We start from the raw sequence: 115,343 nt of genomic DNA, 5'->3' as shown, positions 1-115,343 counted from the left end.
GTTTTACTTTTGAAGGTAAATATTTGTCAATTAGCCATACAATTGCAAAGGTTAAAAGAATGGCACCAATAATAATTAATATTAAATTTAGCATAGTGTTTTTATTAAAATATAATTAAGGTCAGTGACAAATCTACAATTTTTTTTTATTCGTAAAAACCATTTGTTGGTAAAAATGATTTATATATTTGAGAAAAAGTTTTTAAACCTTGTGCCTTAATGACTAGTTCAGAATTTTATTCCCTTATAAAACAGCAATTTCCATTTAAACCAACCGCAAAACAAGACATTTTACTTTTACAACTTTCAGAATTTATTTTTAAAGATACTACAGATAGCGTTTTTTTATTAAAAGGTTACGCCGGTACAGGAAAAACAACAATTATAGGTACTATTGTAACTAATTTATGGAAAGCAAAAAAAAGTGCAGTCTTAATGGCTCCAACAGGTAGAGCAGCAAAAGTGATATCTAATTACTCAAAAAAAGAAGCCTTTACAATTCATAAAAAAATATATTTTCCTAAAAAAAATAAAGGTGGTGGCGTTAATTTTGTTTTACAACCAAACAAACATAAAAACACCATATTTATTGTAGACGAAGCGTCTATGATACCAGACACACCAAACGACTCAAAATTATATGCTAACGGGTCTTTGTTAGACGATTTAATGCAGTATGTATACCAAGGACATAAATGTAAGTTACTTTTAATTGGTGATACAGCACAGTTGCCTCCAGTAAAGTTAGATTTAAGTCCAGCTTTAAATGAAAACACACTAAATCTAAACTATAACAAATCTGTTACAAAAATGGAGTTAGATGAAGTTACACGTCAAGGTTTAGATTCTGGGATCTTAGAAAATGCAACTTTATTAAGAGAAGCGCTAGCAGACGAGTTTTTTGAAAGTTTTAAATTTAATTTAAAACCTTTTAAAGATATAGTTAGGTTAGTTGATGGTTATGAGATAATGGATGCCATAAACGATGCTTACAGCACTTTAGGGTATGAAGAAACTAGCATTATTGTTAGAAGTAATAAACGTGCTAATTTATATAATCAACAAATTAGAAGCCGAATTCTATTTAGTGAAAACGAACTTGCTGCAGGAGATTATCTAATGGTAGTTAAAAACAATTATTTTTGGATAAAGCCAAATACCGAAGCAGGTTTTATAGCTAACGGAGATATTATTGAAGTCTTAGAAATCTTCAGTTTTAAAGAATTATATGGTTTTAAATTTGCAGAAGTAAAAGTAAAAATGGTAGATTACCCAAAAATGAAACCTTTTGAAACCGTTTTACTTTTAGATACGATAACTGCCGAAACACCATCTTTATCTTATGAAGAATCAAATAAACTTTATGAAGAAGTACAAAAAGATTATGAAGATGAAACGAGTAACTATAAAAAGTTCCTAAAAATCAAGAATAACCCACATTTTAATGCTCTTCAAGTTAAGTTTTCTTACGCCATTACTTGCCATAAATCGCAAGGAGGACAATGGAACACTGTTTTTGTAGAACAACCTTATCTACCAAATGGGATTGATCGCGATTACCTACGTTGGCTATACACAGCAGTAACCAGAGCTAAAGAAAAACTGTATTTAATAGGTTTTAAAGACGAATTTTTCGAAGAAAATTAAAGCAATACCTACCAATAATTAACATTAATAGACTATTTTTGAATAGTAATTTTTCAAAATAAAATATGAAAATCATTGCCATGATACCAGCACGTTACAGTGCTTCTCGTTTTCCCGGTAAACTTATGCAAGACCTTAACGGAAAACCAGTAATTACACGTACCTATGAAGCTACAGTTAACACCAATTTGTTTGACGATGTGTTAGTTGTAACAGATAGTCAAATTATTTATGACGAAATAAAACATATTGATGGTAATGTTATGATGAGTAAAAAAGAACATCAATGTGGAAGTGATAGGATAGCAGAAGCGGTAGAAAATTTAGATGTAGATATAGTAGTTAACGTACAAGGAGACGAGCCTTTTACAGAAGTTGATTCCTTGAAAAAATTAATAAATGTTTTTAAAAACGATCCAAATAAAGAAATAGATTTAGCGTCTTTAATGGTACATATTAAAGATAAAGAAGAAATTAAAAATCCTAATACTGTAAAAGTAGTTTTAGACAAAAATAACCTAGCGCTTTATTTTTCAAGAAGTCCAATTCCTTATCCTAGAGATGAAAATGTTAACGTAAAATACTACAAACACAAAGGTGTTTATGCATTTAGAAAACAAGCGTTATTAGATTTTTATCATTTTCCTATGTTAACACTAGAAGCATCAGAAAAACTAGAACAACTAAGATATTTAGAATACGGAAAAAAAATTAAAATGGTCGAAACTAATGTACAAGGAGTAGAAATTGATACACCAGAAGACCTTGAACGTGCAAAAAAGCTATGGAAATAAATTACAACAACATAAAAGTAATTGGTTTTGACGCAGATGATACGCTTTGGGTTAACGAAACCTATTTTAGAGATGCAGAACAAGAGTTTGCAAAGCTTTTAAGCCAGTTTGAAACACCTAATAAAATAGACCAAGAACTATTTAAAATGGAAATGAAAAATCTTCCTGTTTATGGTTATGGTGTAAAAGGTTTTGTATTATCTATGGTCGAAATGGCTATAGAATTATCAAATGGAACAGTCTCTAATAAAGTCATGTCAAAAATATTAGAGATAGGAAAAGATATGATTAATAAAGATGTAGAGCTTTTAGATGGCGTAGAAGAAGTTTTGCAAAAACTTTCATCTAAATACAAATTAATTGTTGCTACAAAAGGCGATTTATTAGATCAAGAACGTAAACTTGAAAAATCTGGATTGTTAGATTATTTTCATCATATCGAAGTATTAAGTGATAAAAAAGAAGCAAATTATTCTAAATTATTAAATCACTTAGATATTAATCCAACCGAATTTTTAATGGTAGGAAACTCTTTAAAATCAGATATATTACCGTTAATTAATATAAAATCAAAAGCTATTCATGTCCCATTTCATACCACTTGGGCTCATGAAGAAGTTAATGTAAATAAAAATCAATCAGAGCAATATCATACCGTTAATAGTTTGTTAGAATTGCCTGAGTTGTTAAATTAGTTTATAAAAAAACTATATTTTTGAAACAGAAATAAGTCAATGAGTTATAAAAATTTTCCAATGGTGTCCAAAATTGTATTTGGACGTGGTAGTTTCAGTCAGCTAGGCGAAATCTTAGAGCCTAAACGTTTAAATAGAAACGCACCATTTATATATTTTGTAGACGATGTCTTTAAAGGTAATGCATGGTTAACATCTCGCATTCCATTAGCTTATGATGATAAAATCATTTACGTCTCAGCAGATGAAGAGCCAAAGACAACCCAAATAGACCAGTTGGTAGAGCAAATCATTTTAGATTATAAAGAACGTCCATCTGGTATTATTGGTATTGGTGGCGGTTGTATAATGGATGTTGCCAAAGCTGTTGCAATTATGCTTAATAATGATGGCGAATCTAAAGATTATCAAGGTTGGGATTTAGTTAAAAATCCTGCTGTATATCATGTTGGTGTACCAACAATTTCTGGTACAGGAGCAGAAGTATCAAGAACTACAATTTTAACAGGACCAGAACGAAAATTAGGAATTAATAGCGATTTTACGCCATTTGATCAAGTCGTATTAGATCCAGAATTGACTAAAGATGTCCCTAAAGATCAATGGTTTTATACAGGAATGGATTGTTACGTTCATTGTATAGAATCTTTAAACGGAACGTATTTAAATGCCTTTAGTAAAACCTATGGTGAAAAAGCATTTGAATTGTGTAAAGAAATTTTCTTAGAAGATAACTTATCAGAAGAAGAGTCTCAAGATAAACTAATGATGGCAAGCTGGCATGGCGGTATGAGTATAGCATATTCTCAAGTTGGAGTAGCGCATGCAATGAGTTATGGTTTAGGATATCTTTTAGGGGTTAAACATGGTATTGGTAACTGCATAGTTTTTGACCACTTAGAAGAATATTACCCAGAAGGTGTTAAGCTTTTTAAACAAATGAAAGAAAAGCACGACATACAATTACCTCAAGGCATTTGTGCTAACTTAACGGATAAAGAATTTGATACCATGATTAATGTAGCTTTAAGTTTAGAACCATTGTGGGAAAATGCAATTGGTAAAAACTGGAAAAAGAAAATTACTCCAGAAGTTTTAAAGGCATTATATCAAAAAATGTAAAATGCGTTGGTTAGCCAAGTTTATTTATTTTAAAATCTTAGGTTGGAAAGTTGTTGGTAATACCAATTTCTCAAAAGATACCGTAAAAAAAGCAGTTCTTATTTCTGCGCCACATACAAGTAATTTTGATTTTATAATTGGTCTACTTTTAAGAAAAGTAGTAGATATAAAATCTAATTATTTAGGTAAAAAAGAACTATTTGTTTGGCCATTAGGCTACTACTTTAAAGCTGTAGGCGGCGTTCCTGTTGATAGAAAAAACAAAGAAAACAAAGTAGATACAATTGCTAAACTTTTTGAAGATAAAGAGGAGTTTAGGTTAACTCTAGCACCAGAAGGAACAAGAAGTAAAGTAGAGCAGTGGCGAACAGGTTTTTACTACATTGCTAAAAAAGCTAATGTACCTATTATTATGTTTACATTAGATTTTGGAAACAAACAAAATAAAATTTCAGAACCATTTTATCCAACAGATAATATAGAAGAAGATTTTAAATATATGAAGTCTTTTTTTAAAGGAGTTAAAGGGAAAATTAGTAAAAACTCCTAATCTAATTCGTTAACAATGAAAAGTTTGGCATTGCATTTGCATTAGTTTAAATGTAGTTGCTAATGAAACATAAAGTAAACTTCCTAAGTCCCTAAAAAGAAACATTAAATAACTACAATCTACCATAATCAAGCGCTTTCAATTAAATAGTTGAAGGCGCTTTTTTTGTTAAAAAATGTTAATGTGTGATTTTTTTAAAACCGGGTTGATTAATACTTCGTAGGTATAATCGTATTAACAAAAACAACAAATAATTATGAAAACTCAAAAAACAATTAAATTTTTAAGCCTTTTAGCAATTACTTCATTTGCATTAACTTCTTGTAGTGATGACGATGACAACGGAATGGATATGCCTATGGCAGAAGTTTCAACTAAAATTTATACATCAAATAATGCCAATGGTAATATTGATGAAATTGATGTGTCAGATATGTCAAATGTAGAATCTAAAACTTTAATTACAGTAAGTACAGCTGCAGATGGTGTGTACTACGATTCAGATTCTGATGCAGTTTTTCAAGCATCAAGATCAAATCTTTCTTTAGAAGGTTTTTCTAACGTAAGTATGATTACTTCAGGTACAACGGTTTCTGTAGATTTTTCTGGACCATCAGATATGACAAGTCCAAGAGAAGTTGCTGTTAATGGTAATTTTTATGTTGTGGCAGATAATAGTGATGTAGATGGTGATACAAATACACCTGATGGTAGACTGTTTATTTATCAAAAGTCAGGTAGTAATTTCACTTTAAGAAATACAATTACTACTAATTTTAAATTATGGGGAATAACATTTGCTGGTTCAGATTTATATGCAATTGTAGATGTTACAGACCAATTAGCTGTGTTTAATAACTTTTTGTCAAATACTACAGATGCTACAGTTATGGCTACAAAAACAATTTCAGTAGAAGGAATTGTAAGAACGCATGGTTTAGCTTATGATATGGATAGTGATGTTATGGTATTAACTGATATTGGTGTTGCTAGTGGTACACCAACTAGTGCATCAGATGGTGGATTTCATGTAATTTCAAACTTCTCTAATAAATTTAATAGTACAAGTAACGGTGGTACGTTAGCAATGTCTAGTCAAGTAAGAGTAGCAGGATCTAACACAATGTTAGGTAACCCAGTAGATGTTGCATACGATAGTATGACCGAAACAGTATATATTGCAGAAGCTGCAAATGGTAAGATTTTAGCCTTCAATAATATTTCTTCTGGAGGTAACCTTACACCGGTTTTAGATTATAATTTAGCGTCAGCTTCTGCGGTTTATCTTTCTAAGCAATAATTAATGGTTGATAATTGATTTGATTTGAAAGAAAAAAGGCTATTCAATTTTGAATAGCCTTTTTGTTTTTATAATTAAGGAAGATTATTAATCTGTTGTTTCTTCCATGGTATGATATACGTTTTGTACATCATCATCTTCTTCTATTTTTTCTAAAAGTTTTTCTACATCTGCAGCTTCTTCTTCAGTTAACTTTTTAGTGACTTGTGGTATACGTTCAAAACCTGAAGATAAAATTTCAATTTCACGACGTTCAAGTTCTGCTTGTATTGCTCCAAAACTTTCAAAAGGTGCGTAGATTAATATACCATCATCATCTACAAAGACTTCTTCTGCACCAAAATCTATTAACTCTAATTCTAATTCTTCTGGATCTAATCCTTCAGCATTAATTCTGAAATTACATGTATGATCAAACATAAACACAACCGATCCTGATGTACCTAAACTTCCGTCACATTTATTAAAATAACTACGGATATTTGCTACAGTACGTGTATTGTTATCTGTTGCTGTTTCTACTAAAACTGCAATTCCGTGTGGTGCATAACCTTCAAAAACAACTTCTTTATAATCGCCTTGATTTTTATCACTAGCACGTTTTATAGCACGTTCTATATTGTCTTTTGGCATGTTTACAGACTTAGCGTTTTGTATAACCGCTCTAAGTCTTGAGTTACTATCGGGATCTGGTCCACCTTCTTTAACAGCCATTACGATATCTTTTCCTATACGTGTAAAGGCTTTACTCATTGCGGCCCAACGTTTCATTTTTCGTGCTTTTCTAAATTCAAAAGCTCTTCCCATAGATTTATGTTATTTAGGTCTTCTTAAAAAGAAGGTTGTTAGTAATTTTTTTAACGATTGCAAATTTATAAAAAAGTAAAGATAATTAGTCCTTCGGAATGTGTCTCTCTAAAAATTTTTCTTTAGCCGAATCTAATTTTCCTAAAACGTTTTGTCTTTCTGTATTTAAAGACGCGTTTACTTTGTTATATTCTTTAGCTGCTTTATTGATTTCTTTTACTTTATCGTTGTAAGCATCTATTTGTTTTTTTGTACGTTTTCTCTCAGGTGTTTTTTCTAAAGTTTCTTTAATGTTATTCATGTTGTCTTCTAAAATTAAAAAGTCAACAATAACAGGAATTTGGTTTTCGGCTTCATCAATTAAATAATTAAAAGTTGTTTTAGTAGCCAAAATAAGTGCTTTATCATTTTTGTAACCTTCCGCAGTTTTTAAAATTTCTATACCTTCTTTAGCCGAAGATGCTAACGCATTTGCGTTTTGTTGTATGCCGTTTACATCATTATTTTCTACAGCGTCCCAAAGATAAATTTCGTTTATAAACACTTTAAAAAACACTAAGTACATATCGTTGTAGTGTTTAAAAACTTGGTTAGATATTTCCATTTTTTTACCTAAGTCGCTTTCACTTTCTTGTATTTCGATATTATGTTTTGCTGCAAAAGCATAAAGATTTGTTTCATATTCTGCTTGCGATTCAGCCATTTTTTTGTTTGCTAATCTTTGTGCTAAAATATAAGCTTCCATCATGTCATAAGATTGTTCTGCAACTGCTTTCATGTCTATGATTTCGGCATATTCATGCTTTAAAAGTTTTTCATTTAATCTTAGGTGTTTTAATACTTGATTTTTGTAGTCATCACCATCAAAACCATCGGCTTTTTCAATTTTACTAATGGTTCTTTCAACAGATTTTATTAGGTTTTCTCTTTTAGCATTAATGCTTCGGTCACTTTTACTGTGTGCAAGTGCTTTGGTGTATTTCCACATATTTTTGGTTACCACTTCTTGTTCTTTTCCTAAAAAATCTAGGTAATCTACTGCGTGATCAAAACTTTGAGCAATGGTAAAAAAGGGTAATGTTAAAGCGATTAAAAGGGTTAGTTGTTTTAGGTGTTTCATTTTAAAAATTATTAATTAAGTCTTTAATTATGTAATAAGATTCGTTAATGTAAATATCGTTGGTTAACTCTTCTAAATAGTCTTCGTTTTCACTTTTATCTTCTGGATTAAAAGTTAAAACTTCTTCGGTAGCTTCTGTATTTGTAATAAGTAGAGGAAAGGGTACTTTGTTAGTTTTAAAAATAGAGTCTATTAAATTTATCTTTTGTTTTCGGCTATTATCTATAGCTTTTAGGGACAACTTGTAAGGTTCTCCTTTTTCAAAAATACTTTGTTTTAGCTTACTATTTTTATCTAAAATTGAATTAAAAACTAACTGGTTTTCTGTTCTAGATTTACTTTTTTCAACAAGTGTTTTTACATCTATTGCAGCAAACGGTTTGTGAGGTAATTTAACTGTTGCTGTTTGATTTTTTATAGCGAATTGGTAGTTTGATTCGTAACTTTTTAAATCGTCATAAATTGAAGGTAATTTAACATCTGGAATCACACCTTGCGCTTGAAGACTTTTACCCGTCACTCTAAAAAAGGTTTCAACGGTAATTTTGCAAAACCCTAAGTCTTCTTTTATGCTTACAGGCATAATAGTTTGTGCTGTAGATTTACCATGCGTTTTAGAACCAACAATTACAGCACGATTGTAATCTTGCATTGTACTTGCAAAAAACTCTGAAGCAGAAGCGCTATAACTGTTTACTAAAATTAGTAAAGGTTTACTATATAGTGTACCACGTTTTGTGTCTTTTAACGTGTAACTTTGACCATTTTTATATTTTATAATCGAAACTGGTCCGCGATCTATAAACATGCCGCAAAGCTCTATTGCTTCTTGCATTGATCCGCCACCGTTAAATCTTAAATCTATAACTAAACCTTCAATATTTTCTTTTTGAAGTTTGTATAATTCTTTAGCAAAATCTAAGGAAACACCTCTTCCGTTTGGCGACTCTTCATTGGTATAAAAGCTTGGTATTTGTATGTATCCAACGTTAGTTTCTTCTTGAGAAAGCACGTAGCCAATTATAGCATTGTCTTCAACTTTTATCTTACTTTTCTTTAGTTTTATATCAAAAGTACCACCGTTAGATTTTTTTATTTTGAAAGTCATTTCGTCATAACTTTCATTAGTCATATAAGCTTGAACATCTTTATTAGAGACACAAAAGGTTTCTAGCGTATTGTTGTTTGCTGTAAGTGATAAAATAACATCATCTGCTTCAATATTTCCGTTTATAAATGCTGAGCTACCTGGTATGACGTGTGCAACGGTAATTTGTCCGTCGTCATTTTTATCTGTAATTAAACCAAAAGACAGTTGATTGCTTGATAAACCGTCTTCAAAAATGGTTTTGTCTGTATTACTTAAGAAGATAGAATGCGGATCTTGATAATTTAAATAAGCGTTTAAAAACTGATTATTTACGTAGTTATCAAACCCATTGGTTTTATTTAAAAACTCTGTTAAGACACAGATTTCGTTATCAATAATTTTTGGTTTTAATTCTTTTTCTAGAGTATCAAATTTTGAAGTAATCTCTTCTAAATCTTCATTTTGATCTAACAATCGGCTAATAACTTTATAGGCTATTTTTTTCTCTAAAGCATTATTTAATTCGGCTTCATCTTTAAAATAGGTGTAATATTCTTCAGGTGTATATCTTAGTGAATAGTGGCTATTGTAATTTAAATCTTTACTTTTTAAGGTTTCTAAATAAGCAATACTTTGGTTTATTCTTTTTTGAAGGATATCACTGTATTTAGTTACAAAAGCACAATTTTGATTTAGTAGATAATCGTCTATTTCTAATTCATCTTTGTTTAAAGTGCTTAAATCTTCTTCTAAAAAATACTCTTTATCTTCGTCTAGCAAGTCTAAAAACAAATGATAAACACCTTTAGATAAAGAATCGTTTAAAATTTTAGGCTCGTAATGATTTTCAAATACTTGTTTTTGTAATGCTACAAGTTTATCACAAAACGCATCATTTTGTTGAGAAAATGCTGAGAAAGAGATAATAAAAAGCAGTACAGCAAAGGTCTGTTTTGCCATAGGTTAAATTGTAATTATTGATTTGTGTGAGCTGTTATTCTTCGTCTTCTTCGACAATAGATTCTATAGCTTGTGCTAATTTAAAATCTTTTTCGGTAACACCACCAGCATCATGTGTTGATAACGAAATACTTAAGTTATTATAAACATTTGTCCAATCTGGATGATGGTTTAATGCTTCGCACTCAAAAGCTATGCGGCTCATGGCACTAAAGCAATCTTTAAAGTTTTCAAATTCAAATTCGGCATGTATTGCGTTATCGTAATATTCCCATTCTGGTAGTCTTAATAGGCGAGTTTCGATATCGCTTTCAGATAATTTTTCCATAATTAAGTTTTATGTCTTAAAAGTAAGAAATTTAAACTTCTAATTCGGATAAAATATCTTGACTTAAAATTTGAAGGTGTTTTGGTAGTTTATTTTCTTTTGGTAATACTGCTAGATAACGGTCTTCATTTGTAGTGTAAACGCGTTTAAATAACGGATTATGATAGCCAAGTGAAGCAATTATTTCTTTAAAAAAGTCGTCATGATGTACTAAATCTTGACTTCCAAGATGAAAAATCCCTGATTTATTTCGATTAATGATATAATGAATTTGCTGAGTCACCTTGCTATCATTGGTCACATTCATTATCAAGTTAGGAAACACTTCAATTGGTAGTTTTTCTCTTAAATGAAGCTTTGTTTCTTTAATTCTAGGAGATTGCACACCAAACACCATAGGTAGTCTTAAAATACCTACTTTGCTTTTAGGAATCCTAAGTAGCATGTTTTCAATTTTAATTTTGAAATGTCCGTACATGCTGTGACTTAAGGTTTTGTCAAACTCGTAACTTGGAAATTGACTGTAAGCATCAAATACATTTGCAGAAGATAAAAACAACAATTTACAAGGTTTATGGACAACGTAATCTACCAAATGTTGATGCGCTATAACCTGAGCAGAAAAGTTTCCGCGAAGCGCAGAGATAATTATTGTTGGTTTTACAATATCTAAGATTTCAAAAACATCGTCTTCTTCTATATTATACTGAAAAAAGTGATGGTTTTTTTCGTAAGCATATTTATCGGTACAATACGTACCAAAAGTATTGTAATATGCATATAACTCTTTGTAAATGGCTTGTCCTAAAAAACCACTTGCGCCAAGTATTAATATACGATGTTTGTTATCTTGTTGAGGCTTCATTAATCTACTTCATTTCAAATAAAATGCCAGAAAAAGCATGTCAAAATAAACAAACTATTTATTACGACAGACTTAAACTGACATTAATGTTTTGTTATCTAAAAATTATCCTTTGTAAAAAGGTAATTTTACTACTGTTGCAGGTACAGCATTTTTACGAATTTGGATATTAATTTTACTTCCAAAATCACTAAAAATAGGAGAGACGTAACCTAGTCCAATTCCCTTTTTTAAAGAAGGAGACATCGTACCAGATGTTACTTTACCTATTGCATTACCTTGACCATCTACAATATCATAACCACTTCTTGGAATACCTTTTTCATCTAATTCAAAAGCAACAAGTTTTCTTTTTAAAACGCGTTTTTTCTCTTCAGCAAGATTTTCTGAATTAGTAAACGTTTTTGTAAACTTTGTAATCCAGCCTAATCCAGCTTCAAAAGGCGATGTTGTATCATCAATGTCATTTCCGTAAAGGCAATAACCCATTTCTAGTCTTAAAGTGTCTCTTGCAGCTAATCCAATTGGTTTTGCGCCAGCTTCTGTAACTTTATCCCAGATTTGTTTTACTTCGTTGTTTTTACAGTAAATTTCAAATCCGCCACTTCCGGTATAACCAGTTGCAGAGATGATTACGTGATCAATACCAGCAAAGTCACCAACTACAAAGTTGTAAAATTTAATATCTGCTAAATCGTGACTTGATAAAGCTTGCATTTTTTCGACAGCATTTGGACCTTGAATAGCTAATAAAGAATAATCTTCAGATAGATCGCGCATAGTAGCACCAAAGGTGTTTTTAGAGCTAATCCAATTCCAATCTTTTTCAATATTACTTGCATTAACAACTAATAAGTAAGTGTCTTCTTTTACACGATAAACAATTAAATCGTCAACAATTCCGCCATCATCATTTGGTAAGCAAGAATATTGTGCTTTACCAATAGTTAATTTTGAAGCATCGTTAGTCGTGACACTTTGTATAAGGTCTAACGCGTGTTCTCCTTCAATTAAAAACTCACCCATATGGCTAACATCAAACACGCCACAATCTGTTCTTACAGCTTCGTGTTCTATGTTTACACCTTCGTATTGAACAGGCATATTATAGCCTGCAAAAGGTACCATTTTTGCACCAAGTGCGATGTGAGTTTCGGTTAATGCAGTATTTTTCATTTTTGTAATATTTTTTGTTTCCGTCAAGCGGAATGCTTTAGTTTTTAGTGTCACAAAAGTATTGAAAATTATTGAGTACGCATTGATGATTTATAGAAGAAATAGGAGAACTATTTTTCGTTTTTACGCAAAATTTTAAGGATGCGACTGTACATGATTTCAGAAAGATTCCAGTTGTAGCCTCTAAAATTGGTTGTATTTGTAAACTGAATAACAACAGTATCGATATCTTGATGATATTTAGAAATACTTTGATAACCAGGGACTAAGCCTGTATGTTCATATTTATAAATTGAGGAATAAATATCTTGTTCTTCTTTATTTTTAAATACCGATCCATCATTTAACGCTCTTAAAAATTCACCCAAATCTTCTGCTGTTGCAAGCATACCAACATCTTCGGTTTTTAAATCTAAACTGTAACCCACATGATAACCGCTCATAACATTATTTAAATCAACATCGCGTACAGAAGCAAAGGTGTTATTAAGGTTTAATGGTTTTAATATATGCTGGTTTATGTAATCAAACTTAGGTTTTTCGGTAACTTTTTCAATAAGTTCTGTTAGTAGTAGGTAGTTGGTGTTACTGTATTCGTAATCTGTATTTGGTTTAAAACTAGCAGGTAAATCTAAAACAATTTTAAGGTTTTCTTCATTTGTATATTTTGGATTTGCCCAATAATTATTAAAATTTGTGTAGTTAGGTATTCCGCTTCTATGCTGTACCATCATTTTTATAGTTATGGTATTAGCGTATTCAATTCTACCAACTAACTCAGGAAAATAATCGGCTAACGTTTTATTTAAATCAATCTTTTTGTCATAAACTAATTTAGCAATACAAACCGATGTGTACAATTTATCATTACTAGCAATTTTAAATAGAGCATCAGGTTTTGCAGTAATTTTATTTTCTGTATTGTGATAACCAGAAGTAAAAAATTGAGGTGATTTTCCTGCTTGATCTACATAAACAATTATACCATCAAAACCGTAATCTGAAGCTTGATTTACTTGTTCTTGAATAGTATTTGGCAAAGGTTTTATCCAAGCAGTTACAATTGGCCAAGGGACAAAGTAGAGTGAAATTACAGTGCTTAAAAGCAGAACAATCCTTAGGATTAATTTTGGTTTATTTTTCATTGGTTGAAATTAAAAGTTGAAGCAAACTTATTTCTAATTTGAAAAATACTAAATATTATATCACCGAATTGTAGAAGTTAAATGATGAATTGTTATTTCAATAAATTTTAAAATTATAACTTTTCCCAAAAGTGAGTACCTTTAAAAATGCCAAATTTGCCATCAATTTGTAAAGTCTTACTATCTAATAATGTTAGCGTAGCTTTAACAGTTACTTTCTTTTTTGGTAAATAAATTGTACCACAGCAATAATTTTTGTTGGTTTTTTTTACAAAGTTTTTCATGATAACAACATCTTTTTCTTTATTTTTGATAGCCTTATCATCTTTAGGGTTTTCTGCACTAATTAACTCGCCAAAAAATTCACCTTTGTTTTTATAAATCAATATTACTACTTTATTTTCTTCATCTTTCCATTTGCCTTCTATAGAGTTATCAGATTTAAAGGATAACATTAAAAAGCACAAAATAGCAGTTAAAACAGAGAGTGAAATGTATTTCCATCGCATAGAAATAGGTTTGTAAGTTCCAAATCGTTTTTCTTGAATTTTGTCATATTCTTTAACATAATCTGGATGTTCTGTTTTCATTAATCTATCCCAAATTCTAAAATACAATCCGTAATTTCCTTTAAATTTTGAATGATGAATGTTATGATGAGTTGATGTGTTTAAAATTTCAAATAAAAATGAATGCCTAAACCATTTTGGAGTAATTTCATAGCCTAAATGTCCGTAAACATTAATAGTAAATCCTAAAAAAACGAATGTAAATATCGCAATAGGATGTAACGGTAGTAAGATAAAAATTATTGGAGCGATTAATGCTTCTATAATACTTTCAAATAAATGAAAAGAATATGATGCCCAAGGTGATGGGTTAATAGATTTATGATGTATTAAATGTATTTTTTTGTAGAGTTTGGGTTTGTGCATTAATCTATGCATCCAATAAAAATAGGTGTCATGTAAAATTAATGCGATTATAATACTTAATGGAATCCACCAAATGCTAAAATCGTTAACATTTGTGTACAGATTTGTAAATTTTACTAAAGGTGTTTTAAGCATTAACAAACCTATTAAAGTAATAATAATGGTAGATTGTGTAGAGTATAGTATTTCTCTAATAACATCTTTTTTCTTCATAATTCTAGATTGAATTTTATTGTTTACAAATTGCTTATTAAATAACTTGTAAAACACAATATAAGCTAATCCAGCTATTGAAAAATATCTTACAAAAGCGATTAAAAAATAAATTAAATACTCTTTCATTTTTAAAAAAATTAAGCTCTGATTTTAAATAAAAACCAGAGCATACAAATATTTTTTAGTTTAAATCAATAGTGTAAGTCAAGCCATTAATAATTATTGTTATGCTTCCGTTACCATTAAACACCATATTACCAGTGTAAGAATAGGTGTTGTTTAAATTAGTATAACTAAAAGTGAAATTTCCAGTTCCAGATGTAATTTGATAGCTTGTACTATCAATTAAAACATTAGTAAGATCTAAATTTAAAGTTGATGTTAGATTTCTTGTATTTAAAACTGTTGTTAGTTGTTGACTTCCGTCTCTTGTAAAATTTCCGTTTAAAGTCAAATAACTATCTAAAGGAGATAAACCAGCTATGGTAACATTTAAATCTGAATTATCATTAGAATCGATACGTACAGAATCATAATTTCCTGTTGAAATAGCATTAAAGCTTACAGATTCAGGAATGTTGTATGTATCACAAAATAATTCGTAATTCCAAGCTACATCATAATCTGCAGTCACTAAATCACCAGAATAATCAAAAGGATACGACGATTGGTATAAAGTACCACAAACGTCATTGTTAACAATATCTGTAAGTAATTCTTCTACAAAAGATTGAATAAGTTCATTTAATCCTCCTGTTTCTTCATCTAAAGTATCGTCAATAATGTCTACAGCTTCTTCTTCAGAAATTGTAGTGTCTTCAACTGATTCATTGTCATCAGAACAAGATGATAAAAAAAGTGTTATTAATGCTATGAATAACAACGCTGTAATAGATTTTAAATTTTTCATATCAATTATTTTATGGTTAATAATGATACAAATCTATATAGCTAATTAGCGTTTTGACGTTAACAAAAGATAATTAATAAAAATTATTTGTTTTTTGTGACAATACGCTTTCTTATTCTGCTTAATGAAACAGGAGTTATTCCTAATAGGTTAGCAATGTGCTTGTTAGGGATTCTATTTATTATATCTGGATGGGTTTTTATAAACTCTAAATACCTTTCTTCTGGAGATAATAGGACAAATGAGTCTACACGTTTTAATAAATCTTTTAAAATATTATGTAGAAAAAATTTTCTGTTGGCTTCTAACTTTGGATTACTATCAATAAGTTTTTGGAGTACATCATAATCCATATATATTACTTCGGTAGGTTCAAAAGCTTCAAAATAAAACTCAGATGGTTTATTGAAAAATATGATATCTGGACTTGCGATTACTTGGTTTTCATATCTAATTAAAGTAGTAATTTCATCACCTTTATCATTGACTTTGTAAGTTCTAACTAATCCTTTTTTAATTAAGAAAATTTCTTTTTTTATTTCTCCTTCTTTAATTAAAAATTCACCTGGTAAAAATGACTTGGTTTTAGCAGATTTGATTAAAATTTGTATATCAGATAACGTTAGGTTTTTACCTAATTTGTAAAGTGCTTTTATTTTTTCGAAATCTGTGAGTTTCATTTTTATGTTGAATATATTATTTCAATAAAAAGCTTTTTAATTCCTCATAAGAGCTAATTTTCGTAGCCTTTTTCTTTTTATCCATGACGCTTAAAATTTGTGGAGGTAATTCTATATTTTCTTTAATTACATCTTCCACAACATCTAAAAACTTGGTTGGATGTGCTGTTTCTAAAAAGACACAATGCGCGTTTGGATTACTCTTTAAATACTCTTTACAACCTAAATAACCAACAGCACCATGTGGATCTGCAATATAGTTACAGTCGTTATACATTTCTTTTAAGGCTTCACGAGTTTCTTCATCTGTATAGCTGTAAGAAGTTAGGTTGTTTTTTAATTCGTTAAAATCTTGATTATAAATTTCTTGAATACGAATAAAATTACTCGGATTACCAACATCCATTGCGTTACTGATGGTTTGAACAGACGGTTTTGGTTGATATTTTTTAGTTTGTAAATACTCAGTCACGACATTATTAGCATTATTAGAAGCTATAAAATGCTTGATTGGTAAGCCTAATTGTTGCGCCATCATACCAGCACAGATATTACCAAAATTGCCACTTGGTACAGAAAACACAATGTCTTTATGTGTGTTGTGTAATTGTTTGTAAGCAAAAAAGAAATAAAACATTTGCGGTAACCAACGCGCAACATTTATTGAATTTGCTGAAGTTAATTGCATTTTAGAGGTTAGTTTTTCATCTAAAAATGCACGTTTTACCATGTCTTGACAATCATCAAAAACACCATTTACTTCTAAAGCTCTAATATTTTTACCAAGTGTAGTTAATTGTTTTTCTTGGATATCGCTTACTTTTCCGCTAGGATAGAGGATAACTACATTTACGCCTTTTACACCTAAAAACCCATTAGCAACAGCGCCACCAGTATCTCCAGAAGTAGCAACTAAAACTGTAACTTCGTTTGTGTTTTCTTTATTGAAATAACCTAAGCAACGTGCCATAAAACGAGCGCCAACATCTTTAAACGCCATAGTTGGACCATGAAATAATTCTAATGTTGAAATATTCTCATTTAGTTTTTCAATAGGAAAATCGAAAGACAATGTTTCTTTAACAATTCGTTTAAGTTCAGCTTCAGGAATTTCTGGACTTACAAATTGTTTAATGGCTTCAAAAGCAATTTCAGAATGTGAAAGGTTGTCAATATTATCAAAAAAGGATTGTGGTAGAGGTATTATTTTTTCAGGAAAATAAAGTCCTTTGTCTGGTGCTAATCCTTTTAAAACTGCATTTTCAAAGGTAGTAATTGGAGCTTTTTTATTTAAAGAGTAGTATTTCATATTGATGTCTTTCCTTAAAGGAATTAATTTATTTAACAATTTTGGATTCCGCATCAAGTGCGGAATGACAAGGATTTTTGTTTTGATTGTCATTCTGCGCTACGACGCAGAATCTACTAATACTTCCAATCTACAGATAAATCTTTCCATTCTTTATTTTCTTTTTCTATTAAATCTATTTTCCATTGTCTATTCCAGTTTTTCAATTGTTTTTCTCTTTTTAATGCATCATTTACATACTGAAAATCTTCAAAATACATTAATTTGTTTACGTTGTATTTTGCAGTAAATCCAGAAACTAATTTATTTTTATGTTCAAACATTCTTCTTTCTAAATCATTAGTTACACCAATATACAGTGTTCCATTTTTCTTACTTGAAAGTAAATAAACATAATATTGATAGTAGTTTCCTTTCAATGATTTTATAAAATTTTTATGCCTTCAGTATTAATTTTACACATGTAAGTATTAAAACTGATATCTGTTTCTGAATAGACGTTTTGTATAGCTTTTTCAACGTTTTTAGCAATTTGCTCACCTTTACTTAAAGTAAAAATTGAAGGTCCTGAACCAGAAATACCTGTACCTAAACCGCCAGCTTTTGTTGCAGCATTTTTTACATCGTCAAAACAAGGAATAAGCTTGCTTCTGTATGGTTCTACAATTTCATCTTTTAAAGATTGACTTAACAAATCATAATCGTTAGTATGTAAAGCGTGTACCAAACTACCTACATTTGCCCATTGATGTATTGCATGTTGTAAATCTACTTTTTTAGGTAAAATGGCTCTAGCTTCAGCAGTTTTTACTTCGATTTGCGGATGAATAATTGTTGCATATAAATCAGATGGCGTTGGTAACGACAGTACTTGTAAAGGTTGTGTGCTTTTTACCAAAGTAAAGCCACCAAAAATTGCAGGAGCAATGTTATCTGCATGCTCACAACCACTTGCAACAGCTTCACCTTTCATAGCAAATTGGGTTAATTGTGTTGCATTGTATGGTTTGCCTAATAATTGATTAATTGCAAAAACAACACCTGATGCGCTTGCAGAACTGCTACCAATACCACTTCCAGGTTTTATTTTTTTATAGATTTCTATCTCAAAACCACAATCTGGTTTTGCGTGATTATAAATAGCCAAAGCAGCAACTCCGGCAACATTTTTTTCAACGTCAAAAGGAAGATTTGCACCTTCTATTTTTGTGATTTTAATGCCTTTTTCTTCAGATTTTCTGATAATCATTTCATCACCAATGTAATCCAAACAAAACCCGAGGACATCAAATCCGCAAGAGACATTAGCAACTGTAGCAGGAGAGAATATTTTAATTTGATTATTCATACTTTTTTAGTTAAGTCATGCAGAGCTTGTCGAAGCATCATCATTTAGATTCTTCACTTCGTTCTGAATGACAAAAAATTATTTACTTCCAATTTTGATAATATCTGCAAATAATCCAGATGCAGTTACATCTGCACCAGCACCAGCACCTTTTACAATTAAAGGTTGTTCTGGGTAACGCTGTGTATGGAACATAACAATATTATCTTTACCTTCTAAATTATAAAATGGGTGACCTTCTGGGATTTCTTGTAAGCCAACAGATGCTTTACCATTTTTATATTCAGCAACATATTTGAGTTGGCAATTATTCGCTTTCGCGGAAGCGTATAACTTTTGAAAATGAGCTTCGTCTTCAATTAATGTTTCATAAAAATCATCTACAGAGCCGCTTTCTAGATTCTTTTGGGTTAAAAATGATTTGTTTTTAATGTCTTCAATTTCCATTTCAACACCATTTTCACGTGCAAGAATTAGTATTTTTCTAGCCACATCAATGCCACTTAAATCAATACGCGGATCTGGTTCTGTATAACCTTCAAATTGCGCTTGTTTTACAGTATCATGGAAGTTTTTCTTATCACTAAAATTGTTGAACACAAAATTTAAACTACCAGATAAAACGGCTTTAATACTTATCACTTTATCACCAGAAGCAACTAAATTACTTAAGGTGTTTATGATTGGTAATCCTGCGCCAACGTTAGTTTCGTATAAAAATGGAGCATTATATTTTAAAGATAAATCTTGTAGTTTTTTGTAGTTAGCAAATGCACTAGAGCACGCTATTTTACTACACGCAACAACTGCAACGCTTTGTTTTAGGTATTTTTCATAGATATTTGCGACATCTTCATTTGCGGTAACGTCTACAAAAATACTGTTTCGTAAATTAAGCTCGACAACCTTTTGGTAAAACCCTTCTATACTAGATTTTTCTGCATAATGAAACAGTGAAGCCCAATCATTTAAATCAATTCCTTCAGGTTTAAATACCATTTTACGTGAGTTGGATAAACCAACAATCTTAACATCAAGTTTAAGGTTTTTCTTTAGGTAACTGCGTTGTTGTTTGATTTGCTCAATCAGTTTTTCGCCAACATTTCCAACGCCAGTAATAAATACATTAAGCTGTTTAGTGTTGCTTTCAAAAAAACGTTCATGTAAAGCGTTTAATGCTTTTTTTACATCTTTTTCTGAAACAACAGCAGATATATTTTTTTCTGAAGCACCTTGTGCAATTGCACGAATATTAATATTGTTTTTACCTAAAGTACTAAACATTTTTCCGCTAATTCCTTGATGACTTTTCATGTTATCACCAACTAAAGCGATTATAGATAGGTCTTTTTCAATCTCTATTTGATTTATTTTATGAAGCGAAATTTCATAATCAAAAGCAGTATCAATAGCTTTTTTGGCACGTTCAGCATCCGATTTATCAATTCCGAAGCAAATAGAATGCTCTGAAGAGGCTTGTGTTATAAAAATCACATTGATTTTTTCATTAGCAAGGACTTCAAATAAACGTTTTGAAAATCCAGGAATACCAATCATTCCGCTACCTTCAAGTGTAAGTAACGCAACGTCGTTAATATTACTTATACCTTTGACTGTTAAGTTTTTTTCGTTGTCTTGTCTTGAAATTACTGTACCAAAAGCTTCAGGATCAAATGTGTTTTTGATGTGAATTGGGATGTCTAAATCTAAAACGGGTTGTACTGTTGGCGGATATAAGACTTTAGCTCCAAAATGCGATAATTCCATAGCTTCCTGATAGGATAAATTATCAATCGGGAATGCTTGTTTTACCATTTTTGGATTGGTGGTGTACATACCACTTACATCTGTCCAAATCTCTAATTGATCCACTTTTAACGCAGCAGCGATAATAGCAGCAGTAAAATCTGATCCACCACGACCTAAAGTTGTTGGTTCGCCAGAAGTAGATTTTGCAACAAAACCAGGTAAAATGGTAATTTGTTTTGGTGTTTTGAAATAGGACTTGATGTTTTTGTTAGTCGCTTCAAAATTAACTTGAGCACGTGTAAAATTATCATCGGTTACAATTAACTCTTGGCTATTTTTTAGTTCAGCATCAAAACCTTGATTTTTAATGGTTTCAGCAATGATAGTAGAGGATAAGCGCTCACCAAAACTAACTAGTTTATCAGAGGTTTTTGACGATAATTCGTTTATCAAATAAATACCATTCAATAATTCTTTTAACTGATTAAGTTTATCTTCTACAACAGTTTTTATAGATTTACTTGTTTTTGGTAGTAATTCGTTTAAAACATTAAAGTGAATATCTTTAATAGTTTCAAATTCCTTTAAATATTTTTCATCTTTATTTTTAGCTAACAGTCCTGCGTTTAGCAATTTATCTGTAATGCCACCAATTGCAGAAACCACGCAAATAACGGTGTCTTCTTGCGATTTAGCTTTTAAAATGGCTATAACTTTATTTATGTTTTGACTAGAACCGACTGAGGTTCCTCCAAATTTTAAAACTTTCATTTAGTTTGTATGTAATTGATTGAAAATTGTAGTTTTTATAAACTACCTTAAACGGAAGATATATAGAAGCATAACCCTAACGGGTCATTGTCATTAAAAAGGTAATAATAAAAGAAGTTGTTTTCATCTTATAGCTTCTATACTTACCAAATGTATTACATTTACCTTAATAAACAAACCTAAGTTTGATTTTTGATGAATTAATAATTTTATGCTTTAATTTTATTAATAATGAAACTTAAAATGAATGTTATAATAAACTTTTATAGATGAAAATATTTTCGAAAGAGCAGATTTATGAAGGAGATGCTTTAACCGCTAAAAAACAAAATATAAGTTCTACCGATTTAATGGAACGAGCAGGGACGCAAATTTTTAATTGGTTACACATGCGTATGCATGGTGCACAAGTACCAATACATGTATTTTGTGGTATTGGTAATAACGGTGGTGATGGATTGGTTTTAGCAAGGCATTTAATCACGCATGGTTATAATGTAAAAACGTATATAGTTAATTACAGTACGTCACGATCTAAAGATTTTTTAATTAATTATGATCGCATAAAAAATACTACAAAAGATTGGCCAACTTTATTAAATGAAGATAGCGAATTACCAGAAATTGAAGAAAGAGATATCATTGTAGATGCTATTTTTGGTATTGGTTTAAACAGACCTGTTGCTAGTTGGGTTGTAACTATTTTTAATCATTTTAGAGTAACAAAAGCTTTTGTGTTGTCAGTAGACATTCCGTCAGGATTACAAACAAATGCAGTGCCAACAACACCAACCGAAGTTGTTAATGCAGGATATACATTAAGTTTTCAGTCTCCTAAATTAGTTTTTTTCTTACCAGAAACTGCTAAATATACAGTACAATGGGAAGTGTTAGATATAGGAATAGATCCAGAATTTTTATATACGACACCAACAGAAGCAGACTTAATTGGTAAGAATGAAGTCTTAACAATATACAAGCCAAGAGAAAAATATAGTCATAAAGGTACTTTTGGTCACGCTTTAATTATTGGAGGTAGTTATGGTAAAATAGGAGCAATTAACTTGGCAGGCAGAGGCGCGTTGAGTGCAGGCGCAGGTAAAGTAACAGCATTTACACCAAAATGTGGATATATTCCTTTACAAGGTGCATTTCCTGAGTTGATGTTAATTACAGATAAAGATGAAGAAAAGCTTACCGAGATTAATTTTGATATAAACGCAAATGTTATAGCTTTTGGAGTAGGAGCAGGAACAAACGAAGCGTCTATAGATGCTTTTGAAGCTTTCTTAAAATCAAATAAAAAACCTTTAGTCATTGATGCAGATGGTATAAATATGTTAGCAAAAAGAACGTCTTTATTAAAATTATTACCAGAAAGACAAACTATATTAACACCACATCCAAAAGAATTAGAACGATTAGTTGGAACTTGGAAAGATGATTTTGATAAATTAGAAAAAACTAAAGCTTTTAGTAAAAAACATAAGTGTATAGTTGTAATAAAAGGAGCAAACACAATAACCGTAGCCGAAGATAAATTATATGTTAATGTTACGGGTAATCCAGGATTAGCAACAGCAGGAACAGGAGATGTTTTAACAGGTATAATTGCTGGTATGATTGCCCAAGGTTATGATTTGTTATCAGCAACTGTATTTGCAGTTTATTTACATGGTAAAGCTGCAGATTTATTAGTAGACGAGTTAGGTTACCAAAGTTTTATTGCTACACATGTAGTAGAAGGAATACCGTTAGCATATCTGGATTTATTTAAAAAGCCAGAACAATCTCAAGTAGAAGAAGAGGATGATGATGAACAAGATTAAATGAAAAAAGCGAGCTAAACAGCTCGCTTTTATATTTTCTAAATATGTGTAAACTACATATTTTCTAATCCATTAAGATATTCTTTTAACTTAGGGCTAGAAGGTCTTTTAGCATCTGCATCTACAACATTACCTTCAGGATCTAATAATAAAAATCTTGGTATAGAATTAATTTTAAAACCTTGAATAAAATCTGCTTTCCATCCTGCGTCAGATAATAATTGTATTCCACCTAACTCTTTATCAGCAACCATTTTTATCCATCCTTCTCTTGCTGCTTCAGCATCATTTTTATAACCTCTTCCATCATCTACAGATATACTAACAAATTGGATGTTTTTATCATGCATATCTTTTTCTAATTCTTTTAAATAAGGAATTTCTCTAATACATGGTCCACACCAAGTAGCCCAAACATCTATATAAGTGTATTTTCCTTTTAAGTCTGCTAAAGTTGTTTTTCCTCCTTTAACATTTTCAAAATTAAAATCAGGTGATGGCTTTCCTATTAAATCAGCAAACTGCTTAGCTCTAGCTTCTGCTTGCATTTTTTGTTGTTTGTAAGCTCTAGTAATACCAGGTGTAAATTGCTCTATAGCAGATTTTTCGTTAGCTAATAATAATGAGTCTAATCCAGTTTCTCTTTCTGCTATAAAATCATTTAATTTTTGTTGAATTTTTTCAACCTCTTCATTAAATGCGTCTTCTTCATAGTCAAACATTCCTGGTTTAATAAGGTTTTCTTGCATTAATGCTTTTTCTGCTAAATAGTTTGAGTCTTCAGAACCATTACCTGAAAATTTAATACTTTCGTCAAACTCTTTAGTATTCAAAGTCATGTTTATATCTGCACCATTTTTTAAGTATAATGTAGATTGTTCATTACCGTCAAAAAACATGTAAACACCAGTTTCTACTTTTAAAGTGTCTTTAAAAGTACCATCTTCATTAACTTTAATGGTTTTGTTATAGTTTCTTCCCTGAACGACTAAAGAATCACTATTTGGATTTTCTATTTTCCCAGAAAAAGTTACATAATCTTTCGGTTCTTGTTTGCAGGCTATTATGGCTAATCCTGCTAAGCACATTAAAACTTTCTTCATTATTGATAATTTAATTTTACATCAAAAATAAGAGATTATTTTGAGGATTTGTTATTTTGATGAATTATTAACAAAAACTTGCAGAATTTATCTCAAATTCTGACTTTTGGGACGCAATAAAAAAAGACCATGAGTTCAATTCATTATATATCATCTCAGCCATTAGATTTGGCAACCATTCAATCTATAATTTTAGAAGAAAAGCAATTACAATTATCAAACGAAGCTATTGATAAAATTGAAAATTGTCGTGCTTATTTAGATGAAAAATTAAAAGCAGAAACCAAACCAATTTACGGTATAAATACTGGTTTTGGCTCGTTATATAATGTTAAAATTGACAAAGAAAACTTAACTAAATTACAAGAAAACTTAGTGATGTCTCACGCTTGCGGAACAGGAGATATTGTACCTAATGAAGTCGTCAAGTTAATGCTATTACTAAAAATACAATCTTTAAGTTATGGGCATTCAGGCGTGCAATTACAAACTGTACAACGTTTAATAGCATTTTTTAATAATGATATTTTACCAGTAATTTATACTCAAGGATCTTTAGGAGCTTCGGGTGATTTAGCGCCTTTAGCACACTTAGCTTTACCTTTAATAGGAAAAGGAAAAGTATGGTATAAAGATGCTGTTTTAGAAGCTGAAGATTTAAATACTTACTTTAAATGGGATGCTATTAAATTAATGTCTAAAGAAGGTTTGGCACTATTAAATGGAACACAATTTATGAGTGCTTACGGTGTCTTCTTGTTATTGAAATCTTACAAACTATCTTATTTAGCAGATTTAATAGGAAGTGTATCTTTAGAAGCTTTTGATGGAAGAATAGAGCCTTTTAATGAACTAATACATTTAGTGAGACCACATAACGGACAATTAAAAACAGCCGAAAGAGTAAGAGAGTTTTTAGAAGGAAGCGAAATTATAAGTCAAGAAAAACAACACGTACAAGATCCGTATAGCTTTAGATGCATACCTCAAGTACACGGCGCAACAAAAGATACTTTAGCATTTGTAGAAAAGACTTTTGTAACCGAGATAAATTCGGTGACCGATAATCCAAATATTTTTGCAAGTGAAGATGAAATCATTTCAGGCGGAAACTTTCATGGTCAACCTTTAGCTTTAGCATTAGATTATTTAAAAATTGCAATGTCAGAATTAGGAAATATTTCTGAAAGACGTGTATTTCAATTAGTGTCAGGATTGCGTGGTTTACCAGCATTTTTAGTAGATAATCCAGGTTTAAATAGTGGGTTTATGATTCCGCAATACACAGCAGCAAGTATAGTTAGTGCTAATAAACAATTGGCAAGTCCAGCAAGTATTGATAGTATTGTGTCAAGTAACGGACAAGAAGATCATGTAAGTATGGGTGCAAATGCTGCAACACAAGCATATAGATTAATAGATAATGTAGAGCGTGTTTTGGCAATAGAATTGTTTAACGCATCACAAGCTATTCACTTTAGAGAACCATTAAAATCATCAGAATTTATAGAGCTGTTTTTACAAAGTTATAGGGTAGAAGTGCCATTTGTAAAAGAAGATGAAATTTTACATGATGATATTGAAATGTCAATTCAGTTTATTAAGAATTTAGGTGTAGATAGTTCGGAATTATTTAACTAAGTTACTTTTTGTGATTTCTACATAATGTTTTGCCCAATTTACAGCAACTTCTAAAGAATCAAAAACTTCAAACTTTTTTTGATAAAACATCTTTTCAAGTTCTGTATTTCGCTTTTTAATTTCTTCGGTAGTTACAACGCCAAATCCTAAAAGTGATTCAAATTGAGAGCATATTACATATATGCTTGGGTCTACAGCGTAAGAATAAATTCTGTTAGAGATGTAGACGTAAGGATTGTTTTTATAATACTTTAATATAATGTCTAAAAGTATATTGTTCTTTTCTTGATCTACAGTAACACCTTCATAAATTGTACTAATTAGATAGGTGTCATAAAACTCTAACTTACAGAAGTCAAGTTCTAATATCATTTTGGGAGCTATTAATCAGTTTGATTACAATAATAGAAAAAATATTTGTCTATTAAGCTGATTTAAAAAAATAAAATTAACATTTTATTAAGAAAATTAAAAATGAACTTTAGCTGTTTATTTGGTCATTTTGTAGAACAGTATTTGCCCATTTAATACCATGTTCTAAAGTGTCAAAAATTTCAAAAGGAATGTTAATAAAAAGACTTTCTATTTCAGCATTTCTAGCTGAAAGTGATGTGGATATAACACCAAAACCCTTAAGATTTTCCATGTCATTTATGTAAGTATATTTAGTAACATCTACGGAGTAAGAATTTTTTCTATGTGTTAAGTATACAAATGGTGTCTCTTTAAAATAATCTAAACATGTTTGCGTAATCATTTGACTAACATCGTGGTCAATATGCACACCTTCATTTATGACAGCTATTGCTATTTGTCCTTTAAATTCAAGAGTGCAAAAATCTAATGTGATTATTTTTGACATGTTGGTTGCTATTAAACTCTTATTAAATATATAAAAAAAACCTGTTAATCTTACAATTAACAGGCATTTTTAGTATTAAAGTTTAATTTTTTACTTAGCTTCTTCTGAAGATTGTATAGAAATAACAATTTCATTAGAGTCTTTATCTAAGTCCATAACTATTTTGTCTCCTTCTTTTAGCTTTGAAGTAATTATTTCTTCAGCTAAAGCATCTTCTATATATTTTTGAATAGCTCTTTTTAACGGTCTAGCGCCATATTGCTTATCAAAACCTTTCTCTGCAATAAATGTTTTTGCAGCCTTAGTAAGTTTTAATTTGTAACCTAAACCGTCAATGCGCATTAATAATTTTTCTAATTCAATATCAATAATTTTATTGATATCTTCTTGTTCTAAAGCGTTAAATACTATAACGTCATCAATTCTATTTAAGAACTCAGGAGCAAACGATTTCTTTAGTGCATTTTCAATAACACTTCTTGCATTTGCATCTTCTTGAGCTTTTTGAGAAGATGTACCAAAACCTATACCTGTACCAAAATCTTTTAATTTTCTGGCACCAATATTAGATGTCATGATAATGATAGTGTTTCTAAAGTCAATTTTTCTGCCTAAACTATCCGTTAAATAACCATCATCTAATACTTGAAGTAACATATTAAATACATCTGGATGTGCTTTTTCAATTTCATCTAAAAGAACTACAGAATAAGGTTTACGTCTAACTTTTTCGGTAAGTTGTCCACCTTCTTCATATCCAACGTATCCTGGAGGTGCACCAATCAATCTAGAAATAGCGAATTTTTCCATGTATTCACTCATATCTATTCTAATTAATGACTCTTCACTATCAAATAATTGCTTAGAAAGCACTTTAGCTAATTGTGTTTTACCAACACCTGTTTGTCCTAAAAATATAAATGACCCAATTGGCTTATTTGGATCTTTTAATCCAGCACGGTTACGTTGTATTGCTTTAACAACCTTAGCAACAGCATCGTCTTGACCAATCACTTTTCCTTTAATTAGTTCTGGTAATTGAGCTAATTTATTGCTTTCTGTTTGTGCTATTCTGTTAACAGGAACGCCTGTCATCATAGAAATAACATCAGCAACATTATCTTCTGTTACGGTCTCGCGATGTAATTTGGTTTCTTCTTCCCATTTTTCTTGAGCTATTGCTAAATCCTTTTCAAGACGTTTTTCGTCATCACGTAATCTAGCCGCTTCTTCGTATTTCTGTTTTTTAACAACAGAATTTTTAGTTTCTCTAACTTCTTCTAGTTTTTTCTCTAATTCTAGAATTTGTTTAGGAACATCAATATTAGTTATATGAACACGAGAGCCAGCTTCATCTAAAGCATCAATAGCTTTGTCTGGTAAGAAACGATCTGTCATATATCTATTGGTTAACTTAACACAAGCTTCAATAGCTTCATCTGTATATTCTACATTGTGATGATCTTCGTATTTAGCTTTAATATTGTTAAGAATTTGAATAGTTTCTTCTACTGTTGTTGGTTCTACTATTACTTTTTGAAAACGACGCTCTAAAGCACCATCTTTCTCAATGTATTGTCTATACTCGTCTAGAGTAGTTGCACCTATACATTGAATTTCGCCACGTGCTAATGCAGGTTTGAACATGTTCGAAGCGTCTAAACTTCCTGTTGCGCCACCAGCACCAACAATGGTATGAATTTCATCTATAAAAAGTATAACGTCATCATTCTTTTCAAGTTCATTCATTACCGCTTTCATACGCTCTTCAAACTGTCCACGGTATTTCGTGCCTGCAACTAAGCTAGCAAGGTCTAAAGTAACTACACGTTTATTAAATAGTATTCTAGATACTTTTTTACTTACAATTCTGTTAGCTAAACCTTCTGCAATTGCAGACTTACCAACACCAGGTTCTCCAATTAATAGAGGATTGTTCTTTTTACGACGTGATAAGATTTGAGATACTCTTTCAATCTCTTTTTCACGTCCAACTACTGGATCTAATTTTCCTTCTTCTGCCATAGCAGTCAAATCGCGACCAAAATTATCTAAAACCGGAGTTTTTGATTTTTTGTTGCTTTTTGATGAAGGCGAATTAAATATATCTTTTGATGCATCGTCTTGTTGTGCATCGTCATCAGGAAATTCAGCTTTTGGACTTCCTGTGATGTCTTCAAAATTGTCGTCGTTTGTAATCATTGACTTAAATTGTTCTTTTACATTATCATAGTCTACTTTAAGCTTATTTAAAAGCTTTGTAGTAGGATCATTTTCGTTTCTTAAAATACATAATAAAAGATGCGCCGTATTTATTGATGTACTTTGAAAAAGTTTAGCTTCTAAAAAAGTAGTCTTTAATGCGCGTTCTGCTTGTCGCGTCAAATGCAAGTTTTTCTTTTCATTAGAAGTTATTGAGGTATTTGGGTTTGCAGGGCTTAATATTTCTACTTTTCGCCTTAGATGGTTTAAATCTATATCTAACGCGTTTAAAATATTTATAGCCTTACCATTTCCGTCTCTTAAAAGACCAAGCATTAGATGTTCTGTACCTATAAAGTCATGCCCTAAACGAAGAGCTTCTTCTTTACTGTAGGCTATTACATCTTTTACTCTTGGTGAAAAATTATCATCCATATTAAATTCCTTTCTGCTTTAAAAATAGTAAACATAATTAGTAATGGCAAAAACTATACCTTAAATAATATGTTAATTGTTTATGGTTTGAAAGTAAGAATAATCTCCAAATAAACAGGTATTAAGTTATTAACTAAAAAACAGGCTAAAATTGTTAATAAAAATCGTTAAAAAAACCAAGTAAAAGGCTTACCATTACTAACGAAAGTTTTATATTAGCGTGTTTTGAAATAATGAACATAACAAATTAAATTATATATGGCAGAAGGAGAAAAACTCATTCCGATTAACATTGAAGATGAAATGAAATCGGCTTACATTGATTATTCAATGTCAGTCATTGTGTCACGTGCTTTACCAGATGTAAGAGATGGTTTAAAACCAGTACACAGACGTGTACTTTACGGTATGCATGAATTAGGTGTTAGATCTAACACGGCGCATAAAAAATCTGCAAGAATAGTTGGAGAAGTTTTAGGTAAGTATCACCCACATGGTGATACCTCAGTATACGATACAATGGTGCGTATGGCTCAAGAATGGAGTCTACGTTATATGTTAATTGATGGTCAAGGTAACTTTGGTTCTGTAGATGGAGATAGTCCAGCAGCAATGCGTTATACAGAAGCGCGTATGCGCAAGATATCTGAAGACATGTTGGCAGATATCGATAAAGAAACTGTAGACCACAAGTTAAACTTCGATGATACTTTAGAAGAACCAACCGTTTTACCAACACGTATTCCTGGTTTATTAATTAACGGTGCTTCTGGTATTGCAGTAGGTATGGCAACAAATATGCCACCACATAATTTAACAGAAGTTGTAGACGGTACAGTTGCGTATATAGATAATAACGACATTGAAGTTGATGAGTTAATGCAGCACATCAAAGCTCCAGATTTTCCAACAGGAGGAACAATCTATGGCTATGATGGTGTAAAAGAAGCATTTCATACAGGTCGCGGACGTATTGTTATGCGTGGTAAGGCGAATGTAGAAGAAGTTAACGGAAGAGAATGTATTGTTGTTACAGAAATACCTTATCAAGTTAACAAAGCAGATATGATTAAAAAGACTGCTGATTTAGTTAACGATAAAAAATTAGAAGGAATTTCTACAATTCGTGATGAGTCTGACCGTAACGGAATGCGTATCGTTTACGTGCTTAAACGTGATGCAATACCAAACATCGTATTAAATAAGTTATATAAATACACAGCTTTACAATCATCTTTTAGTGTAAATAATATTGCATTAGTAAACGGTAGACCAGAGCTTTTAAACCTAAAAGACTTAATCTATCACTTTGTAGAGCATAGACATGATGTTGTAGTAAGACGTACTAAATATGAATTACGCAAAGCAGAAGAGCGTGCACATATCTTAGAAGGTTTAATTATAGCTTCAGATAATATAGATGAAGTTATTACAATCATTAGAGCATCTTCTAATGCAGATGAAGCAAGACAAAAATTAATGGATCGCTTTGAGCTTTCAGAGATTCAAGCTAAAGCTATTGTAGATATGCGTCTTCGTCAGTTAACAGGTCTTGAACAAGATAAACTTCGTAGTGAATATGAAGAAATTATCAAGACTATTGCTGATTTAAAAGATATTTTAGACAAGAAAGAGCGTCGTATGGACATTATCAAAGAAGAACTTATCGAAGTAAAAGATAAGTATGGTGATGAGCGTCGTTCTACAATAGAATATGCAGGAGGCGATTTAAGTATTGAAGATATGATTCCAGATGAGCAAGTAGTAATTACTATTTCTCATGCAGGATATATCAAACGTACATCTTTAACTGAGTACAAAACACAAAATAGAGGTGGTGTTGGACAAAAAGCTTCAACAACAAGAAATGAAGACTTTTTAGAGCATTTATTTGTTGGAACAAACCACCAGTATATGTTATTCTTTACTCAAAAAGGAAAATGTTTCTGGATGCGTGTTTACGAAATCCCTGAAGGTTCAAGAACATCTAAAGGTAGAGCAATTCAAAACCTAATTAATATTGAGCAAGATGACAAAGTAATGGCGTTTATCTGTACTCAAGACCTGAAAGATGAGGATTACATTAACTCTCACTATGTCATAATGGCAACAAAACAAGGTCAGGTTAAGAAAACAGCTTTAGAGCAATATTCTAGACCACGTACAAATGGTATCAATGCAATTACTATTAAAGATAATGATGAGTTACTAGAAGCAAAGCTAACAACTGGTAACAGCCAAGTAATGCTTGCATTAAAGTCTGGTAAAGCTATTCGTTTTGAAGAAGCAAAAACACGACCAATGGGACGTAATGCTTCAGGAGTAAGAGGAATTACTTTAGGAACTAAAGATGATGAAGTAATAGGCATGGTAACTATAGAAAATCCTCAAGAAGAAACAGTTTTAGTTGTTTCAGAAAACGGTTATGGTAAACGTACATTTATTGACGATCCAGAAGATGGAGAGGCAGTTTACCGTATCACAAATAGAGGAGGAAAAGGAGTTAAAACTATTTCAATTACAGAAAAAACAGGAAGCTTAGTAGCTATTAAGAGCGTAACAGATTCTGATGACTTAATGATTATCAATAAGTCTGGAATTGCAATTCGTTTAGCAGTAGAAAACTTAAGAACAATGGGTAGAGCTACTCAAGGTGTTAAGTTAATCAACTTAAAAGGAAATGATTCTATTGCAGCTGTTGCTAAAGTAATGAAAGATGAAGATGAAGAAGAATTAGATATTGAAAACTTAGAGGATACGGCAAATACAGAAGCTGGCACAACTCTTGATACTAATGAAGAAGAATAAATAATTTATAAAAATTAAAACACAAACTAAAAATGAAAAAACAAGTAATAATTGCTTTAGCATTATTTGTATCTGTTTTCACTTTTGCACAAAAAAAAGAAGTTAAAGCATTAGAAAAAGCAGTAAAAAAAGATAATTACGCAGAAGCTAAAGCTTTAGCAACGCAATTAGATTCACAAGTGTCTGCTATGGATGATAATTTAAAAGAAGATTATTACCTAGCAGCAGCACAAGCATACTATGCTAATGGGACATCAAATAATGTTGATACAAAAAAGGCTATTGAGAATGTGCTTAAAGTAGGTTCTGAAGGTACTGAGTTTAAAAGAGTTCTAGAAAATGATTTATTAACTAAAGCTAATAATTTCTATTCTGAGAAAAAATTTAATCAAGCAGCAGAGATTTTTAAAATGATGTATGCTGTTAATCCTGATGCTCAAGATTATTTATATTATACTGCAGTTAGCTACATAGGTGCTCAGGATTTTGATAACGCTTTAGAATCATATTTAGAGTTAGATAAATTAGGATACACAGGTGTTCAAACAGAATATTATGCTACTAACAAAGCAAGTGGTGAAGAAGAAGTTCTTGCAAAGAATGTAAGAGATAATTATGTTAGATTAGGAACACATGAAAAGCCAGGAGAAAGACAAACAGAATCTAGAGCTTCGGAAATAACAAGAAACATAGCATTAATATATATTAACAAAGGTGAAAAAGATAAAGCTTTAGCTGCTATAGAAAAAGCTAAACAAGAAAATCCTGATGATGTTAATTTATTAATAAATGAAGCAAATATTTACTTTGAGATGGGAGAAGAAAAAAAGTTTCAGTCAATTTTACAAAAAGCTATTGAAAAAGAGCCTAATAATGCAGATTTGCACTATAATGTTGGTGTAATTTATATGAATAATAAAGAAATTGAAAAGGCAAGAGAATCTTTTGATAATGTAATGAGGTTAGATCCAACTAATGCCAATGCTGCTTTAAATTTATCAACATCGTATCTTGAAGAAGGAAACTCTTTAGTAGAACAAATGAACTCTTTAGGTAATAGTAGAGCAGATGACTTAAAATACGAAGAGCTTAAGAAGAAAAAGGCTTCTTTATTTGAGCAAGCAGCTCAAACTTTAGTTGACTTTAAAAACAATAATTCTAAAGTTCCAAATTCAATTTTAGAGCAGTTAAAGAATATTTACAATGCTTTAGGTGAGACTGCTAAAGCAAAAGCTATAACAGAAGAATTAGAAGGTAACTAACTTATCTTTATATAAAAGCACTAAAAAAGCCTCCTATTCAGGAGGCTTTTTTAGTTATATTATCTTTTTAATGACCCTAAGTTTGTGTGTATGCATGCGCCTTTCAGCATTATAGATACCAGAATGATCTAAACGATCAATCCTAACTTTTCCATGAGCATGAATAATATAATTATCTTGCATTATTATTCCAACGTGGATTATTTGACCTTCATTATTATCAAAAAACGCTAAATCTCCAGGCTCACTTTCTTCAATAAAACTTAAAGCTTCGCCTTGTGTTGCTTGTTGTGAAGCGTCGCGTAATAACTTATAACCATTAAGCTTATAAACCATTTGAGTAAAACCACTACAATCTATACCAAAAGGTGTTTTTCCGCCCCAAAGATATGGAGCGTTTAAGTATTTAAAAGCAGTTTCAATTAAATGGCTTTTAGGTTGTTTGTTTTCAACAAAAAGACCTTCATATTTATGATTTAATAAACTTGTTCCGTTAATACAAGATCCTAATACAATAGTGTTTAGTTGCTCGTGTTCATCTTGGATAAACTCTACTAAATCTGTTGTGGTTTTTAAAGGCTGATTGTTTAAGTCGGTATAATTTTCTTCTGTAATTTCTAAATATTGTTTGTTATCAATCCAACCTTCATATTTATCGAAAGCTAGTCTGATTTTACTCCATTTTTTTCGTTGCTCTAAAACTTTAAAAACATCACCATATATGACTTGTGAAACCATTTCACTTGTGTCTGATGCTTCTAATCTTAAAGGAACAATGCTTAAATTACAAATTCCGTATTGCATTATTTGAATTTACTGACGTTGTAAGACTAAAGCAGATGCGCCACCGCCACCATTACAGATAGCTGCTGCACCAATTTTTGCGTCATTTTGTTCTAATACATTTAATAAAGTGATTAGTATTCTTACACCAGAACAGCCTAACGGATGACCTAAAGATACTGCGCCACCATTAACGTTTACTTTGTCGTCAGATAAACCTAAAATCTTCATGTTTGCTAATCCTACAACAGAAAATGCTTCGTTAAATTCGAAAAAGTCAACATCTTCTAATTTTATTCCTGCTTTATCTAATGCTTTTGGTAGTGCTTTTGCAGGAGCAGTAGTAAACCATTTTGGCTCTTGTGCAGCATCAGCGTATGATTTAATAGTAGCTAAAGGCGTTAAGCCTAATTCTTTTGCTTTATCTGCACTCATTAAAACCATTGCGCCAGCACCATCATTTATTGTAGAAGCGTTAGCAGCTGTTACAGTTCCTTCTTTTGTAAAAGCAGGACGTAATGCCGGTATCTTTTCAATTTTTACATTTGTATATTCTTCGTCTTTAGAGACAACTATTGGTTCTCCGCGACGTTGAGGTACTTCTACAGGAACGACTTCATTATCAAATTTTCCTGCATCCCAAGCTGCTGCAGATCTTGTGTAGGACTGTATAGCAAATGCGTCTTGATCTTCTCTTGAAAAATTATATTCGGTAGCACAATCATCAGCGCAAACACCCATTGCATTTTGGTCGTAAGCATCTACTAAACCATCTTTTTGCATACCATCAATTAAACTTGCTGGACCAAATTTAGTACCTGTTCTTGCGTGTAAATAATGAGGAATCAAACTCATATTCTCCATACCACCAGCAACAACTATTTCTGTGTCACCTAAAGCAATACTTTGTGCGGCTTGCATAACTGCTTTCATACCAGAAGAGCAAACTTTATTAACAGTTGTACATGGTACGGTATCTGGTATACCAGCATAAATAGCTGCTTGTCTTGCTGGTGCTTGTCCAGTACCAGCTTGTACTACATTACCCATTAAAACTTCATCAACTAATTCTGGTTTTAAATTAATTTTATCTAATGCACCTTTTATAGCTACAGCACCTAACTTAGGAGCAGGTATAGTACTTAAAGCACCTAAAAAACTACCTATTGGCGTTCTTGCAGCCGAGACAATTACAACTTCTTTACTCATATATTTGTTTGTTTTTATTCTGTCCACGAAATTACTAATTTTTTAATAAAATTTAGACCATTCTGTGCATTATAACTAATCAAAACTGTATTTATTTATTACATTTGAAAAACTACAGTTTATTGTATGAACAACAACATAAATATTTTTTACAAAAACCATTCTAACATATATAAAGTATTACTATTTATAGCTACTACTTTTTTAATTGTGTTTTTATTTCCTAAAAGTGGTCGTTTTAAATATAACTTTGAAAAAGGAAAACCTTGGCAAACCGAAAATCTTTACGCACCTTTTAACTTTGCAATAAAGAAAAACCAGGCTGAAATAGATAAAGAAAAAGATCTTTTAAAAAGTCAATCTACAGCATATTTTAATAGAGATGCAAAAGTAAAACCTACTGTTTTTAATGCTTTTGAAAAATCTTTCAGCAATGTTTTTTCAGATTCAATTCATAATTATAATCTTTTAAAAGAAAAAAGTAGTCAAATTTTAGATGAATTTTATGAATTTGGAATTTTAAGTGAAAATATCAAGTTAAACCCTGAAAAAACAGTAATTATACTTGAAAATAATGTTGAAAAAGAAACAACAAATTTTAAAAGTCTTTTTAATCAATCTGAAGTAAAATCTACTGTTGAAAATGAACTAAAAGATGTGTTTACTTCTAAAGAAATCAACTCGATTATAGCGCTGTTTTTCAATATTATAAAACCAAACTTGACTTATGATAAAACCTTAACAGAAAATGTTTTAAATGAGGCTTTGCAATCCATTTCTGTTAATAGAGGAATGATTGAAAAAGAGACATTAATCATTTCAAAAGGTGAAATTGTTAACGATAATAAATATCAAATATTAACCTCTTTAGTTAATGAATATGAGTCTAAAGACTGGACTAAATCCAACTATTATTGGATAGTTTTTGCATATACATTATTAGTTGCTTTAGCCTTATTAATGCTGCTATTATTTATAAGAAAGTATAGAATTGATGTGTATAACAATAACACAAAAGTTACTTTCATTTTCTTCAACATTCTAGTTGTAGTTTTACTAACCACTTTAGTAGTAAGTTATAAATCAGAATATGTTTACATTGTGCCAATAGCCATCTTACCGTTAGTTTTAAAGGCGTTTTTCGATGCAAGATTAGGTCTTTTTTCTCATGTTGTTACAGTATTATTGTTGGGTTCAATAGTACCTAATAGTTATGAGTATATGTTTTTGCAAATTATTGCAGGAATCGTAACCATATTAACGGTGTCAGAGCTTTATAAAAGAGCTAATTTATTCATTTCTGTTGGTCAAATTACACTAATTTATATCATTGCTTATTTTGCATTTTTTGTAATACATGAAGCAAGTGTAGAAAATATACATACACAAACTTTTGTTCTTTTTATACTTTGCGGTTTAGCTACGCTATTTGTGCAACCCTTAATTTATATTTATGAAAAGCTTTTTGGATTAGTTTCCGATGTGTCTTTGCTCGAGCTATCAGATACAAACTCGAAGCTTCTTAAAGAACTTTCAAATAAAGCACCAGGTACTTTTCATCATTCATTAAACGTTGCTAATTTAGCTGAAGCTTCTGCAAATGAAATTAATGCAAATGCTATGTTGGTTAGAGTAGGAGCTTTATACCATGACATTGGAAAAATGAAAAATCCAACTTATTTCACTGAAAATCAATCTTCAGGAATTAATAGTCATGACGAGTTATCTCCAAAAGAAAGTGCTCAAATTATAATAAATCACGTCATTAACGGCATTGAAATAGCTAAGAAAAATAACTTACCAGACAGAGTAATTGATTTTATAAGAACACATCACGGAACAAGTCAGGTATATTATTTCTATATGAAAGAAAAAGCTAACAACGAAGATGTTAATATTGAAGAATTTACCTACCCTGGACCAAAACCATTTAGTAAGGAAACAGCAATACTTATGATGTGTGATAGTGTAGAGGCAGCATCTAAAAGTTTAAAAGAACCTACCTCTGCAAAGATTGATAATTTTGTAGAAAACATCATAAATAAACAAAAAGACGAAGGTCAATTTTTAAATGCAGATATTACATTTAAAGAAATCGAAGCTATTAAAAAAGTGCTAAAACGCAAGTTAGCAAACATTTACCATTTAAGAATTGAGTATCCGGAATAAAATTTCAAAAAAATCAGTAAAATTGTTGTGTTCTATAAGATGAAATCTTACATTTGCATCCGCAATTTTATTGCAAAGTTCATTACATTAAATAGGAGAGGTGGCAGAGTGGTAATGCAGCAGCCTGCTAAGCTGTCATCCTTCGGGATGCCCGGGTTCGAATCCCGGTCTCTCCGCAAAAAACGATAACCATTTCGGGGTGTAGCGTAGCCCGGTCATCGCGCCTGCTTTGGGAGCAGGAGGTCGCAGGTTCGAATCCTGCCACCCCGACATTTTATCGGTCGCGTAGCTCAGTTGGATAGAGCATCTGCCTTCTAAGCAGACGGTCACAGGTTCGAATCCTGTCGCGATCACTAGAAGCACATTCAATGTGTGTCAAAACCTTGCAAACTATATGATTTGCAAGGTTTTCTAGTTTTTAGGGCATCATAAAATTTGATAAAATTTAATATCTTATGGTCGCTAATCGGTCAACAAATAAATGTTCAAAAAGTGTTGACCGAATAAGATGTAAAAAACTGTAATTCAAGTAGTTGATTTGACTTTCGTCTTTGAGTAATGTTTAACTAAAAGACGACAATTATGAGAACTCGGTCAACATTTTCCCTTCTATTTTGGGTTAACACTTCACGATTAAATAACAACCAGGTACCGGTTTATGCTAGAGTAACTGTAAACGGTAAAAGAGTTAACATCAGTTTAAAGCGAAAAGTCATTTTATCCGAATGGGATTCTGCAAAGAGCAAACTAAAAGGCAGCAACCAAGAAGCCAAATTATTTAATAGATTTTTAGAACAAGTTCGTAGCCAAATTTACTTGGCTTACGAACAACTATTGAGCGAAAACAAGCTTATAAATGCTCAAGCTATTAAAGCTCGATATTTAGGGGAAGACGAACAACACAGAAGTTTACTAGAGCTTTTCGAATACCACAATACCACTATGAGCAAAAATCTTCACAAAGACACAATGAGGCACTACAAGACAACTCAAAATTACTTGAAATCCTTTTTGTCTAAAAAAATCAAAACAGACAATATCTACTTATCAAATTTAGACTATTCTTTTATTGTAGATTTTGAATACTATTTAAAAGCACACGAACCCACAGACCACCAACGAAAAATCAGTAATAATACTGCAATGAAACATTTACAGAGGTTGCGTAAAATGCTTACTATGGCATACCATTTAGAATGGATAGACAGAGATCCTTTTGTAAGGTTTAAGAGTTCTTTTGAAAAGAGAGAAAGAGAGTTCCTTTCTGAAAGTGAATTATTGAAATTAGAAAACTTTCACAGTCCTGTTAATAGACTAAACATAGTTAAAGATTTATTTGTATTTAGTTGCTATACTGGTATTTCTTATATAGATCTAAATAATCTTACCAGAGATAATATTGTTAAAGGTATTGATGGTAACGACTGGTTAATTACTAAAAGGCAGAAAACAAAGACTAATGTAAAAATCCCACTTCTAGATAAGGCATTAGAGCTAGTTTTTAAATATGAAAACCATCCAAGAGTTGTTGCGAATAATGGAATACTTCCTAGATTATCTAATCAAAGGATAAACGCTTATTTAAAAGAAATAGCAGATTTATGCAAAATCAAAAAGAACCTAACTTTTCACATCGCTAGACACACTTTTGCAACTACAGTAACTTTAAGTAACGGCGTTCCCATAGAAACGGTTTCAAAATTATTAGGTCATACAAAAATTGCAACTACTCAAATTTATGCAAGAGTTATTGAAAGAAAAGTAAGTGAAGATATTAATGCTTTAAAGATTAAGATGATTAATAAAAACAATCAAAAGATTCATTCTAAATCAAAATAAAATAATACAGTATATTTGAGTACAAAATCTACTCAAAATGTATCCACAATCTTCAATAAAAAGTCTTACAATAGTTGACTTGGTCGAAATTATTGGTGATATACCACAAGAAGAAAATGGATTACATGTTCATTTATCAAAAAATAAGTTTAAAGAAATTCCTATAGGTTATCCTTTTAGAGGTAATTCTTATGCTTTTTTACTAGTAGTTAAGGGAAGTTTAAAAATCCAATTAAATCTACTGAGATATACTATAAAAAATTCAGAGATAATAGTTATAAATCCACAAACGGTTACTCATATTCAAGAAATGAGCAAAAATCTTGAAATAGCAACTATTAGCTTTAATGTTGATTTTATATTGAGAAACTCAATTAACAAAAATGATATTGATACTTTAGACTTTTTTACGGCAAATAGTATCCCCAAGTTAAAATTATCTAAGGAGGATTTAAAAACGTTTATTTCTGTTTCAAAAATTTTAGAAAAAAATAATCGACTTGGAAAAAATAACCCATATAATAATGAGATAATAACTCATAGTTTTAACTTATTAATGTATCATTACGCTTCATTATTAAAGATACAGTTTCCTAATCTAGAAGCAAATTTAACAAGACAGGAAAAATTAGCACTTCGTTTTTTGAAATTGTTAAATGAAAATTTTAAACAAGAACGAACAGTTCAATTTTATGCAGATATTTTATGTTTAACACCAGGTTATTTGTCTAAGATTTTAAAAATTATTTCAAAAAAAACAGCAAGTCAATTAATTGATGAAGCGGTAATAATGGAGGCAAAACTACTGTTAAAAAATCAAACCTTATCAATCTCGGAAGTTGCAAACGAGCTTCAATTTAGTGACCAATCTTTCTTTGGTAAATATTTCAAAAAACACACGGGTTACTCACCTTCTAAGTTCAGAGAGATTAAGTTTAAAAGTTAAGTTTTGACCAACAAACTTCCTTAATAGTGCATTTTTTTTATTTTTTTTAATAAAAATAACTGATTTTGACCAATTTTCCCCTTTTGTAGACCTGTTGTAATTATATCAATAATAGGACTTTTGTAACCTATTATTATAAAATTATAGCAATAAATATGAAGCAAATTATCACCTTTACAACTTTGGCTTTATTATTAGTAGGTTGTTCAGAAAAAAAGGAAACTGTAAAAGAAGTTGTGATTCCCAAGGTCACTGTTAAAAAAATTCAGTCAACAGTAGAAAAGGAATCCCTAACATATAGCGGAACCATTGAAGCAGACAACACAGTATCTTTAGGTTTCTCAGTTCCTGGCAGAATTTCAAAAGTTTATGTGCAAGAGGGTCAAAAAGTAAAAAAAGGGCAGTTACTAGCCTCAATAGACCAAACTACTTATAAAAATGCATTTGATATTGCAAATGCTGGTTTAGAACAAGCAAATGATAACTTCAAAAGATTAAATAGTTTATTTCAAAAAGGGAGCTTGCCAGAACGTGATTTTATTGCAGTTAAAGTGGCTGTAGCGCAAGCAAACGCAAACAAAAATTTAGCAGCAAAAAATTTAGCAGATACTAAACTTTATGCCCCTTTTTCTGGAATGATTACTGCTAAAATGACAGAAATAGGTGCTACAGCAGCGCCCGGTGTTCCTGCTTTTACTGTAATGAAAACAGATAAAGTATACGCTAAGGCTTCTATTACTGAATCTGAAATATCTAAACTCAAAATAGGTACAGACGCTAAAGTTGAAATCTCTTCATTAAATGAAACTTTTAATGGTAAAGTAGCTATTGTAAATCCAAGTGCAGATGCTGTAACCAGAACTTTTAATGTAAAAGTTCGCCTTGACAATAAGGAAGATAAACTATTACCAGGAATGATTAGTAATATAAAAATCAATACAGGTAATACTGTAGATGTTATTACAGTTCCTTCAGAAAGTATTATAAGAGATGCTAACAATATACTATATGTATTTGTCATAAAGGAAAATAAAGCCATTAAAAAAAGGGTGTCTCTTGGTGGTTTTAAAGGAAATGAAGTAATAGTTACCAAGGGCTTGTCAATAGGTGATTCGGTTGTAATCGCAGGAAACAAAAATTTAAAAGACGGGCAAACAGTGTCTCTATAAAAGAACTGAATAAGATGATGAAAAAAGTAAAAATAAACTTTATAGAGGCTGCAATGAAATACCGTCAGGTAACCATTGTACTTACGATATTGTTAATGATTTTGGGAATATATGCTTTAGCGACTATGGCTCGAAGTGAAGATCCACAAATTACGGTTCGTAAAGGTTTGGTAATAGCAGCTTTTCCTGGCGCAGACGAGTTGCAGGTAGAACAACAATTAACCAATCAGATTGAACAGTTTTTATTTGGTTTTGAGGAGGTTAGAAAGGAAAAAACAATTTCTGAAACAAAAGAAGGACAAGTAATTGTAACAGTTGAGTTAAATGAAAATGTAAAAGATACTGATGGTTTTTGGGCGACTTTACAACATGGTTTAAATACCACATTTAGGCAAAATTACACACTTCCTCAAGGAATGATTGGCCCAATAGTAAATAGTGACTTTGGAGACGTAGTTGCACAAATGATAACAGTTTCCGCACCAGGACGCAGTTATGCAGAAATTGAAACGTATTTAGATGAGTTAGAAGATGGTTTAAAAACCATTAACGAAACATCAAAAATAAAACGTTATGGAGGACAAAAACAGCAGATTTACGTAACGGTACAAGACGAAAAAATGAAACAATATGGTTTCGATTTTTCAACTATTGCTCAAGTTATTCAAATGCAAAATAATACTGGATATTCTGGTGGTATTACTTTAGAAGATTCTGAGGTCTCTGTTTTTGCCAAAAATCAATATAAAAATGAAGCTGATTTAGGTAATCAAATTGTGTATAGTAGTCCAGATGGTAAAGTGGTTCGCTTAAAAGATGTGGCATCTATTGAACGTCGTTACGAAGAAGTGTCAAGCTTTATTAAAGTTGATGATCAAAAAGTAATGATGTTAACTGTAGAGATGCAACCAGGTAATAACATCGTCCAATTTGGAGAGAAAATAACAGAAAAAATCAATGAAGTAAAAAAACAATTACCTCAAGATGTTCAAGTTACTACTATTGTAGATCAGCCTTCAGTTGTAAAAGGAAGTATTAGCCACTTTATGCTAGAATTTGTTATTGCAATTGTAGCAGTAATTATTGTGGTAATTCTGTTATTACCATTCAGGGTGGCAATAGTTTCGGCAGTGGCATGTCCTATAGCTATTGTTATAACATTTGGAGTTTTAAATGTTATTGGTATAGAAATTCATCAGGTAACATTAGCAGCCTTAATTATAGTATTGGGTATGGTAGTGGATAATGCCATTGTAGTTGTAGATAATTACATTGAAAAATTAGATGAAGGAGAAGATAGATGGACAGCTGCTTGGCAAAGTGCTACTCAATTAATGGTGCCAATTTTTACAGCAACCATGGCAATTATTTTTGCTTTCTTACCATTAGCTTTTTTCTTAAATGGCTTAGCTAAGGAATTTATACAAGCTTTACCTATTGCTGTTGCTGTTGCACTATTTGCTTCGTTGTTAGTAGCATTATTGTTAACACCATATATGTGCTATGTCTTTATAAAAAAAGGATTAAAACACAAGGTAAGTGATGGAGATAAAAAAAGTATGTTAGATAGGTTGCAGCATGTATTTAACAATGCATTAGATTATAGCTTTAGATGGCCAAAAGCAACATTATTTATTGGTTTTTTATCTGTTGTATTAGCAGTTTTAGTAGCAATGGGATTAGAGCAGGAATTGTTTCCAACTGCAGAAAGAAATCAGTTTAACATAGAAGTTTGGTTACCTAATGGAGGAAATTTAAAACAAACGGAAGATGTAGTAACACGTGTTGAGAATGAAATAAAACAAGATGAAAGAGTTTTGGGTGTAGCTAGTTTTGTTGGTACTAGTTCCCCAAGATTTCATTCTACGTATGCACCAGAATTTCCTCGTAAAAACTTTGCCCAAATATTTATCACTACAACAGGTAAAGAAGCTACACAAGAATTGGCAGATGAATACATTAAAAAATTCGAAGGTTTTGTTCCAGATGGTTATATACGTATAAGGCAACTTTCAATGAAAGAAACACCAGCACCTGTTGAAGTAAGAATTGTAGGTGAGGATTTAAACAAGCAAAAACAAGTAGCTGAGCAAGTAAAAACAATTTTAGAAGATGCACAAGGTACAAACTGGGTAAGAACATCGTATCAAGATGATTATTATGGAGTAAAAGTAAATTTAAATGACGATAAGGCAAATCGTTTAGGAGTAACAAATGCAATGGTTTCGCAAACTTTGGGAGCAGGCTTAAAAGGATATCCAGTTTCTACGTTATATGAAGGAGATAAAGCTATTGATATTCTTTTACGTTTTGATGCTGAAAACCGTGAAAATTTTAACGATTTAGGAGCTTTAAACATACCTACAGTATTTGGTACAAAAGTGCCTTTAAGAGAAGTGGCAGACATTACACCTGAATGGCATACAGGAGCCATTACACATAGGAATGGTTTAAGAACATTAACGGTTAGAGCTGAAGCACAATTGGGTATAAAAGCTGCCACAATACAGAATGATATTATGCCTAAAATTAATGCATTACAATTACCAGACGGCATATCAATCAACTATGGAGGTGAGTACGAAAGCACTAATGAAACTGCACCACACATGATGGCATCTTTAGGTATAAGTTTAATACTCATCTTTTTAGTGCTTTTATTTCAATTTAAGGATTTTACAAAAGTATTAATTGTTTTAGCAACATTTCCGTTGAGTTTATTAGGAGCATTCTTGGGGCTGTTACTTACAGGTAATCCAATTGGTTTTACGGCTTTTATGGGAATTATCAGTTTAATAGGTATCGTAGTAAGAAACGGAATTATTTTGGTGGATTATGCAGATGAGTTGGTGTTAGAACACGGTTATACCGTAAAAGCTGCGGCTAAAGCTTCAGGTAAAAGACGAATGCGTCCAATCTTTTTAACATCTGCAGCAGCAGCTATTGGTGTTGTACCTATGATTATTGGTAAATCACCACTATGGGCACCTTTAGGAAGTGTATTAGCAGTTGGTTTAATAGTTTCTATGGTATTAACCTTATTTATAGTACCTATACTCTATTACAAATTTGCTAATCCGCAACCAGATGAAGTACATCCTCATCCTGATGCAGAAGTATTTGAAACCATTTTGTATAAACCTAAAAAGAAGAGTAGAACACTTCGCAAATTAGAAGTGATGAAGCATAAATTAAAAAAACGAATCAAGAAATAAAGAAAAAGGCTATAGAACTACTATTTTAAAAGATTAATAGCAATTTACCCCTTTTAAATAAGACAGTAGTTTCTATAGTTGTTTTAGAAAAACTTAAAACAAATTATGAGTACACATAAATATACGCTATCACTAGTTTTTTTGTTGGTTTTCACCACTTTTCACCAGGCTATAGCCCAAGATAGGTTGTTGAGTTTAGAAGAAGCAAAGTCAATGGCCTTATCTAATAATAAAAAAATTAAAAAAGCAGATAAGACCATTGAAGCAGCTAAAGCTGCAAAGGCATCGGTTTATGCATCAGACAAACCCTTCGTAGAGGCAAGCGGTATGGGAGTTCATGTTGGAGACCCAATAAATACATTACTGCCAGAGTTTTTCGCAAACGCCTCTTTAGGAGTAACTCAAGTAATTTATGCAGGTGGTAAAATAAACACGGCTAAAAAAATGAGTTCTACAGCAGTGGATTTGTATACTTCACAAAAAGAACTAACAGATAGCGAAGTGCTTTTAGATGTTGAAACAACGTATTGGCAAATAATAAATGTAAAAAGCAAAGTAGAGCTAGCTAATAAATATAAAGCGTTATTAACAGAATTATTAAAAGATTTAACTAACTCATACAATGCCGGTATTATATATAAAAACGATGTTTTACGTGTACAAGTACAATTAAACCAGGCAGAACTAGATTTAACAAAGGCAAATGATGGGCTTAAACTGCTAAAGCTGAAGATGGCACAATTAACAGGTATGCCCAACATAGATTTTTTAGTAAAGGACACTATTAGTAATAATGTTATTTTATTAGATGAAGTTTCACAATCAACAGCAATTGATAATAGACCAGAAATAAAAATGCTTAAAAAAGCTGTTGAGATTGAAGAGTTACAATCTAAAATTTTAGAAGCTGATAGAAAGCCAACAATTGGGCTTAATGTAAGCGGAATCTATGCTAACGGCAAACAAATTAATTTCACAGATGGAAGTAATGATTTAACCTCTTACTACGGTTTGTTAAATGTCAACATACCCATATTTGATTGGGGAAGCAGAAAGCAAAAAGTGAAAGAACAAGAATTTAAAGTTGAAGCACAAAAATTAGAATTGGAAGAAACCGAAGAATTATTGTCACTTCAAATTCAAAATGCCTATTTAGAGCTTCAACAGGCAATACAAAAAGTTGAAATTACAGAAAAATCATTACAACAAGCTGATGAAAATTTAAGATTAAATCAAGATCGCTTTGATGCTGGAACCGTAACAGGAAAAGATGTTTTAGAAGCTCAAGTGCTTTGGCAGCAAGCATATTCAGACGTTATTGATGCTAAAGCAAATTATCGAATAAGTGAAGCCAATTATAAAAAAGCAATTGGAGATTTTAAATAAAAAAAGATTAACCTTAAAAAATAAACAAAATGGAAAAAAAATCACAAAAACCAATTAGAGTAAGAATAGCTGAAAAGCTAATAAAAGATCAACAAGAATTAGACCGTTTAGCGGTTCAAGTTTCTCTTGGTAAAGCAGAAATGAATGATGAATTTAAAAAGGCAAAAGCAGATTTAAAGAAAAATATTCATGAAGTTAAAATTGAACTAGCTCACGAACTTAAAGAAACAGAGGTGTTTATAAAAAACAATTTAGAAAAAATTGAAGAACACTTAGATGAAGATGTTACTTATTCAAAAGAAGCTTTTGAAACGCAAAAGAAAAATATTGTTAATGCTATTAATGATGCGAAGAAAAGTATTAAAAATAGCCCTCAAACTAAAAGAACAAATCAATTATTTAATGCTATTTCTCAAAAATCCAAGTTACAACTAGAACTTTTGGAAAAAAACATATCAGGAAAAAAAGTTGAACTAACACAAGAATATAAGAATAGTATGGAAGCAGCTACCGAAAAATTCAAAGAATTTGCTTCAAAACTTGATGAGGAAAAAGAACAGGCTACAGAAAAGTTGGACAACTTTAAAAAAGAAGTATCACAATCTTACAAACATTTAAAAAAAGCGTTTAAGTCTCTATAATAAAAAACAATCCTTGTCATTAAAACGTCAAGGGTTGTTTTAAAATAATAAAATGAGTAAACTAGGTTTAGCACTTTCTGGAGGCGGTATTCGTGGTATGGCACATCTTGGCGTGTTACAGTATTTAACAGAGTTAGGCATAAAACCTTCTGTTATTTCTGGTACAAGCGCAGGTGCTTTAGTTGGAGCATTTTATGCAGCAGGCTTTGAGCCTAAACAAATTTTTAAAATAGGAAAATCTGAAAAATTCTTTAATTATTCAAGCCTATTTAAACGACAAGGTGTAGGATTATTTTCAACAGATATATTCGAGAATATAATTAAAAAACATATTGCTCAGGAAACGTTGGAGTCATTAGAAATTCCATTATTTATCACAGCAACAGATTTGAATAACGGAAAATTAAAAATTTTTAATGAAGGTTCATTAGCCACAGCTGTAAAAGCTTCTTGTTGTGTACCATTGGTTTTTCAACCTGTTTTATTTGAAGGAATCTACCTTAGTGATGGTGGTATTTTAAATAATTTTCCTGTAAATATTTTAGAAGGTAAAGTCGATAAAATTATTGGCGTCAATGTAAATCGCATAAACACCATAGAAGGTAAAATAGGTTATAAACAAATTATTGAAAGAACAGTTCAAATAGCAATTGGCAACTCTGTAGAAACTCAAAAATATAAATGCGATGTATATATAGAACCACCAAGTATTAGAGACTATGGAATTTTCGATTTCAAAAAAGCAGATGAAATATACCAGACTGGGTATGTTTATGCTAAAGAAAAAAAGAATGAATTGTTACGTTTCCTTGATTAATTTATTTTCTATTGAAAACAAACAAATAGAATTTTGTATGAAAACTTTTTTTTCTTTTTTCTTTTGCTTTTTTATTAATTCCATCCTCTTTTCACAGGAAAATTACCCGGTACCTGAAAAAACAGCATCAAGACTTTTTTATATACAACATAGTAATAACTATAATACTTATGTATATGATGCAAATATGGAAGGAGATTTTATTAGCACTGAGAATCCAATTAATGAGTATAGAATAGTCTATACAGAAGACGGTGCTAAAAAACCATTGAATAAAATTCAAAAGCAATTTGCTTACGGAATGATTACGAAATTAATTGCGCCAAATCTTATAGAAATGCATTTGGCAGCATCATCAAAGTTAAAATTCTATCTCACTTTTAGTGATAAAGAAAAACCTAGAGTTTATGTAACTATAAACAAGTGTAAACTATACTTAGATAGCATGTTTGTTCAACTTAAAGAAGGTTCAACTTCCCTAAAAACAAAAGCTAAATATGTTTTGTTCTCAGGAAAAGATTTTATTACCGGCGAAAATGTAGTAGAAAAATTAATAGTAAAATAACTTCAAAATTCTATGAAGTTATCTAAGACATAATAACAAAACCATATGATAGAATTTTACAACAACTATAAGCAGTCCATTTTTTATATGTTTATCGTAATTGCTGTGGTGGTGTTTTTACGTTTTTTAACAAAATTATTGCACAATAAACTTGAAAAGCTAGCGCTTAAAAAATACCCTAATGAAGACCCAAAAACAATCCATTTAACCAAACGTATTTTAAATGCACTTTGGATCGTCTTAGGGATTATGGCTCTTGCTTTTATTTTTATCGATGAAGAACATTATAAGACGGCCACAACCAATTTTTTCCTTGTCTTGTATTTGGGTGTTATTGCAGTGCTAACCCTAGTAATAGCCTCTTTTGTGCAATTATGGTTTTCTAAAAAAATAAAAGAAAAGACAGCACAACAACAAGATGCTACAAGTTATAAGTTTTTAAGGTATGTAGCAATTGTTTGTGTTTACTTTCTTGGAACATTATTAGCAATACTAGCTTTTCCATCATTAAGAGATATAGCTCAAACCGTTTTAAGTGGAGCAGGTATTATTGCTATTATAGCTGGAGTTGCTTCTCAAGAAGCACTAGCAAACCTTATAGGCGGTTTTTTTATTGTTTCGTTTAAGCCTTTTAAGATAGGAGATATTATTAAGGTAGATCAAACCATGATAGGTACCGTTACCGACATTACATTGCGCCATACTGTAATTAGAGATTATGAAAATAAGATGATAGTAATTCCTAATGCCATTATAAACAAAGAAAAATTAGTCAATTATGATTTAGGGGAACGCAAGTGTTGTCAATGGATTGAAATAGGTATTTCTTATGACAGCGACATCGATTTGGCAAAACATATCATAAGAGAAGAATGTGAAAGCCATCCATATTTGATAGACAATAGAAGTGAATTAGATAAATATAATAATGAAAAAAAAGTAAAGGTACGTGTTATTGGTTTAAATGATTCTGAGGTTACTTTAAGAGCTTGGGCTTGGGCAAACAATTTTGAAGAAGCATTTGCAATGAAATGTGATCTCTACGAAAGTGTTAAAAAACGTTTTGATAAAGAAGGTATAGAAATACCGTTTCCACATCGCACTTTGGTTTTTAAAGATAAGGTCTCACAAACAACACAAAGCTCAAGTTAAATCTATAATAGGCAAAACAAAACATATAAATCATAATGGGAAATAATACTAATAAAATAACTAGAACTATTAAAATAGCTTCGGTACTCTCAAAATATGGATTCGAAGATATTATTTCACATAGTAGTATCGACAAGATAATACCTAAGAAATTTATTCATGCAAATGAAAAAATAGATAGAATAAAATCACTTTCTGTTTATGCACGTATTAGAATGGCTATTTCAGATTTGGGACCAACTTATATAAAATTAGGGCAATTATTTAGTGATAGAGATGATTTATTACCCTCTGAACTTACCGCAGAATTAAAAAAACTTCAAAATAATGCTGGCGAAGATTTTATAAATGTAAGAGAAAAAATAGGTAAAGAATTACAAATTAACCCAGATGATTTTTTTGAATCTATAGATGAAAAACCTTTTGCAACAGCTTCAATATCCCAAGTTTTTAAAGCGCAATTAAAAACAGGAGAAAAAGTAGTCTTAAAAATAAAAAGAGAAAAAATTCAAGAAACAATAGAAGCAGATCTTTTAATAATGAAAGACCTTGCCAAAATACTCGAAAACTATAATGCAGAAAGTAAGAAGATAAATTTATATAAAATTGTTCATACGTTTGAAAAATCAATCCATACAGAACTTTCATTCTTGCAAGAATTCGATAATATTGAACGTTTCAGAAAAGATTTTCAAGAAGATGAAAACTTGTATGTGCATAAAACATTTAAGCATTTGTCTAATAATAATATTCTGTGTTTAGAATTTATAGAAGGCATTAAGATTACGGACATATCTTCACTAGAAAATCAAGGGTTTGATACTAATCAAGTAGCTATGGTAGGCTTTGATATGTATATGCAACAAGTATTAAAGAATGGTTATTTTCATGCAGACCCACATCCAGGAAACATTTTTGTAACATACAAAGGAGAGATTTCTTTTATAGATTTTGGTATTATGGGAAGGTTAATGCCTTCAGATATCGAGCATATCGAAGATTTCTTACAATATCTTATAAATAAGGATGCTAAAAAATTAATATCTACGCTAAAAAAAATAGCGGTATCATATTCTGTAAAAAATCAAAAACAATTAGAACGAGATGTTTATCAAATTTTTGAAATTGTGGATGAGTCTTCATTAAATAAAATTGATTTAACCTTAATTATAAAAAAATTAAAAGAAATATTTAAACAAAATGAAGTAGAGTTTCCTGATTACGTTTATCTTTTACTGAAAGGGATTGCATTAATTGAAGGTATAGGTAGAAAATTAAACCCAAATATTAATGTTTATCAAATAATAGAACCATATGCTATTGAAGTTATCCAAAAAAAACTTTCCCCAAAATATAACTTTTTTAAAGGTATAAAAAGACTACAAAATGTTTCAGAACTTCTAGGGGATTTACCTAATGAAATACAATCTATAGTTCACAAAATTAAAGAGAACGATATAGAAGTATCGCACAAGATAAAAGGTATTGAGTTAGTTGCAAGTACAGTAGATCGTCTAGTAATAGCAATAATTTTAGCAGCACTTTCAATTGGTTCTGCAATACTAGTATTGGCAGATATGCCCCCAAAAATTTATGATATACCTGTTCTTGGTTTTTTGGGTTTTACAATTTCATTACTTCTAGGGATATACATAGTTATTTCAATGTTGAAAAAGGATAAATCATAGGTGTAATATTACATATAACTTATGAAAGAAAATACCAACATATCTCAAATAGTAAATAACATTAAGGATTATACTTTTGAAATTATAGATAAAGAATCTGATAAAAATTTATACACTACAATTAGTAGAGTGTATAGAATTGAAAAAAATATTAACACAATAATTAAAGAGGATAGAATTGAGAATATTGATATAGATTGTTTATACCTAGCTAATTATGTGTTAAACATAGAACAAGCCACTACAAAAGCTAATACATTAAATTTTAAGGACAGCGAAACATCAATAAATGAAATATTAGATAGTCTTAGATTAAAATTCAAATTAAATAGTGAAACTGTAAATAGAGTAAAGACAATTATTATAGAATCATTTCCTTTTAACGAAACAAAATTATTAGAGTCTAAAATCATTTCAGATGCTAACATCATGGATTTTGCTGGCAGTCAAGGAAGAGATAGGTTAAAAAAAATGTATGAGCAGATGATTTTAAAAGATTTTAAACTATCTAAAAGTAATTGGTACGATACACTTTTTGGTATTTTAGATAATTATAAGACAACTACCCATTTTGGTCAAACCCATGTACAGCCATCAATAGATAAGCTTTACAAATCTTTAAGAAAAGAAAGAAAGGATCACAAAAATCATACAAATTTAATTTTACAAAAAGAGTTAAAAATTAGTGATCAAGAAATTAAAAAGTTAAAAAAAGATATAGGTAAAATTAAGGGTAGAGATGATAGAGGCATTCAAACTTTATTCAGAAATACCTCAAGAAACCATTACACCTTAAATAAGATGGTTGACGGAAAAGCACGTATAATGATTACGATAAACTCAATTATACTATCTCTAATATTAGGAGGTATTATAGGTAAATCTTCTAATGAAGTAGTTTTAAATATTCCTTCAATCATTTTTGCGGTAACTAATTTAATATCCATAGCATTTGCTATTATTTCTATAACACCTAATAAAACACAAGGAAACTTTACCGAAGAAGATATAAGAAGTAAAAAAGGAAACTTACTCTATTTCGGAAACTTTCATAACATGCATTATCGTGATTTCGAATGGGCTTTCTTACAATTATTACAAGACAAAGATTATCTGTACACATCAATGATCAAAGATTTCTACTATCAAGGTCAAATCTTGCAGGTAAAAAACAAACTTATTAGAATATCGCTCTATACATTCTTATTAGGTTTGGTAGTAGCAATAGTTTCTCATTTTGTTATTTACTGGTTATGATTTATATACAAGCAAAACAAATTCTTTTTTAAATTTTTAATATGAAGAGAAATAGTAAAAATATCATTTTAGAATATTCTAAGAACAAGTGTTTTAGTCATAAAATATACTTCATAAATGTAATACACCTTTAAATTAAACTCTAACGTATGCTTTACAAAATATCATATGCGTTTTCACTTCTACCGTTAAGACTGTTGTATCTGATATCAGATGTCTGTTATTATTTGTTGTATTATGTTGTAAAATATCGTAGAAAAACGGTATCAGAAAACATTAAGAATTCATTTACCAGTCTAAACAAAAAAGAAAGGCTAATTATTGAGAAAAAATTTTACAGAAATTTCTGCGATAATTTTATTGAGACATTAAAACTTTTGTCGATATCAAAAGAAGAATTGCATAGCAGGATCTCTGTAGATTATTCTGAATTAATAAACATAATATCTCAAAAGAAAAATTGTCATGTTTATTTGGGGCATCAGTTTAATTGGGAATGGGCGAATTTACATATTTCAAGTGTATTAGAAGACAATGTTATAGTTGCCTATAAACCTATAAAAAATAAAAAATTTAATAGCTTAATGAAGAAAATGAGGAGCCGATTTGGTTCAAAATTGGTTTCATCAAAAACATTAAAACGAGAGATTGAAAAATTCAAAGACAATCCACATGTATTAGTTTTAGTTGCAGACCAAACCCCAAAAATTTCAATAAAAAGTTATTGGACAAATTTTTTAAACCAAAAAACAGCCTTTTTAAGTGGAGCTGAACTTTATACGGCATCAAACAAAACCACTTCTTTTTTTGCAAACATTATTCGTTTAGATAGAGGTTATTACAAATTTGTTATAACACCTCTTTTTAATTTTTCAGAACAATATCAAGTTGGATTAATTACACAATTCTATGCCAAAAAATTAGAAGAATCAATAAATAAAAACCCCGAAAACTACCTCTGGAGTCATAGACGTTGGAAACGAAAATATAAAGATGAATATAAAAGACGATGGATTGGAAATTTATCATAACAAAAAAATAGAGTATGGCTTTTAAAAGAAAAAAAATGATTTTAGAACAGTCTGCCAATATGTTTTTTAATTATGGAATCCAGCATATTACAATGGATGATATTGCAAAAAAATGCGGTGTGTCTAAAAAAACAATTTATAAATATTTTGAAAATAAAGACGATTTATTACATCAAGTTATAGAATTACAAATAAAAGAGCTGAAAAAAGAAATTTTTGAAAACAAACAAATAAGCAAAAATGCATTACAAGAATTAATACTTTTTTTTGATTATATAAATGAGCTTTCTTTTAACATATCTGCTTCATTTGGCAAAGAATTAAAAAAATACTATCCAACAATTTTCTTAGAAGTTGTTAAACACAAAAATATTATAGTAATACCTTTTCTTAGAGAAAATATCATTAAGGGTAAACAAGAAGGGTATTATAAAATGGATATAAACACAGAAGAAATTTGTGAATCTTTTAATGATATTTCTAAAATCATTTTTTTGGATGGTTTTTTCTACAATCCAGGAACAAACCAAAATACGCTTAAGTTTTTAAACTCATTGTTTTTACATAGGTTGGTGTCGGTAAAAGGATTAGAAATGTTAAATGAGTTTAATAAAAATAAAACTATTTGAGTTCAAAAATAAATAACCTACTAACTAATCTTAATGATCAATTAAACTTCATAGATTTAGAAATCGATAATCAATCTACTCGATGTGAAAAAGCAATAGAAATCATTCTAAAAACTATAGACTCATTAAGAGGCGTTTTGTTAAAAACAAAGTTTAAAACAGATGCAGAAGAGATAAAATTCTTTAAAGAAATTAAACCCCAGTTTACATCCAAGTTAATTTATTACAATACAATTTTTAAAATTGAAATGAAAAGACCAAACGGAGGTAGCCGAATTGTAAAAAAATATTATAACAATGAATTGGTTAAACTGAAAGCATTTTTTGACAATGAATTAGAGTTTTATAAATACTACCGTTCAGGTAGTACATACCTAGATCATAAATACTTTTTACGTAGTAAGTTCGACATTAAAATGTCGTTATCTAGCTACTACTTTGAAGCAGATACAAACTTTTCAACCTCACATGATTATAAAGTAGCTAAGATACTAGCCAACGATTTAATTCAATTGTATTTAGAAAATAATTTAGTATTAATTGGTAGTAAAGACAATGGCGAAAAATCACAACGCAAACCGAACTTGAAAATGATTTGGACAAGCCCAAAAGTAGCCTTAATTGAGCTGGTTTATGCATTACACACAGAAGGTGTCTTTAATAATGGTGCTGCTGATTTAAAAGATATTGCAGAATATTTTGAACATATTTTTGAAATAGATTTAGGGCAATACCGTCGTACATTCCTTGAAATTAGGACTCGGAAAGCCGATAGAGCAAAATTTCTTACCACATTAAATAAAGGATTGCTAAAACGAATGGAAGATACCGATGAAGGGATTTAGGTAAAATCGTTCACAACACAATCCCCGTTGTGAATAAACAAAATCAATTCCCTTCATATTTGCCAAACGAAAGTCAAATCACATTAATAGCTACTGCTGCGAATGTTATGTTCAAAGCGGTAGCTATTTTAAACTAAAAACTTTACTATGGCAGCAACAATTATCACTACCGAAGATCTTCGAGAGTTTAAAGAAGAATTACTGGAAGATATTAAAGCAATCATTAACCACCAATCAGGTTTTGCACCTAAAAAATGGCTCAAATCACCAGAAGTAAGAGACCTTTTAAGTATCTCACCAGGAACATTACAAAATCTTCGTATAAATGGTACACTACCCTACACAAAAGTTGGAGGTGTTATCTATTACGACTACGAAGAAATCCTTAAAGTAATGGAAGAAAACCGCATTCATAATAAGTTTTAATTCCCGCAAAGGCGGGAATCTCATTAATGCTAACTTAAACTGTCACCTTGAGCGCAGTCGAAAGGTTGTTTCAGTATCTCATAAAAATGAAAGGTAACGTCACTTCGAGTGATTTTGTTTCACAAAATTGTATCGAGAAGTCAACTTATGCAAGAAATAAATTACATCAAACATCTCAACGCAGTTTTCAGTCAATTTTCTAAAGACAGTCGCTTAAATCCAACCCACATAAGCTTATATATAGCCTTATTCCAGTTATGGAATTTAAACCGATTTTTAGAAGAGTTCTTTATAAACCGTGATGAGGTTATGCAATTATCTAAAATAGGTTCAAAATCTACCTATCACAGATGCATCAAGGAATTAAACCATTGGAAATATATCGTGTATTTCCCATCTCACAATCCGTATAGAGGGAGCAAAATTAAGATGCTCAAATTTGGGACAAGTACTGGACAAGTAGTGGGACACAACTCTACTCAAATCGAGACAAGTACTGGACAAGCACTGGTACCTATATATAAACATATACAAACTATAGAAAACATAAACAGTAATAAACAGAAAAATTTAAAAAAATTAGATTTTAACGATTCTGAAAATGATTTAAAACAAAATAGTAGTGTCCCAAATATGGACAACCTTAAGACAACTAAAAATAAAAACTACAACGAACCTCTTTGACACATTGTGTCATCCTGAACTTGTTTCAGGATCTCATCGTCATTACGAACAAAGTGAAGCAATCTCATAAATACAAGTATGAACACAAATCAACCTCACATAATCATCGAAAAAGGAGTCCAATACAAACTTGGCGAGTTAAAAGACAATTGTATTCAGTATGATTTCAAAAGCATACTCATTTACCTCGATGCAAAAGGGAAATTGATGTTTGGCAAAAACTTCAAGATTTATGAAGAAGATGAGGTGGTGCTTTATAAACTATGCATTTATTTCATTCGTGATTTTGAAGCCTGTGCAAAACTAAATATAGATCCAAACAAGGGGATTTTATTATCGGGTCCTGTTGGTTGTGGTAAAACCAGTTTAATGAAATTATTAAGGAACATCGTACCACACCAAAAATCTTACGAATTAATCCCAGCAAGAAACATCACGTTTGCTTTCAATAATATTGGTTACAAAACCATTCAAGAATACGGCAACAGTAATTTTTATTGTTTTGACGATTTAGGAGTAGAAACCATCGGAAGACATTTTGGAAAGGACTGCAATGTTATGGGCGAAATCCTCTTATCACGCTACGATTTGTTTGTAAGAACCTGTCACCCCGAGCGCAGTCGAGGGGTCAGAACCCACGCAACTACAAACCTAAACGCACAAGAACTGGAAGAACGCTATGGCAACCGTGTACGTTCCAGAATGCGACAGCTCTTTAATTTGATTGCATTTGATAAGGAAAGTAAAGACAAGAGAATTTGAGAAAAACTTGAAAATGATTTCATAGATTTGTTGTTATGTTAAATGAAAAAAATATAAAATCACTTATTGCTTCAGGAGAGGGTTATAATGTTGAATTTAAGGTTAGTATTCCAAGCAAAATTAAAGATGTTACTGAAGAAATTTGTGCTTTTGCTAATGCAGCAGGAGGAACACTTCTTTTAGGAGTGGACGACAACAATATTGTTCAAGGTGTTGTTTTTAATAATGTGAAACGTTCTGCGCTTCAAAATTCAATTAATGAAATTTCACCCGCTTTACATTGTGAGATTTATACTGTAACTGTAGATTCCAAAGATGTTGTAGTTATTGAAGTTCCCTCTGGAGACAATAAGCCCTATGTTTTATCTGGTGCAATTTATGTTCGTCAAGGGCCTAACTCGCAAAAATTGACAACCGTTGAAGAAATGAGAGATTTTTTTCAACAAGCCGATAAAATTTACTTTGATGAAGCACCTTGTAAGGCAATTGATATTAATCAAGACGTTCCTGATAATAATATTAATCAGTTTAGAGCTTTAGCTGGATTAGGCACTACAGTTTCAAACGAACAAGTTTTCAATAATCTTAAACTGATTACTAAAGAAGGATTATTAAAGAATGGTGCGGCTTTATTCTTTGCTGAAAACCCGGAACAGTTTTTCGAAAAGGCCGTAATACGTTGTATAGCCTTTGATGGAGTTGATAAGCGTTTTATTGAAGATGATAAAGTAATGACAGGCTCATTATACAATCAATATTTGCAATCAATGTCTTGGTTAAAGAAAAAGTTAGATGTACGTTATGATATTGAGGGAGCAGGTTCCCAACCTAGAAAAGAAATCTGGGAAATTCCGGAAACCGTTTTTAAAGAAGCTATAATTAATGCGCTGGCTCATAGAGATTATTATGATAAAGGAGCTCGTACTACTATTGAGGTATTTAATGATAGAGTTGAGATTTCTAATCCTGGAGGGTTAATTAGTGGTATTCCTAAAAATGAATTTGGTAAAAGAAGTTTAAGTAGAAATCCTTTAATATTTGGTCTATTTGAGAGAATTAGAATGGTTGAACAAGTAGGATCTGGAATTGGGAGAATGAGAGACTTAATGATTGAAGCTGATTTAACTGAACCTGAATTCAATACTGAAGGAATGTTTACTGTAACAGTTAGAAGACCTTTTGATTTTAATAAGTGGGTAGATAAGTGGGTAGATAACCTTACTGATAATAGAGTTAATATTATTAAAGCTATTCACGAAAACAGTAAAGTTTCTAAAAGAGAACTTGAAGATAAAGTTGGCTTAAGTGCTACTGCTATTGATAACAACCTTGATGCTCTAAAAGATTTAGGTCTTATAGAAAGAGTTGGTAGTGCAAAAGGAGGTCATTGGCAAATTAATTATATACTTCCTTAAGTGGGTAGAAAGGTGGGTAGAAAAATTTGAAATTAAATTATTAAAAATGATATTTAACATATACTATATCAACTTTCCGAAGGTTTACGAAATTAAAATGATGTTAAGCAATGTAATTGCATTAAGTAAAGAAAAACATTCGGATAGTAATGAAGGAAAAGAAGTTGATTATCGAGGTAAACTAGGTGTAAACTTTTTAAATATTTTTAATATAGCTGGAGCTTCACTTGATGGAGAAGCTGGACGTAAGAATATTAAATCAGACTCACAGAAAGTTCTTGAAACTTTTGAAATTAAAACTACAAAGTCTGTTATTCTAAATGAAATCATTGAAAAAAGTAAATTGACTACTAACTTCAACGATATTAAAGAAGGTAGCTTAATAAAAGTAGATAATGTCAATCTTACATTAGAAAATGAACCAGAATTAAGAACAGTTAAACTATTTACAAGTGGTTCGTTTAAAGGAATGAATATTCCTGGTGCTAATGGTTTTGATATTAATAATTTATTTAACTCAATGTTTAAAGATTACGCATATAAAATGAAAGGTGTAATTGAGGAAAGTGATGACGAAATACTTGTCAAAATTCCATTAACTTTTGAAAGTGAATTTGAGAGCTCGTATAGTGTTGATGATTTATTTATAGGTAAAGTCTCAATAGTTGGTTTATATAAAGGGAAGATAAAAGTTGATTCTCTAAAAAACTCTTTAGAATTCTTTCAAGAAATTGGAACTATGCAAAATATGATGAATAACAACCAAGATGAAGTAAAGGAAATTCAAGATAGTCAGTATACAAAGGCTAAAGAAAATTCGGCTTTTCTTTTTGCAAGTTCCAAAGATGGAGATAAAGAGTTTCATTATATAGATTTATTAGCAATTATTCAAAATGTATCAATTCCAAACTAAATTTAATTAATGAGGACTCAATTGCTATTTTTCGATAAACTATATTTTGACTTTTATAAAAAATTGAAGGTCGAAGAAGGAAAAGAAATTATAAGCATAACTGAAGGCTTATTGAACTTCGATAAAATAGATGAAGTTAATGAGTACACTCAAATAGTTGATATATCTTCTTTGATAAGTTTAGAGAGGATTCAATATAATGCGGAACTAGTTTTACCAAAGTTTCCAGAAGATACCATCTTTATTGCTGATAAAAAGCACAAAGAGTTATTCGAATACGAATTAAGGTATTGTTTTGAAGATTTTATTGATATTGATTCAATAGAAGATATTGATGTTGAATACAGTGTAGTTGACAACACAGTAAAATCAAAAAACTTAAAACATAGAAAAATAATCGATCTCAATAGTGAGGAGATAAATGAATTTATAAATTCATTTTCTAATCGGATTTATGGTCACGAAAAATTTAAAGACGATTTTACAGAGTTAATTAGAAACTTTAGAGTATTCAATAAATTAGGCGAGCATAAAATTCTATCATTGTTTTTAATGGGAGATTCAGGTGTCGGGAAAACTGAAGTTGCAAGAGCAATACACAAATCACTTGGCGGTAAGAAAAAGCTAGCAAAAATCAATTTTGGAAATTATAGCAGTGATAATGCATTAAATTCACTTATAGGTAGTCCTAGAGGTTATGTCGGAAGTGAAGCTGGGGAGCTTTTCATAAGAGTTAAAGAATCTGATATTGGAATAATACTCATAGATGAGTTTGAAAAATCAAATTCAACGTTATTTAACTATTTTTTAGATGTATTGGAGAGTGGAAAAATGATCAGTTCTATGGCTGAAGAAATTAATCTTGATGGATTCATAATTATTTTTACATCCAATATTAGTAAAGAAGAATTTCCTAAAAGAATATCACCTGAATTAAGGTCAAGATTTGATTATAAAGGGTATTTTATGCCTTTGTTTCATAGTCACAAAGAAAAGTTTGTTGAATTTAGGATTAAAAATATTATTGAAAAATTTAATAATAGTTTTGAATTTGAATTACCAGAAAACATTACAACAAATATTCTTTCACAAATTAATGTAGGTAAATACAAGAATATGCGTGACCTGAATAAAAAGATAAAAGATACATTTGTCAAATCTGTTATGGAATTATTGGTAAAAGAATAAATTTCCCCACAAACCAAAACCCAGTTTTTTCGTTCCTCAAAACCCTCTGTCTTTTGGTTTGTTCCGCTTCCCCTTCTCATGTAGTGTTTAAATTGCCAACGCTTATGCAGCACATTACAGCTTGCTTACTCGTACCTCGTTCACAACTGTAAAGAGCTGCACTTTGCCAAAAGCTATTAATTTAAACACTACCCAAAGCTATGTTTACATAACGGGTAGTTATAGTAGCATTCATTTAGTTTCTGTACTATAACGCCATTATGTAAAATAGCCCCTTATCCACAGCTCAAATACGTTCTCAAATTAAAATGAGGGTTATTCACGAGCACCATAAAAAACAATAGAAATGAAGCGAGTAAATATCCGACATTCCCCACGCTCAATTCAGAACTGACATTGAAATTTAGAACACACAATTTTTCCATCTTTTCCCCACCACCCATTTCAACGGTGTAGGTTACAGCAATTATTAATGTTTTGCCTTGTGTCTGCGGTAGGATGCATTACATTCGCTCAATCCCTTATCAGGGTATCGCTCTTTTCATTTACCCACCTCAACACCGCGCATAAAAAAAGAGCATTTTTTAGAAAATGCCCTTTATTTATCTTTCCAACCGCCTAACATCAATAATCACTTCCACCTACGACACTTTGCCCCAGTTTCCCGATATTATTTTTTTATATCGCTTGTGATATAAAATTAAACTTATATATTTGTATCGCGAACGATATTATCTAACAAGATTAATTAAATTATTATGACGAAAACAATTTATCAAACATCATCAACTGCAGTTGGTGGACGTGATGGTCATGTTAAAAGTGACGATGGAATTCTAGATTTAGAAGTTAAACTTCCAAAAGAACTTGGAGGCGAAGGAGGAAAATATACAAACCCTGAACAACTTTTTTCAGCAGGTTATGCGGCTTGCTTTGACAATGCCATTATTCATATTGCTAAAGCAATGAAACAAGAAGTTTCTTCGCAAACTACCGTAACGGTAAGCGTAGTGAAAGCAGCCAAAGGCATTAACTTTGCAGTTAAAATTGAAGCAAAGATTGATGGTGTTGAAAGCGAAATGGCACAAACCATTATCAATAAAGCCCACGAGATTTGTCCGTATTCACAAGCTACTAAAGGTAATATTCAACAAGAAATCTGTTTGGTCTAATTATTTACTCATTTTTTAAAACTTATAACTCAATGACCTGTGATTATTTAAAACTGGAAAATCAGCTTTGCTTTCCTGTTTATGCAGCATCTCGATTGATAACAAGGGAATACCAACCCTTTCTTAAAGAATTGGGCATTACCTATCCTCAATATTTAGTGTTGCTGGTATTGTGGGAGGAGGATGGTATGTTGGTTAATACCATTGCTCAGAAACTTATCTTAAATACGAACACCATTACACCATTGCTTAAACGATTGGAGCAACAGGGTTTTGTAAAAAGGGAAAGGTCTATGACAGACGAAAGGAAGGTCATCGTAAACCTAACTACTAACGGCAAGCAGTTAAAAGAAAAGGCTCATGTCATTCCAGAGGGTATTGCTGAACGCATTCTTGGAACGGGCATAGGGCTTGAACGATTAATGATTCTGAAAGATAATTTGCATTCGATTATTTCTCATTTGTCAAAATAAAAATTCTATGGCTACTACATTAATAAACGATAAAAGCATTAAAATTTTACAAGACATAGTTTCTGGTCTAATCTGTAGTTCCAAACAGCATTTCTTACACTCTATTATCAATAGAAAAAAGGGATTTGTCAAACTTGCTGACAGAATGTTAGAAGAGTATAACGAGGAAACCACTACAATAGCAAAATTTACTGCCAGACTATTGGAACTTGGCAATGTGCCAAAAGTGGAATCTCTCAATATAGAAGTGCTTTATGAAGTGCAAGAACAATTTAAAATGGAATTGGAAGAACAAATAAAAGGAATGGATTGGCTAAATAAAGTTCTTCCACAAATTAAAGGTGATAAGGTTACTGAACAGCTTTTGACAAGTTATTTGCAAGATGAAAACAAGCATCTATCATGGCTTAAACAGCAGGTTTCCTTAATCGAAACAATTGGGCTTCAAAATTATTTGAGCCGCCAACTCTAAGTAAATATTAAACAATGAAAAGCATGTACTCACCAACAACAAAAGTTCAAGACATATTTAGAATTATACTTGGAGCAGCTATGGTCTTCGCCGCAATAGGACATTTTACCTTTTTGCGAGTGGAGTGGCAAGCCCAAGTTCCCAATTGGGTACCTATGGACAAGAATTTAGTTGTGATTCTATCAGGCATTGTTGAACTCACCTTGGGGCTATCTATGATTTTTTTAACAAAATATAAAGTTCATGTTGGTTGGGCTTTGGCAATTTTTTATGTTTTGATATTTCCAGGAAACATTGCTCAATATGTAAATAAAACAGACTTTATCATCACTTCAGATACCGCAAGATTTGTCCGCCTTTTATTCCAACCCGTCTTAGTTGTTTGGGCGTTGTGGAGTACAGGTGCTTGGAAGAATAGAAAAACAATTGGATTGAGGAATACTAACCTCTATAAAAAATAATTAGTTAAAACAACAGTATATATTTGAGAGCAACACAGCCGCTAACAACGTGTAAGCGCAATAACGGCTGAATTTCCTCATCGGTAATTCACTCGTTTTGCTATCTTTAGTGCGTCAGCGGAATCCCGAGGTTTAGGGACGCGCATTTTCCCGTTACTGACGCTTACACAAAACCGCTCAATTCCGTACTTGCATTGAAATTTAGAGCATACAATTTTTTCCATCTTTTCCCCACCACCCATTTCAACGGTGTAGGTTACAGCAATTATTAATGTTTCCCTTGTGTCTGCGGTAGGGGGCATTACATTCGCTCAATCCCTTATCAGGGTATCACTCTTTTCATTTACCCACCTCAACACCGCGCATAAAAAAAGAGCATTTTTTAGAAAATGCCCTTTATTTATCTTTCCAACCGCTCAACATCAATAATCACTTCCACCTACAACACTTTGCCCCAAAAGAATTAGTTTTGTCTAATGGATGATTATTTAGCTAAATACAGATATGTTAGTCAAGTACTCTCAAAATATGGGTGGTTTATCAATGGTGAAATAATCGGCGGAGATTTCGAAAGGATAAAATTACTTTGTGAAGAAATAGAGTCTAAAAATTATGATAAAGATAATTGTAATGAAAAAATCAATTATTTATTAAGTCCTATAATATTTAATCCTTATTCAAGAGCATTTGTTAATTATAGGTTTCTAATTTTACCTCATTTGAATAAGTTTTCTCATTTGGTCGATAAAGCAACTTTTCATTATTTTAAAAAGGATTTACTGTCTTCAATTAATTGCTTAACACCCGTAATTGAGGGCGTATTGTTATCATACTACAATTGGTCAATAGATGAAGGCAAAAGAAAACCTTCATTAAAGGAATTAGTTGAAAATATATGCGCAAAAGAAGGCGAATTTAGACCTCATTTGAGAAAACTTTATAACGATTCTTTAAAAAACTGCCTTCATAATTGGTTTTATGCAAATACAAATAGTTTTGATTTTGAATCTTCAAATTTAAATAGACACTATATCAGCCATAGTCTAGGCAATGATAATTATTATTCCATTTCCGAATGTAACAGAATGTTTTCAATCATAAATATTCTTTGTGAAATTATAGCAATTGAAAGTAGGTATTTCCCTGCTTTTATTCCAGAGAATATTCCTGAAATTGATGACAGGGTTAATTTGTATTATGAACTAATGTGGAAAAGAATATCATTAAAAAAAGCGCTAATCGAAGAAGAAAGATTATTGAATCAGAATAAGTATTATGTTAGTCAAGAATCATTATTGAATTTTAGGGAAATTGTTGAAGCTGAAAATAAGAAGCATAATGATTTTTCAAATTCATTTAACAAAGAAAAAAAGGAAAAAGCATCTAAAATCAATAGACCTTTTTCCTTTATCGTTCAATTAAAAAATTTAAGATTTAGGTTTTTTAGTCAAAAACCGAAGCAATAATGACACTATAAAACTCACAGTAGCACCCACAACAGCCAAAATAATGGTAGTAATCAAATCCTCAACACCAATATTAACGATTGATGAAAAGAAAGTACCGCCGATAATGGCAGATTTGGTGTTATAATCCATCGTCATTCTCATCAATTTCAGTGTTTTCATCATTAGTAACAACTGCTTGACTTACTGTGGTTGCCACAGTTCCAGCAACGGTCATATAAGTAGCAATAGTTACCACAATGGCAGGCATCGAAATTGGTGCAGCTATGATGGCACCACCTGCAGTAGCCAATGCAATACCAATATTGCGTAAAGTCTTGAAAAATTTGGGGGTTGGTTTTTTATAACGTTCTAAGATGTTCATGATTTTGTGATTTAATAGTTAATAAGATTTGTTCTTTTCTGTCTTTAGCTTGATATACCAAAGACAACAGTTTTTGCATAGCATTTTTAGAGTAAATCCCTTTTCCAACACCACTCAAATAAGTTACTGGAGCAATACAACCTTGAAGCTCTTTTAAGGCATCATTCGCAGGATGAAAGAGAATAAAACTTCTACCTTTTACAGCCTTCAAAATCAAATGATGCTTAAACCGTTTTGAAAAACGTGGTTCAACTTCATAAGTACCTTCAGGAATGCAGGAAATGTTTCGCTTGTTATTGTTCCAGGGCAGTTCAATGGTATGACAAAGAAACTTGCCAGAATTAAAGAGAGCACCATTGGTGCCCTCTTTAAAATAGGCTCTATGCAGCACTAATTCCATACTTACGGCGTATCTACAATAACAACTGCCAAAGCGTTGTAAGCACCATTCTTAAGCTCGTACATCTGTCCGTTTACCTCTTGGTAAAACTCAATTCCCAACACCTGAACAACAGGTAAAGTTGAGTTAGCGGTCAAAGAAGCTGTTAAGGCAATAACAGCAGTATCATCAGCTGTATATGGAAGAATAGTAGTCTCATCATTTTCAAAAGTTGAGGTTTCATTCTCAAAATCCAATTCAGAAGCACCCATTACCACCTTAAAATGGGTTGTTCCAGTTGGAGCTGCAATTCTTACCGTTGGAGAAAACGCATCAAGGTTCACAATTGCATCCCCAGAAACACGGTCAAAAGCATTCGTAAACGGGGTGAAAAGTGTTGTGCCTAACTTTCCATTCAGATTAAATTCAAAGTTTTCTAACAAGCTTAAATTCCCATCTTGAAGTGTTCTAGATCCTCTCTCATTAGTGGTGTCAGTTTTGGTAATCGCTACAAGTGTTTTAGTTAAACGTGAAACCACACGTTTGTCCTTTGCATTTTGTAAAAGAATACGAATAGCATTTCGTAATACTTTACCACCCTTACCGGCACGGCCAAATTCAGACCCATTTTCACGTGTTCTCTGAAACGCAGGATCGTTAGCAATACGATTGGCATCCACACCGCCTTTTTCACGTGCTAGATGTCCGTCAGTCGTTTTGTAAAAGGAAATACCACCGATAGTTCCTTTCAGTTTAATAATACCAGTTTGTTTTGCCATAATAATTCGTTTTTTGATTAATGAAACCAAATCACGTAATTTTATAGCACGTTGTTAAAAATCAAATGCCGTTTTCGGTCATCCATTCCGATACAACCAAAAACGTCATTAAAATATTGAAAACCCTATCGGGATTTCCAACATTTTAACAACGCATCACCATCACCATAATCATAAAACAATGAAGTATGGATGATGTACGGATAAAGCATAGATAGAGTATTATGACCCCAAAAAGAGCTTGCATATACCCAAAAGATATTCAGCGTATCACAGGACGTAGTGAACGCTATGGGCGTAAGCTTTTAAATGATATTAGAAACTACTTTGGAAAGGAGTCATATCAATTTATCACAATCAAAGAGTTTGTTGAATACAGCGGAATAGAAGAGGAAATTGTCAACAAATACTTAATAGATTAATCATAAGTTTTAGTAGTGTTTAGTTAGTTTTACTCTTTTGAAATGCTTATCTTTACAATAAGATTGAAAGTCAAATTGTAAATACACAAATCGGTCAACATAGTTTGAAAGTATTAGTGAAAGCCTATAAATAAAGGGGATTTGAAATTTAGTTCGAATCCTGTCGCGATCACAAAAAGCCTTACTAATTTTAGTAAGGCTTTTTTGTTTCTGGTTAAAAATTAGTTAAGTCTTCTAAGACTTTATGTTTTTGGTTGTATTTTGTAGTTAAAAAAGCTTGAAATTTATAAAATTCACTAAAAAAGGAATTTATTGCATACCAGGAAAATTTTATTTAGATCCATGGTATCCTGTAGATTATGCTATAATTTCTCACGGTCATGCAGATCATTCAAGATGGGGAAATAAGCATTATCTGTGTCATCAGGATTCAAAAAACATACTGCTTCATCGCTTAGGTAAAGACATTTCAATAGAAACTTTAAATTACAACCAAATAAAAACTATAAACGGTGTAAAAGTTTCATTTTCTCCTGCAGGACATATTATTGGTTCGGTTCAAATAAAGCTTGAATACAAAGGAAAAATTGTGGTTTTCTCAGGAGATTATAAAACTAATCCAGATTTTATTACGACACCATTTGAGCCTGTAAAATGTCACGAATTTATCACAGAAAGTACTTTTGGTTTACCAATTTATAGTTGGAAAACAGAAGCCGATATACAAAAACAACTACAACAATGGATTTTAAACAACCAAAAACAAAATAAAACTAGTGTGTTTTTTGGTTACTCTTTGGGTAAGGCTCAAAGAATAATGTCTTTAATAGACGGATTAGATGATATGTATGTGCATTCAGCAATAAACAATCTAAATCAAGCTATTTCAGAATCAGGTATTGTTTTACCAAAATCTAAACTTATCACTTCAGATTTCAATAAAAAAGACATTCAAAATAAAACCGTAATTCTTCCTCCTGCTTTATTGGGTTCAAAACTACTTAAAAAGATTCCTAATGCGGCAACTGCAATTTGCTCTGGTTGGATGCAAATAAGAGGAAATAGACGCTGGAAAGGTGTTGATGCTGGCTTTGCAGTTAGCGATCATGCAGATTGGAACGGACTACTTTCTGCTGTTAAAGCTACCGAAGCCCAAAAAGTTTACGTCACTCACGGTTCACAAGCGGTTTTTTCAAAATATTTAAACGAAATTGGTATAGAAAGTCAAGAAGTTGTTACTGAATACGGTACAGAAGACAACGAAGACGCCAAAGACCAACCATTAACAACTGCTAGCTAATGAAACAGTTTTCGCAACTCATAAATTCATTAGAAATCACCAATAAAACTAATGCCAAATTAGATGCATTAGTCAATTTTTTTGAAACTGCTTTAGATAAAGATAAACTCTGGCTAATTGCTTTATTTACAGGAAAAAGACCTAAACGACCTGTAAAAACATCTTTATTAAAACAGTGGTGCATTGAAGAAATAGATCTACCAGAATGGCTGTTTTTAGAATCTTACAGTACCGTTGGTGATTTAGGGGAAACCTTGTCTTTATTATTGCCAGAACCCTCTAATACAATTGACAAACCGTTACATATTTATATGGACGAGCTTAAGCAACTTTCAACAAAATCTGATGATGAAAAAAAAGCTTATGTCTTGAATGCTTGGCGACATTTAGATACGCAACAACGCTTTATTTTTAATAAGTTAATTGGTGGAAGTTTTAGAATTGGTGTTTCTAAAAAAACTTTAGTAAATGCAATTTCTAAACTGACAAATATCGATGCCAACCAATTGATGCATAGTATTATTGGGCAATGGGACATCAATTCTATTACATTCGAAGACTTAATAAACGGTTCGCATATCAATTACGATAATTCAAAACCTTATCCGTTTTGTTTGGCGTATAGTTTAGAGAAAAATCTTGACGAATTAGGCTCAGTTTCCGATTGGCAAGTCGAATATAAATGGGATGGAATTAGAGGTCAAATTGTAAAACGAAATAACGAAATTTATATTTGGTCTAGAGGTGAAGAGTTTGTGACAAAACAATTTCCGGAGCTAGTTGAAATTGTTTCAACCATAAAAGAAGATTTTGTATTAGATGGTGAAATCCTTGCTATTAAAGATCAATCTGTGTTATTATTTAACGATTTGCAGAAGCGATTAAACAGAAAGACGATTTCAAAAAAATTATTGCAAGACGTACCAATTGGCTTTTTTGCTTATGATATTTTAGAAATTAATGATGAAGATTTAAGAGCGAAAAGTCTTCAATTTAGGAGAAATACGCTTGAAAAACTCTTTACTGACAATCAATTATCTAAACCAAATTTTAAACTTTCAGAAGTCATTCAATTTGATAAATGGGAAGAATTAGATGCGATAAGAAATGAAGCCAGATTGCATAATAGCGAAGGATTAATGCTGAAACAAAAACAATCTGAATATCATGTTGGTCGTAAAAAAGGAGATTGGTGGAAGTGGAAAGTAGATCCGTTAACCATTGATGCTGTAATGATTTACGCACAAAAAGGTAGCGGTAGACGAAGTAGCAAATACACAGATTATACGTTTGCAGTAAAAACAGAAGACGGTTTAGTTACAGTTGCTAAAGCCTATTCTGGTTTAACAAACGATGAAATTACCGAAATTTCTAGATGGGTTAATAAAAATGCTATCGAAAAATTTGGTCCTGTAAGAACTGTAAAACCAGAATTAGTTTTTGAGATTGCTTTTGAAGGTATCGCTTTTAGTAAACGTCATAAAAGTGGTGTAGCACTGCGTTTTCCAAGAATAAAACGCTGGCGAAAAGATAAACCAGTTTCAGAAATTGATACTATAGAATCAGTTAAACAACTCATTACAAATCCGTTTGATGTCTAAATTTAAAAATTCTACTGGTTATAAAATTATTGAAAATTGGATGCATCAAAACGATTGGCAACCATTTGATTTTCAGTATAAAACTTGGTCTAAATATTACACTAAACATTCTGGTTTAGTCGTAGCTCCAACAGGTTTTGGTAAAACGTTTTCGGTGTTTTTAGCGGTTGTTATCGATTATTTAAATCATCCTGAAGCCTATAAAAAAGGACTAAAATTAATTTGGGTTAGTCCGCTTAGATCGTTAGCTAAAGATTTGGCCAAAGCGATGACAAATGCGGTTGAAGATATTGGATTAGATTGGCAAATAGAAGTTAGAAATGGTGATACATCAACTAATATTAAACGCAAGCAAGAACGCTTAATGCCAGACGTTTTAATCACAACGCCAGAGACATTGCATTTAATGTTCTCACAAAAGAAAAATTCACGTTGGTTTAAACACCTTAATTGCATTGCGGTAGACGAGTGGCACGAGTTATTAGGTAATAAACGTGGTGTTTTAACCGAATTAGCCATAGCAAGATTAAAACATTTATCGCCAAAACTTCAAATTTGGGGAATTACCGCAACCATTGGTAATTTAGACGAAGCTCAGCAGGTTTTAATTCCGTATCAGGACTTAAAAACCATACAAATTAAAGCGAAATTAAAAAAGAAAATCGACATCATTTCAGTCTTGCCAGACCAAGTCGAAACACTTCCTTGGGCAGGACATTTAGGTCGAACAATGAGCTCTAAAATCATACCTATAATCTATGAAAATACCACGACGTTAATATTCACTAATACAAGAAATCAAAGTGAATTATGGTATCAAATCATTCTTGAAGAAGCGCCTGATTTAGCTGGATTAATTGCTATTCATCATGGATCTATAGATAAAAAACAACGTAATTTTATTGAAGACGCAATTGCATCAGGTATTTTAAAAGCGGTACTTTGTACAAGTTCTTTAGATCTTGGTGTCGATTTTAAGCCTGTAGATTGTGTCATTCAAATAGGCTCAGTTAAAGGTATAGCGCGCTTTTTACAACGTGCTGGTCGTAGCGGTCATTCGCCTTTCGAGACTTCTAAAATATATTTTGTTCCAACGCATTCTTTGCAATTAATTGAAGTTGCTGCTGTCAAAGAAGCAGTAAAACAACAACAAATCGAAACGCGATCACCAATTGTTTTGGCTTACGATGTTTTGGTACAATTTTTAGTCACTTTAGCTGTTGGCGAAGGATTTAAAAAGGACGAAGTTTTTCAACTTTTACAACAGACACATGCTTATTTGTATTTAACCGAAGACGATTTTAATTGGGCAATTCACTTTATAACAAAAGGTGGTAACACCTTATCGTCTTATGAAGAATTTCATAAAGTCATTTTAGATGAAGATGGTTTATTTAAGGTAAAAAGTAGACGAATCGCAATGCTACATCGTATGAATATTGGTACAATTGTTAGTGACGCTATGTTAATGGTAAAATTCTTTTCTGGTGGTTATATTGGTATGATTGAAGAGTTTTTTATCTCAAAACTAAAAAAAGGCGACGCTTTTGTTTTGGCTGGTCGCGTGTTGCAATTAAAGCAAATTAAAGATATGACGGCTTTGGTAACTTTAAGTAAATCAAAAAAAGCCATTACACCAAGTTGGAAAGGCGGCTCGTTACCATTAACATCTTATTTAACGCACTTTTTAAGGTTGAAGTTAAGTGATGCTTTACACGCTAAAACATCCGAAAAAGAACTTAAATTTTTAAGACCATTATTACAACGTCAAAATAGTGCATCTCAAATACCTAAAGCTAATCAATTTTTAGTCGAATTAATCACCACAAAAGATGGATTTCATCTATTTATGTATCCGTTTGAAGGCAGATTGGTTAACGAAATTTTCGCTGCATTAATGGCGTATCGCATTAGTAAATTTAAACCATTAACGTTTAGCATTGCTTGTAATGACTATGGTTTTGAATTATTAAGTGATCAAGAATTACCTTTAGATGAGGCTAAAATTCATCAAATATTATCGATTGAGAATTTAATGGAAGATGTTGTGGCAAGTATAAATGCTAGTGAAATGGCAAGCCGAAAATTTAGAGATATTGCAGTAATTGCTGGTTTGGTTGTACAATCGCAACCAGGACAACGTAAAACCAACAAGAGTTTACAATCGTCTTCTGGTTTGATATTTAGAGTTTTAGAAGAAAATGAGCCTTCAAATTTATTAATCAGACAAGCTTATACCGAAGTTTTTAATCAAGAATTAGAAGAAGCGAGATTACGTGAAGCTTTTAATAGAATTAAAAACAGTGAGATTATTATTAAGTATTCAAAATCGTTTACACCATTGAGTTTTCCGTTAAAAGTAGATGGTTTAAGAGGTACGATGACAAACGAAGATTTGCAAAAACGTATCGAGCGCATTAAAAAACAGATGCTTAAATTTGAAGCATGAAACAATTAGCGACGATTAGTTTAAAATTTGCCAATCAAAACTTAGTGTTTACTAACCAACGTGCGCTATTTTGGGACCAACAAAGCGCATTAGTTTTAAGTGATTTGCATATTGGTAAATCGGCTACATTTAGAAAAAATGGCATACCAATTAGTCAATCTGTTTTAATTGAAGATTTACAGCGTTTAAAGGCTTTAATAGAACATTTTAAAGTAGAAAAACTAATCATAGTTGGTGATTTATTTCATGCGGAATTTAATCAAGATATTGACTATTTTAAAGATTGGTTGTTGCAATTTGACAACTTGAAATTGCAGTTAATTATTGGTAATCACGACAGACTTTCAGCTACATTATACGAAGACTTAAATATTGACATTTTTAAACCAAGCTTAAAATTAGGTTCATTTACTTTTGTTCATGATTTAAATGAATGTGAAGACGATGCATTTTATATTTCAGGACATATTCATCCAGGATATTTGTTGAAAGGAAAAGGCAAACAGTTTATAAAATTACCATGTTATCAAGTGTTTGACAATCACATTGTATTGCCAGCTTTTAGCAAGTTTACAGGCTTAAACACTAATAAAACGGATAAAAAATGCACTAATATTGTGTTTACAGAAGATGCGATTTTTAAAATTTAAGCTTTTGTGCAGTGTATCACAATTTTGTTATTGTCTTCATCTGTTGTAAAAAACAAATAGTCAGTTCCTCCATCTTTTACTTTAAGTTTTTGTCTTAAATGAGCAACAGTTTCAGGGAAGTTTCTAGTCGTAAAATTAGCTTTATCTAGTTTAAATTGCTGTTTAAACTTTTTCTTGTTGTAAGGCGCAATTGTTTCAATTTTAAAGCGTCTTCCAGGAAAATCTATTAATTGCTCACTTGTGTATAAATGCGAGTGTTTATGCAGTTTAAACACGCTTAATTGCTCTGCAACGCTATTAAACGCACCAGATTTTAATACTGCCGAATTAGGCTCGTATAAATAGGTTAGAGGCTTACTGTAATTAACAGTTGCGTTAGCTTCTTCATCTAAATAAAACTCGAAATTATGTTTTTTATCCTTTTTAATATTTGTTGTTATAATTTTAACCGATTGGTCAAAACCTTTGTCTAAAATCCATAACAGTTCTTTGACCTCATTATTAACCGCAATACAATGGATTTCTTTTACAAAATCAAGTTCTTTTATGCCTAAAGAAATATCTAATAACGGTGATGTTTTAATCATGATGTTATTAGTTTTTTTGAATAGATTGTCTAAATGTTGTGGAACATTAGGTAAACAATCGGACAGCATAAATACTTTACCTTTTGCATCGTTACGACGTGATGGGTCAATGTAAATCAAGTTGTATGTAGTTTCGTTATTTATAATGTAATCTATTCCATTTGCGGCGACACAATCTATATTTTCAATTTTAAAAACGGAATTATTGTGAGCAACAATTTTAGATAAATCGGTATTAAGCTCACAATGCGTAACAGTTTCAAATTGTTTAGCAAAGTAAAAACAGTCTACACCAAATCCGCCAGTTACATCAATTAATCTACTTCCATTAATTAAAGAGGCTTTGTGTTTTGCTGTAACTTCAGAAGATGTTTGCTCAATATTTAGTTTGTTTGGATAGTAAATATTATCAGTTTCAAACCAAGTATTCAGCTTGTTTTTACAACGGTTTTTAGCTTCAATTTGATTAATAATTTCTGAAGAAATTTCAGAAGAAAAAGGAAGACCTTTTAGTATTAATCCAGAGATGTTTGAATTAATATTATTTTTTATAAACTCTTGAATTTCAATATTTAATATTATTTTGTTGAAACTAATCATTTAAGCCTTCTGTAAGTTTGTTTACTACACGATATTCACTTAAAAATTCTTTAGCAATTACTTTTATTGCAGTATAAACTGGAATAGCAACAATTAATCCAACGATACCAGAAATTAGTCCAGCAATAATGATTACTAAAAAGATTTCTAAAGGATGAGACTTTACGCTTTTAGAGAAAATAAAAGGTTGACTAAAAAAGTTATCTACCAATTGCGCGATAATAAAACCAATCATTACATATATGGTTTTTGGTAAGATAACATCGCTAAAACTTTGTCCTAAATTGCTAGACATACTTAAAAGCACTAGCAATGCAGCACTAATTACTGGACCTAAATAAGGAATAACATTAAGTAAAGCACAAAGTGTAGCTATAATTATAGCGTTTTCTATACCAAAAATGAACAATACGATAGAGTATATTGTAAATAATATAAGTAGCTGTAATAACAACCCGCCAAAATATCTAGTTAATAAATCTCTAATTGTAACAAATGATTTTCTAAGTTTTTTTTCGTGTTTTTTAGGTAATATGGTAATTAATCCATTGCTCATTAATTTACTGTCTTTAAGGAAGAAAAACGAAATAAAAAGTACAGAAAATAATCCCATACTAAAGCTACCAAAACCAGAAATAACCGAATTTAAAAAGTCTGGAATAAATCCAAAATTTAGATTAGACATAAATTTTGAATCTTTTAAAGACGATTCTACATCCGAAGAATTTAATCCAAAATGACTAATTGCTTCCACATATAAATTTTCTATATTGTTTTGTAGCTCATCAACATCCAATAAAGATAGGTTATTGCCTTGCTCTATAATTAAAGGAATAAATAGGCTTATAATACCAAAAATAAAGATCAAAAAGAGAGTAATTGTAAATACAACAGCAAGTGTGTCGTTAAATTTTAATTTGCTTTTTAAAAACACAACAATAGGTCTACCTAATAAAGCTACAACACCAGCAATAGCAAGGTAAACAATAACGCTTTGTACTTTATAAATAAACCAACCTAAAAGTACTACACCTATAATTATAGCTACAGCACGAAGGATTCCGTTAGAGATAGTTTTTGATGTCATAACGTAAAGATAAACTATTTGTGGTTTAGTTGTTTAGTTATTTGGTAAAGTGCAATACTAGTAGCTTGTACCACATTCATGCTGCTATTTTGACCAAACATATCTATGTGAATAATAGCATCACTAATACTTAAAATATTATCTGAAACTCCAAAATTTTCATCACCAATCACTAATACAATTGGCGTATTTAAGTTGAAATTAAATTTATGTAATGCTTGGCTATTATCTGTAATTTCTAATGAAATAATTTGATGACCTTCGTTTTTTAAATTAGAAATATAGCCGAAAGCATCTTCTATAACCTGATAATTCATAACTTTTTCGGTAGCTCTAGACGTTTTGGTCATTTTTCTGCCTAATGGAATTTCGGTTCCTGTAAACACTAATTCTTTTACACCAAATGCATCTGAAGTCCTAAACAAACTACCAATATTAGGCGCGTTAGTTACATTTTGACAAACAATGGTAATAGGAAATGTTTGTTGTTTAAAGTTGGTATTGTAATGGTTGAGTTGCAAATGGATTTTAGATTTTTGATTTACAATTTACGATTGAAATAACTAAAAATTATCTATCGTAAATCTGAAATTAGTTTTAATTTTCAAACGCATATTTTACAATGTTTGCGCCCATTTTTAAAGCTTTTAAACGCACATCTTCTGGATCGTTATGTACTTCTTGATCTTCCCAACCATCGCCTAAATCACTTTCATAAGTAAATAAAACTACTAATCTATCTTCGTGATATAATCCAAAAGCTTGTGGTCTTTTACCATCATGCTCGTGTATTTTTGGTAAACCGTCTTTAAATTGAAATGCGATATTAAAAATCTCATGGGTGTTTGGAAGTTCTGCCAATTCTTGATTTGGAAATACTTTTTTTAAAGCTTCTACAACGTAAGGCTGCATTCCGTAATTATCATCAATGTGAAGAAATCCGCCAGAAATAAGATAGTTTCTAATGTTTTCAGCTTCAGCATCATCAAAAATAACGTTTCCGTGACCAGTCATGTGAAGCATTGGATATTGAAAAATATCAATACTGCCAGCTTCAACAACTTCCGGTTTTGTGTTCATCGCTGTACCAATGTTTTCGTTACAAAACTTGATTAAATTAGGTAATGCTGTTGGATTGCTATACCAATCGCCGCCACCTTTATATTTCAAAACTGCTAAATCTTGAGAAATAGCACTGATTGAAAATATGCAAAAGCATATAATGAGTTTAAACTTCATAATTATTCGTTTATAAAAGCAACACTGTGACAAGCTACAATTGCAGCAGTTTCTGTACGTAAGCGCGTATTACCCAAAGTTACAGGAATAAATTTATTTTTTATTGCTGTTTCAATTTCATTAACAGAAAAATCGCCTTCTGGACCAATTAAAATAGTAGTTTCTGTATTTGGTTTGATTTCGTTTTTAAGAGATTTTTTATCTGTTTCTTCGCAATGTGCGATAAATAAATCACCAGAAAAGTCTTGATTTATATAATCTTTAAACGATATAGGTTCATTTAAAATTGGTAAATATAAATGAAGAGATTGCTTCATCGCCGATTGTAAGATTTTTTCAAAACGGTCTGTTTTTATTTTTTTTCTTTCGGAATGATCACAATAAATAGGAGTGATGCTAGTGATGCCAATTTCGGTAGCTTTTTCTAAAAACCATTCGTAGCGGTCATTCATTTTTGTTGGAGCAACAGCTAAATGAAGTTTGTAATCTGTTGGTTTTTTAAATTCTGAATTTATAATATTAACAACGCAGTTTTTTTGGTCTGCTATTGTGATTTCAGCAGTAAAAAGATATCCTTTACCGTTAGTAATGTGTAAGGTGTCACCTGTTTTTTTACGTAAAACTTTTACAATGTGTCTACTTTCGTCTTTAGGAAAAGAAAACGTATTACTTTTTTCTGAAATATCTAGATTATAAAATAGCTGCATAATTTAAAAAAGAACAAAAATAAAAAAGAGTCTTACTTTTTAATAAAATAAGACTCTTTATTTGATTTAATTGTTTACTTATTGCTGATGACCTTGGCAAATAATATCGCCATGATCTAAATGCGCTTGTAAAGCGTTTACACTGATAGTAATTTCGTGCATGTTCGCAGGATTACCTGGTGGAATGTGACAAATTGTAATTTTTTTGTCATTTTCGGGTTGCTTTAACCCATTAAGAGTTAAAGCAAATGGTAGTATGGTTAGTACTACTGTTGCTTTGATTAAAAGTAGTTTCATAATTAATAGCTTTTAAATTTACTTTTACTAATGTATAGCAACAATTTGTTTAATTAAAAAAAACACGATTATCAACTTAAAAAAACTGTAAAGCACACTTTTTGTGTAAATTTTAGAAGTTTAATCTACTACTTTTAAAACCTTAATTTCTTTAATTTTCTTTATTCTATGCGTCTTTAAGATTACAAAATAGGCTTGCGGTTCTGGTATTCTTACGGTGTAAATTTGTCCTACTTTATGTTCTAGATTAAAGGCTTCGGTTTCTACTTCAATAGGAAGATTACCTTCTTTTAACCAACCAGAATCTCCACCACGAATAGCATTTTTATCCATTGAATATTTTTTTGCTAAATCATCAAAACGAATACCTTCTTCGTAAGATTGAAGGATTTCATTTTTATATTTTACAATAGTTTCTGCATCTAATTTATTACCATCTAAATACACGTAACTAAGTCTGTAATGACGTTGATTATCTTTTTCTATGACTTTGTAAACAGTGGTGTCAAATTCACTTTTAACGACTTCTGTGCTACCTACCGATGTGTTTAATAACGCTTTAGCTAGTTTTGATTGGTGCTTTTCTTCATTAAAAATGATAATCTTATTATTTCTAGATTTTTTGTTTTCAATAAATTTTTCAGCTTGTTCTGCTGTGGTTATGGTGTCTAAACTTTTAATAAGTTTTTTTTGAGCAGTTGCTGTAAACACTGTTAAAAATAGGGTTAACGTAAGTAGGTACTTCATTTTTTATTGATTTTTGATTTTATACAAAGCAAAAAAACAAAAAAAAGACACTTGAAAATGTCTTTTTGGAAACGTTATTAACAATGGTTTTAACAATGTTATATTTTCAATCTAGCAGTAGCCATTACATTTTGCGATGCAAAATCTTTTTCTAAATATTTTAAATAACCAACAATAGCTATCATTGCAGCATTGTCTGTGGTAAATTCAAATTTAGGAATATAAGTTGTCCAACCGTGTTTGGTTTCGCCATCTTTTAAGGCTTGTCTTATTCCAGAATTAGCAGAAACTCCGCCACCAATAGCTATGTGTTTAATTCCAGTTTCTTTGCTGGCTTTTTTCAATTTATCGGTAAGAATACCAATAATTGTGTATTGTATACTGGCACAAATGTCGTTAAGGTTTTCTTCTATAAAATTAGGGTTGTTTTTTACTTCACGTTGAATAAAATAAAGAATAGCTGTTTTTAAACCAGAAAAGCTAAAATTAAGTCCGTCAACCTTCGGTTTACTAAACTTAAAGGCTTTTGGGTTACCTAATTTAGCACGTTTGTCAATTTCTGGTCCTGCAGGATAACCTAAGCCTAATAATTTTCCGCTTTTATCAAAAGCTTCGCCAACAGCATCATCAATAGTTTCGCCAATAACTTTCATGTCAAAGTGATTATTCACCTTTACTATTTGAGTATGTCCGCCAGAAATAGTCATAGCTAAAAACGGAAATGGTGGTTTTTCAAAACCTTCTTCATCTATAAAATGTGCTAAAATATGAGCTTGCATGTGGTTGACATCAATTAAAGGAATGTTTAACCCATAAGCCAAAGACTTTGCAAATGATGTGCCTACTAATAAACTTCCCATTAAACCAGGACCTTTAGTAAAGGCAACTGCACTTAATTTATCTTTTGTAATTCCTGCTTTTTTTAACGCTTGATCAACAACTGGTACAATGTTTTGTTGGTGTGCACGACTGGCTAATTCTGGTACAACACCACCATATTCTTCATGAATTTTTTGACTAGCAATAATGTTACTTAAAATTTTTCCGTTGTGAATTACAGCAGCAGCAGTATCATCGCAAGAGCTCTCAATTCCAAGGATATAAATATTTTGTGAGTTCATTAGCTTTTTTTAGGCATAATAATTGTTAATTTTGAGGTGTTAATTAACAACTAGATTACATTTGTTAACGTATATGCAAATGTAAGCTTTCTTTTAAAATTATAATTTTAATTCAATATCAAAAAAGCACTTAAAATATTAGGTAAGATAGTAGCAATAATTTTATTGCTATTTATTATTTTAATGCTAATACTTTCTATACCTGCGGTACAAACCAAAATAGGTAAATATCTTACCGATACATTAAACGAAGACTTTAAAACCAACATAAATATAGACAAAGTTGGCTTGGCTTTTAATGGAGATGTACAGATTAAAGGTGTTTTAATTAAGGATTATAAATTAGATACTTTAATTAGTACTTCTGAAATTAAAACATCCATCATTAATTTTAAAAACCTGTATGATGGTACCTTAAATTTTGGAGATATTAGTTTAGATGATTTAGTGTTTAATATCAAAACCTATAAAGGTGAAACAGACACTAATTTAGATGTTTTTGTGGCTAGATTTGATGATGATAAACCCAAAACTACTAAAAGTTCATTTTTAATGTCGTCTAGCGATATTACTATTTCTAATGGTGTTTTTAGAATGATTGATGAGAATAAACAAACACCAAAAATCCTTCAATTTGATAATTTAAACATTAATGCCACCAACTTTTTAATTGATGGAAGCGATGTAAGTGCGCGTATAAATACCATGCAATTTGTAGATAGTCGTGGGTTAGCGCTTCAAAATTTATCAACTAACTTTTCTTATACTTTAACACAGATGCGTTTTGATGATTTAAGTATTAAAACTAAAGCATCTTATGTTGAAGGAAACCTAAATTTCAATTACAATAGAGAAGATTTTAAAGATTTTGAAGATAAGGTAAATGTTGAAGCAAATTTTACCGAAGCTAGTATCTTACTTGATGATTTAAATAAATTTTATAATGAGTTTGGCACTGATCAACGAGCAGATTTTAGCACTAAAATTTCAGGAACTTTAAATAATTTAAACACAATAGATTTAAAGTTAAATACAAGTAGTAATACCAAAATTTATGGTGATATAAACTTTAAAAACTTATTTAACAGCGAAGCTAATAATTTTGAAATGGATGGAAGCTTTACTAATCTATCTTCAAATTATAGAGATTTAAAAGCGTTGTTACCTAATGTTTTAGGCGAAGCAATTCCTTCATTATTTGATAAGCTTGGTAATTTTACAGCTAAAGGAACAAGTCAAGTTACGCCAGAAAATGTTATTGCTGATCTAGAAATTATTACAGATTTAGGTTATGTAGATTCAGATTTAAAGCTGTTTAACATCAATAATATTGATAATGCGTCTTACAGAGGTAGCGTTATATTTGACAAGTTTAATATTGGTAAAATACTTGACGACCCAAACCTTACAACAACGTCTTTAAATATAGATGTTGATGGTAAAGGTTTTAAAAAAGAAAATCTTTCTACGCAGTTAAAAGGAGAGATTTACAGCATAAACTATAACAATTATAATTACCAAAACATTGTTGTTAATGGTGTTTACAAGCAAAGTAAATTTAATGGTAAGTTAGTTATAGACGATAAAAATTTACAGTTAGAATTTAACGGATTAGCAGATTTATCTCAAAAAGTAAACACTTTTGATTTTGTTGCAAATGTCGACTACGCTAACCTAAAAGCATTAAATTTTTATAACAGAGATGAGCAGTCTGAATTTTCTGGTGATGTAGAAATGAAAATGAATGCTAACTCTGTAGATGATGCAGTTGGATATATTCAATTTAAAAATACAACCTACATTAACGAGAATGACACGTATAAGTTTGAGGATTTCGAAATCAACTCACAATTCATAGATAACGAACATATTATTGATATAAATTCACCAGAAATAATAGAAGGTAGTTTAAGTGGTGATTTCAAATTTAAAGACTTAGAGTTGTTGTTTGAAAACTCTTTAAAAAGCATTTATACTAATTATAAACCTAATAAAATTGAAGGTAATCAGTACATAGATTTCAACTTTAAAATTTATAATAAAATCGTTGAAGTATTCTTGCCAGAAGTAGAGTTAGCACCAAATACCTTTATTAAAGGAAGAGTAGAAAGTAATGAAAAAGAGTTTGAGCTTACTTTTAAATCGCCAAAAATTAAGCTCTTAGAATATTTTGCAAACGAAATTGAAATACAAGTAGATAACAACAACCCGTTATTTAATACTTACGTAGAAATTGATAGCATAAATACTAAGGTTTACAATATCTCTAAGTTCAATTTAATTAATGTAACCTTAAATGACACGCTTTATATGCGTAGCGATTTTAAAGGCGGAAAACGAAACGACGATCTTTATGACCTAAGTTTTTATCATACTATAGACCAAGATAATAACTCGGTTTTAGGTTTTAAAAAGAGTGATGTAACCTTTAAAGGAAACAATTGGCATATTAATGAAGACCAAAACAAATTCAATAAAATAATATTTGATAGAGATTTTAGAGATTTTAAAATCGAAGATATTTTGCTTAATCATCAAAATGAAGAAATTAAGCTAGCAGGTGTTCTAAAAGACTCAACTTACAAAGACTTAAAGCTTAATTTTAAAGATGTAGATTTAAATAAAATCATTCCAGAAATTGATAGTTTAAGCCTAGCAGGAACAATTAATGGTAAACTAAATATTTTACAAGAAAATGGTAGTTATTTACCTAATTCTAACATTACCATTGACGATTTAGAAGTTAATAAAACATTTTTAGGTTCTTTTGATGCTAAAATTGAAGGTAACTCAGACTTATCAAATTACACTGTAAACGCAAAAATAAAAGACGACACAACAAACTCTTTTGAGGCTAACGGTAATATTTTTGTATCAGGAGACAATCCTACAATAGATTTAGATTTAGCGTTTAAAGATTTTAGTTTAAAACCATTAAATCCGTTTTTAGATGGAGTTTTAAGTAATATTAGAGGAGAAATTACAGGAAACACGCAAGCAGTCGGAAGTCTTAATCAACCTAACTTTAATGGAGAGTTATCTATCAAAAATGGAGGGTTAGGCGTACCTTATTTAATGGTAGATTACAAATTTCAGGATAATACAAGAGTTGTTTTACAAGATCAAAGTTTTAATTTTCAGAAAACAAATATTACAGATACTAAATACAACACAAAAGGAAATTTTAGCGGTAGCATAAGTCATAATAACTTTTCTAAATGGAAATTAGATTTAGAAATCAATACACAAAAACTTTTAGTTTTAGATACAAAATATTCAGAAGAATCCATGTATTACGGTACTGCTTTTATTGGTGGAAGTGCTGAAATTGTTGGAGCAACCGAAGCATTAAGCATTAATGTAATAGCCGAAACCAAAGAAGGAACTGTATTTAAAATACCACTAAATGATAATGAATCTTTTGGAGATAATTCAATCATTCACTTTTTAACTCCAGAAGAAAAACAAGCAAAAGAAGAAGGTAAAGAAATAGATTTTGAAGTAGACGAAGGTTTAGATCTTAATTTTGAACTAGACGTGACCCAAGATGCAGAAATTGAAATTTTAATTGATAAAACATCAGGAAGTACAATTAAAGGACGAGGAGTTGGTGGTTTATTAATAGAAATAAACACCAACAACAAGTTTGATATGTATGGTGACTTTGTAATTTATGAAGGTGTCTATAACTTTTTATATAGTGGTGTAGTCCAAAAACAATTTGTTGTAGAGCCATACGTAAGTACTTTAGCATGGAATGGTCCACCATTAGACGCATTGATTGATATCAAAGCAAAATACAGTACACGTGCCAATCCTTCGCCATTATTAGATAGTGGAATAAATAGAAGTATTCCTGTAGAGTTAACTTTAGAGCTAACGGATCAATTAGAACGACCAACAATTAACTACGCATTTGATTTTCCAAATACAAGCTCAACAATAAAATCTGAGTTAAATTATAGATTAGATTCAAAAGAAGATAGAGAAAATCAGGCATTATTCCTTTTAGCAACAGGATCTTTTAGTCGCGGTTTAGAAAACTTAAACTTTACCGGTACATTAACCGAGCGTTTAAATGGATTAGTAAACAATCTACTTTCATCAGGAGATGGTAAGTTTAATGTAGGTTTAAATTTTGAAGCCGGACAAACAAGACCAGATTTTCAAACAGATAATAGAGTTGGTGTGACTTTACAAACCAAAATTTCTGATCGTGTACTAATTAATGGTAAAGTTGGTGTGCCAGTTGGTGGGTTAGGTGATTCGGTGATTGCTGGAGATGTTCAAGTAGATTTCTTATTAAATGAAGAAGGTACGCTTATCGCGAAAGTTTTTAATAGAGAAAACAGTATTCGAAATTTTGGTGAAGAAATTGGTTATACGCAAGGAGTAGGAGTTGCTTATAATGTAGATTTTGACACTTTTGGAGAATTACTTCGTAAAATTTTCAATCCAAAAAAGGAAAAAGAGGAAGACAATGAAGATGAAAACCAAGACCAAAACCCAAACGAAAATGCAACCGAACCTGAATCGGTTTTTAAGTCTGATAACACATTCAAAAAAGACTAATTTTCCACTTTTTTAACTCAAAAATCCGTAGCAAAACGTCTTCAAAATTAAATAGTTATTAACGAAAACGATATAGTTTACGGTACTTCGCAAAATTTTAGTAAATCTCATGTTAATAATAAAATTTGTTTAGTAGCTTTACAGAACTAACAAATTAATAATATGTCAAATACTATAAAAAAAGTAGCTGTTTTTACCTCTGGAGGAGACTCTCCTGGTATGAATGCAGCTATTCGTTCTGTGGTAAGAACCTGTGCATTTTATAAAATAGAATGTGTAGGTATATATAGAGGTTATGAGGGTATGATTGAAGGCGATTTTAAACCCTTAACCGCAAGAAGTGTAAAAGGTATTATCAATAAAGGCGGAACATTCCTTAAATCTGCTAGATCTGATGCTTTTAGAACTAAAGAAGGTCGTAAAAAAGCGTATGATTCATTAGTTGCCGAAAATGTAGATGCATTAGTTGTAATTGGTGGTGATGGAAGTTTTACCGGAGCTTTAATTTTTAACGAAGAATATGGTTTCCCTGTAATGGGTATACCAGGTACTATTGATAATGATATTTATGGTACTTCTCACACTTTAGGTTATGATACAGCACTTAATACAGTTGTAGATTGTATCGATAAAATTAGAGACACAGCTAGTTCTCACAACCGTTTATTCTTTGTAGAAGTAATGGGTAGAGATGCTGGTCATATTGCACTAAACGTTGGTGTTGGAGCAGGAGCAGAAGAAATCTTAATCCCAGAAGAAGATTTGGGTCTTGATAGACTTTTAGAATCTTTAAGAAGAAGTAAACAATCAGGAAAATCTTCAAGTATTGTAATTGTTGCAGAAGGTGATAAAACAGGTAAAAATGTTTTTGAACTAAAAGATTACGTAGAAGCTAATATGTCTGAATACGAAGTAAGAGTTTCTGTATTAGGACACATGCAACGTGGTGGATCACCATCATGCTTTGACCGCGTATTAGCAAGTAGAATGGGTGTAACAGCAGTAGAAAGTCTATTAGAAGGAAAATCTAACTTTATGGTTGGATTATTAAAAGATGAAATTGCATTAACGCCATTACAACAAGCAGTAAAAGGAAAATCAGAAATTGATCACGAGTTAATTCGTGTATCAGATATAATGACAACATAACTAGATAACTAACATTTAAAACAAATAATTAAAAATATGTCAACATTAAAATTAGGAATAAACGGTTTTGGTCGTATAGGGAGAATCGTTTTTAGAGCAACCTTAAAAAGAGACAACGTAGAAGTAGTAGCTATCAATGATTTATTAGATGTAGAGCATTTAGCATACTTATTAGAATATGATTCAGTTCACGGACGTTACGATGCAAAAATTGAAGTTAAAGACGGAAATTTAATTGTAGACGGAAAAACAATTCGTGTAACTGCAGAAAGAGACCCAAAAAACTTAAAATGGGATGAAGTAGATACAGATATCGTTGCAGAATGTACAGGTATTTTTACAACTTTAGACACAGCAGATTATCACTTACAAGCTGGTGCTAAAAAAGTAGTTATTTCTGCACCTAGTAAAGATGCTCCAATGTTTGTAATGGGCGTAAATGATGAAAAATTAAAAGCTTCAGATAAAATAGTGTCTAATGCATCTTGTACAACAAACTGTTTAGCGCCTTTAGCTAAAGTTTTAGAAGATAACTTTGGTATTGAAGAAGCATTAATGACAACAGTACACGCAACTACTGCAACTCAATTAACAGTAGATGGACCATCTAAAAAAGATTGGAGAGGCGGACGTAGTGCATTATTAAACATCATTCCTGCATCTACAGGTGCTGCAAAAGCAGTAGGTAAAGTTATTCCAGAATTAGATGGAAAACTTACAGGTATGGCATTTAGAGTACCAACAGCAGATGTTTCTGTTGTAGACTTAACAGTAAAAACTAAAAAAGAAACTTCTTTAGAAGAAATTAAAGCGGTATTCAAAAAAGCATCAGAAGAAGGACCAATGAAAGGTGTGTTAGGATACACAGATGAGCTTGTAGTATCTCAAGATTTTGTTAGCGATGACAGAACAAGCATTTTTGATTCTGAAGCTGCTATCGAGTTAAACTCAACTTTCTTCAAGTTAGTATCTTGGTATGATAACGAGTTTGGATACTCTAATAAATTAGTAGATTTAGCTTTAAAAGTAAATTCACTATAATCTAAAATTATTTAATGAAACAAAAGCGTAGTATATTTGTATAAAAGTGCTACGCTTTTTTGTTAAAACAAATTCTATGATTTTAATTGTTGATAGCGGATCTACAAAATGCGACTGGAAAGCGGTTGATAAAAACGGTAACCAGTTGTTAGAAAAAATCCGTACAAAAGGATTAAATCCAGCACTTCTTTCAGAGAAAAAGATAAGAAAAGTTCTTAAAAAGAGCGAACCACTAAAAGAACACCGTAGAGAAGTTACAAATATTTATTTTTATGGTGCTGGTTGTGGTACAGAAAACCCAAGACTGGTACTAAAATTAGTGCTTCACGAGTTTTTTCCTAATGCAGAAATTGTTGTTGAAGAAGACACTATGGCTGCGGTTTACGCTACACTAAATGAGCCAACTGAAGCTGCTGTAGTATGTATTATGGGTACAGGATCAAACTGTAGCTATTATGATGGAAAAAAATTACACCAACGTGTAAAATCGTTAGGATATACTTTAATGGATGATGCTTCTGGTAACTATTATGGTAAAGAGCTAATAAGAGATTATTACTTTAACCATATGCCAGAACAAATTAAAATTGCATTTGGAGACAAGTATAATTTAGATGCAGATTATATCAAATATAATCTGTACAAACAACCAAACCCTAATGCATATCTTGCAAGTTTTGCAGAGTTTATGATACTTAACAAAGATTCTGAATACGTAAAAGAATTAATTAAAAGAGGTATCAGACGTTTTGCTAAAAACATGATTTTACAATATAAAGAAGAATTAAAAACGGTACCTGTACATTTTGCAGGTTCGATAGCATTTTTCTGTCAAGATGAAATAAAAGAAGTAGCAGAAGAACTAAACTTTAAAGTAGGTAACTTTGAAAGAAGACCAATAGAAGGCTTAGTTAGCTTCCATACAAATGCATCTTAATTAATAAGTTATGGAAATAGCAATCATAGCACATGATGGTAAAAAAGCTGAAATGGTTCAGTTTTTAAATCAGCATAAAGATATTTTATTAGGTAAAAAAGTATCACTAATTTCCACAGGTACAACAGGAAAAAAGGTTAAAAAAGCAGGTTTTGAAGTCACTAGACTTTTATCGGGACCTTTAGGCGGTGATGCACAAATTGCAGCTAGAGTAGCGGAAGGACAATGTAATATGGTCTTATTTTTTAGAGATCCTTTGGAAAAACATCCTCATGAACCTGATGTATTAATGCTAATGCGCTTATGTGATGTACATGATGTGCCATTAGCCACAAACCCAGCGACAGCAGAACTTTTAATGAAAGCACTTTAAATTATTAAAGTGCTTTTTTATGAATTATATACTTGATTTTCTTGCTCTGCAACACGAATAAAGGTGGTACGTTTTGTAAGCTCTTTCAGTTTTGCAGCACCAACATAAGTACAAGTACTTCTAATACCACCTAAAATATCTTGTAACGTATTATCAACATCGCCTTTAAAAGGAACTTCAACAGTTTTACCTTCACTAGCTCTATATTCTGCAACACCACCAACGTGTTTATTCATAGCTGTTGCCGAGCTCATTCCGTAAAACTGTTTATAGCTTTTACCATTTTTTTCAATAGTAGTACCGCCACTTTCTGTGTGACCAGCAAACATACCTCCAAGCATAACAAAGTCAGCACCAGCTCCAAACGCTTTTGATAAGTCACCAGGTATTGTACAGCCACCATCACTAATGATTTGTCCACCTAAACCGTGTGCAGCATCTGCACATTCAATAATTGCGGATAATTGTGGATAACCAACTGCAGTTTTTACACGTGTTGTACAAACACTACCTGGTCCAATACCAACTTTTACTATGTCTGCTCCTGAGATTAAAAGTTCTTCTACCATTTCACCTGTAACAACATTTCCTGCTATAATTATCTTATCAGGAAAATTATCTCTGGTTTTTTTTACAAAATCTACAAAATGCTCAGAGTATCCATTAGCAACATCAATGCAAATAAATTTTAAGTCAGGATGTGTATTAAAAATTGAGTTTAGTTTATCGATATCATTTTTACCTGTTCCTGTACTTACTGCAATAAAATCGCTAATATCTTCATTAGAAGTAGAAAGAAACGAATTCCATTGCTCTAAAGTATAATGTTTGTGAATTGCTGTAAATAATTTATGCTTAGATAGGGCAGAAGCCATCTCAAAAGTACCAACAGTATCCATATTGGCTGCCATAATTGGTATACCTTTCCATGTATGGTTACTGTGTAAAAATCTAAATTCGCGTTCTAAGTCTACTTGAGATCTACTTTTTAAGGTTGATCGTTTAGGTCTTATCATTACATCTTTAAAACCTAATTTAATATCTAATTCAATACGCATTGACAGTAAAGTTTGGGTTACTATCAAAAATACAAGTTATTCAAAAAAAGACCCTTATCTTTTTTAAAAAGATAAGGGTCTTTTATTAACAATTGTTTATTAATGATTACTTATTTAGAAGCAATCATACTAATTTCTACGTTTACAAATTTTGGTAAATTGGCTACCTCTACAGTTTCTCTTGCAGGTGCTGTATCTTCATTAAAATAGCTGCCATAAACTTCGTTAATTAGAGAAAAGTTATTCATATCACTAATAAAAATTGAAGTTTTTATTACATTTTCAAACGTCATATCTGCAGCTTCAAGAACAGCTTTAAGGTTTTCCATAACTTGTTTAGTTTCAATTTTTATATCATCTAAAACAAGCTCATTAGTTTCTGGATTAAAAGCAATTTGACCAGAAGTGTATAATGTGTTTCCGTTTAAAACCGCTTGGTTATAAGGTCCAATTGGCGCAGGTGCTTTTGAGGTTGTGATTATTTTTTTCATAACAAGCTATTATAACTGTTCGTCTGGTTTACGACGTTGTTCGTATTTTAAATCTTTTAATAAGTTTGATTTTATTCCTATGAAGAAATTCCAACGGTTATAAGTACCAAATGGAACCCAACTAAAATTCATTCGCCAACTTAATAAGTCTCTCTGAAATCTTAATTGTGTTAAACCAAATCCTTTATTTTTAAAGTCATAACTGGATGATCCTCCAATAGACCATTTTGGCGAAATATCAATATCTCCTGAAAACATTAATGAATGTGAAGAAATTTCGTTTTGTCGTGCTGCGTTAGAATAATTAACAGCATAGGCTAGTCTTAAACTCCAAGGTATTTTGTAATTATAAAGCTCAGAAGGTTCTTCTTCCTCTTCTTCAACACCATCTTTGTTAAATTGTTGGTCTGCAAAATCTTCTGATACACCAAATAAATCATCTGCACGTCCACCACCTTGCAGTCTTTCGTTTAATGCGCTTTGGCTTTCGTTGGTTGATTTGTTTGTTCCGTCACTACTAAAGCTATAATTTAATGTCAAGTTAGCACTTGTCATTCTAAATAAACTTCCGCCATTATCAACATTAAATGTGTTGATTCTTCTATTATTAGCATCTAGTGCGTAAGGGTCTAAAGTTGCTCCAAAGTTGATATTCATTTTATTATCTAAAATCTGCATACCACCAGTAACTCTAACCGGACTCCAATTTAAAGAGTCTCCAGCTACATTATAAGATGTAGAGAAGTTTAGGTTGTTTAGTAATGTAATCTTTTTAGGCTCAACTTTAGTCGTGTCTCTATCTCTAACTTTAGCTTCAAAATTATTAGCTATACCAATACCAATTGAGCTTGAAAATGTATTGTTTGGTCTACCATAAATACTATTTTCAAAACGTGTATATTCTGATCTAGTTGTTCCGTCTGCATCAATAACTTCTACCGTATCATAATAATTATCAAATGCTGGATTGATATTATAACTGATAGATGGACGGATAACGTGTCTTATTTTTTGTAAGCGTTTATTTTCACCTTTTTTATCAAAATCAAACATACCATAGATAGTTGTACCAACACTTGTGCTAAAATTGTAGGTTCTAAACGAATCAAATTTGTTTAATTCTTCAGTAACAATATCATCTAGGACAGGATCGTAGTACTTTCTTATAGGGTTTAATGTCCATACTTCTTCAAAATTGGCATTAGCACTTACACTAAAATGATCAAAAACCTTGAAGTTTGTAGTCACAGGAATAGAATGTCTTGCACCAACTCTTGCGTCCTGAAACATTTCACTTTTAAAGAAAAACTCTTCTTCTGTACTAATTCTATTTTCTGCTCTTACGTTGTATTGTAAGTTAATATTTTGAATAATTCCCTTTTTTGTACCAAACTTTGGTGCAAAAGGATAAATACGACTTATACTACCTTGAAAGGTTGGTAGTGTCATATTTATAATTCCTGTTTGTGTATTTTGAGAATGTGTAGCAGTTAAACTAATATTGGCTTGCGGTTCTCCTTGAAATGTTTTTGAATAGGAGATAGAAGATGCTAACGTATTATTTTGTGTATTTGGTAAATTAACCTGATTAACAGACTGCTGGTAATAATTACTACTACCTAAGTTAACAGAAGCAGAAAAACGTGCATTTGGATTGGCTTTAGTATCTTGATTATGAGACCAACGTATATTGTAAATTGTTGTTTTTGCATAATCAGGAAAACCACGTTCGCTAGTAATTAAATTTTCATATCTAAAACCTACATTACCATTAAACTTATAACGTTTTGCATACTTACTTTCTAAACGTAACCCGTAACTACCATTAGTATAATAATCACCAATTGTTGCTAGATCTACATAGTCACTAATTGCAAAATAATAACCACCATTTTGTAAGAAATAACCACGTCTACCATCTTCTCCAAAACTTGGGAAAATAACTCCAGATGTACGTGTTTTTGTTAACGGAAAGAAAGCAAATGGTATCCAAACAGGTGTTGGGACATCATAAATATGCATTTGTGTTGGACCAGTTATTACTTTAGAGTTTGGTACAATTTTACCTTTACTTATTAAAAAATAATATTCAGGATCATCTAAATTTTCAGAAGTTGTAAACTTTGAATTTCTTACATAATAAACAGAATCATTAATCTTTTTTGTGGTTTCGGTAATTAAAGTACCTCCGTTTTGTTCTGTTTGAGAGTTGTAGATTAAACCTTTTTTGGTAACTGTATTAAAAATGATAGAATCAGGTTCGATTAGATTTTCACCTTGTTTAAAACTTGGTCTTTGTGTATAATCTCCTAAAGTGTCTTTAATTCCGTAGGCATAAACCAAGTCTTTATTAAAATCTAAAATAATACTACCAGCTTTAATTTCCATATCTTCATAATAGACTTCAGCTTCATTATAAAGATACATTTTAGATTCTTTCTTTTTATAAGCCATATAATCTGTTGCTTTGTAAGTAACAGTACTAGATAGTAATTGTGTTTTTGGCTTTATTGTGTCGTTTTTGGTAGAATCAATTTCTTTGTTTGTAGCTAAAAAACTTTCAGCATCAATAGTAAGACTATCGTCAACTTTTTCCTCAGGTGTTTCTTCTGTAGTTTCAACAGGAGGAATTTTTGTCCCTTCTTCAGGTAAATCCTTTTGTGCAAAGCACACAATGTTAATAAACATTGTAAAACTAAGGGCAAAAAGTATGTTAAGACGTTGTGTATGCAATGCTTTTAAATGTATTTTTGTAAAAGTATGGCTTGGTTTTTGAAATGACAAAACTACATATATTTTTTATTGAAATATTTATATTTCGTTAAAATTTATATTCCATAATAAACCTTTAAAAAAATGGTTATAATATCTATGCAAACGAACACTTTAAAACATTTCGTATCTTTTATATTAGTATTAACATTTTTTGCCTTAAACACTGTTAATGCTCAAGTTAATAATGATAAATTTATAGTAGTCTTAGACGCTGGTCATGGTGGTCATGATCCTGGTAAACACGCTAAATCTGGCTTAAAAGAAAAAGATATTGCTCTAAAAGTTGTTTTAGGAATTGGAGAGATTTTAGAAAAAAACAAAGACATTAAAGTTGTTTATACTAGAAAAACAGATGTTTTTGTAGACTTATTTAAAAGAGGAAAAATAGCTAATGATGCTAATGCAGATTTATTTGTGTCTGTACATTGTAATGCACATGACAGCCAAGCTTACGGATCAGAAACTTACGTTTTAGGATTACACAGAAATAAAACAAATTTTGAAGTAGCAAAAGCAGAAAACGAGGTTATCTTTTTAGAGGAAAACTATGAAGAAAACTACGCTGGTTTCAATCCAAACTCACCTGAGTCTTTTATAGGTCTATCATTTATGCAAGAAGAGTATTTAGACCAAAGTATAAAGTTGGCAACAAACATTCAAGATAATTTTACTAATAAATTAAAACGTAAAAACAGAGGTGTAAAACAAGCTGGTTTTATCGTATTACACCAAACAGTTATGCCAAGTGTTTTAATAGAAACAGGCTTTGTAACGAATACAAGTGAAGGGAAATACCTTAACTCTAAAAAAGGACAGTCTGAATTATCTACAGCTATCGCAAACGCCATAAAAGACTATAAAAAAGATGTAGATCTTAATGTTGGTAACCATATTGAAAAACCAATAATAGACACTGTACCAACAACAGAAAAAACAATTACTAACATTGTTTTTAAAGTTCAATTAGCGGCAAGTAGCAGATTATTAGAGCCTAAACCATATAATTTTAAAGGGCTTAATGATGTGTCAAGAGAAAAAGTTGGTAACTTATATAAATATTATTACGGATACACATCAGATTATAATCAAGCACAAAAACTTCAAATTCAGGCACAAAACAAAGGATATAAAACAGCTTTTATAACTGCTTTTAAAGATGGAAAACAGATAAAAGTTTCTGAAGCTTTAAAAACCGAAACAAAATAACGGTTGATTAATTATTTTATTTCTAATTTTGTTACTTAACCAAGCTTTAATATGATAAAGATTACCAAAGAAGTTAAAACCTCTATAATTGTCCTTGCAGGGATTTTTCTATTCGTTTTTGGATACAATTACCTTAAGGGAAATAATATTTTTGAACACGACGATGTGTATTACACAGAGTTTGATTACAATGCATTATCAACATCTTCTTCTGTAACCATAAAAGGTAACCGCGTTGGTAAAGTAACAAATATAGAATACGACCTAAAAACAGGTAAAACAAGAGTGTCTTTTACTGTAGATGAAGAAATTAAATTCTCAAAAAATAGTACCATTAGACTTTACAAACCAGGTATTATGGATGGTAATGCTCTAGCAATAATTGCTGCAAATGATAACGAATTTGCTAAAGATGGAGATTTTTTAAAATCTGAAGTAGAGCAAGGTTTAGTAGATAAATTAACAGGTAATTTTTCTGCTCTTAGTACCGATTTAAATTCAACTTTAAAATCTGCAGACACCTTATTAATCAACCTTAACGGATTAGTAACAGATACTTCAGAGAACGGATTAAAAAGTACGATTGCCGAGTTAAATTCGACTTTAAAATCATTTAAAAATCTTTCGTATTCAATTAACGGAGTAGTTAAAAAGAATGACGAAAATATTGCTTTAGTATTAGAAAACTTTAAAACAGTAAGCGAAGATTTAACTGTTTTATCTAAAGAATTAAAAGAAGCACAAATTAGTAATAGTATAGAAAAACTAGAGAATACTTTAAATAGCGTTAATGGTATTTTAGCAAGTGTTGATAACGGCGAAGGCTCTTTAGGAAAACTATTAAAAGACGACAAACTATACGATAACCTTGAAGGCGCAGCGTTACAAATGGAACAACTTTTACAAGACATGAAGTTAAATCCAAAACGTTACGTACATTTTTCTCTTTTCGGGAAAAAAGCAAAGCGTTATGACGCAGAAGGTAATGAAATTGAAGACAATAACTAACTAAATAAAAATTGACTAACTATGGAATATATTCCTAATATTCTATTTGCAATTGTCCTTATTTTAGGCATTGGCTACTTTGTAAAAAACGTGAAAAAACTATCCAGAAATATAAAACTGGGTAAAGATTTAGATGTTTCTGATAACAAATCACAACGTTGGAAAAACATGGCTTACATTGCTTTAGGGCAAAGTAAAATGGTGAAAAGGCCAATTGCAGGTTTTTTACATATTGTGGTTTATGTAGGTTTTATTATCATAAATATTGAAGTTTTAGAAATTATCCTTGACGGACTTTTTGGAACACACAGAATAGGATTAAAAGTCCTACCAAAATCTGTTTACGGATTTTTAATAGGAAGTTTTGAAATCCTTGCAGCATTAGTTTTCGTAGCTGTTGTTGTATTTTGGATTAGACGTAACGTAATAAAATTAAGACGTTTTTTAAGTGCTGAGATGAAAGGTTGGCCTAAAAATGACGGTAATTTTATCCTTTATTTTGAAATGGTATTAATGACCTTATTCTTGGTTATGAATGCAACTGATACAACATTTCAATCTTTAGACACAGGTAATGTTATTAGTCAATATATTTCTCCCTTATTTTCTGGATTATCAGAAGGAACATTACACATTATAGAAAGAGCCGCTTGGTGGTTACATATTGTAGGTATTTTAGTATTCTTAAATTATTTATACTTTTCTAAGCATTTACATATTTTATTAGCGTTTCCAAATACGTATTACGGTAAATTAACGCCAAAAGGACAATTTCCAAATAATCCAACAGTAACTAAAGAAGTACAGTTAATGATGGATCCAAACGCAGATCCGTTTGCTGCACCAGCAGAAGATGAAAACGCTGCAGAACCAGAAAAATTTGGAGCAAGTGATGTACAAGATTTAACTTGGTTAAACTTGTTAAATGCTTATACCTGTACAGAATGTGGACGTTGTACTAGCGAGTGTCCTGCAAACTTAACAGGTAAAAAATTATCGCCACGTAAAATCATGATGGACACCAGAGACCGTTTAGAAGAAGTTGGTAAAAACATTGATGCAAACGGCGGTAATTTTGTAGATGATGGCAAACAATTATTAGGCGATTATATTACAAATGAAGAACTTTGGGCATGTACCAGCTGTAACGCTTGTGTAGAAGCTTGTCCAGTTAGTATTGATCCATTAAATATTATCATGCAAATGCGCCAATATTTAGTTATGGAGCAAAGTGCGGCACCAATGGAATTAAATAACATGATGACCAATATAGAAAATAACGGTGCACCTTGGCCATACAACCAAATGGATCGTTTAAAATGGAAAGACGAGTAGTTTTAAAATTTAAATAATTGAAGTATAGAGTTTTAATATTAATCATATTCATCTTTGGTTTAAACCAAACCAAAGCACAAGATTATACTAAAGACTCATTACAATTTAAAATAATCACAGCAATAAAGTATCATAAAAGTAAAGTAGAAGATATAAAATTAAAAAAAGTACTTTGTGATTATTGTTCAGAAGAACAGAAAAACCAATTAGGATTACAAGCGCTTAAATTAACAGAACTTGAGCAAAACGATCCTAAAAACCGTAAAGAAAACGGAATAAAAATATTATCAATATACATAAGGCTTTCTAAAGAAGATTTTAAAGCTTTAAATAAATAAAACTCTTAAACAGTATGAGCGAGCAATTAAATGTGCCAACAATGGAACAAATGATGGCAGAAGGTAAGACACCAGAATATCTATTTTGGGTAGGTTCTGCAGGTGCTTTTGATGATAGAGCAAAAAAAATAACCAAAGCATTTGTAAAATTATTAAATAAAGCTAATGTTGATTTTGCTGTTTTAGGAACAGAAGAGTCAGACTCTGGCGATGCTGCAAAAAGAGCTGGTAACGAGTTTTTATTTCAGATGCAAGCAGTGACTAATATTGAGGTGATGAATATGTATGAAGTAAAAAAAATCATCACTACAGATCCTCATGACTATAATACCATAAAGAATGAATATCCTGGACTAGGTGGTAATTATGAGGTGTTTCATCATACCGAATTTTTAACGCAACTAATATCTCAAGGAAAATTAAAAGTAAAAGATTCTCAATTTAAAGGTAAAAAAGTCACTTTTCATGATCCTTGCTACTTAGGTCGTGCTAACGAAGTTTTTGAAGCACCAAGAGAATTAATCCAAACATTAGGCGTAGATTTTAAAGAAATGAAACGTAACCAACGTCACTCTTTATGTTGTGGTGCTGGTGGCGCACAAATGTTTAAAGAACCGGAAAAAGGTGATAAAGACATTAACGTTTTAAGAACAGAAGACGCTTTAGAAACTGATCCAAAAGTAATTATCACAGCATGTCCATTTTGTAATACAATGATGACCGATGGTGTTAAAGCCAAAGAAAAAGAATCTGATATTGACGTTATGGATATTGCAGAACTAATTGCTAACACACAAGATTAATCGTTTTGGAGGACCAACAAAAACTACCACTTAAGCAAAGAGTTATTACGGGTTTTATTATGGCTATTATAGGAACCTTGATAGTTACTTTTATAAACTATTTAAGAGATATGCCATTTAATAGCTTATATACAACAATTAGCTTTTTCTTATTTTGGATTTTTGGCATTTTTATGGCAAAACGAAAACCCAATAACAAAAACAAAAATTTAGATTAATGTTAGTAGATTTTAACACGCTACCAGAACATTCAAGAGTTTGGATATACCAAGCCAATAGAAGTTTTTCTGATGAAGAACTTACAGAAATCAAACAAAAACTAGATACATTTATCACCAATTGGACTGCTCACGGTACAGATCTAAATGCAGGTTATGATATTAGATATAAACGCTTTATCATATTAGCAGTAGACCAAACATCACAATCTGCAACAGGTTGTAGTATTGATGCCTCAGTAAGATTTATCCAACAATTAGAGCAAGATTATAATGTAGATTTAATGGATAAAATGAATGTATCTTACAAGCAAGGTCAATTTGTTGCTCATAAAACACTTTTAGATTTTAAAAAGATGGTAAAGGATAAAGCAGTATCTAAAAATACCATTGTTTTTAACAACTTAGTGACCAATATTGAAGAACTTAATGAAAATTGGGAAGTTCCGGCAGAAGATAGCTGGCACAGCAGATTTTTCTAACTACAAAATAACCAGATGACCAACGATATTTTTCTGCTTAACATTTCAGGACAAGACAAACCAGGATTAACTTCAAGTTTAACAAATGTATTATCGCTTTATGGTGCCAAAATTTTAGATATTGGACAAGCAAATATACACGACACATTATCCTTAGGTTTTTTATTTGAAATTGAAAAAGGAGACAAATCATCGGCGGTTTTAAAAGACTTACTTTTTAAGGCTTACGAGCTAGGTGTTAAAGCAAAATTTACACCTATTTCATTAGAAAAATATGAAAACTGGGTTAACCTTCAAGGAAAAGATAGATATATTATTACAATTTTAGGAGAACGTTTAACTGCAGAGCAAATTTCAAAAGTTACTCAAGTTATTTCTAATAAAAACCTAAATATTGATGCGATAAAAAGGTTAACAGGTCGTACGTCATTAATTAAAAAAGACGAATATCCTCGTGCGTCAATTCAATTATCTATTAGAGGAAAAATTGATAATAAAGCTGAATTTACAGAAAAATTCATGCAAATCTCTCACGATTTAGATGTAGATATTGCATTTCAAGAAGACAATATTTATCGTCGTAACAGACGTTTAGTGTGTTTTGATATGGATTCTACATTAATACAAACCGAAGTAATTGATGAATTAGCAGAACTTGCAGGTGTTGGAGCAGAAGTAAAAGCTATTACAGAGTCTGCAATGCAAGGCGAAATAGATTTTAACCAAAGTTTTAAACGTCGCATGATATTGTTAGAAGGGTTAAGTGAAGATGTTTTAAAAAACGTTGCAGAAAATTTACCAATAACTAAAGGCGCTAAACGATTAATTGATACTTTAAAAAGCTACGGATTTAAAACAGCTATTCTATCTGGTGGATTTACTTATTTTGGTTACTATTTGCAAGAAAAATTAGGAATTGATTATGTATATGCTAATCAATTAGAAATTAAAAATGGCGCTTTAACTGGTGGTTATATTGGAGAAATTGTAGACGGTAATAAAAAAGCAGAATACCTTAAAGAAATAGCTAAAAAAGAAGGCATTCATATCAATCAAACCATTGCAGTTGGTGATGGTGCTAACGATTTGCCAATGCTAAATTTAGCTGGTTTAGGTATTGCTTTTCATGCAAAACCAAAGGTTAAAAACAATGCGCAAAGTTCAATCTCTAGTATTGGATTAGATGGTGTTTTGTACTTGCTAGGTTATCATGACAGACATATAGATTTGGTAGATTAATTACCAATTAAATCTAAGTAAAAAGTTTGGCATAAACCCAATAGAGTAATAATCAAACTCTACTAAAGTGTTGTTTTCTCCAACAACATATTCTCTACTTAGCAAATTCTTTTTATTGTATAAGTTTCTAATAGAAAAGCCAATTTTTCCTTTAGCATCAGTATCTTTTGCTAAGCTAAAGTTGTAAAATGCAGATAAATCTAACCGATGATAATTAGGTAGTTTTCTGTTATTAATTTTATCAAATTCAATAGTATTATTAGAAGTAGTAAAATTTGTAAAAGGTTTACCATTGTGCCATTTCCAGCCTAAAGCTATTTGTATTTTATCTGTTTTATAAGCAACAGATGTTGACAAAGCATTTCTTATTTCGTTTCTAGCAGTGAAATAATTATTGTTGTTAATACCTTCAAATTTGTTATCAATTTCGGATAAAGAATAACTTGCCCAAGCATTAATTTTATTAAAGCTTTTTTTAGCGAATAGATCAAACCCTAAAATTCGTTTTCTACCGTTAAATACTTCATCATCAATATTTTCAAATAAACCTTGCGTAAATGCACTAACACCTTTTATTTGTTTATAATAAAAGTCAAAATCTAAGTCCCAATTATTATTTTTATAAATGGTACCTAAGCTTATTTGCTTGCTATTAAGTATCGGAGCATTATTTTTATCTGCAATTCTCCATAGTTTATTCTCTAAAGAAGAATCACTTAAAACACTTTCATTAATTTGATAAATAGCTTGGTTTTTAACTTCGGCAGTAGCTTGAAGTTTTAGTGTTTTGGTCAAATCTTTAGTTAAAATAATTCTTGGTTCTAATCTAATTTCATCTAAAATAGAGTAGTAGTTAACCCTAAAACCTAAGTTGTAAAATATAATTTTAGAAGTTCTGTTAGTGTAATTTGTAAAAAGAGAATATGTATTAACCTTAGAATAGTCCAGTTGCAAAGCATTATTCTCATTAGTTTCTTTAAATATATAACTGGCTTCTTTTTCTGAAATCTGAACACCTAAATCGACCTTATTTGAATTTTCAAGACGAATTTCAAATTCGGTTAAAAAATTATAATCTTCAACTTCATTATACTTTTCTCTGTTTAAATTTTCTAAAGTATTTTGGTATGAAGTAAAGTTATAATTAAGCGAATAATTTGAAGTGTTAACACTTGTGCTTTGGATAATATGATCATTCCAATAAGCTTTCCAATTAAGACTAAACCCTTTATTTTCAATATCTAAAAAATCTATAAAACTTTGATTGTTTTGTACGTTATCCAATTGATGTGTCAAATCATTATCTATACTTATATAACTGAAATTAAGACGATGATTTTTATTGATTTGATAGTTTAATTTTAGATTATAGTCTTTAAAATAAAAATCTTCTTCTGAGTTACCTTCGTCTAAAATAGAAGAGTTTTGAAATACTTTGTCTTCCATTTTTTGAAAGCTATTAGTCTCAAAAAAACCTTCGTAAGATCTGCGATAAGATAATAGAATACTTAATTTATTTTTTATAATTGGTGTTTCTAAAAAACCATCTACACTAATTCCATTTAAACCAATGCCAACGTTTGTTTTTTCTATTACATTATTGTTGGTAGAAATATCAATAACACCAGATAAACGCTCGCCAAATCTAGGGTTTGTCCCTTTATTATAAAACTGAATGTTCTGGGTGATATTAGGGTTAAACGGAGAAATCATACCAAATAAATGTCCGTTGTGATAAATATTAATATTGTCCCATAACAGCAAATTCTCATCAGAAGATCCACCTCTAATATTTAAACCACTTGCGGTTTCATTTGGACTAATCACACCAGGTAATTCTTGAATACTTTCTAAAATATCTGCATCTATTAAACCTGGTAAGACACCAAGTTGTTTGGGTTTTAAGTTAAAAGAGGCGTCTAATTTTTTAGAGATTCCTTTTGTTAGATATTCTGTAATAATAATTTCGTCTAATGTTTGTTCTGACAAGGTTTTTTCAGGCTCTTTTTCATTTAAAACAATAAAAGTATTGTCTATTATTTTGAATGAAATTTGAGATTTTTCGCTTAATTCTGTCAAGCTCTCCTGCAAGGTTCTTTCTTTAGATTCAAACGAAATTATTTTACCTTCAACAAGTTTATTAACGTAAGAAATTTTTACATCATAATTTGTCTCTATGACAGATATAGCTTCTGTAACCTGAATATCAGAAAACGAAAAAGTAGCTTTATTTTGAGAAAAAGCAAAACTACTTAAAAAGAAAAAGAATAAACAAAATCTGGTAGGCATTAAGGCTGTCTTTCTAACGTTACAATATTGTTTTTTACAGTATAATTTATTTGAACAGTTTCAAAAACAGAAGCCAAAGCTGACTTTAAGTTTTTGTTGTCAAAACTACCTGTAAAGATAACAGAATCATCAATATCATAAGGTTTAAAAGAAATATTAAATTGTTTTTCTAATGCCAATATTACTTGTTTTAAAGGTACTGCTTTAAAGCTACTTATGCCATCAATCCAAGTTGGGTTTTGGTTAGGTTGTATGGTCGAGCTTGTAATTATTCCATTGTTATTCGTAACACGCATGGTTGGTGTTAAAACAAACTTTTGTTCATCACTTACAACACTTACTTTACCTTGATAGCAAGTTGTTTCAAAAAAGTTAGAATTATTTAAAACATTAAATTGCGTGCCTAAAACAGTAACACTACCATTGGTTGTGTTAACTGTAAACGTACTTCCTTTTTTTACTTTAAAAAAGCCTTCTCCTTCTAAAGTGACTTCACGATTAGTTGCCCAATTCTTTTTATTGTAAGTAAGTGAAGATTTTGCATTTAAAATAACTTCAGAGCCATCTAATAACGTAATGGTTTGCTGTTCTCCAAAGTTTGTAGAGTTTATTACATCATTAAAAAAGAAGTTGTTTAATCCAAATAAAAGAATCAAAGATGCAGCAACAGCTATAGCTGCTTTATAGTAAATTGAAATAACTTTAGGCGATTTCTTTTTAGTATTAATAGATGAAATTTTCTTTTTGACTTGTTTTAAAGTGAAATCATTATCTGCTGTTTCAATATGTTGATATACGTTTATACCTTCTTTGATTTTTTGATAAGCCAAATAATCTGCTTCTGATACTAATTGTTTAAATTCAGTATCAGAAAGTTCGTCTGCAATCCATTTTGCAAGAAACGTATCTTCTATATTTTCGTTTTTAGCAGTCATATGTTTAGCCTTTCAACTTAAGTACAATTAAATAATAAAAAACCCTACTTTTAGATATCACCAATTTCTTCTCGCATTATAATTAAAGCTTTGTGCATGCGCTTTTCTACTGCTTTTAGAGAGATGCCTAATTGTGTTGCGATATCTTTATATTTCATTTTTTCTATTCTACTTAAAAGAAAAACTTCGCGTTGCGTTTCTGGTAAACTTGCAATAGTTTGCTCTAGTTTGTGTAAAAACTCTTCTTCTAGTAAAAGGAATTCTGGAGATTGATTTGTACTTGTATTAGTGTTGTTTTGTATATAATTATGCTTTACTTTATTATGCTTTGTAATGTTTAAAAATAAATTGTTGGCAATGGTAAATAAGAAGTTTTTAACCTTGGCAAAAATAACTGTTTCACAATTTTCCCAAATTTTAACAAAGGCATCTTGCACAATATCTTCTGCAAGTTCTAAATCTCTAGTTTTAGAGTATATAAAACGTCTTACGTCTTTGATGTAAGTATTAAAAACGTGATTAAAAACATCTTCTTCACAAACGTTTTTTGATTTTTCTGCCATAAATAAAGTCAGTGTTTATAGACCTTTCAAAGCTATGTAAAAAATATTTAATAATTGGGGTAGGGTAATTTAAAGATAGATTGTATAAACAGTATATTCAAAAATTTGGTTTTCTGTAATGGTATTTGTTTTCATTTAATTCTCCATTACACATTTATTGATTAATAGCATAAAGTCTCAATTTTTATTGAGGCTTTTTGTTGAAAACATATTAGGGTAGGGTTATTTAATATTGAGTTGTATAATAAAAAAACAGACAAATGAATAAGTTAAAATTTTTAATCATAATAACAATGTTGCTTTCTTTTAGTGCATTTGCTCAAGATTGGCAAACTAATATAGATACTGCAAAAGCATTAGCAAAAAAAGGAAATCATAACATTGTTTTGGTGTTTCAAGGATCAGATTGGTGTGCACCATGCATTAAATTAGATAAAGAAATTTGGAGCACAGCAAAGTTTCAAGATTTAGCAAAACATCATTTTGTAATGCTTCAAGCAGATTTTCCTAAACGTAAAAAAAATCAACTTTCAGATTCGCAAACAGCTCATAATGCCAAGTTAGCCGAAAAATATAACCCAAACGGATATTTTCCTTATGTAGTTGTGCTTTCACCAGAAGGGAAAGTGTTAGGAAGCTTAGGGTATGAAAAATCAACACCAGAAGATTACTTTAAAAAATTAACAGCTTTTGAAAAATAAACTTAGCATATTATTTCTTTTAGTTACAGTATTTGCACATTCTCAAAATGTGTTTAATAAAAAGCTAATCCTAATGGGAAGTAGCTTTGAAATTACTGTTGTTGCAAAAGATTCTACCGAAGGTTTTAAGCATATCAATTCTGCTATTTCAGAAATTAAAAGAATTGAAACACTTATTTCTTCTTGGGATAGCAATTCTCAAACGTCTTTAATTAATCAAAATTCTGGGATTAAACCCGTAAAAGTAGATCAAGAACTTTTTGATTTAATAGAACGAGCAATAAAACTATCAAAATTAACAAATGGTGCTTTTGATATTAGCTACGCATCTATGGATAAAATATGGAAGTTTGACGGTTCAATGACTAAAATGCCTAGTGAAGAAGATATTAAAAAATCAGTTGAAAAAGTTGGTTATGAGAACATCATTTTAAATAAGGAAAAACAAACAGTTTACCTGAAATTAAAAGGGATGAAAATTGGCTTTGGCGCCATAGGTAAAGGCTATGCAGCAGATAAAGCTAAAGCACTATTGATAAAAAACGGTGTAACAGCAGGTATTATAAACGCGTCTGGAGATTTAAATACTTGGGGAACACAACCTAACGGAAACGATTGGATGGTTGCTATTGTTAATCCTCTAAACAAAAGCAAAGTATTTTCTTGGTTTCCTGTAAAAAATAGAGCTGTTGTGACTTCAGGAAATTATGAAAAGTATGTAAGATTTAATGATAAACTATACACGCACATCATAGACCCAAGAACAGGTTATCCTGCTACTGGTGTTTTAAGCGTTAGCATTTTTACAAAAACAGCAGAGTTAGCAGATGCTTTAGCAACATCTGTTTTTGTAATGGGAAAAGATACGGGCTTAGATTTTATAAATCAGTTAAATGGTGTAGAGTGCATCATTATTGATGAAAACAATAAAATAATTACCTCAAATAATATTCAATTAAATACACAAAACTAAATAGATGAAAAAGCTGCTGATTGTCGCTGTTGTATTGTTAGGATTAACCTCTTGCACAGCTGTTAAAGAATACGAAAAAGTAAATATCAATGATCCAGATATGGCATTAAGTCAGAAAAAAATAGATCGTTTTGAAATAAGCTATCAAGTCTATCGCGAAGGTGCTTCTGGTGCAAACGGAGGTAAATCTGGTGGTGGATGTGGATGTAATTAACATTAAAAATTTATAATGAAAAACAGTCTTTTTATATTATTTCTATTGGCGTTTACTTGTATGTATGCGCAACAAGACTCAACGCAAGTATATAAAAAAAGAGTATTAGAAACTACAGAAGTAGATTTTTTAAGTACTTATTATTCTCAAGATGGTAATAATGCATCGGTTACTGGTGGAATTGGTACAGAAGAATTATCTGATGTTACAGGTACAATTGTAGTTAGCATTCCTTTAAATGATGATGATGTTTTAACTGTAGATGCTGGTATATCTGCGTATACATCTGCTTCTTCTAGTAACGGTAACCCATTTGATAAATCTAACTCCTTAAGTCCTTGGGTTGCTTCTTCTGGTGCATCAGGATCAGATACTTGGACAAGCATTAACGCCGATTATTCTCATAGTTCTGATGATAGAAACACTATTTGGAATGCAGATGTTTCTTTTGCTGCAGAATATGATTATGTTTCTGCTGGATTTGGTGGCGGATTAACAAAACTATTTAATGAAAAAAACACAACTTTAGGCATAAGCGGAAAAGTATATATTGACACTTGGAATCCTATCTATCCAACAGAATTAAAATCTTTTGAAGAAGTTAATGGTAATTTTAACCAAGGTTTCTTTAGCGGTGTTACAATAATAGATCAAAACGGAACACCTACAACCGCATGGAATCCTACAAATTATAGTTCTATTAAAGATAAAGGCAGAAACTCTTATTCTATATCATTAAGCGTATCTCAAATTCTTAATAAAAATGCGCAATTTTCATTTTTTGTAGATGTTGTAAGGCAAGAAGGTTGGTTGGCTAATCCATTACAACGTGTATATTTTGGGGACGTAGCCAATTATTATATTGGTAATGCATCAAGTATTCCTAATTATACATCGCCATCAAACACAGATGTATTTATGTTAGCAGATGATATTGAAAGATTGCCATCAAGCAGAACAAAAATTCCGTTTGGTATTAGGTTTAATTATTATTTAAATGAAATTTTTACAGTAAGAACCTATTATAGATATTACTTTGATGATTGGGGAATAAAGTCCAATACAGCAAGTATAGAACTACCAATTAAAGTATCTCAAAAGTTTACCTTATATCCATCATTTAGGTATTATGATCAAACAGCAGCAGATTATTTTGCACCTTTTGATCAACACCTATCAACAGAACAATATTATACTTCAGATTATGATTTGTCAAAGTTTAATGCAACACAGATAGGTTTTGGCATTAGTTACACAGATATTTTTACCAAAGCACATATCTGGAAATTTGGTTTGAAAAGTATAGACTTAAAATACAATAACTACAAACGTAATACAGGTTTGTCTGCTAATTTTATAGGAGTAGGTTTTAAATTTCTTCAAGATTAGTTAAAAACTCTTAATTGTTTATAAAGGCTTTATAAATCTATTATAAAGTCTTTTTTTTATCCTTTAAATTATACTAATTTGGCATAGTTTTTAGTTGAATATAATAAGAACAGACAACTCAATTTTATGCGTAAATTATTTTTCCTCTATATATTTTTATTTGTTTCAAGTTTATCTATTGCCCAAACTACAGATAATCCTTTATTAACTAAAGATATAGAAGCTCAACAACAATGGGTAGATAGTGTTTATAACAGCTTATCATTAAACGAAAAGATTGGTCAATTATACATGGTTCAAGTATTTTCTAACGGAGATGGACCAACTAAAGATGATGTTTTAAAACTTATTGAAGACAATAAAATTGGCGGAATTATCTATAGTAAAGGCGGACCAGTTAGACAAGCTCGGTTAAACAATCAATTACAAGCGGCTTCACCAACGCCATTATTGATTGGTATGGATGCAGAATGGGGATTGAGTATGCGATTAGACTCAACGTATTCTTTTCCTTGGAATATGACGCTTGGTGCTGTAAAAAACAATGAGTTAATTGAGCAAACAGGAAGACAACTTGGCGAGCATTGTAAACGTCTAGGCGTTCATTTTAATTTTGCTCCAGTTGTAGATATTAATACCAATCCAAATAACCCAATTATTGGTAATCGTTCTTTTGGAGAAGACAGAGATAACGTCACCGAAAAAGCTTTAGCTTTTATGAAAGGTATGCAAAGTGCTGGTGTTTTCGCTAATGCAAAGCATTTTCCTGGTCATGGAGATACGTCTTCAGATTCACATAAAACCTTACCAACAGTAGATTTTTCAGCAAAACGAATAGATTCTATTGAGTTGTATCCTTATAAAACTTTGATAAAAGAAGGTTTATCTAGTGTGATGGTTGCGCATTTAAATATACCAAGTTTAGAGCCTAGAGATGGCTATCCGTCTTCAATTTCAGAGAATATTGTGACTAATATTTTAAAAGAACGATTAGGTTTTAAAGGGCTTATTTTTACCGATGCTTTAAATATGAAAGGCGCTGCTAATTTTAGTTCGCCTGGTGATATAGATTTAGCTGCTTTTATGGCTGGTAATGACGTGATGTTAATCTCTGAAGATGTCCCAAAAGGCATCAATAAAATTGCTGTAGCATATCAAAATGGACAAATTTCTGAAGAACGCTTAGCGCATTCGGTTAAAAAGATATTGATGGCTAAATATAAAGTCGGTTTGAATAATTATAAACCAATTTCGACTGAAAATTTGGTAAGTGATTTAAATCGAATCAAAGATGATGTGCTTTATGAAAAACTAATGGAAAACGCCATTACCATTGCTAAAGATTCGACAAAACAATTACCATTTAGACATTTAGAGACTAAAAAAATAGCTTATGTTAAAATGGGAGACGACTCTGGAGATGCTTTTTACAATGAATTAAAAAAATATACAGACGTTCACATTATTTCTGATGATAATTTAGACGAATTAATTAAAAAACTTCAAAACTATAATACGGTAATTGTTGGTTTTCATAAATCTAATGACAACCCTTGGAAATCTTACAGTTTTTCTGATAAAGAACTAGTTTGGCTATATGAAATTGCTAGGACAAACAATGTGATTTTAGACGTATTTGCAAAACCATATGCGTTAATGGATTTAAAAACCATTGCAAATTTTGAAAGCATTATCGTAAGCTATCAAAATAGTGAAATTGCACAACAAAAATCAGCTCAATTAATTTTTGGTGCTATTCCTGCAAAAGGAAAATTGCCGGTTTCTGCTGGAGAGTTTTTCTCAGTAGGTGATGGTTTTCAAACTAATAGTTTAGAACGATTAGGTTACTCAATTCCAGAACGCGTTGGTATGTCAAGCGAAGCTTTAAAAAAGGTAGATTCTATCGCTAATTATGCAGTTAATGATAAAATGACACCTGGTATTCAGTTAATTGTAGCTAGACACGGTAAAGTAATTTACAATAAAAACTTTGGTAAACATACATATGAAGGTGATGAACAAGTAAAGTTTAATGATATTTATGATGTAGCTTCTCTTACTAAAATTGTAGCTACATTACCATTATTAATGGAATTAGAGGAGCAAGGTGTTGTAAGTTTGGATACAAAACTTTCAGAAATATTACCAGAGTATAAAAACTCAAACAAAAAAAATGTGACTTTAAAGCGAATGTTATCGCATTATGCGCAATTAAAACCATGGATTCCTTTTTATTATAAAACATTAGACACGCTTACTAAAAAACCGTCTTTAAAATATTACAGAAAGGAAAAAACTAAAGGCTTTACTGTAAAAGTTATGCCAGATTTGTACATGCGTGATGATTATAAAGACTCAATAAACGGCATTATTAAAGACACAGATTTATTATCAAGATTAAGGTACAGATACAGTGATTTGCCTTATTATATCTTAAAAAAATACATAGAAAAACATTATGACAAACCTTTAGACGAGCTTGTTCAAGACCATTTTTACAAGTCTTTAGGTGCTAATTATACAACTTACAATCCTTCAGAAAAATTTAGTAACAGACATATTGTTCCTTCAGAAAATGATGATTATTACCGTTTTCAAACTGTGCAAGGTTATGTACACGATATGGGCGCAGCAATGCAAGGTGGCGTTGGCGGTCATGCAGGAATTTTTAGTAATGCCAATGATATAGCAAAAATCATGCAGCTGTTTTTACAAAAAGGATTTTACGGAGGTAAGCGTTATTTTAAAAGTGAAACGCTAGATAAATTTAATACCTGTTATTTTTGTGAAAGTGATAACCGTCGTGGTATTGGTTTTGATAAACCTCAATTAGGTGATGTTGGACCAACTTGCGGTTGTGTAAGTATGACAAGTTTTGGTCATTCAGGATTTACAGGTACTTATGCTTGGGCAGATCCTGAAACAGAAATTGTTTACGTCTTTATGGCAAACAGAACCTATCCAACATCTATGGGTAAAAATATGTTGCTTAGAGAAAACATAAGAACCAATATACAAGAAGCTATATATGAAGCAATTATAGAATAATCGTAATGTTTTGTAAGTTTCAATTTAAAATATTGACCAACTAAATTAAATATTTGAAAGTTTTAAGACTTTCATCTAAAACTAAACAAACAAATGAAAATAGCCATAGTTTGCTATCCAACCTTTGGTGGTAGTGGAGTAGTTGCAACCGAATTAGGGTTAGAGCTTTCAAAACGCGGACACCAAATTCACTTTATAACCTATAATCAACCTGTAAGATTAGAGTTATTGGGTAATAATGTGCACTTTCACGAAGTAAATGTTCCAGAATATCCATTATTTCATTATCAACCTTATGAGTTAGCTTTATCAAGCAAATTGGTAGATATGGTGAAGCTTCATAAAATTGAAGTCCTTCATGTACATTACGCTATTCCGCATGCCTATGCTGCATATATGGCGCAAAAAATGTTATTAGAAGAAGGTATTTATGTGCCAATTGTAACAACTTTGCACGGTACAGATATTACTCTGGTTGGTAATCACCCTTTTTACAAGCCAGCAGTAACATTTAGCATTAATAAATCTGATGCGGTTACAACTGTTTCTAAAAGTTTAAAAGAAGATACGCTGCGTTTGTTTAATATAAAAAAGGAAATAAATGTAGTTGCTAACTTTATAGATATTTCTAGGTTTAATCATGATTTTACAGATTGTCAACGTGCCATGATGGCAACAGAAGATGAAAAAATTATAACTCACATTAGTAATATGCGTGAAGTTAAACGTATACCAGATGTAATTAAAGTGTTTTATAATATTCAAAAAGAAATGCCAGCCAAATTAATGATGGTTGGAGAAGGACCAGAACGCGAACCTGCAGAACGTTTATGTGAAGAATTAGGTATTGCAGATAAAGTAGTTTTCTTTGGGAATAGTAACGAGATTGATCGTATACTATGTTTTTCAGATTTATTTTTATTACCAAGTAAAACCGAAAGTTTTGGGCTTTCTGCTTTAGAAGCTATGGCGTCAGGTGTTCCTGTAATTTCAAGTAATACAGGTGGAATACCAGAAGTTAATAAAGAAGGTTTTTCTGGATTTTTAAGTGAAGTAGGAGATGTTGAAGATATGAGCAAAAATGCGATTTATATATTAAAAGATGAAAGTAGATTTAAGGAGTTTAAGAAAAATGCTAAGTCACAAGCTAAAACTTTTGATATACATCAAATAGTTCCAAAATATGAAGCTATTTATCAAGAAACCCTTAATAAATGTAAAGTATATTAATAAAAAAAGCCATCTAATCTAGATGGCTTTTTATTTGTATTTTAATTGGTTTAGAATCTATATCTAATTCCTAAAGCGATGTCAAAATCTAAATCATCTCTATAATCTCCAAATCCTAATTCAGGTCTAGCATCTAAAGATAATTGTAACGGAATATCAAAATTATATTCAATACCAATATCTCCAGCTACAAATAAAAATGTTTCGCTATCATCATCAAGACCAGGTATATCATTGTCAAAACTATAAGAACCTAATCCTCCACCAGCACCTGCATACCAGTTAAAACCACCATCAATATTCCATACCCATTGGTACAATGCAGCTAATTTAAATCCGTCGTAATTGCTTCCGCTTCTTAAACCTAGGTCAGCTTCTAAACGATTGTTATCTCCTAATGCTCTCTGATAAGAAATTTCTGCTCCAAAACCATCACTATCTCCTAAACGTAATCCAATTGCGTTTGGAGAAATGTCTTGGGCAAATGTAAAAGTTGCAAAACCTAGTAATGCAACAGTTGTAATAATAAGATTTTTCATAAATTTTAATTGTTTTGGTTTGTATAAAATTAATTATAAAAACGTTTCAAATGTTAAAATTCGTTCATAAATCGTTGTTAATATTAGTTAACATGTCTTAAATTTGATTTTTAGTAAAAACACCTTAACTCTTATGAACACTAAGCTTCAAGCACTTTCTAAAAACTTAGACGGATCACTTCATTTTGACCAACTATTAAAGGTGTTATATGCTACAGATGCATCAGTTTATAGAATTTTACCACTTGCAGTCGCTTACCCAAAGACAATAAATGACATAAAAAAGCTTATAGATTTTGCTAAAAACAACAAAACATCATTAATACCGCGTACTGCAGGTACATCACTTGCTGGTCAATGTGTAGGTAGCGGAATTGTAGTTGATGTTTCAAAGCATTTCAATAATATAATAAGTTTAGATAAAAATAATAAAACAGTTACCGTACAACCTGGTGTTGTTCGTGATCAACTAAATAACTATTTAAAACCCTTTGGATTATTTTTTGGTCCAAATACATCTACGTCTAATCGCTGTATGATTGGTGGAATGGTTGGCAATAACTCTTCAGGGACAACGTCTATTAAATATGGAGTGACAAGAAATAAGGTTATTCAATTAAAAACTATTTTAAGTGATGGAAGTGAAGCTGTTTTTAACACAAAAACTAAAAGTGAAATTCAGCAATTAAAATCTAATAATACCTTAGAAGCCAATATTTATAAGGTTTTAGATGAAATTATTTCTTCAGAAGAAACCGTAAACGAAATAAAAAACAACTTTCCAAAACCTGAAATTCATAGAAGAAACACTGGTTACGCAATTGATGAATTAATAGAAAAAGAAGATATTAACGTCGCTAAATTATTATCAGGAAGCGAAGGTACATTAGCTTTTACTACCGAAATTACTTTACAATTAAACGCTTTGCCGCCAAAACATCGCGTCATGGTAGCCATGCATTTTAAAACTATAGAAGATTGTTTAAATGCAGTAAAACCTGCAATGCAGCACGATTTGTTTAATTGCGAAATGATGGATAAAACCATTTTAGATTGCACAAAAGCAAACAAAACACAGCAAGAAAATAGATATTTTATTGAAGGTGTTCCTATGGCGATTTTAATGTGTGAAGTTAGAGCAAACACTTTAAACGATGCTAAAGAACAAGCAAATGCTTTAATTATTGATATTGAAAAGTACAATTTAAGTTATGCTAATCCAATATTAATTGAAGACGATATTGATAAAGCTAATAACTTAAGAAGTGCCGGATTAGGTTTGTTGGGTAATATTGTTGGCGATAAAAAAGCGGTTGCTTGTATTGAAGATACAGCTGTAACTATTGATGATTTAGCCAATTACATTAATGATTTTACTGCTTTGATGAAGCATTATAACCAGAATGCAGTGTATTATGCGCATGCTGGTGCTGGCGAGCTTCATTTACGTCCAATTTTAGATTTAAAGCAATCTGAAGATGTTAAATTATTTAGGCAAATTACAACCGATGTTGCCAAATTAGTAAAAAAGTATAATGGGTCTTTTAGTGGCGAACATGGTGATGGTATTGTACGTGCAGAGTTTATCGAGTTAATGATAGGTAACAAAAATTACCAAACACTAAAGCAAATAAAGTACACTTTTGATCCTGATAATATTTTTAATCCTGGTAAAATTGTAGATGCATTACCAATGGATAAAAACTTACGCTATCAACCAGATAGAGAAGAACCTATCATTGAAACCAAACTTGATTTTTCTAAGTCTTTAGGTATTTTACGTGAAGCTGAAAAATGTAATGGATCAGGAGATTGTAGAAAATTGCCAGAATTTGGTGGTACAATGTGCCCAAGTTACCGAGCTACTCGCAATGAAAAAGACACCACAAGAGCTAGAGCCAATGCCTTACGTGATTTTTTAACGACTTCTGATAAAGAAAACAAATTCAATCATAAAGAATTAAAAAATGTATTTGATTTATGTCTAAGCTGTAAAGCTTGCGCTAGCGAATGTCCAAGTAGTGTAGATGTTGCTAGTTTAAAAGCAGAATTTTTATACCAATATCAAAAAGAAAATGGCGTTAGTTGGCGTACAAAATTGTTTGCTTACAACAACCAATTAAATGAATTTGGAAGACACTTTAAAGTAGTCACTAATTTTATGTTTTCCAATACAATTTCGTCTTCATTAATCAAAAAAAGTTTTGGTATTGCGTCTAAAAGAAGTCTGCCTTTATTGTCAAGTGTTAGTTTAAATAAATATTATAAAAACACTAAAAATCAATTAATTGAAAACAATTCAATAAAAAAAGTATATTTGTTTAATGATGAGTTTACTAACCAATTAGATAGCCAAATAGGTCAAGATGCAATAACAGTGTTAACAGCATTGAATTATCAAGTAGAAATTATCAATCACGCTGAATCTGGTCGTTCGTTTTTATCCAAAGGATTATTAGATCAAGCAAAAACCGTAGCAGATAAAAATGTTGAAACTTTTAAAAAGTTAATTACTGAAAACACACCGTTAATAGGTATCGAACCTTCAGCAGTTCTAACGTTTAAAGATGAATATCCAAAGTTAGTTGATGATAAAATTTCAGCAGAACGTATTGCTAAGCACACCTTTTTAATTGAAGAATTTATTAGTAATCAAATTGCTATTGGGAATATCACTTCAGATCAATTCACTCTTAAAGAAAAAACAATAAAATTTCATGGACATTGCCATCAAAAAGCGTTGTCAAATCAAATACATAGTTTTAATGTTTTAAACCTACCTAAAAATTACAAAGTCACGATTATACCAAGTGGTTGTTGCGGAATGGCAGGAAGTTTTGGGTACGAAAAAGAACATTTTGATATAAGTATGCAAATAGGCGAGCAAACCTTATTTCCAGCTATAAGAAAAGCCGACAAAAACACAGTAATTAGTGCTAATGGTACTAGTTGTAGGCATCAAATAAAAGATGGAACACAGCGAACTGCATTCCATCCAATTTCTATATTAAAAGAGGCTTTATTGTAACGCGTATGTTGTTAACTTTTGTGTGTTTGTAACAGACATACTTGTTGGTAAATTAGTTAATTCTATACCAGCTAATTCTAAAAGAGCTAAAGTGTTAGCGTTTAAAGTATAACCTATTTGAGCATCTGCACTTATAAGCCCTACATTTTTTGCGTAAAATGCATCCACAGACATAACATCTTGCATATCTATTAAACTTAATGTTTGTGTAAATCCGCCAACAGTAACTGTTGTACTAACAGATAATCTTAAAGTAATGTTAGCAGAAGTTACAGTATCGTAATTAGTGTTTAACACAGATAAATTATCTAAGTTTTCTAATTGTGTACTAGTTAATTCGTAAGTTATTGTAATTGGAAAACCTTGTAAATCCTGCGTAAAGCTATCGGTTTGTGAAGATAACTCTGTATTTAAACTTGCTTGTGTATCATACAGCAAAGCATTATTAAAATCTATAGAAAAATCTAAACCGTCTATTGGTAAACTTAAACTTCCGTTAGTTGCAAGCGTGGTTTCTGTTCGCGTTAATTCGCCAGTTGTTAAAATATTAGACATGGTACCATATGCAACTGTACCATTGTTAGCTGTTAAAGTAAATCCGTTAGAAGATTCACTTTCAACAGTTAAAACATCTTCATTAGTTTCGGTTGTGTTTGTGTCATTATCTGTGTTGTTTACTTCGTATCTCCATTCATTATTAGTCGTTAGAGGAAAGAAGTTTCCGGTAAAAGTTTCGTTTGGTGTGTCTTCAGAAGAAGTGTCATCTTCAGAGCAATTCCATAATAATAAACAAAATAGTAATAGAGTCGTAGGTTTTAAAAATTTCATAAGATTTGTTTTTCACAAAGTTAAAATAAACTTATTAAACCTAAAAATTATATTACTAATTATTTGTTTTAAAGGGTTTCATTACCGTAATTGCTGCAATTAATTCGGCTTCTGTCATTTCTTTTATATCTTCATCTGCATAAAACGCAGAGAGTTTATCTTCGCTGTATTTGTATAATTTCCAACGTTTAAACTGATATTCTAAAGCGGTAAAATTTTCTACCCAATCACCAGAATTTAGATAATGCGTTTTTCCTTTTTTGGTTTCTACAATTTCATTTTTTGGTTGATGAATATGACCACAAATTACATAATCGTAACCGTTTTCAATAGCTAAATCTGTCGCTGTTTTTTCAAAATTACTAATGTATTTAACAGCAGATTTCACACTGTTTTTTATACGTTTTGATAAAGAATAACGCTCTTTTCCTAAGTTTACTAAAACCCAGTTAGTAAAGCGATTTATTAAAATTAAAAGATCATATCCATAACCACCAAGTTTAGCTAACCATTTAGCATTTTGAATAGAGGCATCAAACACATCGCCATGAAAAATCCATGCTTTTTTATCGTCTAATTCTAAAACTAATTTGTTAACAACTGCAATGTTTCCTATTTCAGTATCAGTAAATTTTCTTAGCATTTCGTCATGATTTCCTGTTATGTAGGTTACTTTTGTTCCTTTTGCAGCAAAAGACACAATTTTTTTAATCACCTGCATATGTGATTTTGGAAAATAACGTTTGCTAAATTGCCAAACGTCAATAATGTCACCGTTTAATATAAGATGTTTAGGTTCTATACTGCTTAAATAGGTAAGGAGTTGTTTAGCATGACATCCATATGTACCAAGATGGACATCAGATATGACTACAATTTCAACTTTTCTTTTAAATTTCAATACTATAGATTTTTGACACTACAAATATTCGTATTGATTGTTAATACAACGTGAATAGACAATTATTTAATTATCAGCATATTGTTAAGTTAATATTACCAAATTTTTTGAGTTGAAATAAAACCTGTTTTGTTTAGGCATTTTTTATGATTACATTAGCGTAAATTAAATGTTTATGGCAGGAAATAGCTTCGGAAATTTATTTAAAATCACCACATTTGGTGAGTCACACGGAACTGCAATTGGCGGAATTATAGATGGTTGTCCTCCAGGAATTGAATTAGATTTTGAAGCAATCCAGCACGAAATGAATCGTCGTAAACCTGGTCAATCAAAGATTGTTACCCAACGTAAAGAACCAGACGAAGTCAAATTTCTTTCAGGTATTTTTGAAGGTAAAACAACAGGCACGCCAATAGGTTTTGTTATAGAAAACGCCAATCAAAAATCTAAAGATTATTCGCATATTAAAGACGCGTATAGACCAAGTCACGCCGATTTTGTGTACGATAAAAAATATGGCTTTAGAGATTATCGTGGTGGCGGACGTAGTAGTGCACGCGAAACAGCAAGTAGAGTAGTAGCTGGTGCTATTGCAAAGCAAATGCTTAAAAACATAAAGATTAATGCGTTTACTTCTTCCGTAGGTGATATTTTTCTTGAAAAACCTTATCAAAGCTTAGATTTTTCAAAAACTGAAGACAATATTGTAAGATGTCCTGATGCTGAATATGCCGATAAAATGATTGAAAAAATCAAAGAAATCCGTAAAGAAGGTGATACTATTGGCGGCACCATTACTTGTGTACTTCAAAATGTACCTATCGGATTAGGAGAACCTGTTTTTGATAAATTACATGCCGAATTAGGTAAAGCGATGCTATCAATTAACGCTGTAAAAGGTTTTGAGTATGGTAGC

Annotated in this window: 102 protein-coding genes and 3 tRNA genes (2 of these 105 only partly in view); 64 read left to right on the top strand and 41 right to left on the bottom strand. The window is 31.0% G+C overall.

The window, feature by feature from the left end; genetic code table 11:
* A protein-coding gene (locus WA327_RS11360) for a hypothetical protein (protein WP_336069808.1) crosses the window boundary here: on the bottom strand, positions 1–94 show its start. 647 nt of this gene lie to the left of the window's left edge; 94 of the gene's 741 nt are visible here — the first part of the coding sequence; it begins with the start codon at positions 92–94; its stop codon lies off the left edge, out of view.
* Between the two features lie 125 nt (positions 95–219).
* On the opposite strand from WA327_RS11360, the gene WA327_RS11355 reads away from it, so the two are divergent.
* The 6 genes from WA327_RS11355 (at position 220) to WA327_RS11330 (ending at position 6,108) form a co-directional block, all read left to right on the top strand.
* Positions 220–1,647, top strand: a complete 1,428-nt coding sequence (locus WA327_RS11355) for an ATP-binding domain-containing protein (RefSeq protein WP_336069806.1) — start codon at positions 220–222, stop codon at positions 1,645–1,647.
* 65 nt (positions 1,648–1,712) lie between these two features.
* Positions 1,713–2,441, top strand: coding sequence for a 3-deoxy-manno-octulosonate cytidylyltransferase (gene kdsB, locus WA327_RS11350; RefSeq protein ID WP_336069804.1), 729 nt, complete (start codon positions 1,713–1,715; stop codon positions 2,439–2,441).
* On the top strand, positions 2,432–3,136 hold the full coding sequence (locus WA327_RS11345) for an HAD family hydrolase (protein ID WP_336069803.1): 705 nt from the start codon (positions 2,432–2,434) through the stop codon (positions 3,134–3,136). The genes kdsB and WA327_RS11345 overlap by 10 nt, the downstream gene beginning before the upstream one ends.
* 60 nt (positions 3,137–3,196) lie before the next feature.
* On the top strand, positions 3,197–4,258 hold the full coding sequence (locus WA327_RS11340) for an iron-containing alcohol dehydrogenase family protein (RefSeq protein ID WP_336069800.1): 1,062 nt from the start codon (positions 3,197–3,199) through the stop codon (positions 4,256–4,258).
* 1 nt (position 4,259) lies between these two features.
* Positions 4,260–4,808, top strand: coding sequence for a 1-acyl-sn-glycerol-3-phosphate acyltransferase (locus tag WA327_RS11335; RefSeq protein WP_336069799.1), 549 nt, complete (start codon positions 4,260–4,262; stop codon positions 4,806–4,808).
* Positions 4,809–5,064: 256 nt separating this feature from the next.
* On the top strand, positions 5,065–6,108 hold the full coding sequence (locus WA327_RS11330; protein WP_336069796.1) for a hypothetical protein: 1,044 nt from the start codon (positions 5,065–5,067) through the stop codon (positions 6,106–6,108).
* Positions 6,109–6,195: 87 nt separating this feature from the next.
* Here the strand turns inward: WA327_RS11330 and WA327_RS11325 are convergent, their stop codons facing one another.
* The 14 genes from WA327_RS11325 to thrA all read right to left on the bottom strand — a co-directional run bounded on the left by WA327_RS11325 (position 6,196) and on the right by thrA (position 21,517).
* A complete protein-coding gene (locus WA327_RS11325) occupies positions 6,196–6,915 on the bottom strand; it encodes a YebC/PmpR family DNA-binding transcriptional regulator (protein WP_027879089.1) in 720 nt (239 codons plus the stop codon).
* 85 nt (positions 6,916–7,000) lie between these two features.
* Positions 7,001–8,035 carry a hypothetical protein gene (locus WA327_RS11320; RefSeq protein ID WP_336069794.1) on the bottom strand — a complete coding sequence of 345 codons (1,035 nt, stop codon included), beginning with the start codon at positions 8,033–8,035 and terminating at the stop codon, positions 7,001–7,003.
* A 1-nt stretch (position 8,036) separates the two neighbouring features.
* A complete protein-coding gene (locus WA327_RS11315) occupies positions 8,037–10,085 on the bottom strand; it encodes a S41 family peptidase (RefSeq protein ID WP_336069793.1) in 2,049 nt (682 codons plus the stop codon).
* Between the two features lie 34 nt (positions 10,086–10,119).
* Positions 10,120–10,413, bottom strand: a complete 294-nt coding sequence (locus tag WA327_RS11310; RefSeq protein ID WP_336069792.1) for a 4a-hydroxytetrahydrobiopterin dehydratase — start codon at positions 10,411–10,413, stop codon at positions 10,120–10,122.
* A gap of 31 nt (positions 10,414–10,444) precedes the next feature.
* Complete coding sequence (locus WA327_RS11305) at positions 10,445–11,278, bottom strand: sugar nucleotide-binding protein (protein WP_336069790.1); 834 nt, start codon at positions 11,276–11,278, stop codon at positions 10,445–10,447.
* Between the two features lie 105 nt (positions 11,279–11,383).
* Positions 11,384–12,454, bottom strand: a complete 1,071-nt coding sequence (gene gcvT, locus WA327_RS11300) for a glycine cleavage system aminomethyltransferase GcvT (RefSeq protein WP_336069788.1) — start codon at positions 12,452–12,454, stop codon at positions 11,384–11,386.
* Positions 12,455–12,564: 110 nt separating this feature from the next.
* Positions 12,565–13,599 (bottom strand): serine hydrolase domain-containing protein, encoded by a 1,035-nt coding sequence (locus tag WA327_RS11295; protein WP_336069787.1) that lies wholly within the window; start codon positions 13,597–13,599, stop codon positions 12,565–12,567.
* Positions 13,600–13,712: 113 nt separating this feature from the next.
* On the bottom strand, positions 13,713–14,876 hold the full coding sequence (locus tag WA327_RS11290) for a sterol desaturase family protein (protein ID WP_336069785.1): 1,164 nt from the start codon (positions 14,874–14,876) through the stop codon (positions 13,713–13,715).
* Positions 14,877–14,931: 55 nt separating this feature from the next.
* Entirely contained in the window at positions 14,932–15,660 is a 729-nt protein-coding gene (locus WA327_RS11285) for a hypothetical protein (RefSeq protein WP_336069781.1), read from the bottom strand.
* 83 nt (positions 15,661–15,743) lie between these two features.
* A complete protein-coding gene (locus WA327_RS11280; RefSeq protein WP_336069779.1) occupies positions 15,744–16,340 on the bottom strand; it encodes a Crp/Fnr family transcriptional regulator in 597 nt (198 codons plus the stop codon).
* 16 nt (positions 16,341–16,356) lie between these two features.
* The gene (gene thrC / locus WA327_RS11275; RefSeq protein ID WP_336069778.1) at positions 16,357–17,649 is read right to left on the bottom strand and encodes a threonine synthase; all 1,293 of its coding nucleotides are present in this window, start codon (positions 17,647–17,649) and stop codon (positions 16,357–16,359) included.
* Positions 17,650–17,765: 116 nt separating this feature from the next.
* A complete protein-coding gene (locus WA327_RS11270) occupies positions 17,766–18,068 on the bottom strand; it encodes a GIY-YIG nuclease family protein (protein ID WP_336069776.1) in 303 nt (100 codons plus the stop codon).
* A 5-nt stretch (positions 18,069–18,073) separates the two neighbouring features.
* Positions 18,074–18,997 (bottom strand): homoserine kinase, encoded by a 924-nt coding sequence (locus WA327_RS11265; RefSeq protein ID WP_336069774.1) that lies wholly within the window; start codon positions 18,995–18,997, stop codon positions 18,074–18,076.
* Positions 18,998–19,075: 78 nt separating this feature from the next.
* Entirely contained in the window at positions 19,076–21,517 is a 2,442-nt protein-coding gene (gene thrA / locus WA327_RS11260) for a bifunctional aspartate kinase/homoserine dehydrogenase I (protein WP_336069772.1), read from the bottom strand.
* Between the two features lie 269 nt (positions 21,518–21,786).
* On the opposite strand from thrA, the gene WA327_RS11255 reads away from it, so the two are divergent.
* The gene (locus tag WA327_RS11255) at positions 21,787–23,346 is read left to right on the top strand and encodes an NAD(P)H-hydrate dehydratase (protein WP_336069769.1); all 1,560 of its coding nucleotides are present in this window, start codon (positions 21,787–21,789) and stop codon (positions 23,344–23,346) included.
* A 53-nt stretch (positions 23,347–23,399) separates the two neighbouring features.
* On the opposite strand, the gene WA327_RS11250 is transcribed toward WA327_RS11255, so the two are convergent.
* Positions 23,400–24,449, bottom strand: a complete 1,050-nt coding sequence (locus WA327_RS11250) for a TlpA disulfide reductase family protein (RefSeq protein WP_336069766.1) — start codon at positions 24,447–24,449, stop codon at positions 23,400–23,402.
* A 129-nt stretch (positions 24,450–24,578) separates the two neighbouring features.
* Here WA327_RS11250 and hutH point away from each other — a divergent pair, with 129 nt between their 5' ends.
* Positions 24,579–26,090, top strand: coding sequence for a histidine ammonia-lyase (hutH, locus tag WA327_RS11245; protein ID WP_336069764.1), 1,512 nt, complete (start codon positions 24,579–24,581; stop codon positions 26,088–26,090).
* Here hutH and WA327_RS11240 read toward each other — a convergent pair.
* The 3 genes from WA327_RS11240 to WA327_RS11230 form a co-directional block, all read right to left on the bottom strand.
* Positions 26,079–26,462, bottom strand: coding sequence for a hypothetical protein (locus tag WA327_RS11240; protein ID WP_336069760.1), 384 nt, complete (start codon positions 26,460–26,462; stop codon positions 26,079–26,081). The genes hutH and WA327_RS11240 overlap by 12 nt on opposite strands.
* A 109-nt stretch (positions 26,463–26,571) precedes the next feature.
* The gene (locus tag WA327_RS11235; protein ID WP_336069758.1) at positions 26,572–26,952 is read right to left on the bottom strand and encodes a hypothetical protein; all 381 of its coding nucleotides are present in this window, start codon (positions 26,950–26,952) and stop codon (positions 26,572–26,574) included.
* Between the two features lie 90 nt (positions 26,953–27,042).
* Positions 27,043–29,589: an ATP-dependent Clp protease ATP-binding subunit gene (locus tag WA327_RS11230; RefSeq protein WP_336069756.1), complete on the bottom strand. Its 2,547-nt coding sequence runs from the start codon at positions 29,587–29,589 to the stop codon at positions 27,043–27,045.
* 258 nt (positions 29,590–29,847) lie between these two features.
* Between WA327_RS11230 and gyrA the strand changes: the two genes are divergently transcribed.
* Both gyrA and WA327_RS11220 read left to right on the top strand, forming a co-directional pair.
* Positions 29,848–32,397 (top strand): DNA gyrase subunit A, encoded by a 2,550-nt coding sequence (gyrA, locus tag WA327_RS11225; RefSeq protein ID WP_336069753.1) that lies wholly within the window; start codon positions 29,848–29,850, stop codon positions 32,395–32,397.
* Positions 32,398–32,429: 32 nt separating this feature from the next.
* A complete protein-coding gene (locus WA327_RS11220; protein ID WP_336069750.1) occupies positions 32,430–33,659 on the top strand; it encodes a tetratricopeptide repeat protein in 1,230 nt (409 codons plus the stop codon).
* Positions 33,660–33,713: 54 nt separating this feature from the next.
* On the opposite strand, the gene WA327_RS11215 is transcribed toward WA327_RS11220, so the two are convergent.
* Entirely contained in the window at positions 33,714–34,463 is a 750-nt protein-coding gene (locus WA327_RS11215) for a C40 family peptidase (RefSeq protein ID WP_336069748.1), read from the bottom strand.
* Between the two features lie 9 nt (positions 34,464–34,472).
* On the bottom strand, positions 34,473–35,651 hold the full coding sequence (locus tag WA327_RS11210) for an acetyl-CoA C-acyltransferase (protein WP_336069746.1): 1,179 nt from the start codon (positions 35,649–35,651) through the stop codon (positions 34,473–34,475).
* A 126-nt stretch (positions 35,652–35,777) separates the two neighbouring features.
* On the opposite strand from WA327_RS11210, the gene WA327_RS11205 reads away from it, so the two are divergent.
* The 29 genes from WA327_RS11205 to WA327_RS11065 all read left to right on the top strand — a co-directional run bounded on the left by WA327_RS11205 (position 35,778) and on the right by WA327_RS11065 (position 64,432).
* Positions 35,778–37,820 carry an HDIG domain-containing metalloprotein gene (locus WA327_RS11205; RefSeq protein WP_336069745.1) on the top strand — a complete coding sequence of 681 codons (2,043 nt, stop codon included), beginning with the start codon at positions 35,778–35,780 and terminating at the stop codon, positions 37,818–37,820.
* Positions 37,821–37,914: 94 nt separating this feature from the next.
* Positions 37,915–37,996, top strand: a tRNA-Ser gene (locus tag WA327_RS11200).
* A gap of 19 nt (positions 37,997–38,015) precedes the next feature.
* Positions 38,016–38,090 (top strand) — tRNA-Pro (locus WA327_RS11195).
* 9 nt (positions 38,091–38,099) lie between these two features.
* Positions 38,100–38,173: transfer RNA gene (locus tag WA327_RS11190), tRNA-Arg, on the top strand.
* Between the two features lie 229 nt (positions 38,174–38,402).
* Entirely contained in the window at positions 38,403–39,659 is a 1,257-nt protein-coding gene (locus tag WA327_RS11185; RefSeq protein ID WP_336069744.1) for a site-specific integrase, read from the top strand.
* Between the two features lie 37 nt (positions 39,660–39,696).
* The gene (locus tag WA327_RS11180; RefSeq protein ID WP_336069743.1) at positions 39,697–40,605 is read left to right on the top strand and encodes a helix-turn-helix domain-containing protein; all 909 of its coding nucleotides are present in this window, start codon (positions 39,697–39,699) and stop codon (positions 40,603–40,605) included.
* Between the two features lie 155 nt (positions 40,606–40,760).
* Complete coding sequence (locus WA327_RS11175; RefSeq protein WP_336069742.1) at positions 40,761–41,774, top strand: efflux RND transporter periplasmic adaptor subunit; 1,014 nt, start codon at positions 40,761–40,763, stop codon at positions 41,772–41,774.
* A gap of 14 nt (positions 41,775–41,788) precedes the next feature.
* Entirely contained in the window at positions 41,789–44,989 is a 3,201-nt protein-coding gene (locus tag WA327_RS11170) for an efflux RND transporter permease subunit (RefSeq protein WP_336069739.1), read from the top strand.
* Positions 44,990–45,094: 105 nt separating this feature from the next.
* Positions 45,095–46,375: a TolC family protein gene (locus WA327_RS11165; RefSeq protein WP_336069737.1), complete on the top strand. Its 1,281-nt coding sequence runs from the start codon at positions 45,095–45,097 to the stop codon at positions 46,373–46,375.
* 29 nt (positions 46,376–46,404) lie between these two features.
* The gene (locus WA327_RS11160; RefSeq protein WP_336069735.1) at positions 46,405–47,016 is read left to right on the top strand and encodes a hypothetical protein; all 612 of its coding nucleotides are present in this window, start codon (positions 46,405–46,407) and stop codon (positions 47,014–47,016) included.
* 52 nt (positions 47,017–47,068) lie between these two features.
* Positions 47,069–47,833, top strand: coding sequence for a patatin-like phospholipase family protein (locus tag WA327_RS11155; protein WP_036124035.1), 765 nt, complete (start codon positions 47,069–47,071; stop codon positions 47,831–47,833).
* Positions 47,834–47,870: 37 nt separating this feature from the next.
* Positions 47,871–48,398, top strand: a complete 528-nt coding sequence (locus WA327_RS11150) for a DUF4833 domain-containing protein (protein ID WP_036124034.1) — start codon at positions 47,871–47,873, stop codon at positions 48,396–48,398.
* 45 nt (positions 48,399–48,443) lie between these two features.
* Positions 48,444–49,550 (top strand): mechanosensitive ion channel family protein, encoded by a 1,107-nt coding sequence (locus WA327_RS11145; RefSeq protein ID WP_036124031.1) that lies wholly within the window; start codon positions 48,444–48,446, stop codon positions 49,548–49,550.
* 35 nt (positions 49,551–49,585) lie between these two features.
* Complete coding sequence (locus WA327_RS11140; RefSeq protein ID WP_336069732.1) at positions 49,586–51,238, top strand: AarF/UbiB family protein; 1,653 nt, start codon at positions 49,586–49,588, stop codon at positions 51,236–51,238.
* 21 nt (positions 51,239–51,259) lie between these two features.
* Positions 51,260–52,495, top strand: a complete 1,236-nt coding sequence (locus tag WA327_RS11135; RefSeq protein ID WP_336069730.1) for a Pycsar system effector family protein — start codon at positions 51,260–51,262, stop codon at positions 52,493–52,495.
* 149 nt (positions 52,496–52,644) lie between these two features.
* Positions 52,645–53,526 carry a lysophospholipid acyltransferase family protein gene (locus WA327_RS11130; protein ID WP_336069728.1) on the top strand — a complete coding sequence of 294 codons (882 nt, stop codon included), beginning with the start codon at positions 52,645–52,647 and terminating at the stop codon, positions 53,524–53,526.
* A gap of 14 nt (positions 53,527–53,540) precedes the next feature.
* Positions 53,541–54,155 (top strand): TetR/AcrR family transcriptional regulator, encoded by a 615-nt coding sequence (locus tag WA327_RS11125; RefSeq protein WP_336069726.1) that lies wholly within the window; start codon positions 53,541–53,543, stop codon positions 54,153–54,155.
* Positions 54,152–55,000, top strand: a complete 849-nt coding sequence (locus WA327_RS11120) for an RteC domain-containing protein (RefSeq protein ID WP_036124023.1) — start codon at positions 54,152–54,154, stop codon at positions 54,998–55,000. The genes WA327_RS11125 and WA327_RS11120 overlap by 4 nt, the downstream gene beginning before the upstream one ends.
* A 147-nt stretch (positions 55,001–55,147) precedes the next feature.
* The gene (locus WA327_RS11115) at positions 55,148–55,426 is read left to right on the top strand and encodes a helix-turn-helix domain-containing protein (RefSeq protein WP_036124021.1); all 279 of its coding nucleotides are present in this window, start codon (positions 55,148–55,150) and stop codon (positions 55,424–55,426) included.
* Positions 55,427–55,573: 147 nt separating this feature from the next.
* Positions 55,574–56,110 carry a hypothetical protein gene (locus WA327_RS11110; RefSeq protein ID WP_036124019.1) on the top strand — a complete coding sequence of 179 codons (537 nt, stop codon included), beginning with the start codon at positions 55,574–55,576 and terminating at the stop codon, positions 56,108–56,110.
* Between the two features lie 78 nt (positions 56,111–56,188).
* Positions 56,189–56,872 (top strand): ATPase, encoded by a 684-nt coding sequence (locus tag WA327_RS11105; protein WP_336069722.1) that lies wholly within the window; start codon positions 56,189–56,191, stop codon positions 56,870–56,872.
* A gap of 35 nt (positions 56,873–56,907) precedes the next feature.
* Positions 56,908–58,287, top strand: a complete 1,380-nt coding sequence (locus tag WA327_RS11100) for an RNA-binding domain-containing protein (RefSeq protein WP_336069721.1) — start codon at positions 56,908–56,910, stop codon at positions 58,285–58,287.
* A gap of 46 nt (positions 58,288–58,333) precedes the next feature.
* On the top strand, positions 58,334–59,200 hold the full coding sequence (locus WA327_RS11095; RefSeq protein WP_336069719.1) for a hypothetical protein: 867 nt from the start codon (positions 58,334–58,336) through the stop codon (positions 59,198–59,200).
* Positions 59,201–59,263: 63 nt separating this feature from the next.
* Entirely contained in the window at positions 59,264–60,388 is a 1,125-nt protein-coding gene (locus tag WA327_RS11090; RefSeq protein ID WP_336069717.1) for an AAA family ATPase, read from the top strand.
* Positions 60,389–61,146: 758 nt separating this feature from the next.
* On the top strand, positions 61,147–61,560 hold the full coding sequence (locus WA327_RS11085; RefSeq protein WP_036124004.1) for an organic hydroperoxide resistance protein: 414 nt from the start codon (positions 61,147–61,149) through the stop codon (positions 61,558–61,560).
* Between the two features lie 32 nt (positions 61,561–61,592).
* Positions 61,593–62,033, top strand: a complete 441-nt coding sequence (locus WA327_RS11080) for a MarR family winged helix-turn-helix transcriptional regulator (protein WP_036124002.1) — start codon at positions 61,593–61,595, stop codon at positions 62,031–62,033.
* 7 nt (positions 62,034–62,040) lie between these two features.
* On the top strand, positions 62,041–62,505 hold the full coding sequence (locus tag WA327_RS11075; RefSeq protein ID WP_036123999.1) for a bacterioferritin: 465 nt from the start codon (positions 62,041–62,043) through the stop codon (positions 62,503–62,505).
* 23 nt (positions 62,506–62,528) lie between these two features.
* Positions 62,529–62,966, top strand: coding sequence for a hypothetical protein (locus WA327_RS11070; protein ID WP_084176770.1), 438 nt, complete (start codon positions 62,529–62,531; stop codon positions 62,964–62,966).
* Between the two features lie 476 nt (positions 62,967–63,442).
* A complete protein-coding gene (locus tag WA327_RS11065) occupies positions 63,443–64,432 on the top strand; it encodes a hypothetical protein (protein ID WP_336069713.1) in 990 nt (329 codons plus the stop codon).
* 121 nt (positions 64,433–64,553) lie between these two features.
* On the opposite strand, the gene WA327_RS11060 is transcribed toward WA327_RS11065, so the two are convergent.
* From WA327_RS11060 to WA327_RS11050, 3 genes are read right to left on the bottom strand one after another with little or no spacing between them, the layout of a single operon-like run.
* Positions 64,554–64,724: a hypothetical protein gene (locus tag WA327_RS11060; protein WP_336069712.1), complete on the bottom strand. Its 171-nt coding sequence runs from the start codon at positions 64,722–64,724 to the stop codon at positions 64,554–64,556.
* Between the two features lie 49 nt (positions 64,725–64,773).
* Positions 64,774–65,196 (bottom strand): DUF5675 family protein, encoded by a 423-nt coding sequence (locus tag WA327_RS11055; protein ID WP_036123991.1) that lies wholly within the window; start codon positions 65,194–65,196, stop codon positions 64,774–64,776.
* Between the two features lie 2 nt (positions 65,197–65,198).
* Positions 65,199–65,954 (bottom strand): hypothetical protein, encoded by a 756-nt coding sequence (locus WA327_RS11050; protein WP_336069708.1) that lies wholly within the window; start codon positions 65,952–65,954, stop codon positions 65,199–65,201.
* A gap of 224 nt (positions 65,955–66,178) precedes the next feature.
* Between WA327_RS11050 and WA327_RS11045 the strand changes: the two genes are divergently transcribed.
* The 5 genes from WA327_RS11045 (at position 66,179) to pdeM (ending at position 72,376) form a co-directional block, all read left to right on the top strand.
* The gene (locus WA327_RS11045) at positions 66,179–66,376 is read left to right on the top strand and encodes a hypothetical protein (RefSeq protein WP_010136747.1); all 198 of its coding nucleotides are present in this window, start codon (positions 66,179–66,181) and stop codon (positions 66,374–66,376) included.
* Between the two features lie 277 nt (positions 66,377–66,653).
* A complete protein-coding gene (locus tag WA327_RS11040; protein ID WP_336069703.1) occupies positions 66,654–67,676 on the top strand; it encodes a ligase-associated DNA damage response exonuclease in 1,023 nt (340 codons plus the stop codon).
* Entirely contained in the window at positions 67,676–69,277 is a 1,602-nt protein-coding gene (locus tag WA327_RS11035) for an ATP-dependent DNA ligase (RefSeq protein WP_336069701.1), read from the top strand. The genes WA327_RS11040 and WA327_RS11035 overlap by 1 nt, the downstream gene beginning before the upstream one ends.
* Entirely contained in the window at positions 69,270–71,726 is a 2,457-nt protein-coding gene (locus tag WA327_RS11030; protein ID WP_336069699.1) for a ligase-associated DNA damage response DEXH box helicase, read from the top strand. Before WA327_RS11035 ends, WA327_RS11030 begins: the two co-directional genes overlap by 8 nt.
* Positions 71,723–72,376 carry a ligase-associated DNA damage response endonuclease PdeM gene (pdeM, locus tag WA327_RS11025; protein ID WP_336069698.1) on the top strand — a complete coding sequence of 218 codons (654 nt, stop codon included), beginning with the start codon at positions 71,723–71,725 and terminating at the stop codon, positions 72,374–72,376. The genes WA327_RS11030 and pdeM overlap by 4 nt, the downstream gene beginning before the upstream one ends.
* Here the strand turns inward: pdeM and WA327_RS11020 are convergent.
* The 8 genes from WA327_RS11020 to tsaD form a co-directional block, all read right to left on the bottom strand.
* Positions 72,373–73,563 carry a THUMP-like domain-containing protein gene (locus WA327_RS11020; protein ID WP_336069695.1) on the bottom strand — a complete coding sequence of 397 codons (1,191 nt, stop codon included), beginning with the start codon at positions 73,561–73,563 and terminating at the stop codon, positions 72,373–72,375. The genes pdeM and WA327_RS11020 overlap by 4 nt on opposite strands.
* The gene (locus WA327_RS11015) at positions 73,556–74,650 is read right to left on the bottom strand and encodes an AI-2E family transporter (protein WP_336069692.1); all 1,095 of its coding nucleotides are present in this window, start codon (positions 74,648–74,650) and stop codon (positions 73,556–73,558) included. Before WA327_RS11015 ends, WA327_RS11020 begins: the two co-directional genes overlap by 8 nt.
* Positions 74,651–74,664: 14 nt before the next feature.
* Entirely contained in the window at positions 74,665–75,171 is a 507-nt protein-coding gene (locus tag WA327_RS11010; RefSeq protein ID WP_336069690.1) for a TrmH family RNA methyltransferase, read from the bottom strand.
* 76 nt (positions 75,172–75,247) lie between these two features.
* A complete protein-coding gene (locus WA327_RS11005; protein ID WP_336069688.1) occupies positions 75,248–75,889 on the bottom strand; it encodes a DUF4159 domain-containing protein in 642 nt (213 codons plus the stop codon).
* Positions 75,890–75,891: 2 nt separating this feature from the next.
* Positions 75,892–76,596 carry a 16S rRNA (uracil(1498)-N(3))-methyltransferase gene (locus WA327_RS11000; protein WP_336069685.1) on the bottom strand — a complete coding sequence of 235 codons (705 nt, stop codon included), beginning with the start codon at positions 76,594–76,596 and terminating at the stop codon, positions 75,892–75,894.
* 78 nt (positions 76,597–76,674) lie between these two features.
* The gene (locus WA327_RS10995; RefSeq protein ID WP_336069684.1) at positions 76,675–76,893 is read right to left on the bottom strand and encodes a hypothetical protein; all 219 of its coding nucleotides are present in this window, start codon (positions 76,891–76,893) and stop codon (positions 76,675–76,677) included.
* 120 nt (positions 76,894–77,013) lie between these two features.
* Positions 77,014–77,640, bottom strand: coding sequence for a peptidylprolyl isomerase (locus WA327_RS10990; protein ID WP_336069683.1), 627 nt, complete (start codon positions 77,638–77,640; stop codon positions 77,014–77,016).
* A 98-nt stretch (positions 77,641–77,738) separates the two neighbouring features.
* A complete protein-coding gene (tsaD, locus tag WA327_RS10985; RefSeq protein WP_336069682.1) occupies positions 77,739–78,761 on the bottom strand; it encodes a tRNA (adenosine(37)-N6)-threonylcarbamoyltransferase complex transferase subunit TsaD in 1,023 nt (340 codons plus the stop codon).
* Between the two features lie 183 nt (positions 78,762–78,944).
* On the opposite strand from tsaD, the gene WA327_RS10980 reads away from it, so the two are divergent.
* The 5 genes from WA327_RS10980 to WA327_RS10960 all read left to right on the top strand — a co-directional run bounded on the left by WA327_RS10980 (position 78,945) and on the right by WA327_RS10960 (position 86,833).
* Positions 78,945–83,333 carry a translocation/assembly module TamB domain-containing protein gene (locus WA327_RS10980; RefSeq protein WP_336069679.1) on the top strand — a complete coding sequence of 1,463 codons (4,389 nt, stop codon included), beginning with the start codon at positions 78,945–78,947 and terminating at the stop codon, positions 83,331–83,333.
* 162 nt (positions 83,334–83,495) lie between these two features.
* Positions 83,496–84,482 carry a 6-phosphofructokinase gene (pfkA, locus tag WA327_RS10975; RefSeq protein ID WP_336069677.1) on the top strand — a complete coding sequence of 329 codons (987 nt, stop codon included), beginning with the start codon at positions 83,496–83,498 and terminating at the stop codon, positions 84,480–84,482.
* Positions 84,483–84,518: 36 nt separating this feature from the next.
* Positions 84,519–85,523, top strand: coding sequence for a type I glyceraldehyde-3-phosphate dehydrogenase (gap, locus tag WA327_RS10970; protein ID WP_336069674.1), 1,005 nt, complete (start codon positions 84,519–84,521; stop codon positions 85,521–85,523).
* A 76-nt stretch (positions 85,524–85,599) separates the two neighbouring features.
* Positions 85,600–86,460: an N-acetylglucosamine kinase gene (locus WA327_RS10965; RefSeq protein WP_336069672.1), complete on the top strand. Its 861-nt coding sequence runs from the start codon at positions 85,600–85,602 to the stop codon at positions 86,458–86,460.
* Between the two features lie 10 nt (positions 86,461–86,470).
* Positions 86,471–86,833 carry a methylglyoxal synthase gene (locus WA327_RS10960; RefSeq protein WP_336069670.1) on the top strand — a complete coding sequence of 121 codons (363 nt, stop codon included), beginning with the start codon at positions 86,471–86,473 and terminating at the stop codon, positions 86,831–86,833.
* Positions 86,834–86,850: 17 nt separating this feature from the next.
* Here WA327_RS10960 and WA327_RS10955 read toward each other — a convergent pair whose 3' ends face one another.
* From WA327_RS10955 to WA327_RS10945, 3 genes are all read right to left on the bottom strand, one after another.
* Positions 86,851–87,891: a GMP reductase gene (locus WA327_RS10955; RefSeq protein WP_336069667.1), complete on the bottom strand. Its 1,041-nt coding sequence runs from the start codon at positions 87,889–87,891 to the stop codon at positions 86,851–86,853.
* A gap of 110 nt (positions 87,892–88,001) precedes the next feature.
* Positions 88,002–88,382 (bottom strand): Rid family detoxifying hydrolase, encoded by a 381-nt coding sequence (locus tag WA327_RS10950; protein WP_336069665.1) that lies wholly within the window; start codon positions 88,380–88,382, stop codon positions 88,002–88,004.
* 9 nt (positions 88,383–88,391) lie between these two features.
* Positions 88,392–91,166: a putative LPS assembly protein LptD gene (locus WA327_RS10945; protein WP_336069663.1), complete on the bottom strand. Its 2,775-nt coding sequence runs from the start codon at positions 91,164–91,166 to the stop codon at positions 88,392–88,394.
* A gap of 87 nt (positions 91,167–91,253) precedes the next feature.
* Here WA327_RS10945 and WA327_RS10940 point away from each other — a divergent pair, with 87 nt between their 5' ends.
* The 7 genes from WA327_RS10940 to serB all read left to right on the top strand — a co-directional run bounded on the left by WA327_RS10940 (position 91,254) and on the right by serB (position 97,786).
* The gene (locus WA327_RS10940; RefSeq protein WP_336069661.1) at positions 91,254–92,363 is read left to right on the top strand and encodes an N-acetylmuramoyl-L-alanine amidase; all 1,110 of its coding nucleotides are present in this window, start codon (positions 91,254–91,256) and stop codon (positions 92,361–92,363) included.
* Between the two features lie 51 nt (positions 92,364–92,414).
* Positions 92,415–93,371 carry an MlaD family protein gene (locus tag WA327_RS10935; protein WP_336069659.1) on the top strand — a complete coding sequence of 319 codons (957 nt, stop codon included), beginning with the start codon at positions 92,415–92,417 and terminating at the stop codon, positions 93,369–93,371.
* A 21-nt stretch (positions 93,372–93,392) separates the two neighbouring features.
* Positions 93,393–94,706: a (Fe-S)-binding protein gene (locus WA327_RS10930; RefSeq protein WP_336069657.1), complete on the top strand. Its 1,314-nt coding sequence runs from the start codon at positions 93,393–93,395 to the stop codon at positions 94,704–94,706.
* Between the two features lie 17 nt (positions 94,707–94,723).
* A complete protein-coding gene (locus WA327_RS10925; protein ID WP_336069655.1) occupies positions 94,724–95,044 on the top strand; it encodes a hypothetical protein in 321 nt (106 codons plus the stop codon).
* A gap of 14 nt (positions 95,045–95,058) precedes the next feature.
* Complete coding sequence (locus WA327_RS10920) at positions 95,059–95,847, top strand: (Fe-S)-binding protein (RefSeq protein WP_336069653.1); 789 nt, start codon at positions 95,059–95,061, stop codon at positions 95,845–95,847.
* Positions 95,848–96,064: 217 nt separating this feature from the next.
* Positions 96,065–96,547: an ABC transporter ATPase gene (locus WA327_RS10915; protein ID WP_336069651.1), complete on the top strand. Its 483-nt coding sequence runs from the start codon at positions 96,065–96,067 to the stop codon at positions 96,545–96,547.
* Between the two features lie 15 nt (positions 96,548–96,562).
* A complete protein-coding gene (serB, locus tag WA327_RS10910) occupies positions 96,563–97,786 on the top strand; it encodes a phosphoserine phosphatase SerB (RefSeq protein ID WP_336069649.1) in 1,224 nt (407 codons plus the stop codon).
* On the opposite strand, the gene WA327_RS10905 is transcribed toward serB, so the two are convergent.
* From WA327_RS10905 to WA327_RS10895, 3 genes are read right to left on the bottom strand one after another with little or no spacing between them, the layout of a single operon-like run.
* A complete protein-coding gene (locus WA327_RS10905; RefSeq protein WP_336069647.1) occupies positions 97,787–100,075 on the bottom strand; it encodes a TonB-dependent receptor in 2,289 nt (762 codons plus the stop codon).
* A complete protein-coding gene (locus tag WA327_RS10900) occupies positions 100,075–101,010 on the bottom strand; it encodes a FecR family protein (RefSeq protein ID WP_336069645.1) in 936 nt (311 codons plus the stop codon). The genes WA327_RS10905 and WA327_RS10900 overlap by 1 nt, the downstream gene beginning before the upstream one ends.
* A 50-nt stretch (positions 101,011–101,060) precedes the next feature.
* Complete coding sequence (locus WA327_RS10895; protein WP_336069644.1) at positions 101,061–101,573, bottom strand: RNA polymerase sigma-70 factor; 513 nt, start codon at positions 101,571–101,573, stop codon at positions 101,061–101,063.
* A 260-nt stretch (positions 101,574–101,833) separates the two neighbouring features.
* On the opposite strand from WA327_RS10895, the gene WA327_RS10890 reads away from it, so the two are divergent.
* The 6 genes from WA327_RS10890 to bshA all read left to right on the top strand — a co-directional run bounded on the left by WA327_RS10890 (position 101,834) and on the right by bshA (position 109,128).
* Complete coding sequence (locus WA327_RS10890) at positions 101,834–102,274, top strand: thioredoxin family protein (RefSeq protein WP_336069642.1); 441 nt, start codon at positions 101,834–101,836, stop codon at positions 102,272–102,274.
* Positions 102,264–103,247 (top strand): FAD:protein FMN transferase, encoded by a 984-nt coding sequence (locus WA327_RS10885; protein ID WP_336069640.1) that lies wholly within the window; start codon positions 102,264–102,266, stop codon positions 103,245–103,247. Before WA327_RS10890 ends, WA327_RS10885 begins: the two co-directional genes overlap by 11 nt.
* Before the next feature lie 4 nt (positions 103,248–103,251).
* Positions 103,252–103,461 carry a DUF4266 domain-containing protein gene (locus tag WA327_RS10880; RefSeq protein WP_336069638.1) on the top strand — a complete coding sequence of 70 codons (210 nt, stop codon included), beginning with the start codon at positions 103,252–103,254 and terminating at the stop codon, positions 103,459–103,461.
* A gap of 15 nt (positions 103,462–103,476) precedes the next feature.
* Positions 103,477–104,850, top strand: coding sequence for a DUF3570 domain-containing protein (locus WA327_RS10875; RefSeq protein WP_336069636.1), 1,374 nt, complete (start codon positions 103,477–103,479; stop codon positions 104,848–104,850).
* A 126-nt stretch (positions 104,851–104,976) separates the two neighbouring features.
* Entirely contained in the window at positions 104,977–107,898 is a 2,922-nt protein-coding gene (locus WA327_RS10870) for a glycoside hydrolase family 3 N-terminal domain-containing protein (RefSeq protein WP_336069634.1), read from the top strand.
* Between the two features lie 93 nt (positions 107,899–107,991).
* Complete coding sequence (gene bshA, locus WA327_RS10865) at positions 107,992–109,128, top strand: N-acetyl-alpha-D-glucosaminyl L-malate synthase BshA (RefSeq protein ID WP_336069633.1); 1,137 nt, start codon at positions 107,992–107,994, stop codon at positions 109,126–109,128.
* A 50-nt stretch (positions 109,129–109,178) separates the two neighbouring features.
* Here bshA and WA327_RS10860 read toward each other — a convergent pair whose 3' ends face one another.
* Positions 109,179–109,667, bottom strand: a complete 489-nt coding sequence (locus tag WA327_RS10860) for a hypothetical protein (protein ID WP_336069632.1) — start codon at positions 109,665–109,667, stop codon at positions 109,179–109,181.
* 133 nt (positions 109,668–109,800) lie between these two features.
* On the opposite strand from WA327_RS10860, the gene WA327_RS10855 reads away from it, so the two are divergent.
* Positions 109,801–112,695, top strand: coding sequence for an FAD-binding and (Fe-S)-binding domain-containing protein (locus WA327_RS10855; RefSeq protein WP_336069629.1), 2,895 nt, complete (start codon positions 109,801–109,803; stop codon positions 112,693–112,695).
* Here the strand turns inward: WA327_RS10855 and WA327_RS10850 are convergent.
* Positions 112,687–113,523 carry a hypothetical protein gene (locus WA327_RS10850; RefSeq protein ID WP_336069627.1) on the bottom strand — a complete coding sequence of 279 codons (837 nt, stop codon included), beginning with the start codon at positions 113,521–113,523 and terminating at the stop codon, positions 112,687–112,689. The genes WA327_RS10855 and WA327_RS10850 overlap by 9 nt on opposite strands.
* A gap of 55 nt (positions 113,524–113,578) precedes the next feature.
* Positions 113,579–114,424: a UDP-2,3-diacylglucosamine diphosphatase gene (locus tag WA327_RS10845; protein WP_336069625.1), complete on the bottom strand. Its 846-nt coding sequence runs from the start codon at positions 114,422–114,424 to the stop codon at positions 113,579–113,581.
* A gap of 175 nt (positions 114,425–114,599) precedes the next feature.
* On the opposite strand from WA327_RS10845, the gene aroC reads away from it, so the two are divergent.
* Positions 114,600–115,343: the 5' portion of a chorismate synthase gene (gene aroC, locus WA327_RS10840; protein WP_336069622.1), read on the top strand. 315 nt of this gene lie beyond the right edge of the window; the window shows 744 of its 1,059 coding nt (coding positions 1–744); its start codon is at positions 114,600–114,602; its stop codon lies off the right edge, out of view.

Origin of the sequence: Mesoflavibacter sp. CH_XMU1404-2 (assembly GCF_037029465.1) — a bacterium.
GTDB lineage: Bacteria > Bacteroidota > Bacteroidia > Flavobacteriales > Flavobacteriaceae > Mesoflavibacter.
The sequence above is the reverse complement of the archived record's forward strand: the minus strand, read 5'-3'. Positions and strand labels throughout refer to the sequence as shown.

Bases quoted from the DNA above. Each gene is read 5' to 3' on its own strand.
- WA327_RS11290 (WP_336069785.1), bottom strand. From the start codon at position 14,876: ATGAAAGAGTATTTAATTTATTTTTTAATCGCTTTTGTAAGATATTTT.
- WA327_RS10950 (WP_336069665.1), bottom strand. From the start codon at position 88,382: ATGAAAAAAATAATCACAACCTCAAAAGCACCTGCGCCAATTGGACCT.
- WA327_RS11330 (WP_336069796.1), top strand. From the start codon at position 5,065: ATGAAAACTCAAAAAACAATTAAATTTTTAAGCCTTTTAGCAATTACT.
- WA327_RS11030 (WP_336069699.1), top strand. From the start codon at position 69,270: ATGTCTAAATTTAAAAATTCTACTGGTTATAAAATTATTGAAAATTGG.
- WA327_RS11160 (WP_336069735.1), top strand. From the start codon at position 46,405: ATGGAAAAAAAATCACAAAAACCAATTAGAGTAAGAATAGCTGAAAAG.
- WA327_RS11320 (WP_336069794.1), bottom strand. From the start codon at position 8,035: ATGAAACACCTAAAACAACTAACCCTTTTAATCGCTTTAACATTACCC.
- WA327_RS11220 (WP_336069750.1), top strand. From the start codon at position 32,430: ATGAAAAAACAAGTAATAATTGCTTTAGCATTATTTGTATCTGTTTTC.
- WA327_RS11210 (WP_336069746.1), bottom strand. From the start codon at position 35,651: ATGAGTAAAGAAGTTGTAATTGTCTCGGCTGCAAGAACGCCAATAGGT.
- WA327_RS10875 (WP_336069636.1), top strand. From the start codon at position 103,477: ATGAAAAACAGTCTTTTTATATTATTTCTATTGGCGTTTACTTGTATG.
- WA327_RS11205 (WP_336069745.1), top strand. From the start codon at position 35,778: ATGAACAACAACATAAATATTTTTTACAAAAACCATTCTAACATATAT.
- WA327_RS10920 (WP_336069653.1), top strand. From the start codon at position 95,059: ATGAGCGAGCAATTAAATGTGCCAACAATGGAACAAATGATGGCAGAA.
- WA327_RS11215 (WP_336069748.1), bottom strand. From the start codon at position 34,463: ATGCAATACGGAATTTGTAATTTAAGCATTGTTCCTTTAAGATTAGAA.
- WA327_RS10905 (WP_336069647.1), bottom strand. From the start codon at position 100,075: ATGCCTACCAGATTTTGTTTATTCTTTTTCTTTTTAAGTAGTTTTGCT.
- gcvT (WP_336069788.1), bottom strand. From the start codon at position 12,454: ATGAAAAATACTGCATTAACCGAAACTCACATCGCACTTGGTGCAAAA.
- WA327_RS10960 (WP_336069670.1), top strand. From the start codon at position 86,471: ATGGAAATAGCAATCATAGCACATGATGGTAAAAAAGCTGAAATGGTT.
- serB (WP_336069649.1), top strand. From the start codon at position 96,563: ATGACCAACGATATTTTTCTGCTTAACATTTCAGGACAAGACAAACCA.
- WA327_RS10995 (WP_336069684.1), bottom strand. From the start codon at position 76,893: ATGAAACTACTTTTAATCAAAGCAACAGTAGTACTAACCATACTACCA.
- WA327_RS11230 (WP_336069756.1), bottom strand. From the start codon at position 29,589: ATGGATGATAATTTTTCACCAAGAGTAAAAGATGTAATAGCCTACAGT.
- WA327_RS11070 (WP_084176770.1), top strand. From the start codon at position 62,529: ATGTACTCACCAACAACAAAAGTTCAAGACATATTTAGAATTATACTT.
- WA327_RS11080 (WP_036124002.1), top strand. From the start codon at position 61,593: ATGACCTGTGATTATTTAAAACTGGAAAATCAGCTTTGCTTTCCTGTT.
- gap (WP_336069674.1), top strand. From the start codon at position 84,519: ATGTCAACATTAAAATTAGGAATAAACGGTTTTGGTCGTATAGGGAGA.
- WA327_RS11170 (WP_336069739.1), top strand. From the start codon at position 41,789: ATGATGAAAAAAGTAAAAATAAACTTTATAGAGGCTGCAATGAAATAC.
- WA327_RS11240 (WP_336069760.1), bottom strand. From the start codon at position 26,462: ATGATATTAGAACTTGACTTCTGTAAGTTAGAGTTTTATGACACCTAT.
- WA327_RS11020 (WP_336069695.1), bottom strand. From the start codon at position 73,563: ATGATTAGTTTCAACAAAATAATATTAAATATTGAAATTCAAGAGTTT.
- WA327_RS11310 (WP_336069792.1), bottom strand. From the start codon at position 10,413: ATGGAAAAATTATCTGAAAGCGATATCGAAACTCGCCTATTAAGACTA.
- WA327_RS10890 (WP_336069642.1), top strand. From the start codon at position 101,834: ATGAATAAGTTAAAATTTTTAATCATAATAACAATGTTGCTTTCTTTT.
- thrA (WP_336069772.1), bottom strand. From the start codon at position 21,517: ATGAAAGTTTTAAAATTTGGAGGAACCTCAGTCGGTTCTAGTCAAAAC.
- WA327_RS10980 (WP_336069679.1), top strand. From the start codon at position 78,945: ATGCTAATACTTTCTATACCTGCGGTACAAACCAAAATAGGTAAATAT.
- WA327_RS11015 (WP_336069692.1), bottom strand. From the start codon at position 74,650: ATGACATCAAAAACTATCTCTAACGGAATCCTTCGTGCTGTAGCTATA.
- bshA (WP_336069633.1), top strand. From the start codon at position 107,992: ATGAAAATAGCCATAGTTTGCTATCCAACCTTTGGTGGTAGTGGAGTA.
- WA327_RS11000 (WP_336069685.1), bottom strand. From the start codon at position 76,596: ATGCAGCTATTTTATAATCTAGATATTTCAGAAAAAAGTAATACGTTT.
- WA327_RS10940 (WP_336069661.1), top strand. From the start codon at position 91,254: ATGCAAACGAACACTTTAAAACATTTCGTATCTTTTATATTAGTATTA.
- WA327_RS11325 (WP_027879089.1), bottom strand. From the start codon at position 6,915: ATGGGAAGAGCTTTTGAATTTAGAAAAGCACGAAAAATGAAACGTTGG.
- pfkA (WP_336069677.1), top strand. From the start codon at position 83,496: ATGTCAAATACTATAAAAAAAGTAGCTGTTTTTACCTCTGGAGGAGAC.
- WA327_RS11105 (WP_336069722.1), top strand. From the start codon at position 56,189: ATGAACACAAATCAACCTCACATAATCATCGAAAAAGGAGTCCAATAC.
- WA327_RS11035 (WP_336069701.1), top strand. From the start codon at position 67,676: ATGAAACAGTTTTCGCAACTCATAAATTCATTAGAAATCACCAATAAA.
- WA327_RS11285 (WP_336069781.1), bottom strand. From the start codon at position 15,660: ATGAAAAATTTAAAATCTATTACAGCGTTGTTATTCATAGCATTAATA.
- WA327_RS11110 (WP_036124019.1), top strand. From the start codon at position 55,574: ATGCAAGAAATAAATTACATCAAACATCTCAACGCAGTTTTCAGTCAA.
- WA327_RS10915 (WP_336069651.1), top strand. From the start codon at position 96,065: ATGTTAGTAGATTTTAACACGCTACCAGAACATTCAAGAGTTTGGATA.
- WA327_RS10935 (WP_336069659.1), top strand. From the start codon at position 92,415: ATGATAAAGATTACCAAAGAAGTTAAAACCTCTATAATTGTCCTTGCA.
- WA327_RS10850 (WP_336069627.1), bottom strand. From the start codon at position 113,523: ATGAAATTTTTAAAACCTACGACTCTATTACTATTTTGTTTATTATTA.
- WA327_RS10900 (WP_336069645.1), bottom strand. From the start codon at position 101,010: ATGACTGCTAAAAACGAAAATATAGAAGATACGTTTCTTGCAAAATGG.
- tsaD (WP_336069682.1), bottom strand. From the start codon at position 78,761: ATGAACTCACAAAATATTTATATCCTTGGAATTGAGAGCTCTTGCGAT.
- WA327_RS11095 (WP_336069719.1), top strand. From the start codon at position 58,334: ATGATATTTAACATATACTATATCAACTTTCCGAAGGTTTACGAAATT.
- WA327_RS11340 (WP_336069800.1), top strand. From the start codon at position 3,197: ATGGTGTCCAAAATTGTATTTGGACGTGGTAGTTTCAGTCAGCTAGGC.
- WA327_RS11150 (WP_036124034.1), top strand. From the start codon at position 47,871: ATGAAAACTTTTTTTTCTTTTTTCTTTTGCTTTTTTATTAATTCCATC.
- WA327_RS10860 (WP_336069632.1), bottom strand. From the start codon at position 109,667: ATGAAAAATCTTATTATTACAACTGTTGCATTACTAGGTTTTGCAACT.
- hutH (WP_336069764.1), top strand. From the start codon at position 24,579: ATGAGTTCAATTCATTATATATCATCTCAGCCATTAGATTTGGCAACC.
- WA327_RS11315 (WP_336069793.1), bottom strand. From the start codon at position 10,085: ATGGCAAAACAGACCTTTGCTGTACTGCTTTTTATTATCTCTTTCTCA.
- WA327_RS10870 (WP_336069634.1), top strand. From the start codon at position 104,977: ATGCGTAAATTATTTTTCCTCTATATATTTTTATTTGTTTCAAGTTTA.
- WA327_RS11100 (WP_336069721.1), top strand. From the start codon at position 56,908: ATGTTAAATGAAAAAAATATAAAATCACTTATTGCTTCAGGAGAGGGT.
- WA327_RS11075 (WP_036123999.1), top strand. From the start codon at position 62,041: ATGGCTACTACATTAATAAACGATAAAAGCATTAAAATTTTACAAGAC.
- WA327_RS11140 (WP_336069732.1), top strand. From the start codon at position 49,586: ATGGGAAATAATACTAATAAAATAACTAGAACTATTAAAATAGCTTCG.
- WA327_RS11135 (WP_336069730.1), top strand. From the start codon at position 51,260: ATGAAAGAAAATACCAACATATCTCAAATAGTAAATAACATTAAGGAT.
- kdsB (WP_336069804.1), top strand. From the start codon at position 1,713: ATGAAAATCATTGCCATGATACCAGCACGTTACAGTGCTTCTCGTTTT.
- gyrA (WP_336069753.1), top strand. From the start codon at position 29,848: ATGGCAGAAGGAGAAAAACTCATTCCGATTAACATTGAAGATGAAATG.
- WA327_RS11115 (WP_036124021.1), top strand. From the start codon at position 55,148: ATGGCAGCAACAATTATCACTACCGAAGATCTTCGAGAGTTTAAAGAA.
- WA327_RS11050 (WP_336069708.1), bottom strand. From the start codon at position 65,954: ATGGCAAAACAAACTGGTATTATTAAACTGAAAGGAACTATCGGTGGT.
- WA327_RS11305 (WP_336069790.1), bottom strand. From the start codon at position 11,278: ATGAAGCCTCAACAAGATAACAAACATCGTATATTAATACTTGGCGCA.
- WA327_RS11355 (WP_336069806.1), top strand. From the start codon at position 220: ATGACTAGTTCAGAATTTTATTCCCTTATAAAACAGCAATTTCCATTT.
- WA327_RS11265 (WP_336069774.1), bottom strand. From the start codon at position 18,997: ATGAATAATCAAATTAAAATATTCTCTCCTGCTACAGTTGCTAATGTC.
- WA327_RS11005 (WP_336069688.1), bottom strand. From the start codon at position 75,889: ATGAAGTTTAAACTCATTATATGCTTTTGCATATTTTCAATCAGTGCT.
- WA327_RS11085 (WP_036124004.1), top strand. From the start codon at position 61,147: ATGACGAAAACAATTTATCAAACATCATCAACTGCAGTTGGTGGACGT.
- WA327_RS11345 (WP_336069803.1), top strand. From the start codon at position 2,432: ATGGAAATAAATTACAACAACATAAAAGTAATTGGTTTTGACGCAGAT.
- WA327_RS11130 (WP_336069728.1), top strand. From the start codon at position 52,645: ATGCTTTACAAAATATCATATGCGTTTTCACTTCTACCGTTAAGACTG.
- WA327_RS11145 (WP_036124031.1), top strand. From the start codon at position 48,444: ATGATAGAATTTTACAACAACTATAAGCAGTCCATTTTTTATATGTTT.
- WA327_RS11280 (WP_336069779.1), bottom strand. From the start codon at position 16,340: ATGAAACTCACAGATTTCGAAAAAATAAAAGCACTTTACAAATTAGGT.
- WA327_RS10855 (WP_336069629.1), top strand. From the start codon at position 109,801: ATGAACACTAAGCTTCAAGCACTTTCTAAAAACTTAGACGGATCACTT.
- WA327_RS11250 (WP_336069766.1), bottom strand. From the start codon at position 24,449: ATGAAGAAAGTTTTAATGTGCTTAGCAGGATTAGCCATAATAGCCTGC.
- WA327_RS11255 (WP_336069769.1), top strand. From the start codon at position 21,787: ATGAAAATATTTTCGAAAGAGCAGATTTATGAAGGAGATGCTTTAACC.
- WA327_RS11055 (WP_036123991.1), bottom strand. From the start codon at position 65,196: ATGGAATTAGTGCTGCATAGAGCCTATTTTAAAGAGGGCACCAATGGT.
- WA327_RS11335 (WP_336069799.1), top strand. From the start codon at position 4,260: ATGCGTTGGTTAGCCAAGTTTATTTATTTTAAAATCTTAGGTTGGAAA.
- WA327_RS10930 (WP_336069657.1), top strand. From the start codon at position 93,393: ATGGAATATATTCCTAATATTCTATTTGCAATTGTCCTTATTTTAGGC.
- WA327_RS10880 (WP_336069638.1), top strand. From the start codon at position 103,252: ATGAAAAAGCTGCTGATTGTCGCTGTTGTATTGTTAGGATTAACCTCT.
- WA327_RS11185 (WP_336069744.1), top strand. From the start codon at position 38,403: ATGAGAACTCGGTCAACATTTTCCCTTCTATTTTGGGTTAACACTTCA.
- WA327_RS10895 (WP_336069644.1), bottom strand. From the start codon at position 101,573: ATGGCAGAAAAATCAAAAAACGTTTGTGAAGAAGATGTTTTTAATCAC.
- WA327_RS11045 (WP_010136747.1), top strand. From the start codon at position 66,179: ATGACCCCAAAAAGAGCTTGCATATACCCAAAAGATATTCAGCGTATC.
- pdeM (WP_336069698.1), top strand. From the start codon at position 71,723: ATGAAACAATTAGCGACGATTAGTTTAAAATTTGCCAATCAAAACTTA.
- WA327_RS11235 (WP_336069758.1), bottom strand. From the start codon at position 26,952: ATGTCAAAAATAATCACATTAGATTTTTGCACTCTTGAATTTAAAGGA.
- WA327_RS10990 (WP_336069683.1), bottom strand. From the start codon at position 77,640: ATGAAGTACCTACTTACGTTAACCCTATTTTTAACAGTGTTTACAGCA.
- WA327_RS11295 (WP_336069787.1), bottom strand. From the start codon at position 13,599: ATGAAAAATAAACCAAAATTAATCCTAAGGATTGTTCTGCTTTTAAGC.
- thrC (WP_336069778.1), bottom strand. From the start codon at position 17,649: ATGAAATACTACTCTTTAAATAAAAAAGCTCCAATTACTACCTTTGAA.
- WA327_RS11065 (WP_336069713.1), top strand. From the start codon at position 63,443: ATGGATGATTATTTAGCTAAATACAGATATGTTAGTCAAGTACTCTCA.
- WA327_RS11165 (WP_336069737.1), top strand. From the start codon at position 45,095: ATGAGTACACATAAATATACGCTATCACTAGTTTTTTTGTTGGTTTTC.
- WA327_RS11175 (WP_336069742.1), top strand. From the start codon at position 40,761: ATGAAGCAAATTATCACCTTTACAACTTTGGCTTTATTATTAGTAGGT.
- WA327_RS11180 (WP_336069743.1), top strand. From the start codon at position 39,697: ATGTATCCACAATCTTCAATAAAAAGTCTTACAATAGTTGACTTGGTC.
- WA327_RS10965 (WP_336069672.1), top strand. From the start codon at position 85,600: ATGATTTTAATTGTTGATAGCGGATCTACAAAATGCGACTGGAAAGCG.
- WA327_RS10955 (WP_336069667.1), bottom strand. From the start codon at position 87,891: ATGCGTATTGAATTAGATATTAAATTAGGTTTTAAAGATGTAATGATA.
- WA327_RS11125 (WP_336069726.1), top strand. From the start codon at position 53,541: ATGGCTTTTAAAAGAAAAAAAATGATTTTAGAACAGTCTGCCAATATG.
- WA327_RS11155 (WP_036124035.1), top strand. From the start codon at position 47,069: ATGAGTAAACTAGGTTTAGCACTTTCTGGAGGCGGTATTCGTGGTATG.